Origin of the sequence: Spirosoma profusum (assembly GCF_014699005.1) — a bacterium.
In the GTDB taxonomy this organism is placed as follows: domain Bacteria; phylum Bacteroidota; class Bacteroidia; order Cytophagales; family Spirosomataceae; genus Spirosoma; species Spirosoma profusum.
On the sequence record NZ_JACWZY010000002.1, the window covers coordinates 1 to 115,343 of the forward strand.

A 115,343-nucleotide genomic window follows, 5' to 3' on the forward strand; every position below is an offset into this window, starting at 1 on the left:
GGTCGGGATCATCTGAGCTTGATTGCGGCTATTGCTCCCAATGGTCGCATTTATGTGGCAGGCCAGGACCATTCCTTCAGTGGAGACGATATAGTTTGGTTTTTGGGCAAGCTATGTAGTCGCTACCGCAAGCGCGATTTGCTAGTGATCTGGGATGGGGCTTCGATTCACAGGGGAGAAGCCGTTAAAGCGTTTTTAAAAGAACGGCCTGGACGAGTTCATTTAGAACGTTTGCCGCCTTACAGTCCCGAGCTAAACCCGACCGAGCTAGTATGGAATCACATCAAACAGCGACTGAAAAACCAAGTGTATCTTTCACTGGCCGATCTTACCTCGGCGGTTTTAGCGCAGGTTAGTTTATTGGAGAGGGATCGAAGGCTGATTCAAGTTTTCTTCCATAAAAAAGAAGTTGCCTTCTTTACAAATTAACTCACGGATCAATAATAGCAGCTATTCCTGTAAATCAGACCCTACATTCCCGATTGAAAAGGGCAATGTGTTAGCAGTCAGACCATTAAAGAAATTTCGTCAGACATCTTCCCTAGTTTGAACTATGAATTAAAAATATCCTATAATTTTATAATCAGAGTCTTACACTTTATTGTAAAATTTTTATCTTGCCAATAAAAGAAATTTTTATTACCAAGGCCATTTACCCATTATATGTACAAATTATATGGAAAAGATTAAAAGTATTGCTTCATTTGTTTTAGAAAACTTTCTTACAATTACAGCAATAATTGTTGGTACAATATTTTTTACGAAGTCACAGCCAGCTCCCCCTCCTGTACCTGACGCTCTTGGGCTTATTTTTGGGCTACTTTCCACGATGGTAATCTCAGACTTTATTACAAGGATAAAGTATCTTAATAAATTTAGAATAGATTTAGACGCACTTTTAAAACATAAGTCTAATTCCCAATCTCTTTTTATAAGTACTATTCCACTAAAAGAGGAACTAGAATCTTCTTTGGAAGTTTATATTCTTGCCAATACTGGCTATAAGACTATCGGCAGTCACGATGAAGCCTGTGAAAAATTTTTAAAAAAGGGGGGCTGTTTAAATGTAATAGTTATGAATCCAGCGGAAAGTTCACCCGCTACAGCAATGGCAGCCTCAAGAAGCCTAGCCGAATTTGGGAAGAGCTATTACAAAAACCGTATAGAGAACACTTTAAAAGAACTTCACAATGCAAAAGTTCAATCAGGAACTTCAGGAAAACTATATGTAAAAACATGTGATATTGCTCCTTCATTTGGGTTATATATATTTCAACCTAATGGCAATAATGCTCGAATGTATATTAGAATTTTTGCTCATTTTGAGTCTTTGAATAGAAACACAAATTTCTTCATTTTAAAATCGGATTATCCAGAATTGTTTGATTTTTATTTCAGACAATTTAAATTGATTGAGAAGAATTCTGCACCGATAAACATTGACATGTACAGATAATGTAACTAATTTAATTGGTTTTAAACAAGTAAAAACTATGATTAATCTACCTGATGCATTTAATGAAGCAGTAGCAAAGGCCTTAGAAAGCGGGAAGTTGCCAAATTGGACTTCTGTAAATCTGTTGGACGTAACTTTACGTGATGGAGGATTTGCAGTAGAATTCGATTGGAGTAGAGATTTTATTAAAACTTTCGTATCGGAATGTGTAAAATCTGGCACAAGAAAAGTAGAGATAGGATATTTAGGGGGGGTTAACTCTAAAAGTGGCTGGTACAAAGGTATTAGCGCTGACATACCTAGTGACTTTATTGCTGAGCTAATTGAAGATATACCTAATTTGGAAGCTATAGCTATTATTAATCCATGGCGAGTAAAGTCATCAGTTGCTCTTAAAGATTACAAAAAATCAGGATTAAGTCTGTTAAGAGTAGCATACAATCCCGCGAATGCTTCTTCAAGCTGGAATATCATTCAGCAAGCAGTAAACGAGAATATTAATGTCGGATTAAATGTTACTTCCGTTTCTAGACATACTAATAGCTCTCTATTGTCAATAGTGGAAGAATCTAAAAGACAAGGTGTTACATCAATTTCTTTCGCTGACACAACATCTAGCTTACTTCCAAAACAAATTGAAGAATTTAGACCAGCTTTAAATTTAGCTCGTGAGCTTGGAATAGGGTTAGGCTTTCATGGGCATGATGTTTTAGGTTTTGGCAACGCTAATGCATTGGCTTTTATAAACCACGGAATTAATACAGTTGATGTATCGATAGGTGGAGTTGGAAGAGGAGGTAAAAACTTAGTTGCAGAGCTCTGGAAATTCATGAAAGTTTCAGAGATACTCAAGCAGACAGATGAAAGTTTGATTTCGTTGGCTAATTTATCTAAATTGATAGGTGACCGTTTTCATCAGAATTATGCTGATTTTATTGGATTAACATGTGCTATATTTGGTATTTCGCCTGAAATAGTTGAAGGATTATCTCCATTACCTCAAAATATTCAGCACGAAGCTAATCTCCAATGTTCTCAATTGATTTATTCACACTTGAAGCAAATTATAAAGGCATATGATTAAAGAATATATTGTAAGTTCGACAGAAAGGCACTCTATATGGGAGTTAGCGAAAGAAATTTTCACACATACTTCTGATCATTCAGACAAAACTATTTTTTCTAACTCTCTAATAGTAGAAGCTCAACTAGAATTAAAAATACGCGAAGAACTTTATAGGCTTTCTAGAACCGGAGAATATGACGCTATTATATTTCGTCAATTGGTAGACAACTCTTTAATTGATATTGAAACTCCGAACAAGGTAAGAATAAGGAGAAATATAGATTATATTTTTGAAATTATTCCACTTTTATTGATGTCTGCCACAGGCTTTCCTATTGCTTACGAGGTTCAACATAATGGCAGGATAATTAATGACGTTTTACCAGTGGAAGAGTTTAAAAATATTGACAACTCTACGGCTGGCGTTGCTAAGCGATTCAATTTGCATACTGAAGACGCATATCATAATTTTCCTCCAGATTTTATTGGCTTGTTTTGTATTCGCAATAATGAGAAAGCTGCTACACTAGTTTCGATCCTATCAGATAATATTTTTACAGATAAAGATTACTCTTCACTCTTTGAAAAATTGTTTATTAATCAGGCAAATGCTGGTTCGGCACAAAATTATAACTATGAAGTTAAGAGAGCTATTCTTTTTGGACAGAAGTCTAAGCCTAATATACGATTGAATACCGCTAGATTACCACAAATTGACAATAAACAAATTAGTTCGTTATTAAGTAGCTTTGTTGATATTCTAAATGAAAATTCTCAAAGGGTCGTTCTTCAATCAGGTGATATGATCATAATGAACAATCTACGATGTGTTCATGGAAGAGATGCATTTGAGACAGATTTCAGTGTTGAAAAAAGATGGCTACTGCGCGTATTAAGTAGACGAGATATTGCAGAATGTTTAGTAGAGCCCTTTAATGTAAATGTCCTTTTATAACTATAAAAATCGGTTCAAATACATGCTGAATTGATGGCAGTAATTGAACAATTGTGGATTCTATATTTAATTTTGCGGTATAAGTTAGTTATGGTCCGCATGTTAGCTTCTGAAATGACTGTAGGGGTACTTTATCAGGTCAACCTTCCGCCTTTGATAGATGGAATTCCTAAACCTATGAAGCCAGAAGGTTATGCTGATAGTGGTGCTGATATTGCTTTTGCATTAAATAATGCTAATATTAAAATTGTCACTCCAGTAGTTGAGCCTAATTCTAAAATTCAGACTCAGTGGGTATTCGCAGATACTGAAGAGGGTATCTGCATCGCTTTATCCAAGGGTGCTAATGTACTTTGGTTAAACACTGTGTTATATAGTTCTCATCCAATTGAGAAGTATCTTAATCAAGGAGGTTGGGTAATAGGACAAGATCCAGTTTGTGTTGAAAAATATGATGATAAATGGCAGACAAATCAACTCTTGAAAAGTCATGGTCTACCCATTCCGCATGAATACATTATCAATCGTTCAGATAAATTCCAAGTTCAAACAATAAGAGATCATTTTAACCAAAATTTTTCCTTCCCTTTCGTAGTGAAACCTATACGTGGGAGAGGCAGTATTGGCGTTACTATGGTGCATAACGAGCAAGAGCTAAATCGTATATTATCTTTCAAGTTACCTTCTTCCGAGTTTGGTGATGCTGTAATACTAGAACATTATTTACCTGGACAGGAACTAACGATAACTGTTATGCCTCCAGGAAACTATTCATTTAAAAGCAAAGATCAATACTATTCTGATTATTGGTGTTTGCCGCCAGTAAAGCGATTTAGCCATAAGAATGGTGTAGCACCATATAACGGCACAGTTGCTGTTATAAAAAATAGTCAAGTATTGACTGATGAGGAAATTGAAGATTCCGTTATTGAAAATTTGATGTTTCAATGCACAAAAGCTGCTAAATTAGTTGAAGCTAGGGCTCCTATTCGAATCGATTGCCGTCAGGATGTAAATGGCGATTATTTTTTATTTGATCTCAACATGAAACCTAATATGACTGGCTCTGGCAGACCAGGAAGAGAAAACCAAGAAAGTCTTTCGGCGTTAGCTGCAAAGAAAATAGGATGGAGTTATACTGAACTATTGCTAAATATATTGCAACAAGCTTGGAAGAGGTAAGCCGTTAGTTTAATTATACCTTTATCCACCGTGATAAGGATTTTTATCTTCTCTATTAATTAGTTCAGACATCTGATGATAAGGCTTTTTGGCAAATATTGTTGGTGGATTACCACCAAAAAATGCGAAGATATTGTCTGCTGATCCACGTCTTACTTCATCAGGTGTTACAAGTGGCCGCTGATTGGCATTCGCATCCTGCACACCAAACCAGTTTCGGGAAGTAACCACATGGGAGGTTTGACCAATGGCGGCACTCACATAATTCCCAGTAAAATTGTCGTTGATCGTAAAGAATTGTCGGATTGCGGTATTCGCCGTAAAAGTTTCCCAATTCTCGCCATACTGTCCTTGAAGCTGAATAAGCGATTGCAAGATTGGCCAGACGGTGATTTCAAACCCTGCGTAGGTACTCAAAGCCGTCTCAATTTCAGGCAAATATCCCAAAGCTGCAAATTCATCTAGTAAAAAAGTAACACGCTTATTTGGATTTCTGACAACGGCCCGTAAGGTCGTCGTTGCCATGAGCCGCAGCCATCGTGCATGGCTTTGCAATTTGTCGGCGGGGATGATGATATAGAGTGCCGTATCACCATCCGATAAGGTGGCTGGGTCATAGCCGGAGCGAAGGGCTTTTTGCAGCGAAGGGCTTTTCAGAAAATCCGTTGCCTGCAATACCGATGAAATTATACTACCAAACGTTTCCTCTCCGGCTTCCATCAGTTTGACGATTTCATTGCCGGAGTTGCGGATGATTTCGCCATTAACTGGGTCGTTATTGAGCCGCATACGGGCGACCAATTCATCCCAATCATCACCGGCCAGTCGCGCCCATCGCCAAAGTGTTTTTAGTGTTCGATCATCACCTTCCTGCGTGGTGACGATCTGCATGATGAGGCCCGTCACAATCGAACGGGCTGTATCCGTAAAGAACCTATTTTTGTCGTCGCGCTCGACGGGCACTAGCATTTCCGCGATCATGTGCGCGTCATCGACGAGGTGGATGCTGCTGGTATCGGCTAGAATATCGAGCGGGTTATAGCTTTCTGCTTCGCCAATATGGTCTTCGAGCAATCCCCACGGATTGAGAATAACGACCTGTCGGCCACTCTCGCGCTGATACCGTGCCGTGATCGCGGCATTCTCACCTTTCGGGTCAATAACGACCCAAGAGCCGGTATAACCACCAAGGCCTAGCAGATTCGGGATAATTAAATTCGTGCCTTTGCCGCCCCGCGTACCAGCGACGGTCAGCACATGGCCTTTATCTTTGAAGACGAAGCCGCCACCGATATACAGACCTGGCCCTTGCCGGTAGGGATTCAATTCGTCAGGTCTGGCAAATCGCGCCGAGCCAAATTTGTTGCTCTCAATCAGTGTATTGTTGATGCCGATTTGCCAACGCCGGAAAATAAAAAAGACGACAAGCGAGAAAAGTAGATTGAAGCTAATGAAAACGAGAAAGGCGTAACCCTGCATTCCCATGAATGCCGCAACCGTCTTGAGAACGAATAACAAGCCAAACAGAACGAACCATGCCAGAATCGCCCAAGCAAACATGGCAAACTTGACGATAGGCCGTAACGGATGGAGAAGCGGATATTCGGCTAACGGCTTTACAAAGCGCAGATACGCTTGCGTGTAGCCGAACAATGCCCCTGCCAATGTGATTGGTGTTAGAATGAGACCGACCAGAAACAGGATAATTCTGTTTTGCAACAAAGGGTTCGGTCTGACACGAAAAAGCTCTTCAATTTCGGCCGACATGACACCAAACCCGTTCGTTTCGGGTTGTGGTGCGCCTACCGTTTGTTGTTCGGCGGGATTCATTAAAGAGTAAGTTAAAGTGGGTAGAAACGTAGCCCAAAAAAGGGAAAACAAACGTTAGGGGCAACGGGGAAATCCCCGTATTTGAGTGGGTAAATTCCCCATATCTAAAACAAGGTCGCCTGAAAAAAGAAAAGAGAAGTCCGCTTGAAAACCCGTGGTTTCCTTATCTTCGCGGGTAGTGGTGCAAGACGTGGTTTGTAGCTACAAAAACTCCGTAATTGTATCTGTCAAACCGTTCTTGTAAGGGCGGGGCAACGCCCTCCCTTAACCCTCCTTCTAAACGCTACAGCGTATGGCACGACCTCAAAAGGACGGTGCAGACAAACGCGATTTCACCATTCGCGTTCGAGTCACATCAGCCGAGAAACTAAGTATCTGGCAGATGGCAGCCGACGCTGGCTACACGCCTAGCGACTTCATGCGTCTGCGGACGATGGCGGCAACGCAACCGTTGCGCCGTGTGCCGACACCGGAACGTGAGTTGCTGCTCAATGTCATGGCCGAGCTTGGCAGGATCGGCAACAACGTCAATCAGATTGCCCGTGCCCTCAACAGCCGCGACGAGACGGGGCAACTGGCCGGTATTGAACCTGACGATATCAACCAGGCCATGCAAGGTTTGGACGCACTGACATCACAGGTTCTTAAACTCCTCAGTTAATGGTCATCCGAGGAGGCACACGGGGCAATGGCAAGCAATTAGCGCATTACCTCACATCGGGTGAGGCCAATGAACGTGTCCAAATTGTGGACGTTGCGGGCCGGATGAATGCTAAGGCTGATTATCTGCATCAGACCTTGCAAAGCATGTCGCTGACCTCCGAACTGACTAAAAGCCAAAAGGGGCTGTACCACGCCCAGATCAATCCGGCATACAGCGAAGACCGTAACATGTCAGAGAAAGACTGGCTGAAAGCGGCTGATATTCTCGGCAATGAGTTGGGGTTGCAGGAGCAACGGCGCGTGATTGTGCTCCACACCAAAAAGGGTCGGACACACGCGCATGTGGTCTGGGAACGCTACGACCATAAACGGGGCAGAGTGATTTCGGATAGTTTCAGCCGGTTGGCGCAGGATCGCGCTCGTAAGGAGATGGAGCGGGTGTTTGAACATACGCCTACGCCCCACCGCAACCAGCACCGTCCCGAACTAAAAGAAGCCCTCACAAGTCTTTGGCACCAGACCGAAACCGGCAAAGAGTTTGTGAAGGCCGTGCATGACAATGGCTATTTATTAGCCGAAGGTGTGCCGCGTCATCCCTTCATGGTGGTGGACGAGAATGGGCGGTCATTTGACCTCGTGCGCCAACTCAAAGGAATACGGATTAAAGACGTTCGCCAGCGTTTGCGCCATGAAAAGCTGATCCCTGAAAAAGAAGCCATCGAATTGATGCGGCAGAAGCAGGAAGGGGGCAGTGAAGCTAGTCAAGCTGGACACGATCAGGAAAAGGCGAAACGAACGGCTGGCGCCTTCTGGGACAACAAACAGGAATTGACACTAGAGAGCGCAGAGGCACAGAGCCAGAAGAGAATGAAAGATCTGGCGGAAAGCTTTATAGCGTCAGGTCAAACGATGACGGAAGAGGCCAAGCAAAGTAGCGACATTGAAAAGAAAAAGAAACGGGCAGGAGATTACTTTAATAATGCGGATGAGTTAACTGGCAAAGTCGCAGAGAATACGGCTGATAAAAACGAACTAAAATCAGTTGAAAACGACACTGAGGTAAAACAAGAGATTAGCACAGAGCCACAGAGCGACGAGAGCCGACAGAGGCAACAAAGGGTAGCGGAGCAATTTGCGATCAGCAGAGAGGACGCAAGCCAACCAAGCGTAAATCCTGAGAAGAAACGTCATCAGGACACTTTAAAAGAATTTATGCAGTCGGAAGATGAATTGGTTGAGCAGACGCAGCCCACAACAGAAGAAGCAAGCATCCAACGCCAGCAGACAACCGCTCGACACTTCTTTGAGAACGAGACAATGATCAAACAAGAAACAACCGATGACGAAAACGAAATCATAAAACTGATGCAAGAGCAGAAAGAAATTCGAGAACGTCATCGACAGCGTGGAAAGAAACGGGTTCTCTGACTGATTTAAAAATTAGTATGCGTGCATAACATTTATAATGAAATGATTATATTCGCAACAGATTACACGAGAAATGACAAAGGATGCACTTTCAATGCTATTCGGCTTTTATAACGAACAGCGCGTCCCGAATGAAATTAAAGGGGGGTATTTAGTATTACCCGTGATTACTCAATGGGTTGTGAAGAGGGGCTACACGAAAATGTTGTAGTATTGTTGTAGTAAAGAAAAAGGCAGCTACAACATTGAGTCGTAACTGCCTGATTTTGAGGTGGTGATGGACGGAATCGAACCGCCGACACAAGGATTTTCAGTCCTTTGCTCTACCAACTGAGCTACATCACCGCAACGGCGAACCGTTAAAAACGTGGGTGCAAAAGTACTGATTCTCTCTCCTTTTGCAATACGTTGATTAGAAAATTTTGAAAATAAAGTTTAGCTGTCCATATATAACATTGATTGTCAGACACACAAAGCCATACTTAAATGGAGATAGTACAACAATTTTTTTTTATTGCTGCACTGGCTGTTACCGCCTGGTACATAACCAAACGGGTTCAATTAATCAGTCGTGCGATTAAATTGGGACGGCCTGAAAACCGTTTCGACCATGCTAATGAACGCCTGAAAACGATGTTGTTGGTGGCATTTGGTCAGAAAAAGATGTTCACGAATTGGCTGGTGGGTTTAATGCACTTCGTTATCTACGCAGGCTTTCTCATCATCAACCTTGAAATTCTTGAGATTATTCTGGATGGTGTATTAGGAACGCATCGGTTGTTTGCGCCTTATATTACGTCTATTTATCCATTCCTGATCAATACGTTCGAGATTTTAGCATTTGGTGTTCTTGCGGTTTGCGTGGTGTTTTTATGTCGTCGGTTTGTGGCTAAAGTGAGCCGTTTTCAACCGGAACGCCACCGCGAAATGACACGCTGGCCCCGAACGGACGCAGCCATTATTCTGATCGCTGAAATTCTGTTGATGATTGCGTTTCTGACATGGAATGCTTCTGACAGCGTGCTACGTGATCGAGGTGTCGGTCACTACGTCCATTTGCAGGGTATTGTTCCAGATTTCGTTATTAGCCAATTTCTCAAACCATTGTTTGCCGGATTTAGCGATATAGGACTGATTGCCTATGAACGTATCGCCTGGTGGGCGCACATTCTGGGAATTATGGCTTTTGCAGTCTACGTAACGTATTCAAAACACCTGCACATTGCGCTCGGCTTCCCGAACGTGTATTTCTCCGACCTTCAGCCGAAGGGAGAAATGCAGAACATGCCCGAAATCACGAAGGAAGTTCAATTGGCTCTGGGATTACCGACCACTACTGCTGCCGACGGTTCTCAGACGAATGACAATGGCCTGCAACCCGGCGTGGATTCGCCCGCTGAAGTTGGCAGATTTGGCGCGAAAGACGTACAGGACCTGAAATGGATTAATCTGATGAACGCTTATAGCTGTACGGAGTGTGGTCGCTGTACGGCAGCTTGTCCGGCCAATATTACTGGGAAAAAATTATCGCCCCGCAAAATCATGATGGACACCCGTGACCGGCTTGAAGAAATTCAGCAGGGCTGGAAAGTCAACGGATTTGACTATAAGGACAGTAAATCACTATTGAACGATTATATAACAGCCGAAGAACTAAACGCCTGTACTACGTGTCAGGCCTGCATAAACGCCTGCCCGATCAACATCAACCCGTTAGATATTATTCTTCAGCTACGTCGCTATAGGGTTATGGAGGAATCGCAGGCACCAGCGTCCTGGAACGCAATGTTCAGTAATATCGAAAATAACATGGCTCCCTGGAAATTCTCCCCCAGCGACCGGTTTAACTGGGCCGAACAAGTTAATCAATAGAATTGTAAAGTTGGCTGACATGTTCACAAACTCTACAACCTTACAACTTTTCAAAATGACAACAGAAACTAATTATAAAGTGCCGACAATGGCCGATATGACTGCCGCAGGTGAAGAACCGGAAATTTTATTCTGGGTCGGCTGCGCGGGTTCGTTCGATGATCGGTACAAACGCGTAACAATAGCTTTCGTCCGAATTCTGAATCATGTAGGTATCAAGTTTGCTGTACTAGGGCAGGAAGAAGCTTGTACGGGCGATCCAGCACGTAGAGCGGGAAATGAATTCCTGTTTCAAATGCAGGCCGTGTCAAATATTCAGGTACTAAATGGTTACAACGTAAAGAAAATTGTGACGGCTTGCCCACACTGTTTCAATACGTTAAAAAACGAATATCCCGAGCTGGGCGGCAATTACGACGTAGTACACCACTCTCAATTCTTGCAGGAGTTAATCAATCAGGGACGTATCAAAGTAAAAGACGGTCAGCCTTTCAAAGGGCGACGTATTACGTTTCATGATTCGTGCTATCTAGGTCGGGCGAATAAGGTTTACGAAGCCCCACGCGACGTATTAGCCGCTTTGGACGCAGATTTAGTTGAAATGAAACGTAGCAAAGCCAATGGACTTTGCTGTGGAGCCGGGGGCGGTCAATATTTTAAAGAGCCAGAACCCGGTAAAAAAGACGTGAACGTAGAAAGAGTTGAAGAAGCGCTTGGTACCGGCGCTGATACCATTGCTGTGGCCTGTCCGTTTTGCATGACCATGATGTCAGACGGCGTTAAAAACAAGAATAAAGAAGATAGTGTTCGGGTTTTCGACATATCGGAACTCATCGCGCAGGCAGAGGGGTTGTGAGAATAGTGAAAAATGGATAATGAAGAATGAATAATTTCATCTAACGCATTGTTCATTGTTCATTATCCATTTTTCATTAAATCTATGTACGTTGATTTTGACAAATTGTCGGATAATGCCCGGATTTGGGTGTATCAGGCTGACAGACCGCTGGCAGACACTGAAGTGAAAACGGTTGAGGAGTTGCTAAAACCGGCGTTAAGCCAATGGGCAGCTCACGGTCAGCCATTACTGGCATCAGTAAATGTGAGCGAAAATCGGTTTGTTGTGATTGGCCTCGATGAGGAATATAGTTTACCTAGTGGCTGCTCCATTGATGATTCCGTTCGAACGCTACGTAACGTAGGGCAACAACTTGGCGTCGATTTCTTTGATCGGTCGGCGGCTGTCCAATTGACAGATGAATCTGTCGTTACAATTTCCTTGCCAGCTATAAAAAACGCCGTTGTTGATGGACAATTGACGCCTGATACGTTCGTATTCAATACGTTAGTAAAAACGAAGGCCGAATTTTTGACAAATTGGCGGATTCGAGCGGCCAACTCCTGGTTAAGCCGATATTTCAAACAGGCAGTCGTTTAGACGGGCCATTAGCTAAAATTTGCCGGTCAGGTGCTTCTAATTGCAGGAGCACCTGACCGGCTTTCTAGTTATAGGCTAACATGCTCACTGCCAAATCGTCAGAATAAACGATTTTAAACCTTCTTTTTACACAAAGGATTAATTTTTGCTTAGAGTTTTATAAAACTCAGCGGTTTGGTTCGGGTAATTATCGAATTCGTTGAGGATTGCCATCAGGAAACGGCAATTAACTCTTACTTTTATGGCGACTATTCCAGCAGTTATGTCAGACACGCCAACTCGCGACGACCGGGACCGCACCGGCGGACCGGCCGAACCGGACCAATTCTTACCCGAGGGCGATTCTATAGAACAGCCTTCGGAAGATACCCCTGCCCGCCGGTATACGGAAGAGCAGAAATATCAGGTATTCAACAAGGAGTTTATGCCCCACATCGACTCCATGTATAATTTCGCTTTTCGCTTAACGATGGACGAGGATGATGCCAACGACCTCGTTCAAGATACGTATTTAAAAGCGTTTAGGTTCATTTCGTCCTTTGAGCAAGGAACTAACGCAAAAGCATGGCTGTTTCGGATTCTGAAGAACAGCTTTATCAACGATTACCGTAAGAAAAGCAAAGAACCAGCTAAAGTCGATTACCAGGACGTAGAGACGACCTATAACTCGGAAGACGCTGAATCAGAGCATACGGTTGATCTGCGGGCCGAATCCGTTTCGGATTTAATCGGAGATGAAGTAGCAAATGCTTTGAACTCACTACCAGTCGATTTCCGGACCGTTATTATCCTTTGCGACATTGAAGGATTTACGTATGAGGAAATGGCAAAAATTCTGGATATTCCAATCGGTACAGTACGTTCCCGATTACACCGCGCACGTAATCTATTGAAAGAAAAATTGCGTGATTATGCATCTTCGATGGGATATAAAGAAGAAAATGAAGAATAAACCGAACTTTTTCTAAGTCTTTTTTGGTTCTGCACATAACTTAATGGTATTATTATTCTTGGAATAAATTAAATTTTTCCAATGCAAACCTCGTTGCCAACGTCATCTTCATCCAGTGCCAGGCCTGAGATGAAAGAGCATTGCAGTCACAGTGCAGACTGCTTGAAGATGATTCAATTGATTCTGGATGGAGAAGCTACTGAACAGGAGCTTGCTCGGGTGAAAGCAAATCTGGAGTCCTGTAAACCATGTATCGAGATGTATCATCTCGAAAAAGAAGTGAAAGAGTTACTGACTAAACGAATTGAAAAACGGTGCTGCCCTGAGCAGCTGGTGGCAACGATTAAATCTCGTATTCTGAGTTTTAGTTAATAGGAATTTCTCCGATTGGGGTAATTAAGGAATGCTTCAGGAAGCGGCCTTAATTACCCCAATTAATTTTAAAAAGTTGTAGTTGATTACGTTAGTTGTCAGCTTATTACGACGAACAAACCAATCATAACTTGGACGGCAAACTTATTATTTTTTCAGCCCCTTCTGGGTCGGGTAAAACCACCATCGTTAAGCATCTGCTGGCCGAGAACACCAATCTCGGCTTTTCCATTTCGGCCTGCACCCGCGACCGGCGGGGGCGTAGTGAAGAAAACGGAAAAGATTATTATTTTCTGACACCCGAAGAATTCAAAAATAGGATCGACAAGAACGAATTTGTTGAGTGGGAGGAAGTCTATACCGGTGCTTTTTACGGAACACTTAAGGCTGAAATTCAGCGCGTTTGGGATAGCGGTAAACACGTACTGTTCGATGTAGACGTTCAGGGTGGCCTGAAGCTGAAGAATTTTTACGGCGATAAGGCATTAGCCGTGTTTGTGAAAGTTCCCGACGAGGAAACGTTACGTCAGCGCCTGATTGGGCGTGGTTCTGAAACCGAAGAAAGCCTGTCACGACGGTTGTTTAAAGTTCACTTTGAAATGAGTTTTCAGGACCAATTCGATGTGATCCTGATGAACGACGATCTCGATACGTCTTTACAGAAAGCTCAAAAACTGGTCGATGATTTCGTAAACGAAAACAAAACCCCCGCAAAAGGAACGGTAATTTAGAAGTTCAGAACGCGTTAGTCCCAGCGGCCAACGGCAGCGCGACCTATAACATTAAAACGCAATAATGAATATTGGCTTATTCTTCGGTTCCTTCAATCCTATCCACGTGGGGCACCTGATTATTGCCAACACAATGGCTACGACTACCGACCTGCAACAGGTATGGTTTGTCGTGTCGCCCCAAAACCCGTTTAAGAAAACGAAAAGCCTGCTGCACGAATTCGACCGACTCGACATGGTCGAACGAGCCATTGCTGATAACAGCCGCCTGAAAGCCACGAATATTGAGTTTTCGATGCCGAAACCGAGCTATACCATCGATACGTTGGTGCGGCTGAGTGAAAAGTATCCCCAGCATACCTTCCGGCTGATCATGGGCGAAGACAATCTGGAGCAGTTTGCCAACTGGAAGAATTACGATAAGATCCTGGAATTTTACGGCCTCTACGTTTACCCTCGCCCTAAAAGCAAAGAAAGCCCGTTCAAAACCCATCCTAACGTCCGCCTGGTCGAAGCGCCCTTGCTCGATATTTCTGCTACGTTCATCCGCGATAGCATCCGTGCTAATCGGTCAATACGTTATATGGTCCCCGACGTAGTGGAAGAAATGATTGAGCGGAAGAAGTTTTACGTGTAGCGCATGCGTAATGCGGCTGGAAAGCCGCAGTTTCTACATACTATGGCTTTCCAGCCGCATTACGGAATTCCGTTCTGATACGTTATTTCCGTCGCTAAACCAATCGCGCTCATACGTATCGCAACGGAGCGACTTTGAGATTTAGCGCCGGGTTTGTCGCACTGAGGGCCTTTCTCTAGAAAGTAAACGTAGAACTTCTGGTTGCGATCTTCAATCTGGTTTACATCCGGCCGACCGAGCAGTTCACCAATTGTGTTTGCTGACTTGCCCTTCAGATTTTGACTTTCAGCTTTAAAATCGGCCAGCAACGTAGCACGAACGCCGTTACAACCACCCCGGTCAGATCGCCATTTTTTCAGGTTGAGTTTTCCGAACGTATCGGGGGCCGAACTACAAGATAGATTTATCCAAAGAAAGCAAATAGCAACCAAAAGTATCAGAGGCCGAACGAGCATTGCGCTCTTTCGCTCTTTCACCCTTTCATTCTTTGGCTCGCTCATTGCTCGTTATAAAGTACCTGCAACAACGTTTGCCCCACAGCTTTGAGCGTTCCCCGGTCAATGTTGCTCATGTCATCTTCGGCTGTATGCCAGCCTGGAAAGAAACCGCCGGTGCCAATATTTGTATGGATAATGTCAATCATCGGAATTTTGGCGATCGTGTTTGGGGCCAGATGGTCGTCAGTTATCTGACCACCCGGTGCATCGACAAAATACTGGCTAAAACCCAGCCGACTGGCCATTTGCCAGACGTTATCAACAATCGATGGAGCGTATTGCATCGAAATTCCTTCTTTTGTGAACGTAGCACCTTTGGCACCAACCATATCCAGCAGGATGCCGTAATAGGCAGAATAGCCAGGTTTATGCGGATTTTTTGCCCAATGGCGAGATCCCAAACAGAAACCAATGTAATCGAATTGATTACCGGTTGCCTGTTCATAATCGCCGGAAGCTTTGTCACCATTACCCCAGTCTTCAGCGTCGAAGAAAATAATATCGATACCCACCGTCGGCTTCTGGCTGCTTTGCTGAATGGTACGTGCCAGTTCGAGCAAAACACCCACACCACTGGCTCCATCATTTGCTGCGGTAACGGGTTTCTTCTGATCCGCTTTATCAGGGTCGTGATCGGCGAAAGGCCGGGAATCCCAGTGCGATGCCAGCACGATACGTCTGGTTGCTTTTGGGTTAATGCTGCCAATAATATTTCGGGCATTCAGTCTCTTCCCGTCCCACGTATTACCAACGAACGGCTGCTCGGTCACTTCACAGCCGAACTGCTTGAGTTTAGCCGCCAGATAATTTCCCGTTTGTACATGAGCAGGTGTGTTGGGCACCCGTGGACCAAACTTTACCTGACGGTCAATATACGCATAGGCCGAGTCGGCGTTAAAAGCCGGGGCCGAAACCGCATTGGTTTGTTCGGTTGTTTGTGTGCCGTCGGTATTTTTTGGTTTCTCTTTGCAGGAGCCAACCGATAGGGCAAGGGCAAAAAGGAAAATAGTGTATTTGGTCATGTTTTGTTTGAATGCAAACTAGTGTTTGCTACGTAACTTCTTGCCTAAAACAACCTATTGTAAGGCCTAACTCTTACTCTTCATACGCCCAGTCTATCTGGTGTTTCATGTCCTTGATCGCCAGCCCCTGCGCTTTGAAGTATGAACGAATCTGGTCAACCTTGTCGTATTGACGCTGCTCTTTGTATTCCCGATAAAGCGTCAGTAAACCTTCCAGAACGGGCTGATTTGATGTGCCTTCTTCTAACAGCCCTAGTACGTCCTGCATGAACGTAACGAACGACTCTTTCAGCAACGTAAAGGCTTCTTCGCCAAGCGCCGATGCCTGAAGTTGGTTTAGGTAAAGCATATTCACGTATTTCAGCAATGTAAATAACTGAGCAATGCCGACAGCTGTATTCAGGTCGTCGTTCATTGCCTCATAGAACTGCTGAACCGCCTGCCGAATATCGTTTTGTTTAGCTTCGTCGGGCTCACCATCGCTCGGCGAATCCACGCTGGACTGATACGTCATTTCTTTGATGATACGTAGTCCGTTGGCCAGGCGTCGATAGCCTTTCTGAGCCGCTTTGAGCGCATCGTTCGAGAAATCGAGCGTACTACGGTAGTGCGACTGGAGCATGAAGAAACGTACCGTCATGGGGCTGTATGCCTGATCAAGGAGGGGATGATTGCCCGAAAACAACTCGGCTGGCAAAAACGAATTTCCCAACGATTTCGACATTTTTTGGCCATTGACAGTCAGCATGTTCGAATGCATCCAGTAACGTACTGGATCGTGGCCAGTCAAACCATCGCCTTGTGCGATTTCGCATTCGTGATGGGGGAATTTCAGGTCCATCCCACCACCGTGAATGTCGAATTGCTTACCCAGATATTTGGTACTCATGCAGGAGCACTCTAAGTGCCAGCCAGGAAAACCTTCACCCCAGGGCGAATTCCAGCGCATGATGTGTTCCGGTGAAGCCCGTTTCCAGATGGCAAAATCGAGTGGATTGCGTTTTTCCGACTGGCCGTCCAATTCGCGGGTTTCGTTTAGCAGATCGTCCAGAATTCGGCCCGATAGTTTGCCATAGTTGCCTCCGCGTTGATTGTAGGTCTCAATATCAAAATAAACCGATCCGTTCGATTCATAAGCCAGTTCCTTGGCCAGTAGCGTCTGAACAGCTTCAATCTGTTCGACCATGTGACCCGTAGCGGTTGGTTCAATACTCGGAGGCCGGGTGTTGAACTGCGCCATTACGTTGTGAAAATCGTTGGTAAAGCGTTGCACGATTTCCATCGGCTCCACTTTCTCCAGCTTGGCCATTCGCCCGATTTTATCTTCGCCTTCGTCGCCATCACCAACCAGGTGGCCTACATCGGTCAGGTTGCGAACGTAGCGAACTTTGTAGCCAATGAAAGTCAGATAGCGATAGAGCGTATCGAACGTCAGAAACGTGCGGACATTACCCAAATGGACGTAGTTATAAACGGTTGGTCCGCAGACGTACATGCCTACGTAAGGCGGATTCAGCGGTTCAAACAGTTCTTTTTTGCGGGAAAGCGTATTATATAAATGAAGCGGTTGTGTCATGCGACAGCTGAATTTACTTTTCGATAGAACAAAACAGGGCTCCCATCAATCCACTCCTTTTTCAGAAATGTCATTTCCAGGCGTTCGGCAACCCGTAGCGAGGCAATGTTGGACTCGTCGAAACTCGCGTCGATGTATGGGAAGGAGAGCTTATTGAAGCAATAGTCAATAACTGCTTTCGAGGCTTCGGTGGCGTAGCCTTCGCGCGTAAAGGCGGGCAATAGGGCATAGAGCAGTTGTGGCTGGTTTTCTTCAAAAAAAGACCATAATCCAGCAAATCCAATTACCATATTTTTCAGTTGGTCATGCAACAGCCACAAACCATAATCACCGGCCTCAAACGTTTGCTCGCTAACCAAAATGAAATCCTGAATCTGTTCGGGCGGTAGAATCTGATCGTCGCACAAATAACGCCGGACAAACCTGTCAGTCAGAATGGTTTGCAGGATGTCAAAATCCGTTTGCTGAACGGGGCGCATCGTAAGCCGTGACGTGTGCAGTTCCGTATGCATAAACAAATTGAAGCCAGAAGGCGGTTGCGAAGTTAAGGATTGTTCGGCGGAAAACAGATGCCTGACTGACTGGCCGGATGCTTTTGCCTATATTCGCGTTTTGTTTTCGTCATTGACCATCGCCCAATCTGTAATGCAGCTTGTTGAGGTAGGCACCAACGCCACCTATCAGAAAGAATTTATTCAGTTTCCGGTACGTCTCTATCGGGGAGATACGTACTGGATACGCCCGCTCGATACGGACGTAGAGGAAATATTTGATCCGGAACGTAACAAACGGTTCAAAAATGGCGACTGTATTCGGTATCTGCTACTGAATGACAAAAACGAAACCATTGGACGTATCGCTGCCTTTGTTGATTACGAAATTGCCAATCTGGATAACGACCAGCCCACGGGCGGTGTCGGTTTTTTCGAATGTATTAATGATCAAAAGGCAGCTTTCGCACTTTTCGACGTAGCAAAAACCTGGCTCCAGCAACGTAGCATGGAAGCGATGGATGGCCCAATCAACTTCGGCGACCGCGACCGGTGGTGGGGATTGCTGGTCGATGGATTCGACCGGGAGCCGAACTATTGCATGCCATACACGAAGCCGTACTACGTTCCGTTTTTTGAAGATTACGGCTTTAAAGACTATTTCAAGCAGTTTACGTTCGGCATTCCTACAACCTGGTCAAAACTGACGGAGATGTCGCAGGCCGTGAAAGACCGGGCAAAACGTATCTACGAAAATCCAGAATACAGCTTTCGGACGATTGACAAAAAAGACCTGCCCGCAGCCGCCGAGCAATTCCGGCATATTTACAATGCAGCCTGGGGCGGACACAGTGGTGTGAAAGAAATGTCGGCGGAGCAGGCGCAACTGCTGATGCAGAAGCTGAAACCCGTTCTCGACGAAAAAATCATCTATTTCGCGTATTACCACGACGAACCCGTTGCCTTTTTCGTGTGCCTACCCGAGCTGAATCAGGTATTTAAGCACGTAAACGGCAAACTGAATCTGGTTGGAAAATTGAAATTTCTGTGGCATATGCTTCTGAAAACCAATCATAAAGCGTTTGGTGTAGTGTTTGGCGTAGCCCCCGAACATCAGGGCAAAGGCGTGGAAGCAGCCATCGCGCTACGTATGCCGCACGAAGCTGACCACAATCCTGATTTTCAATATACCGAACTGGAAATGAACTGGGTCGGCGATTTTAATCCAATTATGGTTCGTTTTGTGAGCCAGCTTGGATCAAAAATTGTCAAAACCCACGTAACGTACCGTTATTTATTCGATCAATCCAAACCGTTTAAACGCTGCCCGGTCATCGGGAAGAAAAAGTAAAAACTGTTTATTGTTCCAGCTTTTGGAACAACAGACCTGAAACAAATAAAAAAGATGAGCTTATTGACCGTTGGTTCCGTTGCCTTCGACGCGCTGGAAACCCCTTTTGGCAAAACTGATAAAATTATCGGTGGTGCTGCTACGTATATTACGCTTTCGGCGTCGTATTTCACGAAGAAAAATAACCTGGTTGCCGTTGTGGGCGATGATTTTCCACAATCGATGATTGACGATCTGGAACAGCACGGCGTCAATACCGAAGGGCTGGAGATTCGGAAAGGGGAGAAGACGTTTTTCTGGTCGGGGAAGTATCATAACGATATGAACACCCGCGATACGGTGGAGGTGCAGTTAAACGTAATGGAAAACTTCAATCCGGCCATTCCTGATTCGTATCAGGATTGCCAATACCTGATGCTGGGTAACACGGCGCCCGCCATTCAGAGTATGGTCATCGACCGGCTACACAATCGGCCAAAACTGATTGTGCTCGATACGATGAACCTATGGATCGAGATTGCAAACGCCGACCTGATGAATTTGCTGAAGCGGGTCGACGTATTAGTGCTGAACGATGAAGAAGCCCGAATGCTCACTCATGATTATTCGCTGGTGAAAGCGGCCGCGAAAATTCAGTCGATGGGTCCGAAAACAGTTATCATTAAAAAAGGCGAACATGGTGCGCTGCTGTTCGGCGAGGGACGTATTTTCTTTGCGCCCGCGCTACCTCTGGAAGAAGTATTTGACCCAACCGGCGCAGGCGATACGTTTGCCGGTGGCTTTATCGGTCATCTGGTCAAAACCGACGATATTTCGTTCGATAACATGAAACGGGGTATTATTTACGGCTCGGCGATGGCTTCGTTCTGCGTCGAAAAATTTGGTGCCGAACGTATCATGAACCTGACAGAGGAAGAAATTCAAACCCGTGTCAATGAATTCGTTACGTTATCCGCATTTGGACTGGAGTAACGTAACAATCTGACGTAGTAATTTACTGAGACTTCCCGGAGCAGATACCTGTTTCGGGAAGTTGCTTTTTATACGGCCTCAAACAGGCACGCTACGTTAGGAAAATACTTTGGTTAGTTTCCGTTCTAAGTCCTTCTCCAGTTTCAGTAAACCTTCGGTATTTGGCAAATACGTTAACGCTCGGTGATGACGTAGATCAAACGGAATATCGGCCACCGATTGCGTAATTGGAACAACTAGTTTACCAAGTGTATGCGCTACGCCCGTTTCGTAAAATACGTTCGGATTGCGGTCGGTGAAGTCGGTGATGACGGCTTTCGAGGTGAAAATCAGGTCGAATACGTCCTGAATCAGGATGCTATTATCCCAGATGTCGTCGGCGCGTCGACACTCCACGCCTAGTCTTCGGCAAACGTTACGTATGGCAGTGTACGTACCCGAAAATTTTCCATCAAACGGCATCATTACCGACAGTACGTTGCTGTCAAGCGATTTATCAGGAATCCGAAAAACATCAGGGGCGAACGTAATAACCCGCTCGGGCTGCCGTGTCTGTACAGTTGAAACAAATTCTGGAATACTGACAGGACGTTGGTTTTGGGTTTGTTTTTTTGCTTCGATAAAACGCTCTATTTCATACAAATTGCTCGCATTTTCACTGATCAATTTTGATAAAACCTGTAAGCTATTCCCCTCATAATCATCATCTTTAAAGTCCAGACTACGTAACAAACGCGGGTGGTCTTCGATTAACTCAATGCTGTCGGTAAGATAGCCAATCTTAAGCCAGTCGGATTTGGTAAAATAAAGCTGAATGAATTCATGTAAGGCGAACAGACGAAGTGTTTTGAACTTGTTTTGTCTAGTCATGGATGTGTTGATTATAATACAACTATAGTATAATTATGCAATTGTATTCAAATTTTATATTATATTCAATTTAATCTTATCGGAATTCGGCCATATTTAAAAATTATCTTATTTAAAGTCCTTATGGTATTATTGTAAACTGTTCGTCAACTAATTTTTCTTTATTTCTTTTTAACATTACTGAATGATACACATTTATCTAATTATCAGTAGTTTTTTTTGTAAGCTACGTAGCATTCCTCTCTATCTTGTCAAATTAGTTAGCCTTATATTAATCGTTGCTTTGCCGGGGCGAGCGCAGGAAGTGTTCATTACGTCCAGCAACGATTTAGCCTGTGCGCAGTTAAGTGCTACATTGAGCGCAACAACTACCTGTAGTGGTACTGGTACTGTTACGTATTCGTTTCGTGGACCGAATAGTTTTAGCTTAGTCAATACAACTGGAGTCGCCAGCGTAACGGCAAGTAATACTGCCGGTGCATGCATAGCCAGTAATACGGTCTTGGTAGGCAGCAGTCTGCATCCTGACTATTTACCCCTGGTCGACTTTTTTAACTCGACAGGTGGTCCTAACTGGATAGACAAGACAGGGTGGCTTACTAATTGTGATCCGTGTAACGGATGGTTCGGTATAACCTGTACGGATGGCAGAGTTACACGTTTATCATTAGTTACAGATTCCGGTATTATTGGCAGTAATAATTTAAACGGAAATCTTCCATCGAGCATTGGTAAATTAAACAAACTTAGATCCCTGAGATTAAATAACAATAATAACTTGACAGGCACCATTCCAGAAAGTTTTAGTCAACTAACTGATTTACAGGAATTACATATTTTCTATAGTGGATTAAGCGGGACTATTATGGATAAGCTGGTCAACTTGACTCAGCTGGAAACTATTATTCTGACCTATTCTAAATTCACTGGCCCTATACCAGAAAGTATCAGTGCATTAACCAAGCTTAAAGTAATTGCTTACCCCTCAAATGGGGTATTTGGATTCACGGGTTCATTACCAGCTAGTCTAAGTGCTTTAACTGGTTTGGAATATCTAGCATTGGATGGTAACCGATTAACAGGGACTATACCACCCGGCCTGGGTCAACTGACGAACTTAATAAGCATTAATTTGTCGGGTAATCTGTTAGCGGGGCCGATTCCGAGTGAACTAGGTAATTTAGTGAACTTAAGTAGTTTATATCTATCTTATAATCAACTATCTGGCAGTCTCCCGGCTAGCCTAGGTAATCTGCCTAGTCTAAATCAACTTTTGCTTCGTAAGAACTTCCTTTCCGGCTGTATTCCATTATCATTCAATTCACTATGTGGCAAAGATGTTCAGCTTGAGGAAAACCTTGACTTACCCGCCTGGAGTGAATTCTGTTTTAATGGAACAAACAACCTGGCATCCAATAAAGCCGGAAGTTGGTTCGATCCGACGGTTTGGTCGTGTGGAAAGGTGCCTACTCTAAAAGATTACGTAACAATAAGACATAATGTATCGCTTCCGGCAATCCAGTCCGGGCAGAGCCGGAAGATTATTTATAAGAGTGGTGGGGGACTCAATTATGATTCTGGAAGTAAGTTGAGAATTGGCCAATGACACATCTATTTCATTATCAGTATGATTTGCTACTATCTACGTATCGTTTCTCTTCAACTCGCCATTCTTGGCTCTATTCTAATTGCGACTTTACCGTGCCGAGCACAGGTAGCTTCGGTTACGCTTACTTCCAGTAACGATATAGCCTGCTCAAATTTAAGTTCTACGTTACAAGCTCTATCTTCCTGCAATGAGTCCCTTACCTACTTATTTGCAGGACCCAATGGCTTTAATGAAATCAATACAACAGGCTCCGTGAACGTAACGGTAAGCGGTGTTTTCAGCGTAACAGTAACTAATGATGCTGGAACGTGCGTTGCTAGTAATACAGTTTTAGTAGGTAGCAGCTTGCATCCGGATTATCAGTCCTTAGTTGATTTTTACAACTCAACGGGCGGCCCCAACTGGACGAATAAAACAGGATGGATAACGAATTGTGATCCTTGCAGCGGATGGTTTGGAATAACTTGTACAGAAGGTAGAGTAACAAGCTTGTCAATGACCTCAAATTCTGGCGTTGGGGTAATAGTTTAAAAGGTACTTTCCCATCAAGTATTGGCGGTTTAACGGAGCTTAAAAAGCTGATTTTACCATATAATTATGGCGACTTTAATGGAACTATACCAAGTAGCTTTACCGCTCTCAGTAAACTGCAGGAATTAAACTTATCCTTCAACGGATTTAGTGGAAGTATTCTTGACAAGCTGACTGGATTGACTCAATTAGAAAATATAAACTTGTCGTATAATAGTTTTAGTGGAACTATACCTGAAAATATTAACGCGCTGACAAAATTAAAAGGGCTTAATCTTTTTGCCAATAGAGTGTTTCCGGATTCGCCAACTGGAATATCGGGTACAATTCCTGCTAGTCTTGGCGAGCTAACAAGTTTAGAGAATCTATTCTTAGGTTATAATCGACTATCTGGTTCAATACCCTCTGGATTGGGTCAACTAGCCAATCTGAGAATACTTATTTTAGCAAGTAACCAATTAACCGGCAGCATTCCGACTAGTCTAGGGATTCTTGTTAATGTAAGAAGTTTTGATTTAAGTAGAAACCAATTAACAGGTAGTATTCCGACAAGCCTTGGTAATCTAACTAATGTTGAATCTATTGATCTGAGTGTCAATCAATTAACAGGAGAGATTCCAGTTACGCTGGCCGGGTTAACTAAGATGTGGTCTTTACTATTGTATTACAATCAACTCTCCGGTCAAATTCCTGCTTTTCTTGGTACGTTACCTAATTTGTCTCAAATGCACTTAAGTAACGTGAATTATGGATAAAGGCGTTTTTGAATGGGCACCACAATGGAAGGCTTTTGATCGTAAAAACAATAGGCAATCAAGCCGCCTAACACGTTAGTCTGGCCATTGACCGCACTCCGATGCCGGGTATGCTCTGTATCAAAGACCGAGGTGAGCAGGTCATTGACCGACTCAATGAGTCCCCGTTTGCGTAGATTCACTTTAGCGCTTAAGGGTATCAATGTATTTTTCATCCGGCGCCGAAGTTTAGTGATAAGCTGCAAACCGCGTGCGTAGAAGTCCGCAAACAGGTTCGTTAAGTAGCCTCGGTCTCCGAAACAGGACCCTTGTAAATCCGCTAAGAGTTCTGGTAAGAGACTTTTGTTGTTGTCGGCTACATTACCCGGAGTGAGTACAAAGTTGATTAGCTCCCCATACTGATTGATGACTAAATGGGCTTTCAGGCCATAAAACCAGCCCATTGACGATTTGCCGCGAGCAGCCATACCGGCAAAGACCTTGTTAGTGTGGATACGGTGATTGTCGCAAACGGCCAGCGATTTGCTATCGACGATGTAGAAGCCGGTTCGGCGTCCCTGGGCGCAGAGCCATTTTAAGAGCAGAAACAAACCTGGTAGCAGGCGGGGCATGCGGGCCACAAACCGTTCGTAGCTAATCAGATGGGGGAAGTAAGTCTGCATCTGAGCTTCGACCCAATGCTCATAGTAATACTGGAAGCATTTGGCTCCTGAGTGATGGTAGAAAATAGTGATGGCTAACATCTCGCTGTCGCTCAGGGTTGATGGCCGGCTTGTGGGCAGGCAATTGTGTTGGGTTTGCCACTGAGTCAGGGCATTACAGAAATCATCACAAGTGATGAATATTTCGATGAGCTTGTTTGCTTTATCTTCGCGGAGCATAGGGGCAAAAGGGGAGAAATGATACTTAGCCGTACAAATCTCAACAACTTTTGCACTCTATGCGCTTTATATCAATGACTTACAATCTCCATTATCCATAATTCACGTTAAGTAACAACCAATTCTCTGGCTGTATTCCCTCATCACTCACGGCACTCTGTGGCAGAAACATTAATATTGATAACAACAATAATTTACCTTCTTGGATCGAATTCTGTTCTACCGGTGCCAACAGTTTAGTATCTATAAAAGATGGTAACTGGTTTGATTCGACAGTTTGGTCGTGCGGACGAGCGCCAACCATAAAAGATTACGTAACCATTCAGCATAGCGTATTAATTCCAGGCTCATTGTCTGGGCAAAGTCGGAAAATCATTTATGGAAACGGAGGACGACTTAGATATGGGGGAACTGGTAAACTGAGAATTGGTCAATAACTCCAATAAAATAGCCCGCTACGTAGCGGGCTATTTTATTGGAGGAAGTTATGATCAGAACCGCCAGCGGACAAAGGCTTCCATGGCTTCGTATTCGGCAAGGCCAAGGCGATTATACAGGCCAGCAGTAGCGCGGTTACGTTCTTCGGCGCGCTGCCAGAACTCCCGCGAGTCGGTGCCCTGATACACGACGCCATCTTTCTGCGACTGGTGTTTGAAAATACCCAACCGTTTCTTCATCACCTGATCGGGCGACATTGGTACGGCCATTTCAATTTCGTGAATGTCCCACTCGGCCCAGGCACCGCGATAGAGCCATACCCAGCAGTCTTTCATGAAATTCTTGTGTTTTAACCGGCGAACGGCTTCCAGCACAGCGTCCAGACAAACTTTGTGCGTACCGTGCGGGTCGGCAAGATCACCGGCTGCGTAGATTTGATGCGGTTTTACTTCCTCAATCAGCGCCATCGTAATCTTAATATCGGCTTCACTGAGAGGTTTCTTCGCCACGGTACCGGTTTCGTAGAAAGGCATATTCATGAAATGCGCGTTCTCGACTGGAATGCCCACAAAACGGCAGGTCGCTTTGGCTTCACCCATACGTATAAGGCCCTTAACGTAGCGTACTTCTGCCGAATCGACTTCACTATCTTTTTTCTCGCTCAGGAAAACCGCAGCGTCCTTAAAAATGCGCGTCGCTTCGGGGCTTTTGATACCGAATTTCGTGTTGAAATCCACTACGTAGTCAGCGAAACGTAGCGCTTCGTCATCAGCCACGGCAATGTTTCCAGAGGTTTGATAACCAATGTGAACCTCATGTCCCTGATCGCGTAGGCGCTGAAACGTACCACCCATCGAGATGATATCATCATCGGGATGGGGGCTGAAAATAAGGCAGCGTTTGTGAGCCGGAAGGGCGCGCTCAGGCCGATTGGTATCATCGGCGTTGGGTTTACCACCTGGCCAGCCCGTAATTGTATGCTGTAACTGGTTGAAAATGTCGATATTAATATCGTAAGCCTGCCCGTATTGCGCCAGAAGGTCGCTCATGCCGTTATCGTTGTAATCGCGGTCGGTCAGCTTCAGAATGGGTTTGCCAAGCGAAAGAGAAAGATACGTAACGGCTTTCTTCTTCATCTTGTTATCCCAAACCACCGAATCGACCAGCCACGGCGCTTTCATACGGGTGAGTTCCGAAGCGGCCGCTTCATCGATCACAAACAACGCATTTGGATGGGTTTGTAGATACGATGCCGGATTAACTTCCGTTACGTTCCCTTCTACGGCGCCACGAATAACCGGGGCTTTACGTTCTCCCCAGGCCAGGAGCACCACACGACGGGCTCCCAGAATACTCGCTACGCCCATGGTAATGGCTTTGCGGGGAGTTTTAGGTAATCCCCCAAAATCACCCGAAGCCGCAGCGCGGGTTGAGTTGTCGAGCATCATCAGGCGGGTATGGGAGTTGATTAACGAGCCCGGCTCATTGAAACCGATGTGCCCATTTCCGCCGATACCCAACAACTGGAAATCCAGCCCGCCAGCGGCTTCGATGGCCGCTTCGTATTGCTTGGCGAAGTCGGCTACCTTATCGGTACGTAACGTACCATCGGGAACGTGGTAATTTCCCTGCGGAATGTCAACGTGGTCGAATAATTGTTCCCGCATGAACCGCCAGTAACTCTGGATGGAGTCGGGTTCCATCGGGTAATATTCGTCCAGATTGAACGTAACAACGTTGTGGAAACTCAAACCCTCTTCCCGGTGCATCCGAATCAGCTCAGCATACACTGTTTTCGGCGATGAGCCAGTCGCTAACCCCAGAATGCAGGGCTTTCCTTCGCTTTGTTTTTGCCGAATCAGGTCAGCAATTTCCTGCGCCACCGCTCTGGAAGCATCTTTCGCGTCGGCGTAAATGTGGGTTGGAATTTTTTCGTAGGTGATGGCTGATTGAATAGGGCCACCGGTGGGTGTTGTACTCAACGATTGTCCGTCTGGAGCATCGAGTGCAGGCGATTCCGATATCATGCGCTACGTGAGGAAAAGGTAGAGCCGCAAAGGTCGGAAAAAAATAGGCTCGCTGTCCGATAATTTACCAAACGTAACGAAGATTCTTAAATTTTTTTATAAAGTTAATGGTATGCTACGTTGTTCACGAACGCGCCATCGTATCAGCTTTCGTAGCAGTTTCGAGCGATGACAATCCGTTTTGTTCAGTGATAATCCGATGAGTACCCGGAAAATGAATCGCCTGAACCTGATCGCGAAACATGAGTCGAAGTATCTCGCTGTAAATGTGTTGCTTCTCGTCGCCAAACCCAAACCGGAGTTCGATTTGCTGATACGCGTCAAATTCTTTGTGCCGGCCACGTAGCGGGCGATCTTTACCGCCGATATTGGCCGTTACGTTCAACTGAGCCCCCGGAAACAAATCCACTAAGGCACGTGACGTTTCTTCATCGACAGCGCAACGTAGCACCATACGGGTTGGTACCCACTCAAAAAGTGTTACGTCGCCACGCTCGAACAGTAACCGCATTTCCTGCCGATCCATGCGCCCGGTTTGGGTAAAACCGTGGTAAAAATTAACGAGTTTCCGGCCAGTAGTATCATCACCATATTCGACGATGGCCTGTACCTGATCTTCGATATCAGCACTATCGGGACGTTTCACAACCTGAGCGGCTTTAATGGTTCCATCGCCAAGCCAGCCCGCGAACATGTCGAAGAAGTGAACGCCATGCTCAATAAAAATACCTCCGCTTTTAGTCCGATCCCAGAACCAGTGTTGCGGACCAAGTCCTTCGTCACCCGCATAATTTTCGAAGTAGCCGTGCAGAAATTCACCTAATAGCTTTTTATCGATCAGGTGCTTGATTCGGGCGAACATCGGATTATAGCGTTGCATCAGGTTCGTTACCATCAGCAAGCCCTTTTGCCGGGCTGTCTCAATCATTTCACGCCCTTGTTCAGGATTTGTTGCCAGTGGCTTTTCGCAGATAACATGCTTTCCGGCGTTAAGAGCCATCATGGCCTGCTCGTAATGCAAAAATGGAGGTGTTGCAATGTAAATCAGATCAATGTCCGGATGGTTGACCAGTTCCTCAAGGCTTTCTAACTGTTCGGCTCCAAAGCGTTTGGCGGCCTTGATAGCTTCTTCGCGTTTCGAGCCGGCTATGGCTACCAATTTCGTGTGCGGAACCTGTAAAAATTGTTGGGCAGCAAATAAGCCAAATCCGCCCATGCCAATGATACCAAGACCAATCGTTTGATCTTTTGACGCGTCTGTTTCCATAAGTCGTTGGGTTGTACTCACCAAGACAACTGGACTAACCGCGTTTATGTTGGCAAATAGGCTGGATTTTAAAGCTATGTGAGAATCTGACCTAGCGATAACGTAGCAGGTTTGCCGATTAAACAGGCCTTACTCCACCGAAAATTTAACCAACCATTGCGCCACCGTAGCACTTGTTACGTTAAAGACCAGATTTGGAAAAATCCCCAGAACCAGAGCCATTATGCCAAGCGGAATGAGCAATAGTTTTTCACGAGACGTAAGATCAGTCAATGAAGTTTTAATATCGTGCCGCGACCAATAAGGGCCAAAAAACATGCGCTGGAGCGTCCAGAGAAAATAAGCGGCCGCCAACAGAATACCCGTTGTGGAAACAACTGTAAACCAGCCCGGCAACCAAACCGATTGAAAGCTGCCCATAAGCGTAAATAACTCACCCACAAAACCCGAGAAACCGGGTAACCCGAGCGAACCAAAGAAAGCAACTGTTGTCAACGTAGTATACTGGGGCATTGGCTGCATCAGGCCGCGGTAGGAATCGATACGTCGGTCGTGAGTACGGTCGTAAACGACCCCAGCAATCAGGAAAAGCATGGACGACAGAATACCATGGCTCACCATCTGATAAACCGCACCGTTGATGCCTTCTGCCGTTATCGACGCAATACCCAACAGCACAAACCCCATGTGTGAGACGGAGGAATAAGCGATCATTTTCTTGAGGTCGGCCTGCGCCAGCGCATTGAGTCCACCGTACACAATCGACAACGTACCAAGGCCCGCCAGTACTTCTGCGTAATGGGTCGCGCCATCCGGGAAAAACTGCCAGACGATACGTAGAAAACCGTAGCCTCCAATTTTGAGCAGTACGCCCGCCAGCACAACCGAAACAGGTGTAGGAGCCTCCACGTGGGCGTCGGGCAGCCAGGTATGTACGGGAACAATTGGTAATTTTATAGCAAAACCGATAAAAACAGCCCAGAAAGCCAGCCACCGAACGGGTAAGCCCATAAGAATGGGTTGCGAAGCCGGATTCAGAAAAGTGTCAGGTAAGTAATTGCCTCCGTCGCTTAAGTAGCGCATATCGAAGGTGTGAACAACTTGCGCGGGGCCGATACGACCGTTCTGAAGATAGGTTTGGAGGGTATGGATAAGATCGTCGGTTACTGCGCTCGGGTCTGTTGCCAATCCGGCTGCCACCGCCGTACTCACCGGATCCATGACCGACAGGTAAAGCCCGATCATCACCAGTAAAATCAGCAGTGACCCCAGCAACGTATAGAGGAAAAATTTAATTGAAGCATATTCCCGACGAGGCCCGCCCCAAAGTCCGATGAGAAAATACATCGGCAGCAGCATGAACTCGAAAAACAGGAAAAACAGGAAAAAATCGAGTGCCACAAAACAACCCATAATTGTTCCTGTCAGTAACAAATAGAGGGCATAATACGCCTTTTGACGATACGTAGTATTCCAGGAAGAGATTACGCCAATAAACATCACGACCGCCGACAACACTATCAGTGGCAAACTTATCCCATCGACACCAACCAGGTAATCAATAGACGTAACACCCAGTCGACCGAGTGATAAGGTAATCCAGTTAGCCTGTTCCAGCAATTGATAACCTGCTACGGTGGTATCAAAGTACGTATAGGCCGCACTCGCCAGTAACATTTCGATGAACGTAACAACCAGCGCAATCCACCGGAACCAGCTTGCCCGACTGTCAGGCAGCAGGGTTATCAGAAGTGAGCCGAGTAGCGGCAGAAAAATAAGTAATGAAAGCAGCATACGTAACGTGGGGACTCCACACAATATCTGAAAAAACGAGCCAGAACTCGTGTTATAGCAGCCACCAAAGTATGAGCAATAGCCCAACCACAGCAGCCGTAATATAGGATTGGACGCGCCCGTTCTGGACGTAACGTGTCACTCGACCAATCCGACTAACCAGCCAGGCCAATCCATTTACCAGACCGTCAACACCCAGTCGGTCAAAACCATATGTGAGATGCGCCAATACCACCGTTGTTATCCCAGCGCCATTTACCACTTTATCTACCCCGCGTTGGTCAGTCCGGTTTAGAAGTGTTGCCAGTTTTTGGGTAGGAATAATAACAAAGTACTGATACCACGTATCAATAAACCCGTAATACACCGAAAGGCGGACGTAGCGTTGATTGGGAGATGGCTCCTGCAACCGAAATCCGAGCCAGCCACCAGCTAGAACCAGCGCAATAGAAACCGGCGCCAGCCAAATAGGATGACTTTCGTCTTTCGGTTCAAAAAGTCGATACGCCCAGCTTGCATCCGCTGAAAATGGATTCACTGAAAACCAGAACCAGACTGATAAGCCAGCCAGCAGAACAATGGGCCCCCGCATCAGCCAGTCTGGCTCATGGGTTTGCTTCAGACGGACCAGTTTGTTCTGATACGACCCAAAAAAAATCAGTTTCAGTTGGCGGACCATGTAAAATGCTGTCATTGCCGATGACAGCAGCAGCAGTATGGGAATGATAATTAGCATGCCGCTACGTTGCTCACTCGCCCAGTGAAACGCACCGCCCAAAATCGCTTCTTTCGACAAAAAACCGGCGAAGAATGGGACTCCAGACAAGGCAGCCGCGCAAATAGCGTAGGCTACAAACGTTATAGGTAGCGTTTTTCGAAGACCACCCATCTGGCGCATATCCTGCGTATGAACCGCGTGAATGACCGCCCCGGCACCAAGAAACAGGCCAGCTTTAAAAAAAGCGTGCGTCAGCAAATGAAACAAAGAACCTGCTACGTTGCCCGTTCCCATACCCGCCACCATCAGCCCCAGTTGTGAAACCGTCGAAAAAGCAAGCACTTTTTTAATGTCCGTCTGGAAAACAGCCGAATATCCGCCCCAGATGGTTGTAATAGTGCCCACCAACGTAACGATCAGTAGTGCGTCGGGCGAAAGAAGCGGATGGATACGAGCCAACAAAAAAATGCCAGCGGCAACCATCGTAGCTGCATGAAGCAGGGCCGACACAGGTGTAGGGCCTTCCATAGCATCAGGTAACCATGTCAGCAGTGGGAATTGGGCAGATTTTCCAACGCAACCCATAAACAGACAAACACCGAGTATGGTAAGCGGCAGGATGCCGTTCTGGTGGGCTGCCAACGTAGCAAGTTCGAGCGTATCGAACTGGTAATACGTTAGAAAAATGCCGAGAAGGAAGCCCGCGTCGCCAATCCGGTTCATGAGAAAGGCTTTTTTCGCAGCTCGGGTGGCAGCCAATCGTTCGGCGTAGAAACCGATAAGCAGGTACGAAGCCAGACCAACCAGTTCCCAGAAAATATAAAGCACCAGCAGATTACCCGCCAGCACGATACCAAGCATGGCTCCGATAAACAACTGGAGCGAAGCGAAATAACGGCGTAATTTCGGCTCATCATGCAGATACGAAAGTGAATAAATCTGAACGAGCAGCGCAATGAAGTGTACCAGCACCAGCATCACTGTTGTAAGCGTATCGACCTGAAAACTAAGCCCAAACGATACGTTCGACAACACGGCCCACTTAAGCTGAACGATTTCAATCTTGGCTGGTTGGTGCAATGCCAAATAAACGGACAACAGTAAACCAACACTACTTAAGCTCACGGCCAGCCCACCCGCCATTCGTCGTCCGGCGATTGCCGATGCCAGAAAACCTGCAAAGGGCAGCCCTAGCAACGTAGCAATCAGCACAGGAAATGATAAAGACATGGCAGGCGGCATCCGGTGAAACGTAATTCCGGCGCAAATATCCCGATTCTGAAATAGGGAACCAAACGACTTTTATGCGGTTTTTAACCAGCCTGTTATGCTGAGACGTTCGCGGGTGGCGGGCAGGACTTCATGTTCGAGCCGAGCGCTTTCGAAACAGACGAGCCGTCCACCTGTAGGATTTATGGTTATCGGCTGTTCGCTACGTTGCTCATTAGCTGGCAAATAGAGTACTAACTGACCGCCATCAGCTTCCTTCCAGTATGTATTTAAGTAGCAGATCACTGAGAGCTTTCGGCGGGAATCGGTTCGAAACTGGTCGAGGTGGCGTTTGTAGAACGTACCGGTTGGATAAAGAGCGTAGTGACACTCAAACTCGCAGAGGCCCAGGTAGCAGGTTCGGTTTACGTACGCTATGAACGTATCGATCCGGTTCAGGAAAGCCGATTCAGCCGACGTAGCAGTTGTGCTATCGAGCCACAAAATTTCGTCGCCACGTATTGCCGTTTGAACCGTTAGCTGCTGATTACCAATTCCTGCTGCCCGAAACTGCCCCGCCGTTTTACGTTGGTGCAGCTGATCAGCAAGGGCTGCTACGTCAGAACCGGTTAGAAAATCGTCGGCAATTCCGTATCCACTGGTCAGAATGCCTTCAATTATGGTTTCAAATTGTTGAATTGTCTGTTCGTCGATTGTATCCATTGGTAATATGGTAGGCTCCGGCTGTCGGTTGTAGCTACCGAGTTAGTTGCTAGCGCGACTTCGACAGCCGGAGCCTTTACTGACTAATAATCTTAACTGCACTCCCCCTCATAACGCGGTCGTCGGCTTTCAGACTGTTCAATACGCCCAGTTCTTCGACACGTTTGGCCGACATGCCTAATGCTGCCATAATCTCCTGAAAAGTACCATCACGAGGAGCCGTTTTGATAACCACGCGCTCAGGCTTTCGATTGAGTTTATCCGGATCATTAAGCAACCGAAAATTGGTAGCCACCTGCCTAAACGAAGGGAACGAATTGTTGAAATCGGCCGCCGACGACAAACCGTGGAGCGCATAAATTGCACTATTATATTGAATGAGCCACGTACCAATTTGTAACGTCGTTTTCGGGTCGGGAGTTTGCTGCTGGCCCTGCTGTTGTTGCTGCTGTTTTTGTTGCGAAACCAGTACGTAGGCTGGAATACCGTTTATCGTCGTTTTACTGTTTTCCAGTACGTTCAGACTTAGTTCCTTCACCAGCGTCTGCGCGGCTTCATCCAGCGTATTTCCCTTCGCTGGCATCAGAATCATGGCTGACTTTCCATCTTTCGGAGCCATCTGAAATTGTGCCGGTGAATTCTGATGCTGCCAGCCACTCGGCACCGGAAACTGGAATTTCAGGATAGGATGATAGAACGTATTATTTTCTACAAAACCTTGCTTTGGATCTTCGCCATAAATGATGCCGTCAATCATTTTCAGGTAAGAATCTCGGTCGGTTTGGTACGTAGCAGGGTGTTGGGCCTGGTATTCTTTCGCCATATCATGCACTTTATTGAAACGGTTGCCGGGGTCGGGATGGGTCGACATGAACTGAGGAACAGCCTGCCCGGAATTATCCTGAATTCGCTTAATAGTTCCGAAAAAATTAGCCATCTGGTGTGCATCGTAGCCGATTTTGCTGGAATATTCGACGCCAATTTTATCAGATTCGGACTCGTGCGCTCGGCTGTATCCCAGCATAGCCAATTGCAAACCTTGCGAAGCAGCCTCGGTAAATTGGCCGGTTTTATCCAGAAATACTGAACCTAAAATCAGTCCGGCAGTACCGAATAGCTGACTGGTTTGCTGACGAGCCGAATGGCGGGCAGTTATATGACCAATTTCGTGCCCCAACACACCCGCAAATTCGGCCTCGTTGTTGAAATGAGCCATGATGCCGCGCGTAAAATAAACGTAACCACCGGGCACGGCAAAAGCGTTGACAACCGGCGAATCGACAATATAGAATTGATACGGTAAGTCGGGGCGGTGCGAAATTTGCGCCATCGCTTTCCCCTTCTCATTAATGAAATCCTGAAGCTTTTTGTCTTCGTAAAGCCCCATCGTTGCCACCACCGACGGATGCGATTCTTGCCCAAGTGCAATTTCCTGTTCTTTCGACATCAGGATAACTTCCCGCTTGCCCGTTACGGGGTTGCGCGAGCAGGCTGAGATGAGGAGTAAACCGGCTAATAAAACCGTTTGCGGCCAAAAAGTGAATAGTTTCATAAGGCTAGGAGTAGTGATTTTGGTAATGTGTTGTTAATGATTTTCTTGTCATGCTGAAGCACGAAGCATCTTAACGTATCATTAATCTCAGGTCAGGATACCTTAAGATGCTTCGTGCCTCAGCATGACAAAAAACGCTGCATAAAACTGGGTGCGATATAGCAAAATAGGTCGGGTTTGTACAAACGTCTGTCATGTGCAGGCGAATGTACCTAAGTCGGAAAACGTAGATTTTCCATTCAACCTTCTTACTTTGTACTTATTCTTCAAAAATTGACTCATGGCCGTAACGGGTATAAATCGGTATTTCAGATTGTGGAAACACATCGCTAATCCGGGTGAATATGCATTTAACAAAGGAGAACGTAGCAAACGCGACCTTGTTTTCACGACCCGACCTTTATCGATAAAATTTCGGGTTCCTGAAAGCCTTTATCAGCTTTTCAAAGAGATATTCATGGCCGATGTATACGAAATCGATACGTTGGTTCGTGAATTACCTCCTTCACCTGTTGTACTCGACATTGGCGCCAACGCCGGTTTTTTCCCGATTCAACTTCTGTCGAAAATCGACAAGGCAATTATTTATGCCTACGAACCAGTGCCTGCCAACGTAGCGGCTTTTGAACAAACTGTCAGCCAAAATTCGCGGATGGCTCAGAGCGTTCATCTTTTTCAGAAAGCTGTCACGGGTAAACCACTCGACAACCTGGAATTGTTCATGGAATCGGCCGGAAAGAATCAGGTTGTCGCATCAGTATTTTCGGATTTTCATGAAAATAACACCGAGAAAATAACGGTTCCCTGCACTACGTTAACCGACATTATTGAAGAAAATAACCTTCAGAAAATCAATTTGTTAAAGCTGGATTGCGAAGGCAGTGAATACGATATCATTTACAACACATCGTCTGAACTGGTGAAACGAATTGACCGAATGATTGTCGAAGTTCATGATTTGGATGACAAGCGAAATAACATAGCGAGTTTCAATCAATACGTTCAATCACTCGGATACGTAACAGATTACGAACCAATCAATTCCTTTTGCTACGCGCTGACGGCGATACGGAAGTGAAGAATCGATTTTTTGTCATGCAGAGGAACGAAGCATCTTAAAATTCCCTCACTCTCAAATCAGGAGATTTTAAGATGCTTCGTTCCTCTGCATGACAAAAAAGAACTTGTATTCTATTTTTCACGTAGCAAATCCTGATAAAGCTGCCAATACGTAGCGGCAGCGATTTCCCAGCGGAATTTTGCGCTTTGTCCTTTCAATCGCTCCGGCATAGCTGGGTCGTTTCGATACGTTTCCATGCCTTTCTGATACGTATCAACAACTGCTGCTGCCTCGAATGAAGGAAAATAGAACGCTTCAGTACCGCCCACTTCGGGCAGGCTGGTTAAGGACGAACTGAAAACCGGTTTTCCAAACGCCATTGCTTCCACAACCGGAATCCCGAATCCTTCCATCAGCGACGGAAATACAAAAGCTTCGCAGTTCGCATAAAACCACCATTTCGTTGATTCATCAATGGCTCCCGGCATCATCAATCGGTCGGCAACGCCCAATTCGCGGGCTTGTTCCCAAATCTGCTGACTGTATTCTGGCTTGTCGGGACCGGCCAGCACCAGCCAAAGATTTGGATTGGCGGCCAGAATGGGGAGCATCGTATGTACGTTTTTGTACGACTGCAACATCCCTATGAAAAAAAGAAACGGTCCACTGGGTTTCACCGCCGGTTCGGCCATTTGCCGATCATCGGGAATATCGACGCCACAATAGATGGTACGTATCGGCGTGGTGGGTGCTACGTTCAGTCGTTGTGGTACGTCCTTTGCTACGTATTCCGAAATGGTCGTAATTACCTGTGCCTTACTGGCCATCGACTGATAGTGCTGCTTACGACGATCTTTACGCTGCTCCGAATATTGAGGGAGCGACAGGTAATTAAAATCGAGGATGGTGTACACAAACTTTGTGGCTCGTGTCGGATAAAAGCGCGTATCCTGATATGGGCAATGCCAGACATCGTATTTCCACCACCGCCAAACTCGTCCCCAACGAGTAGCGACTCGGTAATTCGCTATTGGCCCGAACGTGCCAACCTGATGCCGTTTGACCAGAAATGTAATGTCCCAATCGGCTGGCTTCTGGCGAACCAATTCCCGGCCCAGATGCAGACAAAGTTGCCCCAGGCCACTGTTGAGGTTTGCCATTCGTTCGGTATCCAGAAATAAACTGGGCATGGGCAACACAGAAGGTGAGCCCGCAAAATAGAGGAAAAAGGTCGCTTCTGGAAATACTCGTTATTCTTCGGACCCGAGCACCGCAAAAATCAGGTCTGATTCATAACCTTTGCTGAGCGCATAACGTACCAGTTTTTGCTTCACTACCAACGGATTATCGTCGTGGATGCTACGTCGTTTTCGGGCTAATAAGTCCGTCAGCGTGCTTTTATAGTCGTCAGAAGCGATTTCTTTCATGGCCTGTTCGAGGTTGTAGCCTGCGATACCACGCTGTTGAAGGTGTTGTTTGATTTTGCGCTTACCCCAGCCTTTCACGCGGAACTTACTTCCGGCGAAAGTTTTGGCAAATCGTTCTTCGTTTAAGTAGTTCTGCTCAATCAGGCTGGCAATTACCTCCTCAGCATCATCACCCCATACACCCCATTCTTTCAATCGGTCGCGCACTTCCTGCTGCGTGCGCTCCTGATACGCGCAAAACATGGCGGCTTTTCGAATCGCGTCTTTTACTACGTCTGTCATCGTATTGAAAGAACAAAAAAATGGGCCGAATTGCTTATTGATGCGCTTTTTTTGTAGAGAAATCAGGCTAACATTATTTACGTGGCTGATGCTGCATCAACGTATTGATGAGCGTTTCGACTTCCGATACAGGCATTTTCACAACTAGATGCTCATGACCTTTTCCGGCGTCATCCCAGCCGTTGGTGCCATCTTCTTTCAAGGTCAATCGGCCGGATTTTACGGTGTAGTATGGCTCGTAGCCGCGCACTCCAACCAATACGGCTGTCTGGTCCCAGCTCATTCGGCCGGCTTCGTCTTCTTTGGCTTTAGGCATAGAAATGGTAAATACGTCTTTAACCGGGCTGTGCTGAATATTTTTGTTTTGGGTAAGCGGCAGGCCCGTATGGATTTGCTTCCCAATTTCAAAACCGCTTAGCAAAACAGGCGTCGGCCAATCGGTGAAGACAATTTTTGAGGAAGGCGTGTCACGATGAACATTGTATTCGTGACCCGTTGGAAACGTACCGGCCATACTGACCAGTTGCCTCACTTTCTGACGGACTAATTCATTTCCAGATAGTTTAGAATATTGATCAGGTTTTGAATTGAGCAGATTAGCCAGATTAGTCAGAAAACCAACCGTAATGATCGTCACACTACGGTCGGGTTGTTTAGCCAGAAGCTGACGGTAGAGAGCGACGGCATCTGGTACGTCGTCGTTCGAACGTATCGCGTGGGGATAGCGGGCTGTGATGGTATCAGACCAGTGCTGCGTGTCTTTATCGCTAATAGCTTTCCCTTTCGGAACGCCAATGGGCAAGTTAGGACGTTTGAAATACGTATTAAGCACACTCAGCACCTGCGTTACTTTCGGATAGTTGGTGCTGGCAATCGTGGCTAAAATCCGGGCTTCACCGTTATCAGCAAAGGCGTGTAGTAACGTAATAGCGCCTACGTCGTCATAATCAGGTCCCATATCGGTATCGAAAATGACGGGAACAGTTACTTTTTTAGTGACCGGTTGTCCATATACTTGACCGGTTGTCACAATAAGTAGAAAGCAAATCCAAAATAGATACGTTCGGGCCATATGAATTACGAACTTTGCAGTTCGCGAATTACGGATTGTTTTCGCACGAATAGTACTCATCCCTAATAAAATTTACGTATGATCTCCCTGAAGTCGCTGACAACGCCACCCAATACTCAACTTCGTAATCTGGGCTGGGACTGGATGCTTGGTCAGGATACGTTGCCTTATCTGGCCAACGAAGTCGTGTTGGTTAGCCCTACCGAAGCCGATGCATACGCCGATGCCGCCAATGAACTATTCGATATGTACGTGGCTGCTGGTCAGTATATTATCGATAATAATCGTTTCTCGGAATTGGGTATTCCCGTCAATCTTATCGACCTTATCAAACTGTCGTGGGACGATGAACGGCATATTCATCTCTACGGTCGCTTCGATTTGGCGGGTGGCGTCGGTGGGCAAGGCGGTATCAAACTCATTGAATTTAACGCCGATACTGCTACATGTTTACCGGAGACGGCCGTGGTTCAGTATGCTCATTTGCGGGCCAACGGTCTGGATGAAAGCCACCAGTTCAACGCTATTTTTGAAACGTTGACGAGTCAGTTTGAGGAACTTCTGGCGCTTAATCCTGATCTGCAACCGACACTGCTCTTATCGGCCATGCGCGATTGCCCCGAAGACGATGCCAACGTAGCGTTATTGGGTGAAGCAGCTCGTGAAGCCGGCTTCGAAGTCGAGTTTGATTTTATTGATAGCGTCGAGTTTTCGGCAGATGAAGGAATTTTCTGGCAAAATCCCAAAAACGGGCAGTTCGAGAAACTCGATTTCTGGTTCAAACTGATTCCGTGGGAGTCGATTGCTGAAGAAGAACCCGAATTGCTACAAATCCTGACCGAAATTTCCAGGAAGCGGCTGGGGCTAATCCTGAATCCGGCTTATACGTTACTCTTTCAATCAAAATACATTTTGAAAGTACTGTGGGAGTTGTATCCGTACCATCCATTACTTCTGGAAACAGCCCTAAAGCCATTGCCGGGCAAACCTTGCGTTGAGAAAGTGATATTTGGGCGGGAAGGAGCCAATACGCGCATTTTAAATACGGATGGTTCTGAGCGTCAGGCCACCGAGGGAGAGTATGATACGTATCCCAAAATATACCAACACTACGTTGATTTTCCGCAAGACGCTACCGGAAATAGCTATCAGGCAGGTGTTTTCTACGCGGGTGAAGCCTGCGGACTTGGTTTTCGGCGTGGCGGGCTTATTCTGGATGATACGTCTGGTTTTGTTGGGCACCTTGTGGAGTAAAATCCAAATCAATACGTATTAAATCTGAGTTAATAATGCATATTTAGCACACACTGTTTAAACGTCGCTAGCAGGACGTATCAATACGCTGGGCTTGCCTTCGCAAACTATGAATAACCTTAGTCTTTACAGTCAAGCCCTGATTTACATTGCTGCCGGTACTAACCATTTTATTAATCCCAAAACGTATTTAAGTATTATGCCGCCCTACATTCCGGCTCACGCATTAATGGTGCAGTTGAGCGGTGTAGCGGAGGTAGTTTTGGGCATTGGGTTGTTATTTCCGCAAACGCGGTCGCTTGCTGCCTGGGGACTCATTCTGCTGCTGATTGCTGTTTTTCCGGCAAACATCTACATGGTCACCTCGAACCGGTTCCGAAAATTCCCGCTCTGGCTACGTTGGTTGAGGCTCCCCCTGCAAGCCGTGCTGATCTGGTGGGCTTATCAGTATACGTAGTGGGTGATACGTATTAAACGAAGCGAGGGACGTATGCCATTACTCAGAGCAATGGCATACGTCCCTCGCTTCGTTTAATACGTTGTTCAGGCAACCGGTTCGGCTTTAACCTCCTGCGCCTGAATAAGTTCTAAGTCAGGTTTCGATTGGTCGGCAACCGTTACGCGGCCGCGTTCTTTACGTACAATACGCGAGTACAGCGAGATTTCCTGATCGAACAGAAAGCGGAAGAACAACTTAACGTACGAAGTATGATACTTTAACGTATCATAATATTCAGGAGCCGAACTCTTGATCTGCGGTAATTTATTCCATGGAATCGACGGAAAATCGTGGTGTTCGTTGTGAAAACCTACGTTCAGATTCACGCCGTTTAGCTGACCATAATAGCTGTATGTTTCCTGCTCAGGATCGAGTGTTAAGTAATGCTCCTGAATCCAGCGGGCGCCCAGTGGGTGAAAACCAACTGAGAAAAATAGACAAAGCAGCAAAAACGCCAATGCTTTCCAGCCAAACAACGTAACGATCAAGGCATCGAACGCGAGTTGAACGATGATATTGGCGGCTACCCATTTATCAATTACGGCCAGTTCATGCATGCGGATGGTACGTATCGCCTGAAAAATAGGGAAGAACAGCAACCAGAGCGCTTTACCAATAGAATAATTATTGATGAGTTTCGCTTCGTACCAGTCGGGTAAATCAGCATCTAACTCATGTACGCCCTGAAACGCGTGGTGTTTGATGTGAAAATTCTTGAACGAAAGAGCCGTAGGCAGTACCGTTGGGAGATTCGCGAAAATGGCGGCCCAGGCATTAGCCGTAGGTTTCCGGAAAATCAGATTGTGGGCCGCTTCGTGAATACAAACGAACAACGTATGTGCTGGGAAAGCCCCAATGAGCCAGGCCGCTCCAACCACAATCCACCACGATTGATCGCGGACAAGCCACGCCATACCCACCATCATGGATACACAGCCCAGAATGACCCAGAATGTCGTTGGGTTCTTTTGACCAATTAATTGTTTGATTTCAGGGTGTGCTTTGAGAATCTGCCGGGTACGGACCCGATGCGGCTCGGAAACGTTCGAACGGACAAAATCAGTAACTTTTGCCATAGATGAGGTGTCGCCAACAAGTTCGGTGAAAAACGGACAGTAAAATTAACACAATTTTAGCTGGCAATTCTATGCTCTCTGCGGAAATTTATCTGATTTTAATCATATTTCCTTTCAAACAAGAAAGGCGAAGCTAATAAGCCCCGCCTTTACTGATTCAGGTTGATTCACTAAAAATTGAAATGGAACAGGAATGGGGGATTGGCTTTTACTATTAATAACCAATTGCAAATGAGTATCCTAGCGAGAGCGCCACGCCCCGATTGCGTACATTCACGTTTACTACCGGAACCTGAATTTGGCGGGTGAAACCGTGCGTATAACGACCTTCGACGAAGAATTTTCCGGGGCCAGCATCTACCGCTAAGCCTAATCCGCCAACCGCACTAAAATCCCAGCGATTCATCATTCCGCCATAGTTCACATCAATATCATATGGCTTAGTCGTGAACAGAGCCGAAGCGCGGGTTCGGATGCGGCCGTCGAGCGCGTAACTAACCGCCGGACCAAAGAGCAGATAAGGTTGAACAGGTCCGGAACTCATATTTATTTTAGCCAGTAAAGGCATTTCCAGATTCTGCGACTGGTAGGCGACGGTGGCACCGAGCGGTAAATTAAAACCCCCCAGATTGACGTCGAAGCCTTCTCTAATAGACACCCCTTTCTGAATATAGGCAATCTCAGGTCGGAATGATACGTAGTCACTTAAAGGAACTTCCAGAAAAAGAGCACCTGTTGGACCAACGGTTGAATGAAAATCGGGGGTAAGGCTGCCCAGAAAATCGGGTTTAGACGCGAAACCCCAGTTGGCACCACCCCGGACGCCGATTTGAACCTGAGCGTAGGAAATTTGGATAGAAAACAGGCCAACTAAAGCAATGACAGCGGCAAGCACAATTCGTTTCATGGTTTTGAAGGGAAAAATTGATGGTAAAAAATTAAACCTGAACTTGGTTGTGTAAACTGTCGGCGATAGGCGAAGAAGTTGTTTTGTTAACTGATTTCGATGGTTAGAGGGCGCTACGTTGAAAAGGATTAACTGCTCAGGAAAAATATTTTGAGACTATTTTCTGTATGACGTACTAAAACCCTGCAACATCATAAAATAGGGTTTAGAAATCAGGCACTTGTATTTTTTCTTGAAAACATTGCAGCGTCCTTTTAACTTTACCCTCTACCTACGACTTAACCTTGACGATGAAATATATAAAGCCAACCAAATTCAGCTACCTGCCAAAGTTTCTGATGCCGTTGGACATATTGGGCCTGTTTGAATGCGATCCTTTCGGTAGTTCGCTGTTAGTCAGGCGAATATTGATTTGCATTGTCGGCTGGTTGACCTACGCACGCTACACTGTAGTGAACCGGATTCAGATTGAAGGCACCGAAAATCTGGAAAATCTGCCCATCAACAACGTACTGTTTCTATCGAATCACCAGACGTATTTCGCGGATGTGATTGCGTTTTTCCAGATTTTTTGCGCGGTCAAATGGGGGTTTCAGAATACGATCGTACCACCTGTATATCTGTTCGGCCCACGTGCCCGGCAGTACTACGTTGCCGCTTCCGAAACTATGCAGAAGGGATTTGTACCCCGAGTTTTTGCGGCTGGTGGGGCTTTAACCATCGAGCGTTCGTGGCGGGCCGAAGGGCGTGAAGTGCAGCGGGGCGTCGATACGTCGGCCAACGATAAAATTAGCAAGGCATTAGCGCATGGTTGGGTGGTTAGTTTTCCGCAAGGTACTACTACGCCTTTCGCACCGATTCGCAAAGGAACAGGGCATCTTATTAAAAGCAATGAACCGATTGTAGTGCCGGTTGTCATTAATGGTTTTCGGCGGGCGTTTGACAAAAAAGGGCTACGTTTCAAGAAACGGAACACGCTCCTGACCGTCCAATTTAAAAAACCCATGTCTTATGGCCCGGAAGATAGCGTCGAAGATCTCGTAGCCCGCGTTCGGCACGCCATTGAGCAGGACCCACCAGAGTGGTCGCAAGAGCAGAATCAGTAACGTAGTAGTACGGCGTTCCGGCATCTGGCCGCAGGTCGAAAATGTTTAGAGCGAAATCTGCTTGCGGATGAGTCGTCCGCGCAACATAACATGAAAATCAGCCTATTCTTCATCTATTTTCTTTCGCTTACCGTTCTGGCTGTCAGTTGTAATAAAACAGCCAAAAGCGTAACGGAAAAGAATTTCACCAGGGTTGTTCTGGATACAAATCCATCAATAGAGCCTTTATCGCCGGAGGCCAGTATCAAAAAAATCCAATTGCCGCCGGGTTATCATGTCGAGTTGGTGGTTAGTGAACCGATGGTTCAGGAACCCGTAGCCATTGCCTGGGATGGAAATGGCCGAATGTACGTAGCGGAGATGAATACGTACATGAAAGACGCCAACGCAACGGGTGAGTATGAGCCGACAAGTCGAATTAAACGACTGGAAGATACCGATGGCGATGGCAAAATGGATAAATCGACCATTTTTATCGATAGCCTGATTCTGCCACGTACCATTTTGCCCATCGGCGATCAATTGCTGGTGACAGTGACCAATGTTCAGCACATCTGGAGTTATCGGGATACAAACGGCGATGGTAAAGCTGATGAGAAGAAAATCGTTTTTCAGAACGATGTTATCGACTCGCGCAATCTGGAACACCAGAACGGTGGTATGATCTGGAATCTGGATAACTGGATTTACCCTACCCGCGACAACCTGCGCTACAAATACAAAAATGGGAAACTGATTGCCGATACGTTGGTCGATAACATGATTGGACAGTGGGGTATGACCACCGATAATTACGGACGATTGTTCTATTCCGAAGCAGGACCGGGTCTTCCCGCCGTTCAGATTCAGCAAAATCCGAAGTATGGAGCTCTGAACTTTGCTGATCAATACACTGCTGAATTTACCCAACCCTGGCCCATTATCGGAAACGTCGATGCGCAGGGTGGACGCGAAGATTTACGGGCCGAAGACAATACGTTAAAAAAGTACACATCAGGTTGTGGGCAATCTATTTTCCGGGGAGATCGACTACCCGCCGATATGCAGGGGGATTATTTCATTCCTGAGCCTGTGGGACGTATCATTAAGCGGGGAAAAGTAATTAATCGCGACGGAAAGATTCTGATCGAAGATGCGTATAAACAGAAAGATTGGCTGGCATCGGCCGATATGAATTTCCGGCCAATCAATACATATACAGGGCCTGATGGCTGTTTTTACATTGTCGACATGTACCACGGCATTATTCAGGAAAGTGAGTGGACAAAGCCAGGCTCGTACCTGGGTAAAGTCATTCAGCAGAAAGGCTTGTATAAAAATCGCGGAATGGGACGTATCTATCGCGTCGTTCACGACGACTTTAAACCTGATGACAAGAAGCCAAATATGCTCAACGAGTCGAGCAGTCAGCTCGTTACGTATCTGGACCACCCGAACGGCTGGTGGCGCGACAATGCTCAATTATTGCTTGTGATACGTAACGACCAGAACGTAGTGACAGCACTAAAACAGATCGCAACTGGTGAAAAAGCATCGTTGACAAAAGCTCCCAGCCCACTAGCACGTATCCATGCACTGTGGACGCTGGAAGGTATGGATGCCATCGACAAACCAACGCTTTTTAAGGCGTTTACCGATAAGAATGCTGAAGTTCGAAAAGCGGCTGTCTGGATTAGCGAAGGTTTTCTAAAGAAAAATGATTCGGAGGTAACTGAGAAGCTGGCTACGTTAATGAATGACCCAAGCTCTGATGTCCGGATTCAACTGGCACTAACACTACGTAGCCATAAAACACCTCGAACATCGGAATTGGTAAAAACGCTGCTGGTCAACAATCCCAACAACGAACTCATGCAGTTTTCGTTTACCACGTTCACCGAATCACAGAAGATGCTGGCTGCCGAACGCGAACGTACCCGAAACCTGAGCCCCGCCGACCGCGCTTTGGTTACGCATGGAGCAACGATCTTTAAGCAACTATGCGCTACGTGCCATGGGCCCGATGGGAAAGGGGTGAAAGTGGCGGGAAATAGTCAAATGCCCGCACCACCGCTGGTTGGTTCGCCACGCGTTCGGGGCGATAAAACGCTGGTGATTCAGTTGCTGCTGAATGGCATGAAGGGCCCCATCGATGGCAAGACCTACACCGATTTGATGCCTGCGATGGGTAGCAACGATGACAAATGGATTGCGTCGGTATTGAGTTATATACGTAACAGCAGCGAACTAGGTAACAAAGCGTCGGTTGTTACGTCGAAGGAGGTTGCCGAAGTACGGGCCAATACGCCGGTTATGCCAGGCGGTATGACGCAGCAGGAACTGGAAATTTTCAAGCTGGGTCGTGCCGAACGTACCAACTGGAACAAACCCCGCTGATACGTAACAAAATCAGAACTTATGAAATCCTTTCTCGAAAAATATTTGCTGGCAGGTTTGCTCTTGTCAAACATAGCGAGTGCCTACGCGCAGGCTACTATGTATGCGAACCCGATTGGGATGGAGTTTGTGCTTATTCAACCCGGTAGCATGGTGGTGGGTCGTTTTCAGCCGCCGTACCCTAAACCACAAGCGGACGTAGCGTCAAAAAAGACTGGAGTTCAGTGGAACACAAAAGACTACGACCTGGCCGAAAAGATGGTAAAACAGGATGCTACGTCTGGCTTTACGGTTAAAATTACCCGGCCTTACTACATCGGCAAATTCGAGGTAACACAGGCACAATGGAAAAAAGTAATGGGAACGAACCTCGCTACGTTCCAGGGCGATAAGGTTAAAGACGAAGCTGATTTGCATCCGGTAGAACAGGTTACGTGGCAGGATACGCAGAAGTTTCTGGCTAAACTGAATGCGCTCGATAAAAGTCATCATTATCGCTTACCAACCGAGTTCGAGTGGGAGTATGCCGCCCGTGCCGGTGCTAACGATGATATTCCATGGAAAACTATTTGGGCGTCGGCGCAGATGGGTTCGACGACAACCGCTAAAGTTGGTCAGAAAACGCCGAATGCGTGGGGGCTTTACGATACGTTAGGTAACGTTTGGGAATGGGTGCAGGATTTTTACAATGAGAAACTTTTCGCCGATCCAAACCCACCACGTACTGGTAATCAGCACGTATTGAAAGGGGCTTCGTTTGTGGGTGATGTGAAAAATGCTACGTACATGGCTCATGCCGCCGGGCCGGGCAACGGCTGGGACGTTGGTTTTCGGGTTGTTATGGAAGTGAAGTGATTTGTAGTGAATATGTTCTTTCTTTTTGTCATTCTGAGGAACGAAGAATCTTAAAGTATCTTCACTCTCTCATCAGGATACTTTAAGATTCTTCGTTCCTCAGAATGACAAATGCACTTTCTTCATAAGAATTAAACGGTACGTTAGGCAGCTCTTTAATCATTAAAAATGCTCTTTCAAGTGATACGTATTATTCTGCTACTATTGCTAATTGCCAATCTGGCTTATGCGCAGGTCGGCAAAATCCCAGCTGGATTTACACCAATTTTTAATAATAAAGACCTGAAAGGCTGGCACACGAGCCGTACCTCACATCAGGGAACGACCGGCAATTTCTACGTAGAAAAGGGCGTCATTACGTTGAAGCAACGACCTTATGGACAAGGTGGTGTTTTACTGACCGATAAGAAATACGGCAATTTTGAACTCTATCTCGAAGCCAAAATTGATTCGTTCTGTAACGGAGGTATTTTTCTGCGATCTACCGAAAGCGGCATGGCCTACCAGGTAGAACTGGCTACGCCTGGCGGACTCGGCGATCTGCTTGGCGAGCGCATGAATGTAAGCAAGGGCGCAAAAGCCACCCACATCGCCAAGGTTTGGAAAGCGAACGACTGGAACGCCTTTCGTATTCGCATGGAAGGCGATATTCCACGCATTAGTCTGTGGGTCAACGATGAGCTGATGTGGGACGTAACGGAACCCGTCAATGATTTTATCGCGGGTGCTACGTCGGGGATGATTGGTCTACAGGCGCACTGGTCGGCGGTTTATTCAGAAGCAGCCCAATCCTTCGATATGTCTGGTTCCTGGAAACCCGATGCGGCCCACCGCTTTCGGAATATTGCTATAAAAGAATTGTAACGGGGCTAGCGTTACAGCAGCCAGCGGAAGAAAATATAGAGCGTAAACGAGAGCAGAACCGAGACGGGCAGTGTGAGTACCCAGGCCAGTGCAATGTTACGTATAGTAGATGCCTGTAGGTTTTTTACACCTTTGCTAGCCACCATGCTTCCGGCGATACCCGACGACAGTACGTGTGTGGTACTGACCGGCAGTTTGAGCCAGGAAGCAAAGCCAATCATGGTAGCGGCAACTAATTCGGCTGAAGCTCCCTGCGCGTAAGTTAGGTGTTGTTTCCCAATTTTTTCACCAACCGTTACTACAATCCGACGCCAGCCGATCATGGTTCCCAGCCCCAGCGAAAGCGCAATCATCAGGATAACCCAGAAAGGTGCATAATCCGTGAACCGACGGAGTCCACTTTCTTCGCCCAGACTTTTGTTCAGCACCGCCATCTGGTTCGGACTAACATTAGCGCCTTCGTCTGACGTAATTTTTTTCATATTACTGCCGATTAGCAGCAAATCTTTCCGAACATCCAGTCGCTTTTCGTTTGGAATTTTATTATCAACCAATGGTGCGTTGATGAGTGCTTTTAATTCGCTCAATTCATTACGTGTCTGTACAAGCCGCTCCCGGTTAGCGGGAGAGAGCTGGCTTGAATCTAACGTAGCAATTGTCTGTTCGATACCGATGATATTTGGCTGCATCAAACGAGGATCGAGATCTGATTTTACGGCGAAATGATACGGAACAATTCCGATCAAAATCAGCATAATCAGCCCAACCCCTTTCTGACCGTCGTTGCTACCGTGAAAAAAACTCACCAGCGAACAGGTTACAATCAGAATGCCACGAATCCAGGCAGGAGGCTCACTGTTCTTCTTCGGCTCCTTAAAAAGTTGGTCTTTTACGTCGTTTGGTACTGAGCGACGTAGTATAAACATCAGTACAATAGCCAGACTGAAACCGAGCAGGGGCGATAACAATAGCGCTTCCCCCGTTTCGATAGCTTTATCCCAGTTAACAGCGGCTCCGGTCGTGTTTTCCGGCAACGTCGAGAAAGCCAGCCCGACACCCAGAATAGAACCAATCAGCGTGTGCGAGCTTGAACTTGGAATTCCGAAATACCACGTACCGAGGTTCCAGATGATGGCACTTAGCAACAGGGCTAATACCATTGCTACGCTATGATATACGTTCTGATCGACGAGTAATTCGACCGGCAGAAGGTTCACAATTCCCATCGCCACGCCGATGCCTCCCAACAAAACCCCCGTGAAATTGCAAATCCCCGACCAAACTACGGCGACGGTCGGTTTTAACGAATTGGTATAGATAACAGTGGCGACTGCATTGGCCGTGTCGTGGAAACCATTAACAAATTCGAAAGCACAGGCAGCAAAAAGGCTGATGAAGAGGAGGATAAAAACATCCGTTTCTAATCCAAACATACGTGGGATATCTTCTATAAACAGACAAACGGTGGGTCCGTAAGCCAATGATTGCCACAAAAGTACGTCAAACTAATCAGAGCAGTATTACGAAATTGTTAACACGCATTACGTATCTGATGCAACGTAACAGTAGAGCCCGTTTCTGAAAAGCACTACGTAGTGCTTTGGGCCGCCTTATCTTTTCCGGCCAGTTGCCCACAGGCTGCGTCGATATCTTTACCTCGGCTCCGGCGCACATTGACTGTTACGCCTTTGCTATCCAGAAATCCGGCAAATTTATCGAGTGTCTGCGGGTCTGTATTTTTAAAATTGGCTTCGGCAATCGGATTGTATTCGATGATGTTGATCTTGGCTGGTACGCGCTTCGTGAATTTCCAGAGTTCCTGTGCGTCCTGCAACGTATCGTTGAAATTGTAGAAAAGAATATACTCGAACGTAACGCGGGTGCCAGTCTTCTTATAGAAATAATTCAGTGCATCACCCAACGCCTGCAACGTATTGCTTTCATTGATGGGCATAATCTGGTCGCGTTTTACGTCATTGGCCGCGTGTAGTGACAATGCCAGATTGAATTTCACCGCATCGTCGCCAAGCTGACGTATCATTTTGGCAATACCCGCCGTCGATACCGTAATACGTTTCGGCGACATTCCCAGTCCAGCGGGCGACGTAATGCGGTCGACGGATTCCAGTACGTTCTTGTAGTTCAGCAGAGGTTCGCCCATGCCCATGTAGACGATATTGGACAATGGTACGTCGTAGTTTTGCTTAGCCTGCCGGTCAATGGCGACTACCTGATCATAAATTTCGGCCGCATCCAGATTCCGTTTCCGGTCCATATAACCCGTAGCACAGAACTTACAGGTAAGCGAGCAACCCACCTGACTTGATACGCAGGCCGTCATCCGATCCTGGTCATCGTTACGTAGCGCCGGAATCAGGACACCCTCCACCAGATTGCCATCAAAAAGCCGGAACGACGATTTAATCGTGCCATCGCTGCTACGTTGCTCCTGATTAACTGTCAGTGGCCGGATTTCGAAATGGGTTTTCAGCAGTTCACGCGTCGGCATCGACAGATTGGTCATCTGGTCGAATGATACGGCCGATTTCTTCCAGAGCCATTCCTGAATCTGTTTCGCGCGAAAGCCCTGCTCACCGTGTTGCGCGAGCCAATCTTTCAGTTGAGTTGGTGTTAGTTTGCGGATGTCCTCCATGTTTAAAGAGCGAAAGAGTGAATGAGGGAAAGAGTGAAAGGCTAACGCAAGCTATTTCTGCGCTCATTCACTCATTCACTCGTTCGCTCTTTAATTTTCTGCCCGCCACTTTTTGCCTGCATCCAGTCCTTTAGGTACCCAGACAGCTGCCTTATCCATAACTTTCGGCGCGATGGGCCGGATATAGGGATAAAGAAAAGCGTTTTCGGCGTAACGTGGCGGTATGATTACGTTCATATAGCTGAACAACCAAAGGATAACACTAATTCCAAAGACCCAGGTAAACAGGCCGACGATGGCACCCGCTACGCTATCGAAGGTGCCCAGCATAGTGTACTTCAACGACCGTCGAAGCATCGAACCTATCTGATTCACCATAATCACCGTTGGGAAGAAGATTATCGAAAACCCCAGCACGGGCAGCACCTTCCGCGCCAGCTCTCGGCTGATGTATGGACTCAGCAGTTCGATACCAAACGCCAGAAACTTAAACCCGACAATCATGGCCACTCCAAACGCAATAATTGCCACGATCTCCACCAGAAGACCTTTGCGGTATCCATTAAATGCCCCCCAGGCGAGGGGAATCAGCATGAGTAAGTCGAGGGTGTTCAAATTTTAAAGAGTGAAACAGTGAAAGAGCGAAAGAGTGATTTAGCCTTTACACTCTTTCGCTCTTTCACTCATTGTAATAATTGCTTCACCATCGCGGAAATGGCTTTCCCTTCGGCCTGGCCAGCTAGTTCTTTAGTGGCGGCACCCATTACTTTGCCCATATCCGACGGGGCGGATGCACCCACACGAGCGATGATAGCCTGTAATTTTGCTTTGAGTTCGTCTTCTGACAATTGCTTGGGCAGATACTGTTCAATAATGGCGATTTCGGCTTCTTCAACGGCCAGCAAATCAGCGCGGTTTTGTTGGCGATAAATGTCGGCTGAGTCTTTCCGTTGTTTTACGGCCTTGCTCAGAATACGTGTTTCGTCTTCGGGTTTGAGGTCGCCGTGTTGGCCTTCTTTGGTTTCTTCGAGCAGAATCATCGACTTAACGGCACGTAACGCCCGCAATTTGTCCTGATCTTTAGCTAGCATTGCCTGCTTAATATCGGCGTCAATTTGTTGTTTTAGAGACATGATTAAAGAGCAAAAAAGTGAATGAGTGAAAGAGCGATTACAAAACGTGAACCTTCACTATTTCGGCAAAGTTACAAAACTGACAGTGCTATTCGCTCATTCATTCTTTCGCTCATTCGCTCTTTAAAATATGACTCGCTTATCTGTCAATATCAATAAAATCGCTACGATACGTAATGCTCGTGGTGGTAATAACCCAAATTTGGTACAAGTCGCCCTTGATTGCGAACGCTTTGGAGCACAGGGCATCACTGTGCATCCCCGGCCCGACGAACGGCATATCCGTTACCAAGACGTATTGGATTTGAAAGACGTAGTAACTACAGAGTTCAATATCGAAGGAAATCCGGATGAGCGATTTATTGAACTGGTCAAACGGGTTAAGCCTGAGCAGGTTACGCTGGTACCCGATGCGCCCGACGCTGTTACGTCGAATGCGGGCTGGGATACGATACGTTACGCCGATCATCTTCGTCAGTTGGTCGATACGTTCAAATCCGATGGTATTCGGGTATCCATTTTTGTGGATGCGGACGAGAAAATGGTTGAAGGTGCCAAAGCGGTTGGCACCGACCGGATTGAACTATATACAGAACCCTATGCCGCTCACTACGTTACCGACCGGGATGCCGCTGTAGCGCCGTTTGTACGAGCTGCTAAAATGGCTAATGAACTGGGAATAGAATTGAATGCGGGCCACGATTTGAGTCTGGAGAATTTACGCTTTTTTGACGAACAGGTGCCGGGCTTGAAAGAAGTTTCGATTGGCCACGCGCTAATTTGTGATGCGCTATATTACGGGCTGGATAATACGATTCAGATGTATTTGAGGTGTCTGAACCGAACATCGGCCCGGCAGGATTGATCAGATTTTTGGATTGGCTGGATTTTGTTATTGTGCCAGTGGGGTTTTGCGATAAATGGAACGTAACGATAATGATAAATTGCCGATCTGAACATTATCTTCGATTGAACGGTAATCCGCGTCGAGCCATTGAGCGGGCTGGTCTGTGCGCGAATAAATGCGGACAAATACTTCTTCCTGGCTGACAAAAAGAATGTGCTTTAAGGATGGGATTAGCCGATACTGGTCGAGTTTATCCGATTGGTCGTAAGCTTTTGTACTCTTCGACAGTACTTCGACCACAATTTCTGGATTTTTGATCTGGCCGGTTGAAAGTCGTCGGCTTGGTAACTGAGCGTATTCCGGAGAACCCTTAATGACAGATAGATCTGCGTTAAAATCAGCCTTACCTTCTTCAATGCAGATTTTCACATTACTACCTAATACACGATAGTCAGGCTGATTTTCAAGGAGAAAATAAAATAATGCCCCTAATTGAATAACTAATTGTTCGTGCAAAACGGTTGCCTGACTCATAGAAATAAGTTCACCATCAAAATACTCAATATTGTAGGGAACAACTTCTGCTAATTCCAGATAGTCTTCCCAGGTTGCCGGTATACGAATGATCTCGGGCGCTTCGTCGCGCTCCTGAAGTGTCATTGGAATTTTGGGGGCAACTGCTTCCATGATTCAGAGGATATTTGTGGCTGTAAATATACTTATTTCTTTTTTGAGGCACTCATTCGACGTATCACTTCACGTTTTGGAAAACCCAAATGCCAGACGGCAAATGCTACGTCCTGTTTACCAAAACAGGCTTCGCAGATGGGGTTTTCTGGTGCAATCGGTACGTTATAAACAAACAACGTATCATTGATTTTCTGGATGTTAGACGGGGCAATCTGCTTCTGTTTGGCACTATAAAGATAAGCATCCAGAATTTCACGTTCTTTTGGATTGAGTGCTACGTTACGTATATCGGCAGGGCCCAGCAGGCGAATATCAAGCACGTAACGATTGGCGATGGCTTTGGTACGTGGCAGGTTTTGCAATTGGCAGAACTGGGCACGTTTGGCAGGGTCGGTTGTTTGCTGAAGTTGCTCGGCCAATTCTTTTTGAATAACAGCCGTAACTTTTTCGCCCAAATTATCCACCGTTTCTACTACGTCGACGTCGGTGATACGTTTAATCTTCGAGTCGGCCATCTCCCGCTTCAGTTCGGTGGTATATTTTACACGGTCGGGTCCGCAGCCGAATAAAAAAGTAAACAGGAATAAATAGCTCAACAGCAGACGACTCATAGACAGGAACTTGGTGTACTTAAAATATGTCATTTGTAGAAGAAACAGGAACCTCAGCCGCTTGGTTGCATATAGAGTCGGACTGCCCGGATTTTCGTAATTTTGTCTTTTAATGTATTCACTTCTCGTTTTATTTCGGTAATCGAAATAAGACTAAAAATCATAAAACATGCTTGACCAGTTAGAAGCCATTCGTGAACGCTTCAACGAAGTATCTCAGCAGATTGTCCAGCCCGAGGTCGTGGCCGACCAGAAGCGATTTATGAAGCTGAGTAAAGAATATAAAGATTTAGAAAAAATAGTTACTCAGTATCAGGCTTATACGCAACTGCTCGAAGAAATCGAGAATGCGAAACAGATCATTGCGACCGAAAAAGATGAAGATTTTCGGGAAATGGCCAAAGCCGAACTAGATGAACTATTGCCCCGCCGGGAAGCGCTGGAAGAAGTACTCAAAGAGATGCTGATGCCGAAAGATCCGAACGACAGTAAAAACGTCATTCTTGAAATCAGGGGGGGCACTGGGGGCGATGAAGCCGCCATTTTCGCAGGCGATATATTTCGAATGTATCAGCGTTTCTGCGAGAAAATGGGCTGGCGCATGTCGCTGGTCGATTATACCGAAGGCACGTCGGGCGGCTACAAGGAAATTGTGACTGAGATCGAAGGCGAAGATGTTTACGGCAAACTGAAGTTTGAATCGGGCGTGCATCGCGTACAGCGCGTACCTGCTACCGAAACCCAGGGACGTATTCATACCTCAGCCGCCAGCGTAGCCGTGTTGCCCGAAGCTGAAGAAGTCGACGTAGAGATAAACATGAACGACATTCGGAAAGATACGTTCTGTTCGTCGGGCGCGGGTGGCCAGTCGGTAAACACTACGTATTCGGCGGTACGTCTGACCCATATACCAACAGGGCTGGTGGTGCAGTGTCAGGATGAACGTTCGCAGTTGAAAAACTTCGACAAGGCGCTGACCGTGCTACGTTCCCGCTTGTACGAAATAGAGTTACAGAAGCACAATGAAGCCATCGCGTCGCAACGTAAAACGATGGTTGGTAGTGGCGACCGTTCGGATAAGATTCGCACTTACAATTACCCTCAAAGCCGCGTTACCGACCACCGAATTGGTCTTACGGTTTATAATCTTCCATCTGTTATGGACGGTGATATCGGTGATTTCATCGAACAGCTACGTATCGCCGAAAACGCCGAGCGTCTGAAAGAAGGCGCTACGGCGTAGACACTACGTGGATTACTATTTGTATGAATAAACTGCCCATTTTTCCTTTCCTGATACTGCTTGTCTGTCTTTCTTCAAAAGCGCAGGTAATCACTGATTCGCTCTTGATTGAAGGACACTACCGCGTATTTCATTACAATATACCCTCCAAATCGCTACGTCAGCCCAGTCTGATTTTTGTTATGCACGGGTCAGGTGGCGATGGGCTAGGCATGATGAAGTCGACCGGAAAAATGGAGCAACAGGCTGGTACTGATAATGCACTGATTGTTTATCCCAGCGGTTATAAACGCTATTGGAACGAGTGCCGGAAGGCGTCTCCTGCACAGGCCAATCTGGAAAACATCAATGAACAGGCATTTTTCGAAGGCATGATTCAGTATTTCAAAAAGCGGTATCAGATCAACTCAGAACACGTATTTGCGGTCGGTACGTCGGGTGGCGGGCATATGGCCTATAAACTGGCGCTTACTATGCCGGGAGCGTTCAGAGCTGTCACGGCTATTATCGCGAACCTGCCTGATACAACGAATCTGGATTGCGTACCTTCCGGTAAAGCGGTGCCGATTATGATTATCAACGGTACCGAAGATCGCACTAATCCGTATAATGGTGGACCTGTTATTCTGGGTCAAAATATGACTATGGGCGAAGTACGTTCTACCGACCGTACGCTGGCTTATTGGGCTGAACTGGCTCGTTATCAGGGAAAACCCACAATGGAAAAGTTACCCGATACCGATCCGAACGATGGGAAAACCATTGAGCGCTACGTTTACCAGGAGAAAGGAAAACCTGAAATTGTTCTGCTGAAGGTAATTGGCGGTAAACATGACTACCCGAATGATATAGATGTTCATCAGGAAGCATTGTCATTTTTCATGCGACAGATTCATCGCAATTGATAGCTTCTAACTGCAACCATTTGATTGCTACGTACCTATTGCAAATAGCCTACCACATAGACTTCACTCAAAATGGACTCTTTTGGCAGCGATTGCACAAACGTAATAGCTTCTTCGCGAGGCTTAAGCACCCGGCCACTACCTTCTAATACAAAGATAACCGGAAGCACATACTTACCAGCGTATATCGGTTTTTGGGCAGGGAGTTGGCTCATGATACGTTTGGTTTCCTCCTTGAAAGAGGTATCCACATTGTCTGGATTTAAAACTGAAATATCTGCTACTTTGCCAAGGTCATCAATCTTGAACTCAATGTATGCTTTGGCTACCTTTTCTGCTTGTCGGGCGGATTGTGGGTAACGCAATGATTTTGCCATAAGCTGCAGAAAATCAGAATCTTTGGTTAATGAACTTTTGGTTGCTTGTCCATGAGTTAGGGTAATAGTCATCAGAAGCATCCCTAGATAGGCGAATAGCGTTTTCATAAAGGGTTGAATTTAGAAGTTGAAAGAGTTCGTCTAATGAAGATGCATCTTCATGACATAATCCATAATTTCTTTCTATTTTCTGTCATATAATTTTCAGAATGTTGCTAAATGCAGAAACCGGCGCCTTCCTTTAGCGGAAAGCGCCGGTTTCGTGTTTACTAGTAATTGATTATCCGTTGATGTTATCGGAGGTCAGTTTGGCACCCAGATATTCGCGGTTAAGTCGGGCAATATGATCGAGCGAAATAGATTTTGGGCATTCAACGGAACAAGCGCCTGTAAACGAACAGGCTCCAAAGCCTTCGGCATCCATCTGCGCCACCATGCGCTCGGCCCGTTCTTTATGCTCAGCCTGACCTTGCGGCAGAATCGCCAGTTGCGATACTTTAGCGGCCACAAACAACATGGCTGATGCGTTTTTGCAGGCCGCTACGCAGGCTCCACAACCGATGCAGGCTGCAGCATCCATCGCTTCATCGGCAATGGTACGTGGGATCAGGATTTCGTTGGCATCGCGGGCAGAACCTGTGTTCACCGATACGTAACCCCCCGATTGAATAATCCGGTCGAAGGCGAGTCGGTCAACCATCAAATCTTTAATGACGGGGAATGACCGCGCCCGCCAGGGTTCAACCACAATCGTATCGCCGTCGTTGAACGACCGCATATGCAACTGGCACGTAGTAGCGCCCGTTTGCGGACCGTGTGGCCGCCCGTTGATATACATTGAACACGTACCGCAGATACCTTCGCGACAGTCGTGGTCGAAGGCAACGGGTTCTTCGCCTTTGCGGGTCAGCGAATCGTTCAATACGTCGAACATTTCCAGAAAAGACATATCCTCCGATACGTTATCCAGTTGATATTCAACCAGCTTTCCTGCCGTATTAATATTTTTCTGTCTCCAGACTTTCAGTGTAATTTTCATCCTACAAAAAGTTGTAAGGTTATACTGTTGTAGAGTTATAAGGTTTTAGGGTTATAAGGTCATAAAGTTGTAGGGTTCCAGAGTGAGTTGCCCACGTAACACTTTATAACGCTATAACTTTACAGCCATACAACTTTATACCTTATTTATAACTCCGCTGTGTCAGTTTCACGTTTTCAAATATGAGTGCCTCTTTGTTGAGGAGTTCGGGGTTTCCTTCTCCCTGATACTCCCAAGCGGCTGCGTAGGCGTAATTGGCGTCATCGCGAAGGGCTTCGCCGTCGGGTGTCTGGTATTCCTCGCGGAAGTGACCGCCACACGATTCGTTCCGGTTGAGGGCATCGTCAACCATCAGTTCGCCCAGTTCAATGAAATCCGCCACGCGAGAAGCTTGTTCCAGTGCCTGATTCATTTCATCGGCGTCGCCCAGTACTTTGGCATTGGTCCAGAACTCCTTACGTAGCGCCTGAATTTTTTCCTTGGCGATTTTTAAGCCTTCGGCCGTCCGCGACATACCACAGTATTCCCACATGATATGCCCTAATTCTTTATGCAAATCATCAACTGGACGCTGCCCTTTGATGGACATCAGTTTCTTGATCTGCTCCTGAATCTTCTGCTCGGTTTCCTTAAACGCAGGTGAATCGACGGGGATTTTATCGCCAGGGCCAATGGTAGCCAGGTAATCGCCAATAGTATACGGAATTACGAAATACCCATCAGCAAGGCCCTGCATCAGTGCCGATGCCCCAAGCCGGTTAGCGCCGTGGTCGGAGAAGTTTGCTTCACCAAGCGCGTATAAACCAGGAATGGTTGTCATGAGGTTGTAATCGACCCAGAGGCCTCCCATCGTATAGTGAACCGCCGGGTAAATCATCATCGGTACCTCATATGGGTTTTCGCCGGTGATTTTTTCGTACATCTCGAACAGGTTACCGTATTTGGCTTCGATCGTTTTTTGCCCATCACGCTTGATAGCATCGGCAAAATCCAGATAAACAGCCAATCCCGTTTTGGCGACCCCACGCCCTTCATCACACATGTTTTTCGCATTTCTGGATGCTACGTCACGTGGCACGAGGTTCCCAAAGGATGGGTACCGACGTTCGAGGAAATAGTCACGCTTATCCTCAGAAAGATCATTGGGGCTCATCTGCCCTTTCCGAATTTTCTCTGCGTCTTCTTTGGTCTTAGGTACCCATACCCGCCCATCGTTACGTAGTGATTCTGACATCAACGTCAGTTTCGACTGGTAATGACCCGATACCGGAATGCAGGTTGGGTGAATCTGCGTGAAGCAGGGATTGCCAAATACAGCACCTTTTTTGTGTGCCCGCCAGGCAGCCGTTACGTTACAGCCCATGGCATTGGTCGACAGGTAAAATACGTTACCATAACCACCTGTACAAAGTAGCACAGCGTGGGCCGAATGCGATTCAATTTTCCCCGTAATCAGGTTTCGGGTAACGATACCACGTGCTTTACCACCTTCCACGACGAGATCGAGCATTTCGGTACGTGTAAACAGCTTTACTTTCCCGTTTGCCACCTGACGGCTCAGCGCCGAATAGGCACCTAGCAACAGTTGTTGGCCGGTCTGGCCACGGGCGTAGAATGTACGCGACACCTGCGATCCACCAAACGAGCGGTTAGCCAGTAAGCCGCCGTACTCGCGTGCGAAGGGAACGCCCTGCGCTACGCATTGGTCAATGATATTGACACTCACTTCGGCCAGTCGATGCACGTTGCCTTCACGCGCGCGGTAATCGCCACCTTTGATGGTATCGTAGAACAGCCGAAATACGCTGTCACCATCGTTCTGGTAGTTTTTGGCAGCATTAATACCCCCCTGCGCAGCAATCGAGTGTGCCCGTCGAGGACTATCCTGATAACAGAATGCCTTTACGTTATAGCCTAATTCGGCCAGCGATGCGGCAGCCGATGCACCGGCCAGACCCGTACCAACTACAATAATTTCGTACTTACGTTTATTGGCTGGGTTAACAAGTTTCAGCGCAAACTTATGCCGTGCCCATTTTTCGGCTAGAGGGCCTTCGGGGATTTTAGATTCCAGTTTCATGCTTTAAAGAGCGAAAGACTGAAAGAGCGAAAGAGCGAAATCGGACTGCCGAAGCAGAGTAACTCACTATCAAAGAAGTGAATTTTTGACGTAAACTATCCGCCATTCACTCTTTCGCTCTTTCACTCTTTAAATAATATGGTGAACCTGTAAATACACATAAATAGGCATGGCTGCGAAGGCCGCCGGAATGATAATGGCAAAGAAATATTTACCCAGAAACTCAATGATGGGCGTGTATTTTTTGTGCCGCAGACCTAACGTCTGAAAACCACTCTGGAAACCATGCCACAGGTGATAGCCGATAGCTACCATGCAGATGACGTAAAGGATAACGTACCACAATTCGCCAAAAGCCACCTGCACAACAGCATACAAATCTTTGTACTCTTTGCCGTCGTACTCCGCCATCGGAACTGAACCGAAGTGCATCTCGTACCAGAACGTCCGCATGTGAATGATGATGAACAGCAATAAGACTGTACCCAGAATACCCATGTTGCGCGATGCCCAAGCGCTATTCGCTTCGGGTTTGCTGTAGGCATACTTTATGGGTCGCGAGGCCTGATTGTGGCGCGTCAGAATGAAAGCCATCAGCGCGTGAACCAGGATAGAGGTGTAGAGCACATACGAAATGGTCATGATCAGCGGATTGTGCGTCATGAAATACGTATACTCGTTGAAAGCCCGACCGCCATCGCCTTTAAATAACTGGAGATTGCCGGCCATATGAATAATCAAAAATGAACAGAGAAATAACCCCGTCAGCGACATAATGACCTTTCTGCCGAGGGAGCTTGATAGAGTTTGTGTTACCCAAGCCATAGGATGAACGACACGTAATTTTAGTGGTAAACGATTGAAAAAAAGCCGGTTTGAACGGCGCATCAAAACTAAAGCACAAACCCGATGGAAACAAGATTAAGCACCTTTATCCGCAGGTTTACTGCTTATTTACAGTCGGTATAAATTAGACTAAATAGAATGAGTGATGACGTAACGGAATGTTGGGGTATATGGTTGTGTTAATGGAATTATCTTGCCAACGTAGCGGCCATATCCTTACAAAGCCAATCTGAGACGTAGCAGTTAGTAACGTAGTAATCATCTGAAAATAAACGTATTACTGTTTTCGGATGAATTCGTTTTTGAACAAAGCGTATTATCCAGCTAATTTGCGGCCATTCGCTGTTTCATTGACTAATCTGTTTTTAACATGAAAGCATACGTATTTCCTGGTCAGGGTTCACAATTTCGCGGTATGGGACTGGACCTCTACCAGAACTCAGAGACCGCCCGCCGATTGTTTGACCAGGCTAACGAAGTACTGGGTTATAACTTGACCACCATTATGTTTGAAGGCTCAGACGAAGACCTCAAACAAACCATTTATACTCAACCCGCTGTTTTTTTGCACGGAGTTGCCATGGCTTTATCGGCAGAATCGTTTGCTACTGATATGGTTGCGGGCCACTCACTGGGAGAACTGTCGGCACTGACGGCAGCGGGCGTACTTTCTTTTGAAGATGGATTACGTCTGGCGTCGGTACGTGCCACAGCCATGCAGCGTGCCTGTGAACTAGTAGCATCGACTATGGCTGCCGTGCTCAATCTGCCCGATGACGTTATCGAGAGAATCTGCGCAGAAATTACTGAAGAGGTTGTAGTACCAGCCAACTACAACTGCCCCGGTCAGGTTGTGATTTCGGGTAGTGTACTCGGTATTCAGTTGGCAGAAGAGAAATTAAAGGCGGCTGGTGCCAAACGGGTGCTTCAACTGGCGGTCGGAGGAGCGTTTCATTCGCCCTTCATGGAGCCAGCACGTACCGAGTTTGCCGAAGCGGTAGAATTAATGCCATTCAAGGCTCCCCGCTGCCCAGTCTATCAGAATGTAAATGCGCAACCCGTAACCGATCCTACACAACTCAAGGCCAATCTCATTGCCCAATTGACTTCGCCCGTTCGCTGGACACAATCGGTCGAGCGTATGATAGCCGATGGTGCCACCGAATTTTTGGAATGCGGACCGGGTAAAGTATTGCAGGGGCTTATTAAAAAGATAAATCCATCTATTTCGGTCGCGGGTATCTAGGTTTTGCCAGCGTAGTAAGGACCATATAAAGCGTTGGTATACGAAATCGCTATTTTTTTTCAGAACTGCGTTTGCTTTTGACGCCTGTTACCTGTTATCTTTGCACTCGCAAACGCGGATAGCCCGATAGTATAAGGGTAGTACGACAGATTTTGGTTCTGTTTGTCTAGGTTCGAATCCTGGTCGGGCTACATAAAAGTTTATAGGGGTTAATTGTTTTTAGAGCAAAATGCTGCTTTACAGACAGTTAACCCCTTTTTCTTTTCTAAGCTTTACAGCTTTTGATAAAGCTTAGAAAAGGTTCTCCGTCACCAGTATCGTTTTTATTGTAGTTTTGGTAAGCAACGACCAGAACCGACTATGAAAACGATTACCGACCGAGATATCAAGTTTTTACTTAAGGATCCCAAGTCTGAACGGTCGACGTTGATCAACCTGGTATATCGGTACCATAATAATCGGCTTCATATTTCGACTGGACTAACCATTGAACCCTATCAGTAGGATGCTGCCCGGCAACGCGCTCATACGGATCCGCGCGTGATTCGTAACCGACGCGATCGAGAAACCAACGAAACGATTAATGCTCATCTGGAGCGTCACCGATCTGCTCTGTTGAAGGTGCTTCATTCGCTCCAGCTGGCGCAGGTGCCCTTGAATAATGAGATTATACGTGAGCATCTGGATAATGCATTAGGATGAGCAAAAAAGGCAACTGCGAATACATCAAAACCTACGACCCTTCTGGTTTACATTTTACAATTCACCGATGAGGTTAAAACCGGGAAACGGCTCAACAACAAATCCCACCGGTACGTACCTCTGACGATCAAAGGCTTTTCCCGACTTATTAGTACGCTGGAGAAATTCAGCCGGGAAACGGGTCAGCGGGTTGATTTTGCCGATATAACGATTGAGGTGTATCACCGATTGAAATCATGGATGACCGAACGAGGCTTGACGCTGAATTACGTGGGCACACTCCTCTAATTATTAAAATTTATGCTCCGACAGTCCCACTCGTAAAGACTCCATACCAACACCGTTTTTCAACACCGGGATTTTATGTACCTGACCGAAGAGGTCGATATCGTTTACCTGACCAGTGACGAACTGGGCTAGCTGTATACACTTGACCTGACTGGCTAAGATCGGCTCGACTGTGTTCGGGATTTGTTTTTGATTGGCTGCTACACCGGCCTACGGTTTTCAGACTTCTCCGAGCTTCATCCCGAAAACATTACCCATAACGGCCAGATATTGACCCATAAAACGCAAAAAACCGCTGAGCGAGTTTCTATGCCTGTAAATCGGAACGTACTGGCTATTCTACGTAAATATGAAGGTATTCCTCCCCGGACGATTAGCAATCAGAAAATGAATGATTACCTGAAGGAAATCTGCAAACGAGCTGGTTTTACGGAACGTGTTGAGGTTGCCCGAACGAAAGGAGGTATGCGCCAAACCCGAGTTCTGGAGAAATGGGAGTTGGTCACGACCCACACCGCCCGGCGCTCATTTGCAACGAATGCGTTCCTGGCCGGAGTGCCGCCCGTATCAATCATGAAGATAACCGGACACAAGTCGGAATCTGTTTTCCTGAAGTACATTAAGGTTTCATCTGAGCAGAACACATTACTACTTCTAAGCCACACTCACTTTCAGTAATTCCGTTATTTGACATCCTCCAGAAAAGCCTTCCAATATTAAGTAGAGAAAATCGGACAATTGTAATATCTTGAACAACCAGATAATTGTCATAAATAAAACGAAGTTCACCGAAGCACAAGCGGGTGGCAGGAGCCATCGTCTTTGCTCTTAAACAATCTGAAACTGGAGTGGCCTTGGCCGAAGTACGTCGCAAAATGGGCATCAGCGAGGCTACCTATTACAATCGGAACCGCGACGGCGGACCGTAAAAAGACGGCGGATTGGGTGTTGCCGAGCTCCGACGATTACCTAATCCAGTAATCACTTTATGAATCTTGGTTTGGTCAAAGCCGGGCGGGTGGTTTCCTCGGCTCATCGGGTCGGGTGGTTCCTCGACCTTTTTACTTTACAAGTGTTTTTATAAACTCAAGTAATGTTTGAATTTGAGACATTGATTATTGAGATAACAATTTGAGATAGCCCTAATATGATCTATCATAGTTATACCCAGAACTGATACCTGCCTTGAAAAATGGGCGTTTGGTGAACCTGCTTTGAACGCTACCACCCTTACTTGCTTCAGTTTTTTCTAGCCGCAACCCGTTTGTCTGGCTTCACCGAGTTTGACGGTGGGCAAGAAAAAAAACAACCTTTGTGGCCTCCAATGCCAAAGTTGAGACAGGATTGATAGAATTTGAGACGATTTTGATAGTCCAGTTGATGCTGCTCCACGAACTTTGGCCCACAAAACGCGATGTTGTCAATTTCCACAATCAATAAATTAGTGAGACTAGTTTTTGCTATATAAATAACTATTCATTCATTAAGCCTTTCTTGGGTGCAGGGAGGGCTACCGCCTACGGGCAGACTTAACATCAGACCAGGAACTCAAGCCCTGGTTGCCGGGGCTAGCCAATACCTGATTCTTTTTTTCGTTCAATCCATCTTCGTTTTTATGATCTCTTTTCTACCCTTCATTTCTCCTCATCAGCCGACAGCCTATGGTCGCTTCCAAAGCCTTTGGCTAGTCTGTCTACTACTCAGCGGGCTGCTGCTTTCGGCCAACACCGGGGCCCAGTCCATTCGCTATGTACGGGCCGGCGCCAGCGGCACGGGCACTAGCTGGGACGACGCCAGTGGTGACCTGCAAGCCATGATTAACGAAACAGGCGTCCAGCAGGTCTGGGTAGCCCAGGGTACCTACAAGCCCGGACCAGCAGGCAACACCGATCGGGATATCAGCTTTTCGATGAAGAACGGGGTAGGTATCTACGGCGGCTTTGCCCCCACAGGCACGCCCAGCAGCTTAAGGGATCGTAATCCGGCTAATTTCACGACCCTACTCAGTGGGGACATTGGCATTCAAAACGATAAGAGTGATAATAGCTACCACGTGATTAATAACCCCTCCGAACTGACCTATACAGCGGTGCTGGATGGGTTTGTCATTACCGCTGGCAACGCCGATGGGGTTGATGCTAACCGAGGTAATGGGGGCGGGATGTACAGCTCTCGTAGCAGTCCGTTACTGACCAATTGCTCGTTTGTGAGCAACTCAGCAACTAATGGCGGGGGAATGTATATCATATTTAGTGGTCAATTTGGCGAAGGTACTCTGCTCATCAACTGCTCGTTTGTAAACAATTTTGCCCGAACTAGGGGTGGAGGATTGTATAGCGAAGGTAATGGTCCTAGATTGCTCAACTGCTCACTGGGGTACAATGCGACGCAATTCGAGGACTCTGGCGCGGGGATATACTGCGCCTACAGCAATCCGGCACTGTACAACTGCGTCGTGTTTGGCAATGGCGGGACTAACACATTTGTAGCAGATCATTTATATGTGAAGCCAACCGTCCTAACTTCTTTACTGGAGGCAGGGGTGACTAACTACCAAGATGATGGCGGTAACCTGACCACGTCCACTTCCCCCTTTGTCTCAAACACGGATCTGGGATTGAATGTGAATGCCTGTTCGCCGGCCCTCAACGGCGGCAATAACGGAGCCTACGCCTACCTCAACGGCCCCGCCACCGACCTGGCGGGTAACCCTCGCCTGTTCAATAACGGCGTGATCGATCTGGGAGCCTATGAGTATCAGGGGCTACCGATAGGAGGTCTAACATGAGTACGCTGAGCGCTACCACCAGCCTGACGGTCAATGCCCCGGCCAGTGCCACCATTGCCTATGCAGGCTCTCCCTTCCTGACTAGTAGTGTACCGGTCGATGTAAACCTGTCGGGTACTACTGGGGGCAGCTACACCGCCAGCCCATCGGGCCTGAGCCTCGATGCCAGCACCGGCCAAATTACCCCCGCCAACAGCAATCCGGGAACCTACACCGTGGCATACACGGTGGCCGCTAGTGGCGGATGCCCCCCCCTTTACCACCAGCACGACCCTGGACATGCAGGCCCCTCCACCCCCCAGCTTGACAGCCACCCCTGGCAGCAGTTGTCTGGGTAATCCCGTTCACTTTACCTATAAGGTAGCTAACATTAGCTTCGCTGGAGCAGGGAGCGTTACTTACCGATTAACCAACGGCACCGACCAACTTATAGGCGCTGTAAACGTGCAAGCGGGCGATACCGAGCTCAGGATTGAGGCAGACTTGACTCCGACTGTGTTGGGATCACAGACCTTTACAATGTCAACTATAGTGTTTGGGATAGAATTTGCAGCCGCTTCGACCAGCCTGACGGTCAATGCCCCGCCCACGGCTGCGATCCTCACCCCAGCCAGCACAACCCTGACCTGTAGCAGCCCCAGTCTAGCCTTGACCGCAACCGGGGGAGATACCTACCGGTGGGAGGATAACTCCACCGATGCCCTCCGCACTGTCACCACCTCTGGTACCTACTCGGTAACGGTTAGCTCAGCCAGTGGTTGCACCGCTACGGCCTCCCAGCTTATTGGCAGCAATACGGCAGCCCCCACGGTCAGCATTCTGGCGCCCGCCAGCACTACGTTGAGTTGTAGTAGCCCCAGTCTCAGTCTAACTGCTATTGGTGGAGGCACGTATCGGTGGGAAGACAACTCGGCCAGTGCCGTGCGAACGGTGAGCAGTTCGGGGACTTATTCCGTGACCGTGACCTCGGCCACTGGCTGCACGGCCACCGCGTCGCTTCAGGTGTTCCAGGACAATCTGACACCCACCCTGAGCATTTCGCCAGCGAGTGCTACGTTGAGTTGCGCTACGTCGTCGGTGAGTTTAAGTGCTGTGGGCAGTGGTACGTATCGATGGAGCACGGGAGAAACCACCCCTGCGATCTCGGCCACGGCTGGGGCCCCTTATTCGCTCACGCTGACTGGGACAAACGGCTGCACAGCCACGGCCACCGCTCAGGTGAGTCAGGATAACGCCCCGCCGACGGTGAGCATCACACCAGCCAGTGCTACGTTGAGTTGCGCTACGGCCTCAGTGAGTCTATCGGCGGTTGGTAGTGGCACGTATCGCTGGAGTACAGGGGCCACTACGTCTTCCATCAGTGCGACCCTGGCCACCATGTATTCGGTGACGCTGACAAGTGCGAACGGCTGCACGGCCACGGCTTCGGCGCAGGTCGTCCAGGATAACGCAGTGCCCACAGTAACGATCACCGCCACGCCTTCGCTGACTATCGGTCCCGGCCAGAGTGCAACCCTGACCGCTAGTGGGGCCACTACGTATGGGTGGAACAACGGAGCCAATACAAGCGTTATCGTGGTCAATACCGGTGGTACCTACTCGGTCACAGGCACCAGTGGAAACGGCTGTTCGGCTACGGCCTCGGTGGTGGTGAGCCAGACGGCTCCTTTTGCGATTGCCAGCGTGATCGCCAATACGTGTCAGCAGATTAGCTACAATCGGTACGTGATCAGCTTTACACCCGTCTACGCCGGCACCAATGGCCAGCCCATCAGCTTCTCGGTCGTCAATGAGGTCTTCCCCACCACGGCTCCAGGGCCTTACACCCTCCAGCTCTATACCGATAACCCCACCATCACCCTCAAAGCCCAGCAGGGCGGCACACCCGGCGAGGTGACGTATGTCTATAACTGGCTGGCGGCCTGTAGCTCGCCCCAACCCAACACGCCCCCCAGAGTGAATCAGCCCCTGACCGATCAGATCGCCCGAGTGGGTGAAGGCTTCGGCTACACCCTGCCCCAGTTCACTTTCACCGATAACGAGTCCCCCCAAAGCCTGCTGCTCACCGTGAGTGGTTTGCCAGCCGGACTGAGTTTCACACCACCCTTCCAGATCGGAGGGGTAGCGGGCGTAACCGGCGTCAGCACCGTCACCGTAACGGCCACCGATCCCCAGGGGCTGAGCGTGAGTACCAGCTTCCGGCTGACGGTCGTCGAGCCTAACGCTACTAACACCCCACCCACGCTGGCCCATCCCATCCCGGCTCAGGTCGGTATTCAGGGACAACCCTTTACGCTGAACGTAGCTAACACCTTCAGTGATGCCCAGACGCCTAATGCCCTCCTCCTAACGGCAAACGGATTGCCGGCTGGCTTGAATCTGGTGGGTACCCTTATCTCGGGTACGCCTTCGGTAACGGGCACCTCGACGGTTTCCCTGACGGCGCTCGATCCGGGTGGACTGAGTGCGACCACCAGCTTTGTGCTGACCATCCAGCCCGCATCGGTGACAGCCAGTGGCCCCTTCGCCATCACAGGCGTGAGCCCGATTACCTGTACCCAAGTGGCCAACAATCGCTACGAGATCAGCTTTACGCCCCGCTACGCGGGCCTCAATGGGCAGGCAATCTAACTTCTGGGTAGTCAACGAGTTAGTGCCCACCACGGCACCGGGCCCCTATTCCCTGCAGCTCTACAATGACAACCCCACGATTGTGCTCAAAGCGCGCCAGGAGGGCAGTCCAGGGGAGGCTAGTTTCACCTACAACTGGCTGGCGAGTTGTGGCACTCCACCCCAACCCAATACGGCTCCCCGGGTCAATATTCCGCTGACTGATCAGACGGCCCGGGTGGGTCAGGGGTTTGGCTACACCATCCCCCTGATCACCTTTACCGACAACGAGACGCCCCAAAGTCTGGTGCTCACGGTGAGTGGTTTACCAACTGCATGAACTTCAGTCCACCGGCTCAGATTGGGGGCGTACCGAGTGTAAGCGGGGTGAGTATAGTAACCGTGACAGCCACTGACCCGGGCGGATTGTTTGTCAGCACCACCTTCTCGCTGAGTGTTCTGCCAGCCAACGCGTCCAGCGGTTTTGCCATCACCGGAGTGCAGACCATCAGTTGTGTCACGGTGAGTGGTGGTCGTCGTTGGGTCAGTTTCATCCCGCAGTACAGCGGCACCGATGGCAGTCCGGTGAGCTTCTCGGTGGTCAATGAGTTGTTGCCCACGACGGCGTCTGGCCCCTACAGTCTGACCTTGTACACGGATAACCCCACCCTGCGGCTCAGAGCCCAGCAGGGTGGTTCACAGGCCAGTTATGACTATAACTGGTTAGGGGCTTGTAGTGCACCTGCTCGCCAAGGCATAGCTGAGCCTGGCACGGGATTACAAGTACGGGTGTTGGGCAATCCCGTGCGGGGTTCACACGTGGAGGTCGAAGTCCGGGGTGTAACGGGTCAATCCCTGAGCGCCCAGTTAATAGATCTACAAGGGCATCGGCTAGGCGTTGAGCGGATCGAGCGAGCAGGAAATCCGGAGCGATTGAGCTTACCGATTGATGGGTGGGTGGGCGTGTTGTTGCTGGAGATACGCACAGCGACAGAACGTCAGGTAATCCGACTTGTTCAGCCATAGTGCAAAACTGGTTTGTCCTCACATCAGCCAGATCAGGGATGGTCTGGCTGATTGTGCTTTTGTAGATGGCCTTAAAATGCATCTTCAAAAATTCTCACAAATTCCTTCTTTCAATGTACACTCATAACGAGTTTGCAAATGGATGGGATAAAAACAGTAGGCGATCAATCCCAATAAGATGTGCGAAAGTGCATTATAAGGGTTGCGATGACGAGTGTGATCAATATCAAACACACTCATCAACAAGTCATTGGCCGACTCGATCAAGGCTTGCTTGCGTAACCTGAGCTTGTGACTCAACGGGTGCTCCGCTTGATCAGCGAACGACTATAAAACCGGCTGGCTGGCCCGAATAGCCTTCATTTGACGTAGCACACTATTCGGTCAATAGTGCCGTTGTTTTGCGAAATTTGCGGAATAGATGGCCGTAGATTGTTCGTTCATCAGTAATTATATCGGCTTTCCCACTCAGACCAATACGTAACAGTTTTTCCAACTGACTGGCGTTGGTTAGCCGAATCTGTACGTTAAATAAACCTTTCTCATCCGGTGTCAATGATACGTTGCTAACTTCGCCGTAGGCAGGACCCCATTCATAGACCGGAAACGCATCGACTTTGAAAACCGCCGACTGCCCCACCTGGATTTTGCCAATCTGACCGGAAGTCACCTGCGTATGAGCGTATAGTGGCGCTTCCTCGTAAATCAGTTTGAGCAGGGTTGTGCTGGCGGCTACTTCTTTTTCACCCTCGAACACAAATGATACAATGCTGTTTCGATTTGCTTTAAGAACTAAATGATTATTCTTCGTCAGTTCGAAATTGCCGTAAATCCCCCTGATTTTCTGTTGGGCGGCCTCTTTTGCTGTTTTTAGCCGGTTGCCTTCCAGTTGTAGATCCGTACTATTTTTCGCCAGTTGCTTTTCCTGAGCTTTGATGTCCAGCTCCAGCGAGATGATCTGGCGATTGAGCGTACCTATATTATCGAGGTACGTTTGATACGCTACGTCGTAGGCGCTTTTCGCCCGAAGTTGGTTGGCTTCGCTCTGATTCAGGTCGTTTTTACTAATGTCGCCTGACTTATAAAGTCCCTGATTTGCTACGTGAATGCGTGCCGCTTCTTTGCTTTCGTACGTCAATTTGGTCGATTCAGAAGCCCACTTCTGCTCCAGAACGCCCTTTTGCTCATTTTTCAGGCGGATTTCTTCCCGATTTCGCTCAATCGTTACGTTAATAATTCCCTGTTCGCTGGCCGCTGATTTAGTGCGATACTGCTGAAAGCCCGCGATGTTCATGTGTGCCGACGCCAGTTCGTGCGTGAGGGCCGCAATGTCGGGGGCACTGAGTTCGAGCAATACGTCACCAGCTTCGACGTGCTGGCCATTTTTAACGTACTGTCGCTCTATATAAACTGCCGAAGGAAAGCGATAAATATCCTCCGCCCGTTCGGATTTAAAGACAAACGATACCGGAATCGTATCGGGTAATACGATAACGTAGCCTAACGTAAGTCCGACGGCTACCAAAAGTACCGTCCACCAGCCCAGCCGACGTAACGCAGAAAGTCGCAAATCGGCAATGGGCGCATCATCAATGTGATAGAGATCGGTATACTGAACTTCCTGAAGATCGTGAAGAGTCGTGTTCATAATATATATGATGTATGATATATAATGTATTGCTGACGCCGGATGGACATATATCCTATATCATACAAAGTTTAGTAGTCAATGTAGGTTTTCATAAACTGATGGTAAATGCCTTCTTTCGCCAGCAACTCGGTGTGATTTCCCTGCTCGGCGATGGTGCCCTCGTCGAAGACCAGAATTCGGTCAACGGCTTTGAGTGTGTGCAGTCGGTGCGCAATCGAGATGATCGTTTTGTCCGGAAAGCGTTCGTAGATGTTCTCCAGAATCCGCTTTTCGGTTTCTACGTCGAGGGCGCTGCTGGCTTCATCCAGAATAATTACATCTGGCTCGGGACTGCTGGCAAACAGGCGGGCAAAGCCAATCTTGAGCACCTGTCCACCCGATAAATTGCTGCCAAAGTTGCCCACCATCTGATTGTAGCCCAGGTGATTACCTTTGACAAAGTTGTGCAGATCGGCCAGCCGCGCGGCTTCCACAATCTGCTCCGTTGTGGCTGAGAGATTCGCGCAACGTATATTTTCCTTGATCGTATCGTTGAATACATAGGTATCCTGCGGAAACAGATACACGTGGTTACGTAGCACTTTTGGGTGAATCTCACGAAGTTCCAGGCCATCGTAACGTATCGTTCCTTCATAATCCGGATAAAGATTCACGAGCATCTTCACGAAGGTGGATTTGCCCGCGCCGTTACGTCCTACGATGCCGATACGTTCGCCTTTTCGGATTTCGCAGTTGACGTTACGTAGCTGGTATCGCTCGTCGCGCTGGTTGTAGCGGAATGATACGTTATCGAAGCGAATTACTTTCGTCGAAAAACTGCTGGTTTTCTGCTGATAGTCAGCCTCTTCGCGATCCTCCAGAAAAATCTCATTCACTTTATCGAAACTTACGCTCACCTGCGTTACCATCATCCAGAGGGCGCTCACGCTGTTGACCGCATTCATGACCGTCATAAAAATCGTCGTAAAGGCCATGTACTGCCCGATGCTCAGGCTGCCGGTAAATACCTGATAAGCGCCTACCCAGAAAATAGCTACCTGGCTGAAAATGAAGATGAACCGCTGCATCGAATTGATCAGGATCTGCTTCTGTTCATCGCGCATAACCGAATTGATCGACTCACGGTGAATCTGTTTCCAACGTACCAGTTTGTACTTTTCAAGCGAGAGCAGTTTTACGGTTTTAATGCCCAGCAACGTATCCATAAAACCACCCAACGAAGCCTGATTTTTGTGATAGACTTTGGCCCGCAAACTTTTCACAATTGGAATAAAATAGACCGTCGTGATGGTGTACGACACAAAGCAAGCCAACGCGATACCGCCCAATGCCGTGTTGAACCAGAACAGAATCGGGAAGTAAATCAGCATGAAGAAAATGTCCAGAAACTGCTGAATAATAATTGGATTGGTAAACTGTCGAATCCCAACGCCTTCCTGAAACCGCGCCATAAATTCTTCGCGCTTGCGGCTGTCGTAGTATTTCTGTTTGAGGGAAATGAACCGGTCGAAAAACTTGGTCATGAAGTCCATTTCAAACCGAAACCGGTAATGAACCAGCAGCATCGAGCGCGTATAGGTCAGTACAACCTGAATGACAAACACCAGTATCAATCCCGCCAGAATACCAATCAGCAGCTTTCGGTTCTGGTTGACCAGTACGTTGTCGAGCATGGTTTGCGTGAAAAGGGGTAGTACGAGGCCGACCAGTTCGAGCAGGAGTGAGAACAGGAAAATCTCGCCCAACACACCTTTGTTTTCCCGAATAATGGGCAAATAAAGCTGCTGGAAAATGGTCTTTTTGTCTTTCTTTTGTTGGGCGACAGCTTCTTCCAGTTCGGCGTTTTGGTAGAATTGTTCAGTGGGTTTCAGTTCGAGCACGACACCACTCCACTTATTGGTAAACTCGTCTTTGCTGTAGCGGGTCTTGCCAAAAGCGGGGTCGGCGACACGGACATACGTATCAGTAGCCTCGTAAACCACCACAAAATGCTGGCCTTCGTAATGCGCAACACAAGGCAACTGAATCTTAGGGAGATAGTCGTAATCCAGTTCGTAGCCTTCGGCCTTCATATCGAAGTTTTCGGCCACTTCCATCAACGTATACAGACTGGCTCCTTCCTGCGAAATATCCGACAGTTTGGTGAGTAGATGTTTGGCTTCCGACACACCATAATGCTTGAAAATCATGGCGAGGCAAGTCGGGCCGCAGTCCATCATGGCACCCTGCTCGATGTGCGGAAACCGGTCAATAAGGCTGTATGGGCTCATCTTGCCGCCTATAACCGTTTTGAGGAGGTTTTTCATGGTGTGGAGCGGTTAGCAGGTTTGGACTACGTTAGTTACCGACTGTTTAGCCAGCACAGTACGTCCGTAAACAGCCCGATAGTGCTTGTGCAGATGATAGTAGAGCGAATACTCGACAAACCGCTGCCGACTGCGGAACAACCGATTGACAGTCATGTGAATCAGGCTACTAAGCAAATTTTCCAGCGACATGCTTAACGCGCCCTGCTCTTGCAGCGACTGGATGTAGTCGATCATGGGCTGCACCTGCTCGCTACGTTGGTGGCAGATGTCGTACAGAAACTCATGTTCGGTGTTGGCTTCGTTCAGCAGTTCGTCAATTGCCGGTTCAATGGCTTTGTAGCGCGCGTCCAGTTGCTTTTTCTGCGTAGCATTATAGCCAAATTCCTTGCCGAAATAGTGCGATTGTTGCTCGGTAAAAGCAATACGTTGCTTCCAGTCGAAACCAGCCTGATCGAGTAAATCGTGCATGAGTTTCATGCCAAACCGCCAGCGGCATTCTTCGCCTTCGGCTCCTTCAATCATACTCAGGAAGTTCAGAATCGACTGGCTGTCAGCATGGAAAAAACTTTCGATTGTATCAATGGAATGGCGACCGTATCGTTCCAGTTCGCGATTGTACGTATCGTTGACGATGGACGTAACCGTCTTATTTTGCAGAAAGGGAGCCAACGCTTCGTGTACTTCGTGGATAACGTCGCCGATCCGGTCGGGCTTGGTAAAATGCCAGCGGAAGCGGAAATGGTGGTGTGGATCGCCGTAGCGGATAAAGAAAAATTTATCGACCCAGCCAGCCGCTTTAAATCGCTCCGTGATCGGATTGAGCACCTCAGTCAGCAAATAATCGGCCGTTTTGATGCCCGTATAGACTTTATAATACAACCACTCCGAACCAAGTGAAAATTTACGCGCTACGTTATCCGTAACCGGCTGAGGCTTAGGAGTCGACGTATTGGGCACTGCTACGTCGGCTGTGTTGTTGAAGGCCACCACAAACTGATTGGTGTGCCATCCCGCCGACGACTGAACCACCGACGTATCGGAACGGTGCAGAAATTCCTTGATCGTGAATTTGTCAAGGGATTTAATTTCGTTCATGAACGTTTCGGCCAACCACTGATTTTCCAGATCGACGTAGAGTTCGTTATCGAAATTAACCAGCGATACGTAGCGCGGAATCCGGTACTGAGTTCGCCACTGAGCGAGTGCTTCGCGCAGGAGTGGCCAATTGTTCTGCTTGAACGTAGTGACCAGGGATTTCACGTGCGTATCCCGAAAATGCCACTGCGCTTCCGACAAAATCAGGTTGTCGAGCGTGATACGTGGGTTGAATACAAACAGATGACTATAGGCGCCACCAACGTAGCAGATGACCCGCTGTTCGTGTTGCGCTTGGATGTCGCAGAGAAAATGATACGTATCAAGCGAATCCAGATTGGCGTAGTTGTGGGCATTCGACAGGCGGGGCGCAACGAGTTTATTGTGCGTTTTCGACCGCAATCGAATCCGATTTCCCCGAACACTGATCATCAGATCATTAACAGGAATTTCGTGCTCTTTATCGACGGATGCCTTACCCAGAAACGGAATCTGATAATCTTTCAACGCAGGGCGGATAATCACGTTGCCGGTGCGGGCTTCGGGAAGGTGAACAATGTCGGCAAAAATGACATCCGGGCGGGCCTGATCTTCGGTCTGGCTGATCTCACGTAGTAACTGGAGAACCGATGGATCCGTATGCCCAAACCGGCCCAGAAAATACGTACCCGTTACGCCCCCGAAGCTTTCGAGAATGATTTTTTCCCGACCTTCTTCCCGAATCACCGAAAATAACGCGGTGTTGGTCAGGGGCAACGTTGCCTGTACGGGCTCGAATTGCCGCAGATCGTCTTCGGTAATCTCGATTTGATACGTGCCACTGAGTTGCGCATCCGCCAGTTTTCGCAGCAAAAAATGATGCTCTTTGGGAATCGTGACGTTCTGTGATTCGGGTGTCGAAGCAAACCGGGAAATACCGTCGAGTAGGGGCGAGGCATCTGATTTTTGACCGCCCGCCGGATAGCCGACCCCGATTTCGGGGTCTAGGGCTATCATCAGCGGGACTTCCTCCTCCTCATATTTTTCGAAGAATTTATCCCTGAACGTATCGAGTGTTTCGTGACCGGTTGGCGTCAATTTCAGTAATGATGGAATCTTGGCCATCAATTTATTCAGCAATCCTTTGTTCAATTGCCCTTCTGTTTCAGGTAGATACGTATCAATCTGAAACAGGACCTTACGGTCGAAAGGCGTTGGCAACTGGCTTAGTTTCTCCTCAATTGCCGTAAATTTTTCCGTAGACGTATCGTCGGTGCTTTCCTCTACATTGGCGAGTCCAACTGCTACGTCCCGAAGTAGGTTCAATACGTCCTGAACCTCTTCCGATGGATGCCGGGTATGAATTGCGGCTAAGGCATCGATAAGCTGGAACAGGAAATTATCGCCAGTAAGTGCAGGTTCCAGCTCACTGACCAGCAGTTGAGCGGCCAGCATGGCTTCGATAAAGCCGTCGGCTTCCTCTTCGGAAATCTCGTCAGAAATCAACGTAGCGGCCAGCTCATGAACTGTTGCGCCCGTATTGGCTCGTTCTAAAACGGTCTCTAAATACGCACTAAAATCGGCACTACTTAGCTGATGCACCCGCGATCCGAATTCATTATACCGATACTCTACGTACCGGTACTGCTCATTGATTTGATAGAGGCTGTTATTCGGAAAAAACCGCAGAAAGGAACGTATCGCTCCGTGTTTTTCTAAATCCTGGGCCAGTGCACACAGGTAGTTCATGTCGAGCCGAATCACTTTTCGTATGCGAACGGTGGGGTCTATACGTACCGACGTAGCACTATTGGTAATGGGCAATGTGGAGAAACCACCAAACAAGCCGAACGGAGTGCAACGAGTACCGTAGCGCGACAGATATTTAATCAGCGAGTAAACTACGCGCTTATTTTTTTCGTCGGGCAGGCGGCTGGTATCCAGTTTGATGGCCTCGTCGTAGAGAGCAGGCGAAGCGATGTAGAGGGCTTCCAGAAACTGGGGTTGTTGAATGAGCTGCGTCAGTCTGGTCCAGTCAATATCCTGGATTATAGCGTGCGGAGCGATAGGCACACGCACAAAAGCGGTTGAGAATGCGGAGGTAGTCATGGAGGAGGATTGCGAGGAAATGGTTGTCAGGAAAGAAGTAAGAAACGCTCCCAGTACGTTGGTACGCCCAGGTCGGCCAGTAACACCAGACCGACGCTGCTTTCGCCATCGAGTATGCCTAAGTTGGGAACTAAAGCGCCCTGGTCGAACGCCAGAAATACGTTTTCGTCTGTCTCAGGCAACGTGTATTGCGCTGTTTGTTGCAGCCAATAATCAGCGGCTTCCGTAAATAGAGGATGGTGCGTTTTTTGGGCGAAGCGTCGGAAAATATGAGCCGCCCCAGCCGCACCATGACAAATACCCGCATCCTTAACAGCCGTTTCGGCTAGTTCCCGACGCTGAGCAGTTTTGAGCATCGTTTCGAGCGCAATCGACTGCCAGTGCGCGTTTTTGAGTTTCTGACCGCACAACCAGAAGGCATTTGCAATGCCCATATCGCCATAGCACCAGGCCAGACGACTATTCTTCTCCTGGCGGTTTTCCAAAACCATGGTGGGGAAAACGCTGATACCCGACTGATTACGAATGCTTTCCATCCATTGCAACGTACCATGAATCAATTCGGCACATTGCTGGCGGGCGTAACCTCTTTCGTAAAACAGACTCAGTATGGAAACGATGCTGGCAGTACCGTGCGAAAGGCTCGGATTATACAGCGTTCCCCCCTCAGGGTTGCGGTTGAACGTATCATGGAATGGCCAGGTAATATCACCATTCGGGAAACGTATCGCCGTTGCCGACAACGTATCGACCATCTCTGCTACGTAGCGGGCAATGATTGGCGACGGTTGGCGCTCCAGATAATATAGTCCGGCGCTTAATCCGCCGTGCAGGTAATCGAAGTCGCCACTCTGAAGCGACGCCATCGACATTTCGAAAAGAGGCCCATCCAGATCGGCCACAATGTCCTGTGCGTCCAGGTCGTCGGCTGGCAGCAGACCGTGGTTCATCAGGTGCAGAAATCCCCAGGCTACGCCCGAAATCCCACCTGCAAAGGCGTGGTTCAGTTCGCCGGTTTGAATGGCAGCCAGGCTTGTCGTGATACGTTCCCAGATGCGGCTATCGTCGCTCTGTTTGTGGATGGATTGGGCATACGCTTCGAACAGCGCGAAACCCATCTGCCCGCCCAGTAGTGATACATTATCATCAATGGGCTGAGAAACAATGTGTTGGTAGATACGGTCGAGTATTGCTACGTTGGAGGACGCAGGTAATAGGATTGAGGAGTTCATGGAGGATTGGAGAGGAAAAGCAGGCAGTAACTCGTTATGAGGACTGAGGATTACTGCCTGCTACGTATAAATGAGTGGAAGCGAGGATAAGCGCGATTATGGGCAGCAACTGCTTTTCACAGTATTTCCCTTATCGGTAGCTCTTGCACCCAAAATGTGCTGGGCCTGACTCTTCGACAGCACAACGATCTGATCTGTCTTCAGGCTAATTTTTGATACGTTCTTTTTCATGACTGCATGGTCAGAAAAGAGGAAAAATGCTTACTCACTTCTACGATTTTCAGCATCCTCTTTTGCCGTTTCAGATTAAGGTTCAGTTGGGCAGTAATAAGGCTTAGCGCTGCACTGAACTCTTGATTCGGGACGCATACCGCCAACCAGGTTCTTGGTTTGAGCGTACGAGAGAGCAACGATTTTGTCGGTCTTCAGGGTGATTTTTGTGATTTGCTTTTTCATGGTAGTCCGCTAATGCGGGATTTGTTGTTTAAACTGTGTGATTGATGCCTACTCTGAGTGAAGGTTTTCGGCGCCCCCTTTTGTCTTAGCAGATCATGGTCGCACACTGTTGTGGTCTGGTTACCGTACGAACCGGTACACCTGCTTTAATATTGGCACTTTCCTGATTTGACAGCACGACAATCTGGTCGGCTTTCAGGGTAAGTTTTTGCAATTTCTTTTTCATTGAATTGTTTGTGTTTACTGTTTGAATAATGTTTACTCGATTGACAGGTTTTTGATGGCTCTCTTACAGGCAACCCCATTTATAGCTTAGGCAAAATGGTGGCTGAGATGCTGTATTAGTTGCCGTACGAGTCGGCATTCCTGCTTTAACATTGGCATTCTCCTGCTTTGAGAGTACCACGATCTGGTCGGCTTTCAAGGTAAGTTTTTGCAGTTTCTTTTTCATTGTCTTGTTTGTATTGACTGTTTGAATAGTGCCTACTCTGTCGACATATTTTCGGCGCCCCTTTTATATTCACTTGCAGCCTATGGTTCCGCAACGTGAGGTAGGGCCCGGCATTCCTGCTTTGATATTGGCACTTTCCCGGTTCGAGAGCACGACAATCTGATCGGCTTTCAGGGTGAGTTTTTGCAGTTTCTTTTTCATTGACTTGTGTGGTGAAAATGGAATGATGCCTACTCTGTCGACAGGTTTTCGGCGTCCCCTGAGTTACTCGAAAGGCGGAAGACGCTTAGGGCGTCCAGCAGCCAGGGCCTGAAGGCGTGCAGGTAACTGATCGACAGCCGATCTGGCCTGACTTGTCGCGCATCATGCCGCCTTGCAGTTGGAGCGCGCTCGCTTTGGAAAGCGAAATGATTTGGTCTGTTTTCAGACTCAGTTTTGCGATTTGCTTTTTCATTGTACTTGTTTGTGTTTCCTGTTTGACTAATGCCTACTCTGTTGACAGGTTTTCGGCGTCCCCTGTAGTGTTCTTACCAGCAAACATTTTTGGAGTTACATCCCAATGCTGTCTGACAGGCGCTGTGCCGCGTCGGAGGAGGCATGCCACCCTGTAATTGGCGGGTGTACTCTTTAGACAGGGTAATGATTGAATCCGTTTTTAAGCTGATTTTTGATACTTGCTTTTTCATAATAGTCCGCTAATGCGGGATTTGTTGTTTAAACTGTGTGATTGATGCCTACTCTGAGTAAAGGTTTTCGGCTTTCCCTTTTGATTGACATCGCCAACTAAACGTATTGGATGTGGCGTCTGTCTGTGTCGCTTGATCAAGAAGACGATGCAAAGGTATATCGGCCCCATTGTGGGGTGTTAGCACTATTGTAACAAGGTTTTTAACTATTGTAACAGCATTTTTTAGTTAAAAATATTATACGAATAATTAATAAAATACAATTGTCTAGTTATAAGCAACAATAAGCCACTTATTAACTCATAGCTACCAGTTATTCATTGGTTAACCCGCAGGAACACGAAAAATCAGTTCTTTACACGTGCCCGTTATCCTTATTAAGCAATTCGTGTAGGGCATCGGGCAAAATTTTACATCAAATACTTACCTTTCTCTTTTCCAGCGATGATATTTTCGAAATCTCTCCTATTTCTGCTGCTTTTTTTGAGCACAGGTTTATCGGCGGTGGCTCAATCGGGTAAAATCGACAGCCTGGAACACGTATTGCGGCACCAGGTTGCAGATACCAATCGGGTAAAGACGCTGGCTAAAACGGCTGAAATGTACTGGACTAGTAATCCGCCGAAGTCGAAACAGTACGCCGAAGAAGCAATAACGCTGGGTAAAAAGCTAGACTATGCACTCGGCATAGGGATGGGGTACACAAATCTGGGGATTTATTATTGGTCGCAGGGGAAATATCCCGAGGCTATTGGACATTTTAAATCCGGCATATTGAATTATGAAAAAGCAAATTATTTGAAAGGAATTGCCGGTTGTTACAATAATTTAGGAATGTGTTCTCGAAGTGCCGGTGATTTTTCGCAGGCAATCAGCTACTATTTCAAAGCCCTGAAAATTTACGAAAAGCTGGCTACAGATAAGGGGCAGGCTCAGATTTATAATAATATCGGCCTGGTATTCAAGCACCAGGAAAAGTATGATCAGGCTCTGTATTACTATCAGCAATCGCTTCGCAAGAGCACTGGAAAAGACTCCCTGAATCAGGCTGGTACGCTGGATAATATCGGCGGTATCTATCTACTCAAAAAAGACTATCCCAAAGCCACCCAATACCTGAATCAATCTCGGGTGCTCTTTCTTAAGCTCAAAGAGCCGATGGGCGTAGCGATTTGCAATAACGATCTAGGGAAGACATATATGGCTATGAATCAGTACGCTAGGGCCGAAATGTATTTTCAGCAGGCGTTACTGGCGGGCCAAAAGCTAGGGCATAATACCGGTGTTCTGACGAGTTTATTAGGGCTGGGCGAGGTTCGGCTGAAAACGGGACGCGCCGTCGAAAGTCTCGATTTCTTCAACAAAGCCAGTTCTCTAGCCGATCAGTCAAAACAGCAGGATGCTCGATTACGTATCTACAACGGATTGGCGTCTGCCTACAGCCAAACGGGAAATTTTGCTCAGGCGTATCAATTTCAGTCGAAGTGGACAGTATTGAAAGATTCGATGTTCAATGAAACGAGTGCAAAGAAAATTGCCCGTGTTCAGGCTGAATATCAGGCAGAAAAGAAACAGATTGAAATAGAAGGACTGAAAAAAGATAACGAACAATCGGCTTTCACCCGAAATATTAGTATCGTTGGCCTGTTGGGCATTCTCCTGATTGCCGGGTTGGTTGTGAGCCGTCAGCGACTGAAAATTCGCAACGATCGGTTACTGGTCCAGAAAAGTGCTGCTATTGCTGATAAGAATCAATTACTAGCTGAACAGGCATCTCAACTGACAGCCGCTAATGAGCAATTAAAGGAACAATCCGCTGAGGTTGCCCGTACGAACGAACAACTGGAGAAACAGGCTGTCGAACTTGCCCAAAAGTCGGAGCAATTACAGCAACTGGATCAGGCCAAGTCTCATTTCTTTGCCAATATCTCGCATGAATTCCGCACCCCGTTGACGCTTATTCTTGGTACGTTGCAGGATAAGTTAAACCAGAACCCGAATGCTCCTTCCGCTGAGTTCGCCGTTATGCATCGCAACGCCAGCCGGTTGCTGGAACTGATTAATCAATTACTGGATCTGTCCAAACTTGAATCAGGCCGACTAAAACTCGAAGCCCGGCCTGGCGATATGGGTCAATTTTTCCGCATAATAATGAGCTCATTCGGGTCGCAGGCTGAGTACCGACGTATCACATTTGACCTATCAATGCCTGAAACGGGACTTTACTATTTGTTTGACGCGGATAAATTGGAAAAAATAACATCGAACCTTCTCTCCAATGCTTTCAAGCATACGCCCGATGGTGGGCGGATCAGGCTACTTGTCGATACGTTGCCAGAAACATCGTCGATACGTATCAGTGTGCAGGATAGTGGCCCCGGCCTTGCTATCGATCAACTCGATAAAGTTTTCGACCGTTTTTACCAAGGCTCCCGCCAGTATAGCGACCAGCAAGGCAGCGGCATAGGTCTGGCCCTGACGAAAGAACTGGTTGAATTACACGGAGGGCAAATAAGCGTTGAAAGCCAACTTGGTCATGGTGCCCGGTTTGTGGTCGAACTTCCGCTTAGCCAATGCTCAGCCGCCGTTATTCCATCTGCCGACGTATCGATTCCCATTTTGATAAAATTATCCAGATTTACCAACGTAGCACCCGACGACGTAACACCCTGTCAAGCCGCCACCGATACCAAAAAGCCTTTGTTGTTGATCGTAGAAGATAACCCAGATTTGAGGACCTATATCCGCCAGCATTTACAAAATCAGTATCGGGTTATTGAGCGCGAAAATGGCCGCCTGGGCCTGGAAGCGGCTCAGGCCGAAATACCTGACGTAGTAATCAGCGATCTGATGATGCCCGAAATGGATGGGCTGGAGCTATGCCATCATCTGAAAACCGACGAACGTACCAGCCATATTCCTGTAATATTGCTTACCGCTTTGGCTACTCAGGAAAGTAAACTACAAGGACTCGAAACCGGTGCTGACGATTATTTAACCAAACCGTTTGATGCCCGGGAGTTACTGCTACGTGTCTCGAATTTACTAGAAATGCGCCGACGTATGCGAGAACGGTTCGGGCGTGAAATCCGCCTTCAACCGAACGATGTTAATGTTACGTCGACCGATGAGAAGTTCTTACAGCGGATTATGATCGTAGCCGAAGCGCACCTAAGCGATTCGTTATTTGGGCCAGAAGAGTTTAGTAGAGAGGTCGGGATGAGCCGGATGCAATTGCACCGGAAACTGACAGCCATTACAGGTCAAACCACAACCGAATTTTTACGGACACTACGTTTAAAACGAGCGGCCCAACTACTGGAAGCACAGGCTGGTAACGTATCGGAAGTAGCCTTTACTGTTGGTTTTGAACACCTGTCGTATTTCGCGAAAAGCTTCCGTGAACAGTTTGGCGTATCGGCCAGCGAATACGTCGAACAGCTCAGTGTAAAATCTTGAAAAAAACTGTTTTAGCCTGAATTCACGACTTACTCAGGCCCAACATTCTGAGCTAAAACTTTATCACCAGGCGGCTGGCTTCACCACTTTTTCCGCTTTCGCTCCCGCCTTACCAGCGCTCAAGTTCTGAGGAGTCGGCTTGGTCGTCAATCAAGTTGCTGATAGATAAATACCCACACTTTGGGGAAAATGTGCCACTTTTTTCTACGGTTGACCAGGCTGCATAGTAATTGTTATAGTAGATAGTTGCTTGTTAATCAGAATGATAACATGAGATTGTTATAGTTGGCACACTTTAGGCTAATGTAGTAGTAACGCTATGAAATTGCTAGCTGTCAGCGAAAAGGCAGCACTTATATAGACTCAACGTTAAGAAAAATGGAAGAAAGAAGCCTGATCATGATCAGGCTTCTTTTGTTTTGTGAAAGATCAAACGGCTTGATCATAAATCTGTATTTTTTATTTACTGCTTCACAATGATGGTATGATAAATGATCTAATACTTACTAATTAGTAAATTTAAAACCGATTAATCATTTGTCAGTGATTGATTAGGGAACAAGTGTATACGCGTTTGCCAACGAAAAATATAGATGTTGCTCGGGGTCGACTTAAGCCGACGGCTAATTGTATAGCTATCAGCTTAATAATCCTGCTCATTGGCCTTTGTACGTGGGCAGAAGCCCAGCCGTACGTGGCCTGGGTGAAGCATTATGGTCCGGAGGATGGGCTGGCGAATCGGGAAGTCAATGCCATTTTTCAGGATCGGCAGGGCTTTATGTGGTTCGGTACCAAATTTGGTCTGAGCCGATTCGATGGAAAGACCTTCACTACGTTCACCAAAGATCGTAACGGGCTCAATTTTGATGATATTCAATCGATAGCTCAGGATGCCGATGGCTTGCTGTGGCTCATGGGCCCCTATGGCGAATCAAGGATTACCCTCTTCAATCCCTTGAATGGTACGGCTATTCCATTCGAGAAAAAGTTTAACAGGCAGCTCATTACTGAGCCTTTAAATACGCCACAACGACTGCTTGGCAGCCCTGATGGTACTATCTTTTTTGCAAATCGCCAACCGGCTGCGCTGGCAACGTATCACCCCAAATCGGGTCTGCACTACGTCCAACTTCCTCAGTATAAAAAACTGGCGGTGCTTCATGTCACCGCCAGAAATACCGTTTGGGCGTTCGCCGATGGCACCGATCTGGTTGAACTGACGGCGCAAGGAAGGGTGCTTCATCACTTTCCCCATCATCTACGTCATGTAATTACCTGCCTGGGGCAACGCAATGCCGGAAGTGAGTTTTTTTATCTGGTGGCTGACTCTACCGATTCGGCAACATCCACGTTTTATCGGGTCGACGAATCCGGTCATCGCTATAAACTTCCGCGATCCTGGCAGCCTGCCAATCGACAGTATCTTTTTCCGGTTTATTATGCACTGGACAAGACAGGCTTACATTGGGATGGCGTCCATTTGAAGGATTCAACCAACCGAACGATTCTGGACATTACCGACCAGCTAGCAGGTGAAGCCATTGTTAATCGAAGTTTTTTTCGGGACCGAGACGGCTGGATGTGGCTGGGAACCAGTTTTGGCCTGTACCAGGTAAAACTGACGCCCAACTATTTTCGCCGGTTATTTTACGACGCGACCTATACGGGCGAAAAAACAGCGGCTATTCGGGCTATCACCGTTATTGGTGATACTGTTTACGCCAACTTTGAGAAATTCGGGCTTTTTACCACCAACGTATCAGGTGGATTGGTAAAAAAACTGTTCGGTAATAACGTCTCGACAGAAGCTCTGGCCAACAGCCAATCCGGAAAACTCGCGCTCGGTACTGGAACACAACTCATTGAATATGAGCTAAAAACAGGAGCAAACAAGGCTTTTCAATTTCCTTATGGCTTCACGGCCTGGGCGCTTCATCAACTACATACCGACCAATGGATAGCCGGTGGCCGTCTGGGTCTTTGGTGGGTCGAGACCAAAACTGGACAGTTTAGACCCTTTACCCAGTTCAATCAGTTCACCGAACTTGCTCAGTCGCACGTGTTGCATATCGCCCCTGATTGGCAGGGTACTCTCTGGATTTGTGCGAATACCGGCTTGTACAGTATTGATCCGATAAAAGGCATTACCGCCCGTTACTGGAGCGGAGGTAAAGGTAATTTTTACCTGCCTGCCGACAATTATCAGCATTATTACGTTGATCAAAAAGGAATTTATTGGCTGGCCACGGCGAATGCCGGACTGATTCGCTGGGATCGGCGAACCCATCAGTACCGGCAATTTCGACGTTCAGAAGGTTTGTCCAACGACAACCTCTACGCTGTTTATGCCGATAAACGAGGTCACCTCTGGCTCAGCAGCGACTATGGGGTTATGCAGTTCGATCCGATTCGGTTCACAACAAAGACGTACTTTGTGCAGGATGGCATTACTCACAATGAGTTCAATCGGATTTCGCATTTCCAGGATCAGCGGGGGCGAATTTATTTTGGTGGCCTCAACGGGGTCACAGCCTTCGATCCACAGGATTTTATTGTTGAACCGCCGTCGGCTCAGTTACCGATACGTCTGGTATCGTTTCGTCAGTTGGATCAGGCCCGTGATCAATTAATCGACAAAACGGAAGAGGTCGCTAAAAGCAATCAAATCGTGATACGTCCGGGTGACCAGACGTCGGTAGTGGAATTTGCGTTGCTTAATTTCACAGATGGCGAAAAGAACGTATATGCATACCAGTTCAAAGGTTTAAACAATGCGTGGACACAGCAGACGGAATCATCGTTACGTTTAGGAAACCTGCCTTATGGTACGTATCAACTATTGATCAAAGGACAGTCTGCCAATGGCCAGTGGTCATCGAATGTGCTGACAATTGACGTCGATGTACAGCGACCCTTTTATCTCCAAATCTGGTTTCTGGTACTGGCGGTGTTATTGACAATCGCCGTAATCTGGGGCTGGTTGAAATGGCGGATCTGGAACCACCAACAGGAGCAGCTCAGGCTCCAATCTGAAATTCATCAGGCTACGGCACGTATTGAAGCGGATAAGCAACTCATTGAACAACAGGCAAAAGCGCTTCTTCAACTGGATGAAGCCAAGTCGCGCTTTTTTACGAACATCTCCCACGAATTTCGTACCCCGCTTACTGTCATTCTGGGGATGGCAGCCGATCTGAAACGACAAGCGACGGCTGAACCGGAACGACAGCTTCGACGGACGGGCGATTTAATTGAACGTAACGGCCGAAATTTGCTACGTCTGATCAATCAGATTCTGGACCTGTCAAAACTTGAAGCTGGCGAGATGCAATGGCAACCCATTCGGGCCGATCTGGTACGTTTCACCCGTTACGTTACCGAATCATTTCACACAATCGCTTCGCTCAAAAACATTACGTTGCATTTTCAGGCTGATGAAGACGTATTGGAAACGGATTTCGATAAAGATAAACTTCAGGATATTCTGTCTAATCTACTGACCAATGCCCTCAAATTTACCCCTGATGGTGGGCAAGTTTATCTAAATCTATCTGCTGGTACGCAGGAAGATTCGCTCCAGCGTCAGGGATATTATGAAGCCGTTTCGACCAACTGGAAGCCGAACGATGTGTGGATTTCTATCCGGGTGCGGGATACAGGTTCGGGTATAGTGGCCGCTAATCTCCCGCTCATCTTTGATCGATTTTTTCAGCAATCTACCAACACGGTTTCCAGCCAATCTGTCGCTGAACTTGGTGGAACGGGTATTGGCCTATCGCTGGTACGTGAACTGGTGATGTTGATGCAGGGAGGATTGGCCGTTCGGAGTCGGGTGGGTGAGGGAACCGAGTTTATTGTTCAGTTGCGCCAGACCCGCCTGGCGCCGTTGATTTCGCAATCATTGGATGACCCAGAAAGTCATAGTTCGGAGGAAACAGATACGGTAGTGACGATGGCCGATACCGGGGAAGAAAAACCCATGTTGTTGCTGGTGGAAGATAACGAGGATGTGGCCGATTACATCATAACCTGCATCCAGGCCGATTACCGAATTCTACGGGCTGAAAACGGTCAGAAAGGCATCGACCTGGCACTGGAAACAATTCCAGATTTGATTCTAAGCGACGTAATGATGCCCCTCAAAGATGGTTTTCAGGTATGTGATACGTTGAAAAACGATTCTCGAACCAGTCATATACCCATTGTGCTGCTCACCGCTCGGGCTGCCGTCAGCGACCGGATCAGTGGTCTGCGTCGGGGGGCGGACGCGTACCTGACCAAACCCTTTCAGCGGGAAGAGCTGGACGTAGTACTGAGTAACCTGCTGAAAACCCGTCGTCAGTTACAGCTTCATTATAGCCAGCAAGCCCTTAATACGGTTTCGCCTGATTTAGCTTTGGCCGACGATGGTCGGTCGCTGGAAGACCAGTTTTTGCATAAACTGAGGCTGGCGCTGGAACCCCAGTTGAGTCAGGACCAGTTGTCGATTGACGCCCTTTGCCAGCAGGTCGGTATGAGCCGTAGCTCGCTCCATCGGAAGATTACTGGCCTCACAGGTATGCCTCTCACCAGGTATGCCCGATCGCTTCGACTCACCAGAGCCAAAGAGTTGCTAACCTCCTCCGAGCTGAACATTTCAGAAGTAGCCTATGCAGTGGGCTTCGATGATCCAAAGTATTTCAGTCGGGTTTTTTCCGAAGAATTTGGTATTTCTCCGGCCAATTTCCGTCTGTTGGAACACTAGTTAACTTTTAACGTAACGGTTGTGCTTTCACCCCCTCAACCGTGATCTTGACGGGTTTGATGGCTCCTTTTTCATCGAAATACATGCGGTCGATGCAGGTTTCGCGGTGGTTGCCGTCGGTTTCTGTGAGGGGGCGACGGTGGTAAATGATGTACCAATCCTCGGTATTAGGTACCTGAATTACGGAGTGATGCCCGGCTCCTCTAGCCACGGTTGGGTCTTGCTCAAGGATTTTACCCACACGCTCAAACGGGCCAAAGGGCGATGAGGACGTAGCGTAGGCAACCGAATAATTTGGCCCCGTCCAGCCCCCTTCCGACCACATGAAGTAATACGTTCCGTTACGTATAAACATAATCGGGCCCTCTACGTAGTTCTTCGGCGTTATTTCCCGATACGTAGTGCCATCAGGAAAAGGCAGGAAACCGGTGAAGTCGTCTTTCAACCGGGCAATGTTGCAGTGGCCCCAGCCGCCGTAAATGAGGTAGTACTGACCGTCTTTGTCTTTAAAAACAAATTGGTCGATGGGTTGCGCACCGTTGTGAATCTGACCGACCAATGGTTTACCCAGATAATCTTTAAAAGGCCCCGCCGGATTGTCGGCCACCGCTACGCCGATGCCACCAACTTCTTTTTTGTCATCGTGAATGTCGTTGGCACCGAAAAACAAAAAGTATTTCCCGCCTTTTTCCACGATGGCAGGTGCCCACATAGCCCGCTTCGCCCATTTAATCGCCGTCGAATCCAGAATACGACTGTGTTTAGTCCAGTTCACCAAATCCGGCGATGAAAACGCATCGAAAAATATCTGCTGATTGTAAGGCGCTGAATACGTGGGGTAAACCCAATATTTTTTTTCGAAAATAACGCCTTCTGGGTCGGCGTACCAACCCGGAAAAATAGGATTTCCAGATGTAGTCTTCTGGGCAAAACTCACCAACGTAGTGAGCGACATGAAAGCGAGCAGGAACGTAATGCGTAGACGGTACATATTGTAAAATGGGTGCTTTTGTCATGCTGACGCAGGAATCGGACCGCCGAAGCGGCATCTTAACATAGCCAAACTCTCAAATAAGGAAACGTTAAGATGCCGCTTCGGCGGTCCGATTCCTGCGTCAGCATGACAAAAATAACGTCTATTCTATCTGTGCTACTAAGAATGGTCGAAAATCATCCGCCAGCCTTCTTTCGTTTTTGTCCAAACGGTCGTAAACCAGCCAGTGCGGTCAGGTCTCTCGCCCCCGGTGAGCACGTATTGTCCTGTTACCAGCGCATTCTCTTTTCCCAAAAGGCGAACATTAACATGCTGGTAACGTAGCACTTGTAGCGGTCGTCCTGTTTTCCAGAAACCATTTTTCATAGTGTTCTCAATCACTTCGACGCCACCACGTGGGCCATTGGGTCCCATTTCCTGCGCGTCGGGCGTGTAAGCACCCAGGTATTGTTGCAGATTTCCTTTATTCCATCCCGCCGACGTAGAATCTAATGCCTGACGAATCTGGGCTTCATCGCTGGGCTTGGGTTTGGCAAAACCAGCCAGAACAACCAACAGGAGAAAAACCGTGAGCTTGAAAACTTTCTTCATGTTTAAAGAGTGATGGTTTATCATGTTGTGATGAGATTAAGACAGACAGTTAAAGTACAGAAAATTCCATTCGGATACTAATTGTCTCGGTTCAGACAACGTTGCCTGTTTGAGCTGGCCTTTGTTTGTTGTTTTGCTTCAAGTTTCAGTAAAACAACAGAACAATGAACCAGACTCTTTCAAATTCAACAGAGCAACCGTTTTATTTTACTCGTATCGCATTGATAGTGAGTCAAATAACTGCCTGCCTTTCATCTTTTTTCCACTGGTGTTATTTGAAAATCGCTATCTCAATGCCCGTCTATGGCATAACGATAGTAATCATCCTGATTACCAGTTCCTGTAAGAAAGAAAACGATCCGCTCCCAACCAGCCAATCGTTCGTCGGGAAAACGTATCAAATCGTTTCCTTCACGCTCAACCCGGCGCTTGACCTCGATAACGATGGTATAGCCGATACTGATCTTACGCTGCTCTTCAGCGACTGCCGGAAAGACGATACGGTTACGTTCGAAACCGGCGGTAAAATCCTGACGGGCTTCGGTACGTCGAAATGCACGGGCGATGATACATCCGACCGAAACGGAGGAACCTGGACGTACGATCAAAGCCGCAACGTATTGAAAACTCTCGATAAAGACGATCCGACGGTAATTACGGAATGGGCAATAGAGGCATCAGGCAATACGCTACGTTCTGTCGAGCAGTTTGAAGCGCAGGGCGTTACGTACACGAGTACAATGGTGATGAAGGCGATCTAAACCCACAAATTTACCGGAAGTGAGCGCTACGTAACGAGATAGAATACGCAGTTAAGAGGGTGGATAATAGCTTACTACGTAGTACTCGCTTCCGGTACGTACTTGCCATGCAAACGACTTTAAAAAGACTGAGCGGTCTCTTAATTGTTCTGCTCAGCAGTTGCCATACGGAGCTTACCCCCAGCGAGCCTACGCCTTTATTTCAGAACGTATCGATTGCAGAAGGTGGCCAGGTAAACGTACTGGATGGGCTCACGCTACGTATCGACGAAATCACCGACAGTCGGTGTCCGGCGGGGAAGCAGTGTATATGGGCTGGTAATGCCAACGTAGCATTTACCGCCAATGTACGTGACGATTTCCAGGCGTTGAGTTTATGTCTGGGCGCTTGTCGACAGGGTTTGGCCTCGCGTGATTCAGTCGATATGTATTTGAAAAAAGCGCACTATCGCATCGTACTGACTGATTTGAAAATCTATTCCGACGTAACGCCCAACCTGCCTCGCGAAGCTGTCTTAGAAGCCAAACGGCTTTGATGTCAGCACTTTCGGGGATGATAATTTTCTATGATATGAAAGTGTATTTTCTCTTACTTATTTTTTTGATTTTTGGGCTGACAGGCTGTAAGAAGCCCGGCGGAACAGATACGATTGAGCCGCAAAAAGGCTACATCAGCGGAATCGTCATGGACACAAAAGGCCAGCCTATTCAGGACGCTCTTGTCTATATCAGCAGTACAGGTCCTTACGCAAATGGTGCATCAGTTCATACGGATGCGAAGGGAAATTACCGGGTTAAAATGGACTATGGTTCTTATCGAGCCTACGCTACGTTCCAGAAGTCATATGCCGGAGTTGTATACGATATACAGCTAATGCCCAGCAATTCAGATAGTTTTTCGGAGAGCGATAGCCCAATTGTTGATTTTAAATGGGTATTGTCTGGAAAGAAACCTATACCGCTTCAGGGCTATTTTGGTGGGTACATCGGGCTGTATCAGGGCGATACTAATATTCCGAAAAATGAGGTCGAGTTTACGTTCACGGCTCTGGAACTTATCGACGGCACTACGTTGTCTGGACCAATTTTAAAAAAACCGACTGAAGTCAGTACGCAGTATCTGGAAGATTTACCATTGGGAAAATATAAAGTAACTGCTATTCACAAACCTACGCGGGGCACGGCGAAGGTGATTGCTTTAAAAAACAAAGACACCGGCGAACTGAGCTCGGCGGGCGGGAGTATCAACGTAGTATTTAAGCCCGAATCAAGCGGGTTTTATCGGGCAAACATTGAGTTTTTTGAGCCATGATAGTAAGTTGGGACACAGAGCTGCACAGAGATTAAAAGAGATTCAAAAAGGTATTCCTCTAGCATTCTCTGCGAATCTCCTTTACCCTCCGTGCAGCTCTGTGGCTTAAATCACCGTTTCAGCGAGAGATTTCTACAGTTCACCACGAATCCGATACCCAACTGTGTGGATTTTGCAGATGTTTACCAGTTGTTCGTGGATACCTCGTATGACGCGATTCGTACAAAAATTAATTCAGCAGGCCGGTTTTACGGTCACCGTTCGGCAATTCTGGCGATACGCACTTATCTTCTGGAGTGCGCTGGCACTCGTTTCGTACGCGCAACATACAATCCTCTGGTTGCTGGGCCTCACCCGGCAGATGCATTTTTCCGAATCGCTGCACTGGCTGATCGTATACGTGGGCTGGCTGGGATTTACGCCCGTCATTTTATACGCCGGACAGCGCTTTCCTGTCCGGTTCAGTTGCATAGATCGCTCGTGGCTGAAGGGCGTTGCCGCTCATGTGCTTTTATCCTCAGGCTTTGGCTTGGTTGTGTCGTTGATCGCTTTTTGCCTGTTACGTCCTGTTCATGCCTACGAAACCGGGCAGTGGCTGGGGCCTAAGTACATACTGATATGGTTTTTTTATGAATACAGCCTGACAATCACTACGTATCTGCTGGTGGTTGTTGGCTATAGTATTGTCGTTTATTCGCGACAAAATCAGGCACTTCATCAACAAAATCTTGCTTACGAACTCAATAATGAACAACTCAAAACGCAACTGGCAAACGCACAATTGCAATCCCTGAAAATGCAGTTGAATCCGCATTTTCTGTTCAACACGCACCACGCCATCGTGAGCCTGATGATGCAGAATGAGACGCATAAGGCCATCGAGATGGTCACGGCGCTGAGCGATCTGCTACGTGGGGTGCTGGCGCAACAGGACACAAATTTTATCAGCCTGCACGATGAGTTGATGCTGACCCAAAAGTATCTGGCCATTCAGGAAATTCGCTTTCAGGACCGGCTTCGGATTGAGTATGCTATTGACCCTGCAACCGAGCAGTGTCGGGTGCCGCAATTACTGCTTCAGCCGTTGGTGGAGAACGCCATTACGCACGGCATTGCCGATATGACCAGTAATGCATTGATACGTATCAGTACGGAAAGACGGCGGGGTAAACTACAAATTACTGTTTACGATAATGGAATAGGCAAACGGTCCAAGCGATCGGATGGCACCGGTTTGGGCCTGACCAATACGCGTTTACGACTGCAACAGGCATACGGCGTTAATGCACATCTCGAACTGGCGCAGCCACCCGATGGCGGTACTGCTGTCACACTTTCTTTTCCTTATAAAGCTCATTTTGAAAAAGTTAATACCCATGACAACGTATCGCTCGCTCATCATTGACGATGAATTGCTGGCCCGAAAGGTCATTCGCACGTTTTTGCAAAATGATACGTCGATTGAGGTTGTCGACGAAGCGGCCAATGGTACTGATGCCGTCATAAAGATTATTCAGCATAAGCCCGATTTGATTTTTCTGGATATTCAAATGCCCGAACTGGATGGGTTCGACGTATTGAAGCAAATCTGGCCGCATCACCAGCCCGCTATTGTATTTACGACCGCTTACGATCAGTACGCGCTACGTGCCTTTGAGGTGAATGCAATTGATTATCTGCTCAAACCATTCAATGAGCTACGGTTTACGCAGGCATTAGGCCGCGCAAAAGAACGAATGGATCAGTTGCCGCAACAACGTATTGATGCGTTACTGAATCAGTTGTCAACCGAACCATCGTCAACGAGAGATAGTTACCAGCGTCGAATTCTGGTAAAAGAAACGGGTCGGATGTATCTGGTGAAGACAGAAGATATCAGCTATCTGGATGCCGATGGAAATTACATTACGTTGCACACCGGCCATCAACGGCATACTATATACGAAAGCCTGACCAGCCTGGAAGCCCGACTCGATCCAACGGATTTCGTACGAATCAATCGGTCGTATATCATCAATCTGAACTACGTAGAAGCGGTTGAAACGTATTTCAACGGGGAGTATCTGGTGAAGCTTCAAACGGGCCAGCAACTCAAATGGACTCGAAATTATCGGGAAAATTTAAAGGCGTTTTATGCGAAAGCGATGTAGATAAAAGGTCAAGATTTTGTCATGCTGACGAAGGAAGCATCTTGAATTTTCTTTACCTGTGAGTTTGAATGCCTTAAGATGCTTCCTTCGTCAGCATGACAAAAACGCTACGTTAGTTATTCCCATCGCCAGCTTTTTTATCGTCGTTGCTGATACGTTTCTTCTGCCGCTGCGAGCCACTCATTTTACCGAATTCATATTTCAGGTTCAGACGCCAGCCGCGACGATACATTGCTACATCCTGTATTTGTGTAAAGTTTGGTCCCACAAATTCATTTCGCCAATTGATCGTTTCACTAAACGGATTGTCGTAGCCGAAGCCGATGGTGCCTTTTTTCTTCAGGATTTCTTTCTGGAGTACTACGTTGTAGAAACCGAAACCGCCGTATGTGCCTTGTAGATTAACCCGCGCCGAGTTGTAAAATCCGAAGAATTGCGCCTTGATTCCTTTGCCGAAATCGACGGTCGAATTGAGATTGATCCGGTACATCCAGTCTTCGTTACGTGTTTTCAGTTCGGCGCTTTCCAGTACGTTGTAGAACATGTTTAGTGAGCCATTTACCGACCATTGTTTCGTCAGTTTCGTATTGGCGCTCAGGTTGACGCCGTACGCCGAATTCTGTGCTACGTTCTGAAAAATCTGTTTCAATACGCCCTGATTGTCAACCGTATTTATGCTTTCGATGGCGTTGTTGGTTTGCCGCAGGAAGAACGACGCATTGAAGCTCGTCTGCTTGATAGAAATGCTGTAATTGGCTTCGACCGAGTGCGTTAACTCAGGTTGCAGATACGGATTTCCGCCGTATAAATTTTTCGAGTCGGACTGGTTGACGTAGGGGTTAAGGAAATAAAACTGAGGCCGTTGAATACGTTGTGAATAGCTCAACCGAATTTGCTGCTCTTTTTTCAGGCTGCGCGACAGGCTCAAATTGGGAATAAAATTGCCGTATGTATTTGAAAAAGGCGTCGTTCCGTTCAGGAAATTGGCCTGAATAAACGTATGCTCGTAGCGGGCGCCAAGATTTATGCCCCATTTTTTCTTTGGCGTCCGGCTGTATACTACGTATGCCGACGCAACCTGCTGCGCATAATCGAATACGTTGGCCTGTGCCGGTACGTCCACGAAGTTGGTGGTGCCATCAACGGCGTTGGCTATACGATAATCGCTCAGTATCTGCCGGAAAATGGTTTTGGTACCCATTTCCAACGTACTGATGCTATCCAGCGGGTTGGTGAAGTCGAGTTGAATCGTGCCTTCTTTGTTGTTACTGATATTGTAACTCTTCTCGCGGTAATAAATGGAATTACCACGGTTCATTAGGTTGGACCAATAATCGCTGTCTTCGCCCTCGAACGAATAGAGCATCAGGAAGTTAATTTCCTTTTTTGGTTTCTTAAATAGACGGGTATAATCCAGGTTTACGGTGGCGCCGGCCCAGTCGTAGGTGCGGCTCATATCCCGACGGAAAAACTGATTTACAACTCCTCTGCTACGTTCTTCATAATTAATATCGAAGCCGTTTGTGTTGTCGCCGTTGTAGTAGTTCAGTCCAGCACCCATTCGGTTAAGCGAGTCAATATCCCAGTCGACATTTAACGTACCGTAGAAGTTTCTGCCGCTGCCAATTACCCACTGCGTCTGATCCTGATCGGTTACTACGTTCTCGTTGGTGAACGAACGTAGCAGCCGCATGTACCGTTTGTTTTTCCAGTCGTTAAAACCGCCGTTGGCCGAAATGCCAACGCTTTTCATCCGGTGGTTGATGCTGGCGTTCTGCCAGTTATTCCACTGACCGAAATTCGGGCTTATAGAACCGCTGGTGCCTTTTAGTGTATTTTTCTTCGTGATAATATTGATGATACCGGCGGTTCCTTCAGCGTCGTATTTAGCCGAGGGCGACGTAATGACCTCTACCTGTTTGATAATGTCGGCTGGAATCTGTTTGAGGGCGTCTGAAAGACTGCGGGCCACAATGCTCGACGGCTTATTATTGATCAATACCTTAATATTCGAACTACCCCGCAATTGCACATTGCCCTCAATATCAACGGCTATCGACGGAATTTTTTTCAATACGTCGGTAGCGTCACCACCTTTTATACTAATGTCTTTTTCAGCGTTGTATACCATCCGGTCCGACTTTTCCTCGAACAAGGATTTCTGTTCAGTTACGGTTACCTCGGCCAATTTTTGGGCGGTCTGAGCGAGTTTGATAACGCCAATTTCTTTTTCCTCCCCTTTTTCCACCGTAACCTTATCGATTGTTTTGGTGGAATAACCTACGAACGAAACCTGAACCGCGTAATCGCCAGCGTCGGCTTTCGAGAAGATAAATTTCCCTTTGGCATCAGCCGTTACGCCTTCAACGATTTTGCCATCTTTCAGCAGCGCTACAGTCGCAAATTCAACGGGCTTATTGGCGGTGGAGTCGAGTAACAAACCAGAAATTTTAGTTTGCTGGGCCAATACAGAACCGATACTCGTCGCGAACGCGAGTAAGATAAACAGGAAGGGTTTCATGATTAATTTTCGGAGGGATGTATTTGTTGTTGTATAGTCAATAGAGAATGGTAATTCAAACTAATGACACAAGCTATCAGGAAACGTTGCAGCGGAATCGTTAAATCCAGCGCTACGTTGTTCGTAAAGTCCCATAAATGACTGAGTAACTTGCTTTTAGGTAGCGATCCTTTCTCTACGTTCACTCAATTGATTAAACCGTTTACGTATCTGCCGAGTTACAGGTAGTTAAACAATTCGCAATCAACCAACTAACGTATGAGAACGAATCGCTTAGTTTCAAAATTAGTGGTTATCTGCCTGGCTATTTGGGGTATTTCCTGTACGTCGGCAGACAAATCTGAAAAGCAGGAAGGGGCCGAACCACCCGTAAGCGTAACCCAGGCCGCTACGCCAGCAGAAGAAAATCCTACGTCACCAACGACAGCCGTTACTACCACTCCGGCTATTTTAAGCACTCAGAATGGCCCCGATGGCGCTATTGTCGATTTAACGAAAGCAGCGGTTAACGGCAGTATTTTGTCTGTTGAAGTACAGTATCGGCATGGTACTGGAGGGAAGGGGATCTCGTCAAAATATGACATTGAGCAGGTGAGTGTGGTCGACGAAGCTAACGCCAAAAAGTATAGCGTATTAAAAGATCAGGCCGGTAAATACATGGCTTCGCCTATCTGGACGGATAAGGGACAGGAGTTCATCAATGTGAATATTCCATCGTTCAAGAAGGACGAAAAAACAGCTGTCTGGTTTAAGTTTCCGGCTCCTCCAGCGGATACCAAAACCATTTCGGTGACAATTCCGGAGGTTGGCTCGTTTAACGGTATACCGATTTCCCGATGATGAAATTAGGTATCTGGGCACTGCTATTCGTAGGGGTAGCCTGCTCGTCGGGAGGCAACAAAAGCCAACCATCCGAAACACAATCGCAGCCAGCAACAGCCGCTGAAACGTCAGCCAAATCGACTACGACAGCTACGACTGACCCTGTCAGCACTGATCCGCCCGAACAAGGTAAAGATGCTGGTGAATCGCTGGTTGGCGAGGTGAGCGATTTGTCGGGACTGGTTTCGGATTTGAAAGGGAAGGAAACGTCCGCTGAAATCCTGATTAATCTGTCGGCAGACGTACTGTTTGATTTCGACAAAGCCGATATTAAACCGGCCGCTTATTCGGATTTACGCAAGCTGGTGCAGTTGATTAATGAGAAAGGAAAAGGGCCAGTCCAGATTACAGGCCACACCGATGCTAAAGGTGATGATACGTATAATCAGGATTTATCTGTCCGGCGAGCTGAGTCTGTCAAAAACTGGCTGTCTAATAACGGTTTAGTAAAGCCCGATGCCATTGTGACCGCGGGGAAAGGCGAAAGTCAGCCTGTGGCTTCTAATCAAAAATCGGATGGGAGTGACGACCCGGATGGAAGGCAAAAGAACCGAAGAGTTGAAATCGTAATTCGGAAAACTACGTAGAGGGTGTGCTTCTGACGTAGCATTGCTACGTTAGTTCGGTAATTGTTGAAGCAAACTTTCAGACCAAAGACCCAAATGAGCATTTTTGTCATGCTGACGCAGGAAGCATCTTAAAGACTCCTAACATTCAAATGAGGAGAATTTAAGATGCTTCCTGCGTCAGCATGACAAAAGTTAGATATAAGCAATACAATCCATTTCGACCAACGAATCGCCGGGAACACCGCCGTAAACGGCTACCGTAGTACGTACCGGGGGCTTGCTGCCAAACCGGCCTTTATATACTTCGTTCATGGCTTTGTAATCGTTCAGATCGTGCAGAAATACGCTCACTTTCAGGACTTTTTCCATAGAAGAGCCGGCTTTAATTAACTGTTTTTCAAGTTCTTTAAGGACTTCGTCGGTATGCACTTTGATGTCGCCTTCTTTGTGATAGCCTATGCCCGCTACGAAGACCAGATTGCCCATCTTGGTAGAAAGCGAAAACAGCGGTACGTCCTGATAATTTACTACGTTAAAGACTTCCTTTTCGGCCACCGTGGATACGGCTGTGGGCTCAGACGTAGCAGCAGCTTTGGCGGTGACTCCCAGACCAATAGCTCCGGCGGCAGAGGCAAAAAGACGTTTTAAAATGGAACGGCGTTCGGTTTTCATACGATAGTTTACTAGGTGAAAAATTATTTTTTGCGTTTAGTAACGGGTTTGGATTTTGGTAGTAAAGCCTGTCTAACGTCGGCCACTTCGGTAGCAGCAACGGCGTCGGCTGTGTTGCCAAAATTTGTTCGGATGTGGGTAAGCACTTCGGCAATGTCTTCATCTTTGAGAAAACTGTGCTGAGGCATGGCATTGTTATACGATTGGCCTTTCACCTCAATTGGGCCATCCAACCCTTGCAAAAGTACGGTAATGAGCTTTTTCTTATCGCCCAGCACCCATTCAGAACCCGAAAGTGGTGGAAACCGCTGCGAATCGCCCATGCCGTTACGTTGGTGACAGGCTGAACAGTAAACGGCGTACACTTTACTTCCTATTGCCGGTTTGCCTTTGTCCAGATTATCAGTGATTTCGTCAGGATTGCGAATGTTTGCCATTGTTTTCCGCTTCTCCATTTGCGCCAGTTGTGACGTTCCGAAATTGGTTTTATCGCCTTTATACGTAACGCGCCAGATTTTTCCTTTTTCGGTTTCGGCAATGTACAATGAGCCATCCGGCCCCATCGCAATACCCATCGGTCGATACGTAGCATCGCTCACGTTCACCACCGGGTCGACACCAGCAAAACCGTCGGCAAAGACTTCCCAATCGCTCGAAATTGCTCCATTTTTAGCGGGCATAAAACCAATGAAATAACCCGCCTGTGGATACGGTGCCCGATTTGTGGAGCCGTGAAAAGCAACGAACGCACCGTTTTTGTAGCGATCCGGAAAGCTAGTTCCCTGATAAAACAAAAGGTCGTTGGGTGCCCAGTGGGCGGGGAAACCGATCAACGGTTTGGCGCATTTGTCGCAGCGGCCAACGATTTTACCGTCGCCACCATATTCGGGGTTCAGGAGTTTTTTGCCTTGTATCTGGTCGTAGTAGCAATACGGCCAGCCGCCATCCAGGCCATCTTTCACCTGAAATAGTTCTTCGGCGGGGAGTACGGCACTTTGCCAGGGCGTGTATTTTTCAGCCCATAGCATCAGAAAATCATCGCGCCCGTGCTGAAATGCGTACAGGCTGTTGTCGGCAGAATTCCAGTCCATGCCCACTACGCTACGTAGGCCCGTAGCGTAACGACGCCCATCTTTCTGCGTCTGATTCGTTTTGTTCGCGTCGAATTGCCAGATACCGCCGTGGTCTTCCAACATAGGGCAGGGATCAATTCCGGCCATGTTGGGAATTCGGTTCTTAGGCTGACACCCATTCGATGGCGCGCCGTACGCTACGTATATGTGACCTTCATTATCGAACGTAACGGGCTTGGCAATGTGTTCGTGCATGCCATGCGGGTGGTCATCGACCACTATAACTTCCATCGGGCTATCAGGCACCAGTTGACCGGGCGTCAGCTTGTACCGATAGACGTACATTTCTGAACTGAAGTACAAATACCCTTTATAAATCCGCATGGCGGTGCCGTAAGAACGTTCTCGTTCCAAACCACCGAATCGTTTTATTACGTCCGCTCGTTCATCGCCGTTGGTATCACGAAGGGCAATCACCGATTCATTTTTATCGCGGGCAAAGCGGGCTTTTACGTAAATGTCGCCGTTTTCGTTGATGGCAATGTGCCGCGCCCGGCCGGGTAAACTATCGACCACAACCGTAGCCTCGAAGCCTTCGGGCAGAAACAATCCACCATTTTCGGCCGCCTGAACAGGCAATCCATTTCTGGATTCTCGTTGGATGAAACCGACGAAAATAAGTAGTGAAAAAGCAAAACCTTTAACGTAGCGGCCTGACATATAAGGTCTAGGGAAGTATTGGCTTAACGTATCGTCAAAAAAGTCTTGTTACGTTGTTTGTAGTGTGTTTGTCTTAGCCGACTTTATCATGCTGACCGGGCCGCCGGAGCGGGCACGAAGCATCTTAACGTTCCCTATCTATCTTATTCGGATACTTTAAGATGCTTCGTGCCCGCTCCGGCGGCCCGGTCAGCATGACAAAAGGGCTCGTTTTGACACTAGTGTTAAAAGTTTAAACAGGCTCGAAGTGAAATCTTAATTAAGACCTAACGGACTGACGATGCCATTGAGGTCATAGACGATTTTGCCGCCTTTGATGGTCATTTCGCACTCAAACTTCTGTTTACCAGGCAGTTTATAGCCGGTTTTATCGTAGAAACCAAAATTACCCTGGCGCATACTCAGAATTGCTACGTCGGCGATGGCACCTACGGAGAGGTGGCCTAAATTCTCACGCTTGATCACCTGAGCGGGCGCCCACGTACTGGCTCGAATGACACTCGGAATGTCTTCGCCCATAGCCACAAACTTCGACATGATGCTCAGCATGTCTTTCATGGAGCCATTCATGCTGCCCGTGTGTAGATCGGTGCTGATGGTATTTGGGTAAAACTTGCTTTTAAGCGCTGGAATCGCCTGCGAAAAATTGAAACTGGCACCCCCGTAACCCACATCGAATATGATACCTCGTTTGCGGGCTTCCAAAACGAATGGTTTTACGGTCTTGCTGTCTTCGTCGACGATGGTTTCACGCACGTTATTAGGCAGGAGTGTATATGTATGCGTGAAGATGTCGCCCGGCCGAAGGTGTTTGAGGAATAAATCGGCTAGGGGTAACGGAGGCTGACTTCCCCCAAAATCGACCATAATTGGCATGTCGGCCAGTTTGCCAGCAGCAACGGCATGATCGACAGGAGCCCAGCTTGCGCCTTGGTAGTGAGCCACTTTGAAACCCACTACGTCATTCTTGTTTTCCAGCGCAACTTTGGCGGCCATTTGAGAGTCCATGTCGGTGGTGTCCTGCTCGTACTTGCCACCCCGCATCCCTTCGCCGACAATGTTCATGAACGAAAGCACGCGGGTTTTAGCCGTCAGTATTACGTTCTTTTTAAACGTATCGAACGATTTCCAGCCCGCTCCGCCCGCATCGACAATGGTTGTGATACCTACTCGGAACGTAAAGCCATCGGGAGGCAACGCGGTAAGCCCGTTACTAAGATAGTGATTGACTTCGGTGCCGTGAAATACGTGTCCGTGAATGTCGATCAGGCCCGGCGTTACGTACATTCCTTTGGCATCAACTACCTGACGAGCTTCTTTGGGGTCGATGGATTTGGCAACCTGTGCAATCTTCCCATCAATAATTGCTACGTCCATCACGGCGTCGATGTTGTTCTTTGGGTCGATCAGTCGGCCGCCTTTGATGAGGAGTGTATAGGTCTGAGCCTCACACCAATAGCTCAGACAGACGAGTGTTATAAGCGTAATGATTTTTTTCATAAGGTTTAGGATTGGGCCAATTTTTGTCATGCTGAGGAACAAAGCATCTTAACGTTCCTGACTGAATGGTTTGGAAGCTTTAAGATGCTTCGTTCCTCAGCATGACAAAAACGCTCATCTAAGTGTATCTCGAAAGATAAAAAAATGCATCTGTGCTACGTTCAAGTTAGCACATCAACCTAGCACAGATACATCACACCGCAGCCTTCATCAGTTCTTCTTTCAGGCGGGTGGCTACGATTTTTTCCTCACCGGGTTTCAGCATCCAGGTCGTCATATTGATGCCGTTGGCGTCATTCAATACAATTTCGATGGATGGGTTGCCGTTACGTAGACCTTCCTGTAATGCTTTGGCGGTCAGGTTAACTTTGGCTATATCCCAGGTGAATTTTAGGGTTGGGGTGTGGTTGCCCAGTTCTGGTGCGAACGTTTCAACATTTACTCCTTTCACGCTCTTTGCAGCATCGGTAATGTGCGCGGCACGGGCTTCGAGCATCTTCCAGTCTTTGTCCTGATCGCGGGCGATGAATTTTTCCAGTGCTACGTACATACCCAGAATTTCCTCTTTGTTCACTTTCATGCCGCGTCCGATGGTTGAACCACGTGGGGGCATGCTCAGGCGAGCGGCATCGATGTACATTTTCTTACCCATCAGCAGTCCGGCACTTTGCGGACCCCGCATGGCTTTCCCGCCCGATACGCAAACCAGATCGAAGCCCATCTCGTTGAATTTCCAGAGGTTTTCAACGGGTGGTACGTCGGCAGCAATATCGATCATGGTTGGAATATTGTGCTTTTTGCCTAACTCGACCCATTGTTGGTGCATGATTTTTCCCTTATCAGACTGGATGTTCAGGAACCACAGCATCGCCGTTTTTGGATTGATAGCTTTTTCTAGTTCTTCAACGGTTTCGATAAACACGATTTTGCAGCCCGTATTCATCAGCGAATGGGAGTACCCCACATTATGCCCTTTCTGGATGATAACCTCCGATTTGATGTCGGTGCCTTCCAGATGCGGCAACTGTTCTACTTTTTTCTGATCCATGCCGGTCAGCACGCCCGCCAGACCGAGCGTCATGGCCGAGAAACAGCCTGCGGTCACAACGGCTGATTCGGCGTGGGTTAGGACGGCAATTTTTTCGCCCACTTTCGTCTGAACATCGTCGAGCAGCATAAACTCTTTCGACGACGCCAGAATCGTATTCACTACGTCATCGTCCATCAGCGAGCCCGTCATGGCGGTGTACGTACCGGCAGCATTAATAAACGTCCGAATACCGAGTTCCTTAACCAGATTGCGTGGGGCCAGTGCCGGAGCAGCCAACCCAGAGGCAATTGGGGCTGCACCACCAAATAAACCACCCACCAGCGGCATAGCCGATAAGTGCTTGAGTAAACTTCTTCGATTAAGCATAAGTAGTTGATAATATCCTGAACCTATTTAAACTTTAATTCTAGAGTGTTTTTTGTCATGCTGACGCAGGAAGCATCTTAGAGCATCCTTATTTCTAGGTTAGGAAACTTTAAGATGCTTCCTGCGTCAGCATGACAAAAAACACTCATTTGGGAATTGCATCTGAAAATGCTACGTCGTTTCAGCGTGAGTGCTACTTAAAGATAAGCAATACAATCCATTTCGACCAGCGAATCGCCGGGGATACCCGCTCGTGGAGCCACCGTAGTACGTACCGGCGGTTTTGGACCAAATCGCCCTTTGAATACCTCATTCATACCTTTGTAATCGTCTAAATCGTGCAGAAATACACTTACTTTTAAAACCTTCTGCATCGATGACCCGGCTTTGGTGAGTTCTTTCTCCATCTCTTTGAGCACGTGATCGGTATGCGCTTTGATATCGCCCTCAAAGTGGGCACCAATCCCGAAAATGAACAACAGATTGCCCATTTTGGTCGCGCTGGAATAGAGCGGTACGTCCTGATGTGTCACTACGTCGATTGATTCTGCCTGATTGGGTGTGGTTGTGGGGGCGGAAAGGCTGGTTGTGGAAATGCCTATACCAGAAAGGTTGGCGATAGAAGCGAAAAGCCGTTTCAGAATGGGTCGGCGTTGGGTTTTCATTGGGGAAAGAGTTAATGAGTTACTAGATGGTCGACGTATTTATGTACGTCGACCATCTAGTAACCGTAAACCAAAGACTGTCAGTAATTTACTTATCCCACCAAACAACGCTGGATAGTGAGTTGGTACCTCCCTGCCGTGTGCGCGCTTCCAGGAAGTTGGTTTTGTTATACGTTTCTTCCGTATCGGGAATCACGAAGCGGGTTGGGATTTTTCCGCCGGTCAGGTTGCCGGGGTAATTGGTCGGGGTCAGCACCGGATAACCAGTACGTCGCCAATTGGAGAAAATTTCGTACTCATCTTCCAGAAACAGTGATACCCATTTCTGCGTGTGAATTTGCTCCATTTGTTGCGCAGTAGTACCCGTCGCTTTGTATGGATTGGCCGTTAGATACGCATTGATTCTCGCATCTGAAATCGTCCCGCCTGTTCCGAACAGCGCCCATTGACGCATACCAGCCTTAACCGCGTTGGGATATGCTGTTGCCGCTGTAGTACCGCTTGCCCAGCCACGTACCGAAGCTTCGGCCAGTAACAGGTTCGTTTCGGCGTTACCAAACACAATCAGCGGAGCGCTGTATTTCAACAACGTATTGGGATTAGGTTCCGAGAACGTGTTGAACGTAGCAGGCAGGTTGTTAAAGGCTGCATTGGGCATTCCGCTTTGCAGAGCAGTCGTTGTATCAGCTGTGAACGTTTTGTTATCGGTCGTTGTCCAAACGATGGAGAAAACGTTCAAACGCGGGTCTTTGGTCGTTTTCAGGTAGTCAATAAACGTTTTGGCGAACTTGCCGCCCTCTACGTTATCGCCACCGGGTGTGATGTAATCAGTGCTCAGCAAGCCAGCGGCAATGAAGTTCCGGCTGGCAACCTGCGAACCATCGACGTAGGCAATTACGGCACGGTCGGCATCGTCCAGAATAATGCCACCAGCAATCGCTTTTTCAACCCAGGTTTTGGCCGATGTAGCATCTACCTCGGTCAGGCGCATACCCAGACGTAGCATCAGTGAATAGGCGAATTTTTTCCATTTCGTTACGTCGCCACCATAAATCAGGTCGGCAGCTCCGAAGGTAGTTTTCGTGGCGTCAAAAGCTTTGATGGATTCGTCAAGTTCTTTCAACAAATCAGCGTAGATGGCCTGTTGCGTATCGTATTTCGGGCTGTAATTCTTATCCGACAGGGCTTTCCCGGCGTCGAAATAAGGAATATCGCCGTACACATCCGTCAATCGATGGAACATGTACGCTTTCCAGATACGAGCTGCGGAAAGCTTGTTCACGTCGGCCGGGTTGGTCGATACGGCATCAATGACCTGGCGGATCGAAATAACCGCTCCCTGTCCGGCCAGTGTACCGGCATATGCATTCCAGTTACCCGTCGAATAGCTGAAATTGAAGTACTTGTCGCCAGCAGCAGGTACTTCTTTATACGTAGCAAAGTGCTGCATCGACTGACCAATGGTCAGGTAAGCCGCGCCGGTAAAGTTGGTGCTGACGCCATCCAGCAATGCCCGGGTGAACAGGTATTCGGGCACTACTTCGGAGTATTTGTTTGGGTCTACGTTCATTTCCTCGAAGCCTTTGTCGCAGGATGACAGTAGCAGGATTGCCGGGAGGACGTAGTATATCTTTTTAACTAAACGATTCATTGTCAGAAATTTTTTGGTTAGAATTTCACCATTAAGCTCACGCCAAGACTACGGGTTCTGGGTACGCCGAAAGCTTCCAGACCTTGCGCATTCGTGCTGGTATAGCTCGATTCAGGATCGAAATACTGGTTTTTCTTATCCTTGTATAGAATCGCCAGGTTCCGCGCTACAAATGAAATAGAGGCCGACTGCAACTTCAGGAACGACAGCTTATTAACCGGCAGGTTGTAGCTCAACACAATCTGGCGAAGCTTCACGAAATCGTTGTTGAACATGAACATCGCGGTGTAGTTCTTGTCGTTGTCGTAATACGTATCGACGTCTTCTTTCGACCACGTTTTGGTGAACGGATTACCTTCTGGCGTCACACCCGTTACGGTTACGCCCGTTTCGCGTCCGGGCAGAGTTTCCTGCGGAAGACCAAAACGGTAGGCGTATTGATACAGATTTGAGTAAACGATGCTTCCGAACTTACCATCGAGTAGAATATTCAGCGAGAAGTTTTTGTAGCGGAAATTGTTGGTAATACCCATCGTCCATGGTGGAGTTCCCTGACCAATTTCTTCCAGATCACCCCGGACAGCGTAACCGCTAGCGGTATTGAACACTACGTTGCCTTTCGCGTCGGTTTTCTTGCGATAGCCCCAAACAGTTCCGTAAGGCCGATCCACTACGTTACGTACCAGACCACCGCCAACGCCCGTACCAATATCAATGCCCGTCAGGCCCTCGGCGAGCCGCTCGATTTTGCTTCTGTTGTAGGCCATGTTATAGCTCACATCCCAACTGAAATCGGCTTTCTTGATGGGTGTTCCCGTCACCAGCAACTCAACGCCTTTGTTGCTCAGTTCGCCTACGTTCAGCAGCGCCGACGTATAACCCGATGAGAGAGCGATATTCGACGTAACGATGTCGTTTGTGGTTTTCCGGTTGTAAAGCGTTACGTCGAAACCTAACCGATTATTCAGGAATTTGGCTTCGATACCGGCCTCCGACGTAGTAGAGGTCAAGGGCTTGAGGTCTGGGTTTGGTACCTGCGATGACGAAAGTACCTGCACCGGACGACCATTATGACCACCTTGTTGCATCGAATAATACTGATAAATCTGATAGGCATTCACCGTCGCGCCACCCACTTGTGCCCACGAAGCCCGCAGTTTCGCAAAACTGATGGCCGTTGGAAGCCGGAACGCATCGGACAGAATTAAAGAGCCACCCACCGACGGATAGAAGATGCTGTTCTGCTTCGGATTCAGTACCGAAAACCAGTCCTGACGGCCCGATAGCGTCAGATATGCTACGTTCTTATAACCAAAGTCAGCCGAACCAAACACCGAGTTGATGGCGCTCTTCATGTACGTAGGCGTGGTCGTGAAAGCAGCCAGGTTGGTATAGCTATAGAAATAAGGTACAGTGAATTCGCTACCGGCAATCTGCGTCTGATCGTAAATGGAGCGTTGTGCGTTCGCACCCAACAGAGCCGAGAAAGTCAAATCCTTGAAAAAGCTAGTATTATAGTTTAACGTCAACATGCCGTTTGTTTCGGACGACGTTACTTTGCGGGCGTCATACGTACCGAGCGGCTGATACGCGTTGTTGGTTGGCTGAACGTACTCCGACGAGAAGCTGTAAGAATCCTGGCTCACGCTGCCTTTCAGGAAGAGGTTGTCCAGAATATCGTAGCGAATACTTCCCTGCGCGATGAACCGGTTTTTAATGTCGTCGTTCTTGAACTTGTTTACTACAAGATATGGGTTAGGTGCGGCTGGAACTGGGTTCCATTCCATTTCTTTGCCGGTTACAGGATCGTAGCCGGGAGCCAGACTGCGGATATCTACTACGTTGGCAACCAGATACGTAGCCCAGTGCGGGTTCATGTCGGCATAACCAACTTTGGGACGGTTTGTACCTGCTTCGTAATTGTATTGAAAAACCGTTTCAACGCTCAGCTTTTTGCCCAGAAACGCATTCATGTTGAGGTTGGCGATACGTCTCACAAACGACGAGTTCGGCACAATGCTGTTCGACTGCGTATTGTTCAGGCCCAGGCGGAAGTTCATCGATTCGTTACCGCCCGTAAACGCAACAGAGTTGATGTAATTGGCCCCCGTCCGATAGAAATTCTTCAGGTTGTCTTTCTGAGGGGAGTAGGGATGCAATTGTCCATCGACCTGAATAGTAGGCGTTCCATCCATTTTGGCGCCGTACGACAAACGGCCTGTGCTTTTTGCTTCGGTAACCGTCGTTGGTTTTTTGCCATCTAGCCCCTGACCGTATTCATACTGCCAGTTCGGAATGACGGCAATGTCTTCGAAAGTCGTGTTGCTGTTGATTTCTACGCCAACACCTTTCTGGCTACGTCCTTTTTTGGTCGTAATCAAAATAACACCATTGGAGGCACGAGCGCCGTACAGAGCCGCAGCCGGGCCGCCTTTCAATACGCTAATCGACTCAATATCATCTGGATTTAATCCACCGATACCGTCACCACGGTCAACGTTCATACCGTTACCGTCGGCCGTCGTACCACCACCCGGAATGCTGTTATCCATTGGCATCCCGTTGATTACGTAGAGCGGCTGGTTGTTGCCATTCAGCGAACCATTACCCCGAATGATGATGCGGCTGGAACCACCAGGACCTGTTGCCATACCCGTAGCATTCACCCCAGCAATTTTACCCGTCAGCGCGTTGGCCAGGTTGTTTTCGCGAGCCTGCGTGAATTCACTTCCTTTCACTTCCGAAACCGCGTAGGCAAGCGCCTTTTTCTCTTTCGAGATACCAAGGGCCGTAACTACTACCTCACCCAGATTCGTAGCGCCTTCTTTCATGCCTACGTCAATGATTGACCGGCCTGCTACGGCAATTTCCTCTGCGGCAAAACCGATGTACGAGAAAATAACGGTAGCCTTGTCATTCGTCAGCTTGAGCGTGTATTTACCATCGCTATCCGTTACTGTACCCTTCGTGGTGCCTTTTTCCAGAACCGTTACGCCTGGCAAAATCTGACCATCGCTGGCATTCGTTACTTTACCAGTTATCGACTGTGCAAAAGCCGACAGACTTAGTAACCAGAGCGTTGTAAGTAGCATACCCGATCGGGTAGGCCAATGAAGTAGCATACATTTCATAGGTGTACAATTGTTAATGTTAGCTAGGTTAAATTGAAAGGAGTAATGTATTTGCAAATATTGCAAAGAAAGTTGCGTTATTTGCACAATATAGAAGAATTTAAGTCGAAATTCCAATTATTATACTGTTTATTTGCAAATAATTAGTAGATATTATGCAAATAATGCATTTTTGAGATGATTTTATCGGTTAATGAAAGGATAATCTCAAAAAACGCAACATAGAAAACTTTATCAGCTAAGCTTTCATTTATGGGAGTAAGTAAGACCGAGTCCCCAAATCTCTTTTAGGTTGATTAACGCTATTCCTGTGTGCCCTTATGTCGATAGCTTTTTTAAAAGACGAACGTAAAGACCTTATTATTAAACAAATAAATCTTCATACGCGGGTAAGCCTGACGGATTTAGCATCGACGCTGAACGTATCGGAGGATACGATTCGGCGTGATATCAATGATTTGTCGGAAGAGGGAAAGCTGATTAAAATTCGGGGAGGGGCTATGTCGAAGGCGTACCACCACTCGTCGCTGATTCAGGAGACGTACGCGCATCTCAACAAGAAAACGATTGCCGAAAAAGCCCTGACGCTGCTTCAGGATGGTATGCTGATTCTGATTGGCGGAGGCACTACCATTCGTGAATTTATCAAAATGATTCCCGCTGATCTGAAGGCTACGTTCATGACTGTTAATCCATTGACTGCCGTAGAATTGCTTGATAAACCCAATCTGGAAATCATCATGATTGGCGGTCAGATTTCGCGTTACAGCCAGATGAGCGTGGGTGGAGAAGTATACCAGCGACTATCCGAACTCCGTGTAGATATGTGCATTATGGGCACCAACGCCATCGACGCCCGAGAAGGTCTTACGGATTCGGATTGGGAAACAGTGCAGGCAAAAAAAGCCATGATTCGGGCCGCCGACAAAGTAGCCGTGCTGGCGATTTCTGAAAAAATGGACAGCGTAATGCGCATGAAAATCGCTGACTTGAATCAGGTGGATTACCTCATTACCGAACTGCCTTCGGATTCACCGCAACTTGCGCCCTACAAAATGAGTAAGACCGTTGTGTTGTAATGGCAACGTAGTGTTTGACCCTTATTTTGTCATGCTGAGGCACGAAGCATCTTAAGGTGCCTTAACTTGTTAGTGATGATACGTTAAGATGCTTCGTGCCTCAGCATGACAATAATAACGTAATGAAAAGGGCCGCTAATCTTTAGCGGCCCTTTTCATTACGTTATTATTCAGGAATCTACATCGTGAATGACTCAACGCCCGTGTCTTTCCAGCTTTTCGACGTAGCAGAATCCAGAACGGCTTCGCATACTTTCTGGGTTTCGAGCGAATCCTGGAAGTTAGGCGAGCAGGGTTGACCTGTTTCCAGGCTTTTCAGGAAATCGGCCACCTGATGCACAAAGCTATGTTCGTAACCGATGCCCAAACCTGGTACCCACCATTTATCCATGTAAGGCTGATCGCCATCCGTTACGTGAACCGACCGCCAGCCACGAACAATACCTTCGTCGCGGTGGTCGAAATATTCGAGACGGTTCAGGTCGTGAAGATCCCAACGGATGGAAGCGTGTTCACCGTTGATTTCGAATGTGTAGAGTGCCTTGTGGCCCCGTGCGTAACGAGTCGACTCAAACAAACCCAGCGAACCATTGGCAAAGTGACAGTGGAAGATACAGGCGTCATCAATTCCAACTGGCTGCACTTTTCCGGTTATAGCATGCATCCGCTCTTTTACGAATGTTTCGGTAACAGCTGATACGTCGGTGATAGCACCGTTTATCCACATAGCGGTATCGATGCAGTGTGCCAGCAGGTCGCCCGTAACGCCCGAACCAGCAGCGTCTACGTCCATGCGCCAGGTGCCGGTACCACCCTGTGGTACGTCGGCGCTGATGGTCCAGTCTTGCAGGAAGTTGGCGCGGTAATGGAAAATTTTACCCAGCTTGCCCGAATCGACAATTTGCTTCGCCAGCGAAACAGCCGGAATACGGCGATAGTTGTACCAAACTGTGGTATTTACACCAGCCTCGTTAGCCGCATCAACCATTTCCTGCGCTTCGGCTACGGTTCTTGCCAGCGGCTTTTCACAGAGAATCATTTTGCCCGCTTTGGCCGCTGCAATAGCAATTTCTGCGTGCGAATCGTTGGGTGTGCAAATGTCAATAGCGTCGACATCGTCGCGCGCGATGACGGCTTTCCAATCGGTTTCGGTTGATTCATAGCCCCACTGCTCGGCAAACGCTTTTACTTTTTCGGCGTTACGTGAGCAAACTACTTTCAGGACAGGTGTATACTCCAGATCGGGGAAAAAATTCGGTACGCGGTTGTAACCGTTGGAGTGCGTACGGCCCATAAATCCGGTTCCTATCAGACCAATTCGTAATTCTTTTTTTGCTGCCATTTTTAATCAGGGTTTCTTTAAAAGGCGTTTTTGTCATGCTGACGAAGGAAGCATCTTTACGTTTCCTTACTTGTATGTTTGGAATGTTTAAGATGCTTCCTTCGTCAGCATGACAAAAACGCTCATTGCCAACGTTCAAATAAAATTTTATAGTAACAGAAGACTATTTTTCTGCTTCGTACCAACCGTGCGCCTGGCGAACTTTAATCATAGTGGCCAGAATGTCGTTCCAGGTCTGTTGCTTCATCATCACCTCGTTGGGGAACATGCAACCATCCCAGCAAATGTGTTTAAACGCTTTCGTGAGCTCACCGTTTTCATTACGTAGCCAGTAACCAGCGTCGTGTACGATATCGAGTTTGCCGTTCGGATCGAGGGCCTGGCAGTGGCGGCCGGTTTTATCGTGTGAACCAGAGCCGAAAACAGTGCCGTCGTTTTGTGCTACGTGGAAATCGATGGTCCAGGGACGTAGCGCGTTGGTAACTTTTTTTAACGCTTCCGACAACGTAGCACGGTCGCTCCAGTCGAAGTCTGCCGGCAGGATGCGATCCTGTTCGCGGTTGTAGCCTAATGTGTAAAGTAGGGTGTGGGCCATGTCGGCCTGGAAACCCATATTTGGCCGGTCAACGGCTTCGAGGGTTTCGAGCATCACTTTCCAGCTATGCATCGCGCCCCAGCAGATTTCGCCCTCGGCCGCCAGCTTTTCGCCGAAATCGGCTGCTACGTCGCAGGCTTCCTGAAACGTCTGAACGATCAATTTTGAATTACCCGTTGGATCGGCATCCCAATCATGTGGCGAACTGGCCGAATCGATACGTACCACGCCACTCGGACGGATACCCAGCTCAGTCAATTTCTGACCAATGTGGCAGGATTTACGTACCATTTCGACAAAGCTGGCACGTTGCTCTTTGGTACCCATGGCTGGGCCACCCCAGATCGGCGCTACCAATGAGCCAACTTTCAGATTATAGCCGCCAATTTTATCGGCCAGTCTTTTGATATCATCATCCGATAGGTTGACGTCGATATGCTCAAAAAGGGCAAGGTCAACTCCGTCGAATTTTACACCATCAACCTCAGCGGCTGCTGTCTTTTCCAGCATGGTGTCGAATCCTATTACTGGCTCAGAGTCAGGCCCTTTTCCGACCACACCCGGCCACATCGCGTTGTGGAGCTTGGGATAATTATTTTCGTTCATTACGTTTTATGGTTTTAAGGTCTAATGGTGAGTTATAAAGTTGTATAGTTATAGAGTTGTAAAGTTCTTGATGCGTCAGCCAACTTTATAACCATACAACTTTATAACTTTTACAATGTCAAATCTGGATTCTTTGGGCCGAAGTGCTTCAGCATCACGATTGGGTCGGTGGTGGAGTGGTTGGTGATGACAACGCCTTCTTTAGCCGCTTTTTCGCTGACGAAGAATTCGTCATTGGTCAGTTGGCCGTACCGAATCATGGTTGGTGTTTCGATGTCCCAAACGCCCATTTTGCCGTGGCCCTGCATCATAATCAACCCGTAAGCTGCATTGTCAACAATGGTGACCGTCTGACCGGGTTGCACAGTCAATTCTTTGGCGCTGAACGCATCCGATTTGTAGCAAACCCAAACTTCGCTATAGCCGCCCGCTTTCATTTCTGCTTCATCGCGAACGGGTATTGGACGCATGAACCGATTCGCCATCATTTGAGGATCGGTATTCAATTCCCAGTCGATGGCTTCCATCAGTTGGTCGTAGTCGCCGATGCGATCTTTTGGCGTACCGTTCCAGAGCAATTCTTCCGGGATAATGGCTTCATTCACCAGCGATTGGTACATGGCAAATACGTCGGAAGCCTTTTGCGGCTCGTACGTACACAGGCTGCCCGGCGCGTGAAGCAGCCCCGGTGGTACGTCCCATCCGGTTCCCGGTTCGAGCCGATAAGCCGACGAATAATTCGTGATTTTGTTATCGCCTTTGGTGAAATTTTGCAGACACTCCTTAATTGTCTCTTTCGACGTACCGGGCGCAATACCGATAAACGTATAGGGAAAATCTCCGCCGTGGTTGTTGACCTGTGGCGGGAAATAATACGCTTCGGGTTTGCCCAACTGACCAATCAGCGCAGCCTGCTCATCATTATGGTGCAGGTGGTGCGGCAGTGGACCCATGTTATCGAAAAACTTGGAATACATCGGCCAGCTTTGATATTCATCCCACAAACGGTCGCCGATGATTTCGCCTTTCAGTTCATCAATAGCGTCTTTGAGCAGAAAAAGTGCTTCTGTTCCGTCCTCATCCTTATAGACAATATGGCTCAACCCTTCGTTTTCGCCCGTGAGTGGGCCGTTTTTGGCGGGTGTGGTCGAGGAAAACCAGCGTTCGTCGATGCCACCGCGTTCGCCACCCAATACGTAGTAATCGTCGGGGTGCAGTTTGATACGTCGGCCCGGTACGCAGAACGACCGTGGAACCCAGGTCGGTGTAAGCCGTACAATTCCTTTTCCCTGTTCTAATGCCTTCGCGGCCAAACTTACTGATGAGGTTGTTTCCATAAACTCGATTGTATTACTTCAGCTCAAACATTGTTTTTCAAAAAATCTTGAATAGCTGCTTCCGTATGCAGGATTTCGATTTCCAGATCATACGTCCGGGATTCGCCCGGTTCCAGAAACAGCAATTCGTTTTGCTCGCGGGCTTTGGCCTGCCCAATGAGCGGATTAGTAGCAGGTTCAAGGCCCGTTACGTATTCGCCTTTGCCCCAGTGCTGCCAGTTCACAAACCAGGGCAGTTGCGCTTTCTGGAAACGTAGCGCCATCGCCACGCCCAATTTTGCATTATGTAGCCCAACTGTACACAACCCCGAACTGTCGGGTGTTACGTCGATGTTGGCTGCGGCCTCGCCCGTTCCATTGTGATCTTCAAGTGGAGCCGGACATTTTTTGAACGTACCACATTCATGAAAGATACGTTCGCTGATACCACCTGGACGCGCTTCCCATTTCCCTTTCCAGACAATATCGGTGCCTTCATCGACCAAGGGCCAGCCGTAGTTGAAATGGTACAGCAGCATGTGCGGGGCCGACGTATTACCCCGGTTTATAACTTCGTCATGGATTCGAATAACAGGTTGACCGAGCGTTCCGAAAATGGTACGTTTCAATTCCAGCCTAGGGCCGAAAATAGTCGTTTCTTTGATACGTCCGGTGATGCTCATGTCCAGCTTTCCCATGATTGGGTCGGGCTGGATGATGGATTCAATTTCGGCTGGAATGTTGCTGATTTTCCCGTGCAAACCGCGTTGTCCGTATTCGTCCTGTTCAGGTCCGCCTACGTGCGATAGGCCACAAGTTGTCAGTAAACCACCGCCAAAGGTGCGGAGCCAGTCAGCGCCATTGTCCGAAAAGGGCTCCGGGGGCGTTATTCCGGTATGACTCAACCAGGCCAGACTATGCTGATTGTAAAAAGCGTCGGCAATATCCATCGCCCTGTCCAGCACCAGTTTGTAGCGGAGACCAGTACCGGTATTTATCCAGGCAATGCGTGTACCCCGGCCGGCGCCATTGTCCAGCACGGATGTTTCGATGCCGCCGAGCTGAGCTGTATTCGAGACTTTGTTATGCCAGGGTTGTGATGCCAAAACGAAAGGGAAATAATTTAGGATGTATGAAGTATGATATATGACGTATAGCCGAAGCCTACATCATATACCATACTTCATACATCCTACATCAGTTTTTATTGCTTAATTCTTAGATTACGATACTGGACTTTCATAGGCGGGCCTACGTGTACCTGAACACCAAGCAGACCTTTAGATTTTCCGTTAACCGTATCATTGTCCGTTACGTCACTCATCAATACGTCGTTGATGTAGTGCTGCAGATGATTGCCTTTAACGACCAGATGGAACGTATTCCAGTTTTCGCTTTTAATAAAAGTCTTCAAGGAGTCGGAGCTACCCAGCGAACCCGTTACGTTCAGGCCGGTCCAGGCGTTACTTTTTACCCCCGATCGAATGGCTTCCGGCGTATTTTCACCACTGTAGGGATTGATCGTTGTTTTCTGACCGCGATAGGCCAACGTAGTGCGTTTGCGTTCTTCGTAATTCTGGCCGGTGAAGCGGTTCTTACCATCGATGTCGGCCTGGTAGCCACGTAGCGCGAACGGTACATCGGTAAGGCGGTCACTGCGGTAGTTGATGCCTGAGTTACCGGCTTCGGCGATTTTAAATTCGCCTTTTAACTCAAAATCTCCGGGTTCGCCCCCTTTCCAGATGATGAACGAGTTGCTTTTTAGCAGTTTGTCGGGGGTAATTTCGCCGGTCAGATTACCGTCTTCAACACGCCAGTAGTTCGGGTCGCCATCCCAGCCATCCAGCGTTTTTCCGTCGAAAATAGAAACGTAGCCTTCTTTGTCTGGTTTTTTGGACTGACCTAAGCAGGTTGTTCCGGCAAGACCCGTCAATACGGCGGCTACGACAAAGGCTTTGGGCAGAAATTGACTTTTCATGTATGACAGCATCTTGGTTTAAGTTTGATCACTACGTAGTCATTCGTGGTTTAAAACAGAATCACTACGTAGTGACTAATTCATAACGATTATTTCCCGCCTGATTTATACACGTCGTTGCTTTGATTGCCGCCCGATTTCAGGTAAGCGACCAAATCTCTGAGTTCCTCAGGGTTCAGACTATTGATGAGGCCCGGAAGCATAACCGATTCCGTCGAATACTTTTTGGACGTAACATCTTTCTTCGCCAGTTTCCGAAGCTGATCAGGGGCAAATGGGTTCTGGGAAATTGAATAATTTACTTTATCCTCATTAACCAGACGACCTACAACTGATTGCCCATTTTTCAGGTAGAAAATAGTGGACGCGTACTGATCAGAAACGGCTTTGTTCGGGTTAATAATCGCTTCCAGAATGTCTTTATTCGAGAAACGAGTACCAAGTTGCGTCAGATCAGGACCAATGTCTCCACCCGAACCTTGAATAGAATGGCACCGGCTGCAAAGAATGGCTGCATAAAGTTTCTTACCTGTTTCAAAATTAGGAGCTTTCCCACTGTCGACGGCGGCAACCGCATTTTCGAGCTGCCAACGACGGCCAGGACCTTTGGGTGCGTAGTCGGTTGCGATGTCATTACCTGAACTGGTCAATAAATCTGCGCCCGACAGTTTGTTGTATTTCTCGAACTGGTCTTTCGGTACGTGGGCCAGAGCAAGCTTACGGGCTTTATCGATAAAGCCGATGTAGCTACGTCCGCCCTGGTATTTGAAGGCGTTAGCGAACCAGGAGAAATATTTATCGTAGTATGCAGGTGTCCAGCCGGTTTTAGCGCTGCTAAGCATTGTAGCGTAGTACGTTTGCTGAGCAGGTGGCAGTTTTTCCAGCATTTTCGCGATGTCAAGACCATATTGTGGGTTGCG

The 115,343-nt window shown here is 47.5% G+C and carries 102 protein-coding genes, 2 tRNA genes and 1 pseudogene (1 of these 105 running past the window's edge); 48 read left to right on the top strand and 57 right to left on the bottom strand.

Annotation, left to right across the window (positions count from 1 at the left end; translation table 11 throughout):
- From IC229_RS02400 to IC229_RS02420, 5 genes are all read left to right on the top strand, one after another.
- On the top strand, window positions 1-429 hold a 429-nt coding region (locus IC229_RS02400; RefSeq protein ID WP_190885339.1), incomplete at its 5' end, for a transposase.
- A gap of 247 nt (window positions 430-676) precedes the next feature.
- Window positions 677-1,456: a hypothetical protein gene (locus IC229_RS02405; protein ID WP_190885340.1), complete on the top strand. Its 780-nt coding sequence runs from the start codon at window positions 677-679 to the stop codon at window positions 1,454-1,456.
- A 37-nt stretch (window positions 1,457-1,493) separates the two neighbouring features.
- A complete protein-coding gene (locus IC229_RS02410; protein ID WP_190885341.1) occupies window positions 1,494-2,540 on the top strand; it encodes a beta/alpha barrel domain-containing protein in 1,047 nt (348 codons plus the stop codon).
- Window positions 2,533-3,477: a TauD/TfdA family dioxygenase gene (locus tag IC229_RS02415; protein ID WP_190885342.1), complete on the top strand. Its 945-nt coding sequence runs from the start codon at window positions 2,533-2,535 to the stop codon at window positions 3,475-3,477. The genes IC229_RS02410 and IC229_RS02415 overlap by 8 nt, the downstream gene beginning before the upstream one ends.
- A gap of 33 nt (window positions 3,478-3,510) precedes the next feature.
- Window positions 3,511-4,659: an ATP-grasp domain-containing protein gene (locus IC229_RS02420; RefSeq protein WP_223833824.1), complete on the top strand. Its 1,149-nt coding sequence runs from the start codon at window positions 3,511-3,513 to the stop codon at window positions 4,657-4,659.
- A 21-nt stretch (window positions 4,660-4,680) separates the two neighbouring features.
- Here IC229_RS02420 and IC229_RS02425 read toward each other — a convergent pair whose 3' ends face one another.
- Complete coding sequence (locus IC229_RS02425) at window positions 4,681-6,489, bottom strand: type IV secretory system conjugative DNA transfer family protein (RefSeq protein WP_190885343.1); 1,809 nt, start codon at window positions 6,487-6,489, stop codon at window positions 4,681-4,683.
- A gap of 292 nt (window positions 6,490-6,781) precedes the next feature.
- Between IC229_RS02425 and IC229_RS02430 the strand changes: the two genes are divergently transcribed.
- Window positions 6,782-7,150 carry a MobC family plasmid mobilization relaxosome protein gene (locus IC229_RS02430; RefSeq protein ID WP_190885344.1) on the top strand — a complete coding sequence of 123 codons (369 nt, stop codon included), beginning with the start codon at window positions 6,782-6,784 and terminating at the stop codon, window positions 7,148-7,150.
- A complete protein-coding gene (locus IC229_RS02435) occupies window positions 7,150-8,580 on the top strand; it encodes a relaxase/mobilization nuclease domain-containing protein (protein ID WP_190885345.1) in 1,431 nt (476 codons plus the stop codon). The genes IC229_RS02430 and IC229_RS02435 overlap by 1 nt, the downstream gene beginning before the upstream one ends.
- A 272-nt stretch (window positions 8,581-8,852) precedes the next feature.
- Here the strand turns inward: IC229_RS02435 and IC229_RS02440 are convergent.
- Window positions 8,853-8,925 (bottom strand) — tRNA-Phe (locus IC229_RS02440).
- 141 nt (window positions 8,926-9,066) lie between these two features.
- Between IC229_RS02440 and IC229_RS02445 the strand changes: the two genes are divergently transcribed.
- The 7 genes from IC229_RS02445 to nadD all read left to right on the top strand — a co-directional run bounded on the left by IC229_RS02445 (window position 9,067) and on the right by nadD (window position 14,582).
- Window positions 9,067-10,452 carry a 4Fe-4S dicluster domain-containing protein gene (locus IC229_RS02445; RefSeq protein WP_190885346.1) on the top strand — a complete coding sequence of 462 codons (1,386 nt, stop codon included), beginning with the start codon at window positions 9,067-9,069 and terminating at the stop codon, window positions 10,450-10,452.
- 55 nt (window positions 10,453-10,507) lie between these two features.
- Window positions 10,508-11,308: a (Fe-S)-binding protein gene (locus IC229_RS02450; RefSeq protein ID WP_190885347.1), complete on the top strand. Its 801-nt coding sequence runs from the start codon at window positions 10,508-10,510 to the stop codon at window positions 11,306-11,308.
- Window positions 11,309-11,392: 84 nt separating this feature from the next.
- Window positions 11,393-11,890, top strand: a complete 498-nt coding sequence (locus IC229_RS02455; RefSeq protein WP_190885348.1) for a hypothetical protein — start codon at window positions 11,393-11,395, stop codon at window positions 11,888-11,890.
- A gap of 262 nt (window positions 11,891-12,152) precedes the next feature.
- The gene (locus tag IC229_RS02460; protein WP_190885756.1) at window positions 12,153-12,842 is read left to right on the top strand and encodes a sigma-70 family RNA polymerase sigma factor; all 690 of its coding nucleotides are present in this window, start codon (window positions 12,153-12,155) and stop codon (window positions 12,840-12,842) included.
- A gap of 129 nt (window positions 12,843-12,971) precedes the next feature.
- Entirely contained in the window at window positions 12,972-13,214 is a 243-nt protein-coding gene (locus IC229_RS02465; RefSeq protein ID WP_190885757.1) for a hypothetical protein, read from the top strand.
- A 131-nt stretch (window positions 13,215-13,345) separates the two neighbouring features.
- Window positions 13,346-13,945 carry a guanylate kinase gene (gene gmk / locus IC229_RS02470; RefSeq protein ID WP_190885349.1) on the top strand — a complete coding sequence of 200 codons (600 nt, stop codon included), beginning with the start codon at window positions 13,346-13,348 and terminating at the stop codon, window positions 13,943-13,945.
- Window positions 13,946-14,009: 64 nt separating this feature from the next.
- Window positions 14,010-14,582 (top strand): nicotinate (nicotinamide) nucleotide adenylyltransferase, encoded by a 573-nt coding sequence (nadD, locus tag IC229_RS02475; protein WP_190885350.1) that lies wholly within the window; start codon window positions 14,010-14,012, stop codon window positions 14,580-14,582.
- 59 nt (window positions 14,583-14,641) lie between these two features.
- On the opposite strand, the gene IC229_RS02480 is transcribed toward nadD, so the two are convergent.
- The 4 genes from IC229_RS02480 to IC229_RS02495 form a co-directional block, all read right to left on the bottom strand.
- Window positions 14,642-15,037 carry a hypothetical protein gene (locus tag IC229_RS02480; protein ID WP_190885758.1) on the bottom strand — a complete coding sequence of 132 codons (396 nt, stop codon included), beginning with the start codon at window positions 15,035-15,037 and terminating at the stop codon, window positions 14,642-14,644.
- Window positions 15,038-15,078: 41 nt separating this feature from the next.
- Window positions 15,079-16,101 (bottom strand): M28 family peptidase, encoded by a 1,023-nt coding sequence (locus IC229_RS02485; protein WP_190885351.1) that lies wholly within the window; start codon window positions 16,099-16,101, stop codon window positions 15,079-15,081.
- 73 nt (window positions 16,102-16,174) lie between these two features.
- The gene (gene cysS, locus IC229_RS02490) at window positions 16,175-17,677 is read right to left on the bottom strand and encodes a cysteine--tRNA ligase (protein WP_190885352.1); all 1,503 of its coding nucleotides are present in this window, start codon (window positions 17,675-17,677) and stop codon (window positions 16,175-16,177) included.
- Complete coding sequence (locus IC229_RS02495) at window positions 17,674-18,189, bottom strand: GNAT family N-acetyltransferase (RefSeq protein WP_190885353.1); 516 nt, start codon at window positions 18,187-18,189, stop codon at window positions 17,674-17,676. Before IC229_RS02495 ends, cysS begins: the two co-directional genes overlap by 4 nt.
- A gap of 133 nt (window positions 18,190-18,322) precedes the next feature.
- Here IC229_RS02495 and IC229_RS02500 point away from each other — a divergent pair, with 133 nt between their 5' ends.
- Both IC229_RS02500 and IC229_RS02505 read left to right on the top strand, forming a co-directional pair.
- On the top strand, window positions 18,323-19,519 hold the full coding sequence (locus tag IC229_RS02500; protein WP_190885759.1) for a hypothetical protein: 1,197 nt from the start codon (window positions 18,323-18,325) through the stop codon (window positions 19,517-19,519).
- A 54-nt stretch (window positions 19,520-19,573) separates the two neighbouring features.
- Window positions 19,574-20,491 carry a PfkB family carbohydrate kinase gene (locus IC229_RS02505; RefSeq protein WP_190885354.1) on the top strand — a complete coding sequence of 306 codons (918 nt, stop codon included), beginning with the start codon at window positions 19,574-19,576 and terminating at the stop codon, window positions 20,489-20,491.
- Window positions 20,492-20,587: 96 nt separating this feature from the next.
- On the opposite strand, the gene IC229_RS02510 is transcribed toward IC229_RS02505, so the two are convergent.
- Window positions 20,588-21,361, bottom strand: coding sequence for a hypothetical protein (locus IC229_RS02510; protein WP_190885355.1), 774 nt, complete (start codon window positions 21,359-21,361; stop codon window positions 20,588-20,590).
- A 184-nt stretch (window positions 21,362-21,545) separates the two neighbouring features.
- Between IC229_RS02510 and IC229_RS02515 the strand changes: the two genes are divergently transcribed.
- Together IC229_RS02515 and IC229_RS02520 are read left to right on the top strand one after the other, a co-directional pair.
- Complete coding sequence (locus IC229_RS02515; protein ID WP_190885356.1) at window positions 21,546-22,967, top strand: leucine-rich repeat domain-containing protein; 1,422 nt, start codon at window positions 21,546-21,548, stop codon at window positions 22,965-22,967.
- Between the two features lie 713 nt (window positions 22,968-23,680).
- Window positions 23,681-24,256 carry a hypothetical protein gene (locus IC229_RS02520; protein WP_190885357.1) on the top strand — a complete coding sequence of 192 codons (576 nt, stop codon included), beginning with the start codon at window positions 23,681-23,683 and terminating at the stop codon, window positions 24,254-24,256.
- Here the strand turns inward: IC229_RS02520 and IC229_RS02525 are convergent.
- From IC229_RS02525 to IC229_RS02555, 7 genes are all read right to left on the bottom strand, one after another.
- The gene (locus tag IC229_RS02525; protein ID WP_190885358.1) at window positions 24,247-25,137 is read right to left on the bottom strand and encodes an IS982 family transposase; all 891 of its coding nucleotides are present in this window, start codon (window positions 25,135-25,137) and stop codon (window positions 24,247-24,249) included. The two genes, IC229_RS02520 and IC229_RS02525, sit on opposite strands and share 10 nt — an antisense overlap.
- 491 nt (window positions 25,138-25,628) lie before the next feature.
- Complete coding sequence (nagB, locus tag IC229_RS02530) at window positions 25,629-27,602, bottom strand: glucosamine-6-phosphate deaminase (RefSeq protein ID WP_190885359.1); 1,974 nt, start codon at window positions 27,600-27,602, stop codon at window positions 25,629-25,631.
- A 124-nt stretch (window positions 27,603-27,726) separates the two neighbouring features.
- Complete coding sequence (locus IC229_RS02535; protein ID WP_190885360.1) at window positions 27,727-28,869, bottom strand: Gfo/Idh/MocA family protein; 1,143 nt, start codon at window positions 28,867-28,869, stop codon at window positions 27,727-27,729.
- Between the two features lie 129 nt (window positions 28,870-28,998).
- Window positions 28,999-30,663 carry a complex I subunit 4 family protein gene (locus tag IC229_RS02540; protein WP_190885361.1) on the bottom strand — a complete coding sequence of 555 codons (1,665 nt, stop codon included), beginning with the start codon at window positions 30,661-30,663 and terminating at the stop codon, window positions 28,999-29,001.
- A gap of 52 nt (window positions 30,664-30,715) precedes the next feature.
- The gene (locus tag IC229_RS02545; RefSeq protein ID WP_223833827.1) at window positions 30,716-32,611 is read right to left on the bottom strand and encodes an NADH-quinone oxidoreductase subunit 5 family protein; all 1,896 of its coding nucleotides are present in this window, start codon (window positions 32,609-32,611) and stop codon (window positions 30,716-30,718) included.
- 72 nt (window positions 32,612-32,683) lie between these two features.
- Window positions 32,684-33,313: a 2OG-Fe(II) oxygenase gene (locus tag IC229_RS02550; protein ID WP_190885363.1), complete on the bottom strand. Its 630-nt coding sequence runs from the start codon at window positions 33,311-33,313 to the stop codon at window positions 32,684-32,686.
- A 76-nt stretch (window positions 33,314-33,389) separates the two neighbouring features.
- Window positions 33,390-34,865: a M48 family metalloprotease gene (locus tag IC229_RS02555; protein ID WP_190885364.1), complete on the bottom strand. Its 1,476-nt coding sequence runs from the start codon at window positions 34,863-34,865 to the stop codon at window positions 33,390-33,392.
- A 280-nt stretch (window positions 34,866-35,145) separates the two neighbouring features.
- Between IC229_RS02555 and IC229_RS02560 the strand changes: the two genes are divergently transcribed.
- A complete protein-coding gene (locus tag IC229_RS02560; RefSeq protein ID WP_190885365.1) occupies window positions 35,146-35,943 on the top strand; it encodes an FkbM family methyltransferase in 798 nt (265 codons plus the stop codon).
- A gap of 113 nt (window positions 35,944-36,056) precedes the next feature.
- Here IC229_RS02560 and IC229_RS02565 read toward each other — a convergent pair whose 3' ends face one another.
- The 3 genes from IC229_RS02565 to IC229_RS02575 all read right to left on the bottom strand — a co-directional run bounded on the left by IC229_RS02565 (window position 36,057) and on the right by IC229_RS02575 (window position 38,664).
- Window positions 36,057-37,115, bottom strand: a complete 1,059-nt coding sequence (locus tag IC229_RS02565) for a glycosyltransferase family 4 protein (protein ID WP_190885366.1) — start codon at window positions 37,113-37,115, stop codon at window positions 36,057-36,059.
- Between the two features lie 60 nt (window positions 37,116-37,175).
- Window positions 37,176-37,634: a regulatory protein RecX gene (locus IC229_RS02570; RefSeq protein WP_190885367.1), complete on the bottom strand. Its 459-nt coding sequence runs from the start codon at window positions 37,632-37,634 to the stop codon at window positions 37,176-37,178.
- A gap of 73 nt (window positions 37,635-37,707) precedes the next feature.
- Window positions 37,708-38,664: a nucleoside hydrolase gene (locus IC229_RS02575; RefSeq protein WP_394355915.1), complete on the bottom strand. Its 957-nt coding sequence runs from the start codon at window positions 38,662-38,664 to the stop codon at window positions 37,708-37,710.
- Window positions 38,665-38,784: 120 nt separating this feature from the next.
- On the opposite strand from IC229_RS02575, the gene IC229_RS02580 reads away from it, so the two are divergent.
- Both IC229_RS02580 and IC229_RS02585 read left to right on the top strand, forming a co-directional pair.
- Window positions 38,785-39,960, top strand: coding sequence for a glutathionylspermidine synthase family protein (locus IC229_RS02580; RefSeq protein WP_190885368.1), 1,176 nt, complete (start codon window positions 38,785-38,787; stop codon window positions 39,958-39,960).
- Between the two features lie 109 nt (window positions 39,961-40,069).
- On the top strand, window positions 40,070-40,417 hold the full coding sequence (locus tag IC229_RS02585; protein ID WP_190885369.1) for a DoxX family protein: 348 nt from the start codon (window positions 40,070-40,072) through the stop codon (window positions 40,415-40,417).
- Between the two features lie 86 nt (window positions 40,418-40,503).
- Here IC229_RS02585 and IC229_RS02590 read toward each other — a convergent pair whose 3' ends face one another.
- Window positions 40,504-41,535: a fatty acid desaturase gene (locus tag IC229_RS02590; RefSeq protein WP_190885370.1), complete on the bottom strand. Its 1,032-nt coding sequence runs from the start codon at window positions 41,533-41,535 to the stop codon at window positions 40,504-40,506.
- A 214-nt stretch (window positions 41,536-41,749) separates the two neighbouring features.
- Entirely contained in the window at window positions 41,750-42,442 is a 693-nt protein-coding gene (locus IC229_RS02595) for a porin family protein (RefSeq protein WP_190885371.1), read from the bottom strand.
- Window positions 42,443-42,732: 290 nt separating this feature from the next.
- Here IC229_RS02595 and IC229_RS02600 point away from each other — a divergent pair, with 290 nt between their 5' ends.
- From IC229_RS02600 to IC229_RS02615, 4 genes are all read left to right on the top strand, one after another.
- Window positions 42,733-43,548, top strand: coding sequence for a lysophospholipid acyltransferase family protein (locus tag IC229_RS02600; RefSeq protein ID WP_190885372.1), 816 nt, complete (start codon window positions 42,733-42,735; stop codon window positions 43,546-43,548).
- Between the two features lie 90 nt (window positions 43,549-43,638).
- Window positions 43,639-45,924: a DUF7133 domain-containing protein gene (locus IC229_RS02605; protein WP_190885373.1), complete on the top strand. Its 2,286-nt coding sequence runs from the start codon at window positions 43,639-43,641 to the stop codon at window positions 45,922-45,924.
- A gap of 21 nt (window positions 45,925-45,945) precedes the next feature.
- On the top strand, window positions 45,946-46,779 hold the full coding sequence (locus tag IC229_RS02610) for a formylglycine-generating enzyme family protein (RefSeq protein ID WP_223833828.1): 834 nt from the start codon (window positions 45,946-45,948) through the stop codon (window positions 46,777-46,779).
- Between the two features lie 168 nt (window positions 46,780-46,947).
- Window positions 46,948-47,643 (top strand): 3-keto-disaccharide hydrolase, encoded by a 696-nt coding sequence (locus IC229_RS02615; protein ID WP_190885374.1) that lies wholly within the window; start codon window positions 46,948-46,950, stop codon window positions 47,641-47,643.
- Between the two features lie 11 nt (window positions 47,644-47,654).
- Here the strand turns inward: IC229_RS02615 and IC229_RS02620 are convergent, their stop codons facing one another.
- From IC229_RS02620 to IC229_RS02635, 4 genes are all read right to left on the bottom strand, one after another.
- A complete protein-coding gene (locus IC229_RS02620; protein WP_190885762.1) occupies window positions 47,655-49,076 on the bottom strand; it encodes an inorganic phosphate transporter in 1,422 nt (473 codons plus the stop codon).
- A 155-nt stretch (window positions 49,077-49,231) separates the two neighbouring features.
- Entirely contained in the window at window positions 49,232-50,296 is a 1,065-nt protein-coding gene (gene rlmN, locus IC229_RS02625; RefSeq protein ID WP_190885375.1) for a 23S rRNA (adenine(2503)-C(2))-methyltransferase RlmN, read from the bottom strand.
- A 90-nt stretch (window positions 50,297-50,386) separates the two neighbouring features.
- A complete protein-coding gene (locus IC229_RS02630) occupies window positions 50,387-50,890 on the bottom strand; it encodes a CvpA family protein (protein ID WP_190885376.1) in 504 nt (167 codons plus the stop codon).
- 89 nt (window positions 50,891-50,979) lie between these two features.
- Window positions 50,980-51,429 (bottom strand): GatB/YqeY domain-containing protein, encoded by a 450-nt coding sequence (locus IC229_RS02635; protein ID WP_190885377.1) that lies wholly within the window; start codon window positions 51,427-51,429, stop codon window positions 50,980-50,982.
- 130 nt (window positions 51,430-51,559) lie between these two features.
- Between IC229_RS02635 and IC229_RS02640 the strand changes: the two genes are divergently transcribed.
- Complete coding sequence (locus IC229_RS02640) at window positions 51,560-52,294, top strand: pyridoxine 5'-phosphate synthase (RefSeq protein WP_190885378.1); 735 nt, start codon at window positions 51,560-51,562, stop codon at window positions 52,292-52,294.
- A gap of 27 nt (window positions 52,295-52,321) precedes the next feature.
- Here the strand turns inward: IC229_RS02640 and IC229_RS02645 are convergent, their stop codons facing one another.
- Window positions 52,322-52,963, bottom strand: a complete 642-nt coding sequence (locus tag IC229_RS02645; RefSeq protein WP_190885379.1) for a Uma2 family endonuclease — start codon at window positions 52,961-52,963, stop codon at window positions 52,322-52,324.
- A gap of 32 nt (window positions 52,964-52,995) precedes the next feature.
- Entirely contained in the window at window positions 52,996-53,610 is a 615-nt protein-coding gene (locus tag IC229_RS02650; RefSeq protein ID WP_223833829.1) for a hypothetical protein, read from the bottom strand.
- A gap of 136 nt (window positions 53,611-53,746) precedes the next feature.
- Here IC229_RS02650 and prfA point away from each other — a divergent pair, with 136 nt between their 5' ends.
- Together prfA and IC229_RS02660 are read left to right on the top strand one after the other, a co-directional pair.
- Window positions 53,747-54,820 carry a peptide chain release factor 1 gene (gene prfA / locus IC229_RS02655; RefSeq protein WP_190885380.1) on the top strand — a complete coding sequence of 358 codons (1,074 nt, stop codon included), beginning with the start codon at window positions 53,747-53,749 and terminating at the stop codon, window positions 54,818-54,820.
- Window positions 54,821-54,843: 23 nt separating this feature from the next.
- Window positions 54,844-55,725, top strand: a complete 882-nt coding sequence (locus IC229_RS02660; RefSeq protein ID WP_190885381.1) for an alpha/beta hydrolase family esterase — start codon at window positions 54,844-54,846, stop codon at window positions 55,723-55,725.
- A gap of 35 nt (window positions 55,726-55,760) precedes the next feature.
- On the opposite strand, the gene IC229_RS02665 is transcribed toward IC229_RS02660, so the two are convergent.
- The 4 genes from IC229_RS02665 to IC229_RS02680 all read right to left on the bottom strand — a co-directional run bounded on the left by IC229_RS02665 (window position 55,761) and on the right by IC229_RS02680 (window position 60,046).
- Window positions 55,761-56,210 carry an energy transducer TonB gene (locus IC229_RS02665; RefSeq protein WP_190885382.1) on the bottom strand — a complete coding sequence of 150 codons (450 nt, stop codon included), beginning with the start codon at window positions 56,208-56,210 and terminating at the stop codon, window positions 55,761-55,763.
- A 172-nt stretch (window positions 56,211-56,382) separates the two neighbouring features.
- On the bottom strand, window positions 56,383-57,141 hold the full coding sequence (locus IC229_RS02670; RefSeq protein WP_190885383.1) for a succinate dehydrogenase/fumarate reductase iron-sulfur subunit: 759 nt from the start codon (window positions 57,139-57,141) through the stop codon (window positions 56,383-56,385).
- 142 nt (window positions 57,142-57,283) lie between these two features.
- Window positions 57,284-59,221 (bottom strand): fumarate reductase/succinate dehydrogenase flavoprotein subunit, encoded by a 1,938-nt coding sequence (locus IC229_RS02675; protein WP_190885384.1) that lies wholly within the window; start codon window positions 59,219-59,221, stop codon window positions 57,284-57,286.
- A 129-nt stretch (window positions 59,222-59,350) separates the two neighbouring features.
- Window positions 59,351-60,046 carry a succinate dehydrogenase cytochrome b subunit gene (locus tag IC229_RS02680; protein ID WP_190885385.1) on the bottom strand — a complete coding sequence of 232 codons (696 nt, stop codon included), beginning with the start codon at window positions 60,044-60,046 and terminating at the stop codon, window positions 59,351-59,353.
- 391 nt (window positions 60,047-60,437) lie between these two features.
- Here IC229_RS02680 and fabD point away from each other — a divergent pair, with 391 nt between their 5' ends.
- The 4 genes from fabD to IC229_RS35895 all read left to right on the top strand — a co-directional run bounded on the left by fabD (window position 60,438) and on the right by IC229_RS35895 (window position 62,015).
- Complete coding sequence (gene fabD / locus IC229_RS02685) at window positions 60,438-61,313, top strand: ACP S-malonyltransferase (RefSeq protein WP_190885386.1); 876 nt, start codon at window positions 60,438-60,440, stop codon at window positions 61,311-61,313.
- Window positions 61,314-61,433: 120 nt separating this feature from the next.
- A tRNA-Gln gene (locus tag IC229_RS02690) sits at window positions 61,434-61,504 on the top strand.
- Window positions 61,505-61,673: 169 nt separating this feature from the next.
- A complete protein-coding gene (locus IC229_RS35890) occupies window positions 61,674-61,817 on the top strand; it encodes a hypothetical protein (RefSeq protein ID WP_317171505.1) in 144 nt (47 codons plus the stop codon).
- Window positions 61,818-61,853: 36 nt separating this feature from the next.
- Window positions 61,854-62,015, top strand: a complete 162-nt coding sequence (locus IC229_RS35895) for a hypothetical protein (protein ID WP_317171506.1) — start codon at window positions 61,854-61,856, stop codon at window positions 62,013-62,015.
- A 54-nt stretch (window positions 62,016-62,069) separates the two neighbouring features.
- Here IC229_RS35895 and IC229_RS36040 read toward each other — a convergent pair whose 3' ends face one another.
- Window positions 62,070-62,240: a hypothetical protein gene (locus IC229_RS36040; protein ID WP_394355916.1), complete on the bottom strand. Its 171-nt coding sequence runs from the start codon at window positions 62,238-62,240 to the stop codon at window positions 62,070-62,072.
- Window positions 62,241-62,492: 252 nt separating this feature from the next.
- Between IC229_RS36040 and IC229_RS35905 the strand changes: the two genes are divergently transcribed.
- The 6 genes from IC229_RS35905 to IC229_RS02720 all read left to right on the top strand — a co-directional run bounded on the left by IC229_RS35905 (window position 62,493) and on the right by IC229_RS02720 (window position 68,727).
- Complete coding sequence (locus IC229_RS35905) at window positions 62,493-62,981, top strand: site-specific integrase (RefSeq protein WP_317171507.1); 489 nt, start codon at window positions 62,493-62,495, stop codon at window positions 62,979-62,981.
- A 937-nt stretch (window positions 62,982-63,918) separates the two neighbouring features.
- Complete coding sequence (locus IC229_RS02700) at window positions 63,919-65,091, top strand: choice-of-anchor Q domain-containing protein (RefSeq protein WP_190885387.1); 1,173 nt, start codon at window positions 63,919-63,921, stop codon at window positions 65,089-65,091.
- Window positions 65,088-65,429 carry a putative Ig domain-containing protein gene (locus IC229_RS02705; RefSeq protein WP_190885388.1) on the top strand — a complete coding sequence of 114 codons (342 nt, stop codon included), beginning with the start codon at window positions 65,088-65,090 and terminating at the stop codon, window positions 65,427-65,429. Before IC229_RS02700 ends, IC229_RS02705 begins: the two co-directional genes overlap by 4 nt.
- The gene (locus IC229_RS02710; protein ID WP_190885389.1) at window positions 65,395-67,722 is read left to right on the top strand and encodes a putative Ig domain-containing protein; all 2,328 of its coding nucleotides are present in this window, start codon (window positions 65,395-65,397) and stop codon (window positions 67,720-67,722) included. The genes IC229_RS02705 and IC229_RS02710 overlap by 35 nt, the downstream gene beginning before the upstream one ends.
- Window positions 67,706-68,041 carry a hypothetical protein gene (locus IC229_RS02715; RefSeq protein WP_190885390.1) on the top strand — a complete coding sequence of 112 codons (336 nt, stop codon included), beginning with the start codon at window positions 67,706-67,708 and terminating at the stop codon, window positions 68,039-68,041. The genes IC229_RS02710 and IC229_RS02715 overlap by 17 nt, the downstream gene beginning before the upstream one ends.
- Window positions 68,038-68,727 (top strand): hypothetical protein, encoded by a 690-nt coding sequence (locus IC229_RS02720; protein ID WP_190885391.1) that lies wholly within the window; start codon window positions 68,038-68,040, stop codon window positions 68,725-68,727. The genes IC229_RS02715 and IC229_RS02720 overlap by 4 nt, the downstream gene beginning before the upstream one ends.
- 84 nt (window positions 68,728-68,811) lie before the next feature.
- Here the strand turns inward: IC229_RS02720 and IC229_RS36275 are convergent.
- From IC229_RS36275 to IC229_RS02765, 11 genes and pseudogenes are all read right to left on the bottom strand, one after another.
- Window positions 68,812-69,027, bottom strand: a pseudogene (locus tag IC229_RS36275) (hypothetical protein); the annotation flags it as partial.
- 76 nt (window positions 69,028-69,103) lie between these two features.
- Window positions 69,104-70,375: an HlyD family secretion protein gene (locus IC229_RS02725; RefSeq protein WP_190885392.1), complete on the bottom strand. Its 1,272-nt coding sequence runs from the start codon at window positions 70,373-70,375 to the stop codon at window positions 69,104-69,106.
- Window positions 70,376-70,446: 71 nt separating this feature from the next.
- Window positions 70,447-72,684 (bottom strand): peptidase domain-containing ABC transporter, encoded by a 2,238-nt coding sequence (locus tag IC229_RS02730; RefSeq protein WP_190885393.1) that lies wholly within the window; start codon window positions 72,682-72,684, stop codon window positions 70,447-70,449.
- 12 nt (window positions 72,685-72,696) lie between these two features.
- A complete protein-coding gene (locus IC229_RS02735; RefSeq protein WP_190885394.1) occupies window positions 72,697-75,870 on the bottom strand; it encodes a lantibiotic dehydratase in 3,174 nt (1,057 codons plus the stop codon).
- 26 nt (window positions 75,871-75,896) lie between these two features.
- Window positions 75,897-77,102: a lanthionine synthetase LanC family protein gene (locus IC229_RS02740; protein WP_190885395.1), complete on the bottom strand. Its 1,206-nt coding sequence runs from the start codon at window positions 77,100-77,102 to the stop codon at window positions 75,897-75,899.
- A gap of 96 nt (window positions 77,103-77,198) precedes the next feature.
- Window positions 77,199-77,333 carry a class I lanthipeptide gene (locus IC229_RS36045; RefSeq protein ID WP_190885396.1) on the bottom strand — a complete coding sequence of 45 codons (135 nt, stop codon included), beginning with the start codon at window positions 77,331-77,333 and terminating at the stop codon, window positions 77,199-77,201.
- Between the two features lie 75 nt (window positions 77,334-77,408).
- The gene (locus IC229_RS02750) at window positions 77,409-77,558 is read right to left on the bottom strand and encodes a class I lanthipeptide (RefSeq protein WP_190885397.1); all 150 of its coding nucleotides are present in this window, start codon (window positions 77,556-77,558) and stop codon (window positions 77,409-77,411) included.
- Between the two features lie 85 nt (window positions 77,559-77,643).
- Window positions 77,644-77,784 carry a hypothetical protein gene (locus IC229_RS02755; RefSeq protein ID WP_190885398.1) on the bottom strand — a complete coding sequence of 47 codons (141 nt, stop codon included), beginning with the start codon at window positions 77,782-77,784 and terminating at the stop codon, window positions 77,644-77,646.
- Between the two features lie 63 nt (window positions 77,785-77,847).
- Window positions 77,848-78,009 carry a hypothetical protein gene (locus tag IC229_RS02760; RefSeq protein ID WP_190885399.1) on the bottom strand — a complete coding sequence of 54 codons (162 nt, stop codon included), beginning with the start codon at window positions 78,007-78,009 and terminating at the stop codon, window positions 77,848-77,850.
- A 69-nt stretch (window positions 78,010-78,078) separates the two neighbouring features.
- Window positions 78,079-78,210, bottom strand: coding sequence for a hypothetical protein (locus tag IC229_RS35680; RefSeq protein ID WP_262893378.1), 132 nt, complete (start codon window positions 78,208-78,210; stop codon window positions 78,079-78,081).
- Between the two features lie 85 nt (window positions 78,211-78,295).
- Window positions 78,296-78,463, bottom strand: a complete 168-nt coding sequence (locus IC229_RS02765) for a class I lanthipeptide (protein WP_190885400.1) — start codon at window positions 78,461-78,463, stop codon at window positions 78,296-78,298.
- A gap of 676 nt (window positions 78,464-79,139) precedes the next feature.
- Here IC229_RS02765 and IC229_RS02770 point away from each other — a divergent pair.
- Together IC229_RS02770 and IC229_RS02775 are read left to right on the top strand one after the other, a co-directional pair.
- Window positions 79,140-82,154: a tetratricopeptide repeat protein gene (locus IC229_RS02770; RefSeq protein WP_190885401.1), complete on the top strand. Its 3,015-nt coding sequence runs from the start codon at window positions 79,140-79,142 to the stop codon at window positions 82,152-82,154.
- Between the two features lie 574 nt (window positions 82,155-82,728).
- Complete coding sequence (locus IC229_RS02775; RefSeq protein WP_223833830.1) at window positions 82,729-86,898, top strand: hybrid sensor histidine kinase/response regulator transcription factor; 4,170 nt, start codon at window positions 82,729-82,731, stop codon at window positions 86,896-86,898.
- Window positions 86,899-86,905: 7 nt separating this feature from the next.
- On the opposite strand, the gene IC229_RS02780 is transcribed toward IC229_RS02775, so the two are convergent.
- Window positions 86,906-87,853 carry a glycoside hydrolase family 43 protein gene (locus IC229_RS02780; protein ID WP_394355921.1) on the bottom strand — a complete coding sequence of 316 codons (948 nt, stop codon included), beginning with the start codon at window positions 87,851-87,853 and terminating at the stop codon, window positions 86,906-86,908.
- Window positions 87,854-88,051: 198 nt separating this feature from the next.
- Window positions 88,052-88,483, bottom strand: coding sequence for a YybH family protein (locus IC229_RS02785; RefSeq protein ID WP_190885403.1), 432 nt, complete (start codon window positions 88,481-88,483; stop codon window positions 88,052-88,054).
- Window positions 88,484-88,776: 293 nt separating this feature from the next.
- Here IC229_RS02785 and IC229_RS02790 point away from each other — a divergent pair, with 293 nt between their 5' ends.
- The 5 genes from IC229_RS02790 to IC229_RS02810 all read left to right on the top strand — a co-directional run bounded on the left by IC229_RS02790 (window position 88,777) and on the right by IC229_RS02810 (window position 92,706).
- Window positions 88,777-89,244: a hypothetical protein gene (locus IC229_RS02790; protein WP_190885404.1), complete on the top strand. Its 468-nt coding sequence runs from the start codon at window positions 88,777-88,779 to the stop codon at window positions 89,242-89,244.
- Window positions 89,245-89,351: 107 nt separating this feature from the next.
- Window positions 89,352-89,780 (top strand): hypothetical protein, encoded by a 429-nt coding sequence (locus IC229_RS02795; RefSeq protein ID WP_190885405.1) that lies wholly within the window; start codon window positions 89,352-89,354, stop codon window positions 89,778-89,780.
- Window positions 89,781-89,797: 17 nt separating this feature from the next.
- Window positions 89,798-90,556 (top strand): carboxypeptidase-like regulatory domain-containing protein, encoded by a 759-nt coding sequence (locus tag IC229_RS02800; RefSeq protein ID WP_190885406.1) that lies wholly within the window; start codon window positions 89,798-89,800, stop codon window positions 90,554-90,556.
- Window positions 90,557-90,764: 208 nt separating this feature from the next.
- The gene (locus IC229_RS02805; protein WP_190885407.1) at window positions 90,765-91,961 is read left to right on the top strand and encodes a sensor histidine kinase; all 1,197 of its coding nucleotides are present in this window, start codon (window positions 90,765-90,767) and stop codon (window positions 91,959-91,961) included.
- Window positions 91,933-92,706 carry a LytR/AlgR family response regulator transcription factor gene (locus tag IC229_RS02810; protein WP_190885408.1) on the top strand — a complete coding sequence of 258 codons (774 nt, stop codon included), beginning with the start codon at window positions 91,933-91,935 and terminating at the stop codon, window positions 92,704-92,706. Before IC229_RS02805 ends, IC229_RS02810 begins: the two co-directional genes overlap by 29 nt.
- A gap of 112 nt (window positions 92,707-92,818) precedes the next feature.
- Here IC229_RS02810 and IC229_RS02815 read toward each other — a convergent pair whose 3' ends face one another.
- Window positions 92,819-95,227 (bottom strand): TonB-dependent receptor domain-containing protein, encoded by a 2,409-nt coding sequence (locus IC229_RS02815; RefSeq protein ID WP_190885409.1) that lies wholly within the window; start codon window positions 95,225-95,227, stop codon window positions 92,819-92,821.
- A gap of 258 nt (window positions 95,228-95,485) precedes the next feature.
- On the opposite strand from IC229_RS02815, the gene IC229_RS02820 reads away from it, so the two are divergent.
- Window positions 95,486-96,067: a hypothetical protein gene (locus tag IC229_RS02820; protein ID WP_190885410.1), complete on the top strand. Its 582-nt coding sequence runs from the start codon at window positions 95,486-95,488 to the stop codon at window positions 96,065-96,067.
- Window positions 96,064-96,696: an OmpA family protein gene (locus IC229_RS02825; protein ID WP_190885411.1), complete on the top strand. Its 633-nt coding sequence runs from the start codon at window positions 96,064-96,066 to the stop codon at window positions 96,694-96,696. Before IC229_RS02820 ends, IC229_RS02825 begins: the two co-directional genes overlap by 4 nt.
- Window positions 96,697-96,870: 174 nt before the next feature.
- Here the strand turns inward: IC229_RS02825 and IC229_RS02830 are convergent, their stop codons facing one another.
- From IC229_RS02830 to IC229_RS02860, 7 genes are all read right to left on the bottom strand, one after another.
- Window positions 96,871-97,350, bottom strand: a complete 480-nt coding sequence (locus IC229_RS02830) for a RidA family protein (RefSeq protein ID WP_190885412.1) — start codon at window positions 97,348-97,350, stop codon at window positions 96,871-96,873.
- Between the two features lie 23 nt (window positions 97,351-97,373).
- A complete protein-coding gene (locus IC229_RS02835; RefSeq protein ID WP_190885413.1) occupies window positions 97,374-99,143 on the bottom strand; it encodes a c-type cytochrome in 1,770 nt (589 codons plus the stop codon).
- A 255-nt stretch (window positions 99,144-99,398) separates the two neighbouring features.
- Window positions 99,399-100,643 carry an amidohydrolase/deacetylase family metallohydrolase gene (locus tag IC229_RS02840; protein WP_190885414.1) on the bottom strand — a complete coding sequence of 415 codons (1,245 nt, stop codon included), beginning with the start codon at window positions 100,641-100,643 and terminating at the stop codon, window positions 99,399-99,401.
- 193 nt (window positions 100,644-100,836) lie between these two features.
- Entirely contained in the window at window positions 100,837-102,060 is a 1,224-nt protein-coding gene (locus IC229_RS02845) for an aminotransferase class V-fold PLP-dependent enzyme (protein ID WP_190885415.1), read from the bottom strand.
- A gap of 197 nt (window positions 102,061-102,257) precedes the next feature.
- Window positions 102,258-102,725, bottom strand: coding sequence for a RidA family protein (locus tag IC229_RS02850; protein ID WP_190885416.1), 468 nt, complete (start codon window positions 102,723-102,725; stop codon window positions 102,258-102,260).
- A gap of 88 nt (window positions 102,726-102,813) precedes the next feature.
- The gene (locus IC229_RS02855; protein ID WP_190885417.1) at window positions 102,814-104,376 is read right to left on the bottom strand and encodes a SusD/RagB family nutrient-binding outer membrane lipoprotein; all 1,563 of its coding nucleotides are present in this window, start codon (window positions 104,374-104,376) and stop codon (window positions 102,814-102,816) included.
- Window positions 104,377-104,393: 17 nt separating this feature from the next.
- Window positions 104,394-107,507, bottom strand: a complete 3,114-nt coding sequence (locus IC229_RS02860; RefSeq protein WP_223833831.1) for a SusC/RagA family TonB-linked outer membrane protein — start codon at window positions 107,505-107,507, stop codon at window positions 104,394-104,396.
- A 320-nt stretch (window positions 107,508-107,827) separates the two neighbouring features.
- On the opposite strand from IC229_RS02860, the gene IC229_RS02865 reads away from it, so the two are divergent.
- The gene (locus IC229_RS02865; protein WP_190885418.1) at window positions 107,828-108,586 is read left to right on the top strand and encodes a DeoR/GlpR family DNA-binding transcription regulator; all 759 of its coding nucleotides are present in this window, start codon (window positions 107,828-107,830) and stop codon (window positions 108,584-108,586) included.
- 178 nt (window positions 108,587-108,764) lie between these two features.
- On the opposite strand, the gene IC229_RS02870 is transcribed toward IC229_RS02865, so the two are convergent.
- From IC229_RS02870 to IC229_RS02895, 6 genes are all read right to left on the bottom strand, one after another.
- Window positions 108,765-109,928, bottom strand: coding sequence for a Gfo/Idh/MocA family protein (locus IC229_RS02870; protein ID WP_190885419.1), 1,164 nt, complete (start codon window positions 109,926-109,928; stop codon window positions 108,765-108,767).
- Window positions 109,929-110,091: 163 nt separating this feature from the next.
- Entirely contained in the window at window positions 110,092-111,129 is a 1,038-nt protein-coding gene (locus tag IC229_RS02875) for a sugar phosphate isomerase/epimerase family protein (protein ID WP_190885420.1), read from the bottom strand.
- Window positions 111,130-111,239: 110 nt separating this feature from the next.
- Window positions 111,240-112,466 carry a cupin domain-containing protein gene (locus IC229_RS02880; protein WP_190885421.1) on the bottom strand — a complete coding sequence of 409 codons (1,227 nt, stop codon included), beginning with the start codon at window positions 112,464-112,466 and terminating at the stop codon, window positions 111,240-111,242.
- Window positions 112,467-112,489: 23 nt separating this feature from the next.
- The gene (locus IC229_RS02885) at window positions 112,490-113,551 is read right to left on the bottom strand and encodes an aldose 1-epimerase family protein (RefSeq protein WP_190885422.1); all 1,062 of its coding nucleotides are present in this window, start codon (window positions 113,549-113,551) and stop codon (window positions 112,490-112,492) included.
- A gap of 98 nt (window positions 113,552-113,649) precedes the next feature.
- Complete coding sequence (locus IC229_RS02890) at window positions 113,650-114,423, bottom strand: 3-keto-disaccharide hydrolase (RefSeq protein WP_223833832.1); 774 nt, start codon at window positions 114,421-114,423, stop codon at window positions 113,650-113,652.
- 89 nt (window positions 114,424-114,512) lie between these two features.
- Window positions 114,513-115,343, bottom strand: the final stretch of a protein-coding gene (locus tag IC229_RS02895) for a c-type cytochrome (RefSeq protein WP_190885424.1). Its footprint extends 1,869 nt past the window's final position; only the last 831 of its 2,700 coding nucleotides appear in the window; its start codon lies off the right edge, out of view — the gene reads right to left on this strand; the stop codon is at window positions 114,513-114,515.

Excerpts from the sequence above, each read along its gene's own strand:
- IC229_RS02525 (WP_190885358.1), bottom strand. The coding sequence starts at position 25,137 with ATGCTCCGCGAAGATAAAGCAAACAAGCTCATCGAAATATTCATCACT.
- IC229_RS02730 (WP_190885393.1), bottom strand. The coding sequence starts at position 72,684 with ATGAAAAACCTCCTCAAAACGGTTATAGGCGGCAAGATGAGCCCATAC.
- IC229_RS02725 (WP_190885392.1), bottom strand. The coding sequence starts at position 70,375 with ATGAACACGACTCTTCACGATCTTCAGGAAGTTCAGTATACCGATCTC.
- IC229_RS02630 (WP_190885376.1), bottom strand. The coding sequence starts at position 50,890 with ATGCTGATTCCCCTCGCCTGGGGGGCATTTAATGGATACCGCAAAGGT.
- IC229_RS02550 (WP_190885363.1), bottom strand. The coding sequence starts at position 33,313 with ATGGATACAATCGACGAACAGACAATTCAACAATTTGAAACCATAATT.
- nadD (WP_190885350.1), top strand. The coding sequence starts at position 14,010 with ATGAATATTGGCTTATTCTTCGGTTCCTTCAATCCTATCCACGTGGGG.
- IC229_RS02420 (WP_223833824.1), top strand. The coding sequence starts at position 3,511 with ATGGCAGTAATTGAACAATTGTGGATTCTATATTTAATTTTGCGGTAT.
- IC229_RS02785 (WP_190885403.1), bottom strand. The coding sequence starts at position 88,483 with ATGAAGAAAGTTTTCAAGCTCACGGTTTTTCTCCTGTTGGTTGTTCTG.
- IC229_RS02645 (WP_190885379.1), bottom strand. The coding sequence starts at position 52,963 with ATGGAAGCAGTTGCCCCCAAAATTCCAATGACACTTCAGGAGCGCGAC.
- IC229_RS02535 (WP_190885360.1), bottom strand. The coding sequence starts at position 28,869 with ATGGAAACAGACGCGTCAAAAGATCAAACGATTGGTCTTGGTATCATT.
- IC229_RS02770 (WP_190885401.1), top strand. The coding sequence starts at position 79,140 with ATGATATTTTCGAAATCTCTCCTATTTCTGCTGCTTTTTTTGAGCACA.
- IC229_RS02825 (WP_190885411.1), top strand. The coding sequence starts at position 96,064 with ATGATGAAATTAGGTATCTGGGCACTGCTATTCGTAGGGGTAGCCTGC.
- IC229_RS02705 (WP_190885388.1), top strand. The coding sequence starts at position 65,088 with ATGAGTACGCTGAGCGCTACCACCAGCCTGACGGTCAATGCCCCGGCC.
- IC229_RS02610 (WP_223833828.1), top strand. The coding sequence starts at position 45,946 with ATGAAATCCTTTCTCGAAAAATATTTGCTGGCAGGTTTGCTCTTGTCA.
- IC229_RS02755 (WP_190885398.1), bottom strand. The coding sequence starts at position 77,784 with ATGAAAAAGAAATTGCAAAAACTTACCCTGAAAGCCGACCAGATTGTC.
- IC229_RS02565 (WP_190885366.1), bottom strand. The coding sequence starts at position 37,115 with ATGCCCAGTTTATTTCTGGATACCGAACGAATGGCAAACCTCAACAGT.
- IC229_RS02600 (WP_190885372.1), top strand. The coding sequence starts at position 42,733 with ATGAAATATATAAAGCCAACCAAATTCAGCTACCTGCCAAAGTTTCTG.
- IC229_RS02425 (WP_190885343.1), bottom strand. The coding sequence starts at position 6,489 with ATGAATCCCGCCGAACAACAAACGGTAGGCGCACCACAACCCGAAACG.
- IC229_RS02870 (WP_190885419.1), bottom strand. The coding sequence starts at position 109,928 with ATGGCAGCAAAAAAAGAATTACGAATTGGTCTGATAGGAACCGGATTT.
- IC229_RS02875 (WP_190885420.1), bottom strand. The coding sequence starts at position 111,129 with ATGAACGAAAATAATTATCCCAAGCTCCACAACGCGATGTGGCCGGGT.
- IC229_RS02660 (WP_190885381.1), top strand. The coding sequence starts at position 54,844 with ATGAATAAACTGCCCATTTTTCCTTTCCTGATACTGCTTGTCTGTCTT.
- IC229_RS02545 (WP_223833827.1), bottom strand. The coding sequence starts at position 32,611 with ATGTCTTTATCATTTCCTGTGCTGATTGCTACGTTGCTAGGGCTGCCC.
- IC229_RS02505 (WP_190885354.1), top strand. The coding sequence starts at position 19,574 with ATGAGCTTATTGACCGTTGGTTCCGTTGCCTTCGACGCGCTGGAAACC.
- IC229_RS02480 (WP_190885758.1), bottom strand. The coding sequence starts at position 15,037 with ATGCTCGTTCGGCCTCTGATACTTTTGGTTGCTATTTGCTTTCTTTGG.
- fabD (WP_190885386.1), top strand. The coding sequence starts at position 60,438 with ATGAAAGCATACGTATTTCCTGGTCAGGGTTCACAATTTCGCGGTATG.
- IC229_RS02805 (WP_190885407.1), top strand. The coding sequence starts at position 90,765 with ATGACGCGATTCGTACAAAAATTAATTCAGCAGGCCGGTTTTACGGTC.
- IC229_RS02640 (WP_190885378.1), top strand. The coding sequence starts at position 51,560 with ATGACTCGCTTATCTGTCAATATCAATAAAATCGCTACGATACGTAAT.
- IC229_RS02740 (WP_190885395.1), bottom strand. The coding sequence starts at position 77,102 with ATGAACTCCTCAATCCTATTACCTGCGTCCTCCAACGTAGCAATACTC.
- IC229_RS35680 (WP_262893378.1), bottom strand. The coding sequence starts at position 78,210 with ATGAAAAAGAAACTGCAAAAACTCACCCTGAAAGCCGATCAGATTGTC.
- IC229_RS02795 (WP_190885405.1), top strand. The coding sequence starts at position 89,352 with ATGCAAACGACTTTAAAAAGACTGAGCGGTCTCTTAATTGTTCTGCTC.
- IC229_RS02460 (WP_190885756.1), top strand. The coding sequence starts at position 12,153 with ATGTCAGACACGCCAACTCGCGACGACCGGGACCGCACCGGCGGACCG.
- IC229_RS02635 (WP_190885377.1), bottom strand. The coding sequence starts at position 51,429 with ATGTCTCTAAAACAACAAATTGACGCCGATATTAAGCAGGCAATGCTA.
- IC229_RS02435 (WP_190885345.1), top strand. The coding sequence starts at position 7,150 with ATGGTCATCCGAGGAGGCACACGGGGCAATGGCAAGCAATTAGCGCAT.
- cysS (WP_190885352.1), bottom strand. The coding sequence starts at position 17,677 with ATGACACAACCGCTTCATTTATATAATACGCTTTCCCGCAAAAAAGAA.
- IC229_RS02615 (WP_190885374.1), top strand. The coding sequence starts at position 46,948 with ATGCTCTTTCAAGTGATACGTATTATTCTGCTACTATTGCTAATTGCC.
- IC229_RS02665 (WP_190885382.1), bottom strand. The coding sequence starts at position 56,210 with ATGAAAACGCTATTCGCCTATCTAGGGATGCTTCTGATGACTATTACC.
- IC229_RS02830 (WP_190885412.1), bottom strand. The coding sequence starts at position 97,350 with ATGAAAACCGAACGCCGTTCCATTTTAAAACGTCTTTTTGCCTCTGCC.
- IC229_RS02765 (WP_190885400.1), bottom strand. The coding sequence starts at position 78,463 with ATGAAAAAGCAAATCGCAAAACTGAGTCTGAAAACAGACCAAATCATT.
- IC229_RS02700 (WP_190885387.1), top strand. The coding sequence starts at position 63,919 with ATGATCTCTTTTCTACCCTTCATTTCTCCTCATCAGCCGACAGCCTAT.
- IC229_RS02445 (WP_190885346.1), top strand. The coding sequence starts at position 9,067 with ATGGAGATAGTACAACAATTTTTTTTTATTGCTGCACTGGCTGTTACC.
- IC229_RS02840 (WP_190885414.1), bottom strand. The coding sequence starts at position 100,643 with ATGAAAAAAATCATTACGCTTATAACACTCGTCTGTCTGAGCTATTGG.
- IC229_RS02735 (WP_190885394.1), bottom strand. The coding sequence starts at position 75,870 with ATGACTACCTCCGCATTCTCAACCGCTTTTGTGCGTGTGCCTATCGCT.
- IC229_RS02680 (WP_190885385.1), bottom strand. The coding sequence starts at position 60,046 with ATGGCTTGGGTAACACAAACTCTATCAAGCTCCCTCGGCAGAAAGGTC.
- IC229_RS02715 (WP_190885390.1), top strand. The coding sequence starts at position 67,706 with ATGGGCAGGCAATCTAACTTCTGGGTAGTCAACGAGTTAGTGCCCACC.
- IC229_RS02410 (WP_190885341.1), top strand. The coding sequence starts at position 1,494 with ATGATTAATCTACCTGATGCATTTAATGAAGCAGTAGCAAAGGCCTTA.
- IC229_RS02890 (WP_223833832.1), bottom strand. The coding sequence starts at position 114,423 with ATGAAAAGTCAATTTCTGCCCAAAGCCTTTGTCGTAGCCGCCGTATTG.
- IC229_RS02560 (WP_190885365.1), top strand. The coding sequence starts at position 35,146 with ATGGCCGTAACGGGTATAAATCGGTATTTCAGATTGTGGAAACACATC.
- IC229_RS02820 (WP_190885410.1), top strand. The coding sequence starts at position 95,486 with ATGAGAACGAATCGCTTAGTTTCAAAATTAGTGGTTATCTGCCTGGCT.
- rlmN (WP_190885375.1), bottom strand. The coding sequence starts at position 50,296 with ATGGAGGACATCCGCAAACTAACACCAACTCAACTGAAAGATTGGCTC.
- IC229_RS02430 (WP_190885344.1), top strand. The coding sequence starts at position 6,782 with ATGGCACGACCTCAAAAGGACGGTGCAGACAAACGCGATTTCACCATT.
- IC229_RS02485 (WP_190885351.1), bottom strand. The coding sequence starts at position 16,101 with ATGACCAAATACACTATTTTCCTTTTTGCCCTTGCCCTATCGGTTGGC.
- IC229_RS02845 (WP_190885415.1), bottom strand. The coding sequence starts at position 102,060 with ATGCTTAATCGAAGAAGTTTACTCAAGCACTTATCGGCTATGCCGCTG.
- IC229_RS02760 (WP_190885399.1), bottom strand. The coding sequence starts at position 78,009 with ATGAAAAAGAAACTGCAAAAACTTACCTTGAAAGCCGACCAGATCGTG.
- IC229_RS02570 (WP_190885367.1), bottom strand. The coding sequence starts at position 37,634 with ATGACAGACGTAGTAAAAGACGCGATTCGAAAAGCCGCCATGTTTTGC.
- IC229_RS02500 (WP_190885759.1), top strand. The coding sequence starts at position 18,323 with ATGCAGCTTGTTGAGGTAGGCACCAACGCCACCTATCAGAAAGAATTT.
- IC229_RS02620 (WP_190885762.1), bottom strand. The coding sequence starts at position 49,076 with ATGTTTGGATTAGAAACGGATGTTTTTATCCTCCTCTTCATCAGCCTT.
- IC229_RS02595 (WP_190885371.1), bottom strand. The coding sequence starts at position 42,442 with ATGAAACGAATTGTGCTTGCCGCTGTCATTGCTTTAGTTGGCCTGTTT.
- IC229_RS02590 (WP_190885370.1), bottom strand. The coding sequence starts at position 41,535 with ATGGCAAAAGTTACTGATTTTGTCCGTTCGAACGTTTCCGAGCCGCAT.
- IC229_RS02540 (WP_190885361.1), bottom strand. The coding sequence starts at position 30,663 with ATGCTGCTTTCATTACTTATTTTTCTGCCGCTACTCGGCTCACTTCTG.
- nagB (WP_190885359.1), bottom strand. The coding sequence starts at position 27,602 with ATGATATCGGAATCGCCTGCACTCGATGCTCCAGACGGACAATCGTTG.
- IC229_RS02585 (WP_190885369.1), top strand. The coding sequence starts at position 40,070 with ATGAATAACCTTAGTCTTTACAGTCAAGCCCTGATTTACATTGCTGCC.
- IC229_RS02650 (WP_223833829.1), bottom strand. The coding sequence starts at position 53,610 with ATGACATATTTTAAGTACACCAAGTTCCTGTCTATGAGTCGTCTGCTG.
- IC229_RS02405 (WP_190885340.1), top strand. The coding sequence starts at position 677 with ATGGAAAAGATTAAAAGTATTGCTTCATTTGTTTTAGAAAACTTTCTT.
- IC229_RS02465 (WP_190885757.1), top strand. The coding sequence starts at position 12,972 with ATGAAAGAGCATTGCAGTCACAGTGCAGACTGCTTGAAGATGATTCAA.
- IC229_RS02780 (WP_394355921.1), bottom strand. The coding sequence starts at position 87,853 with ATGTCGCTCACTACGTTGGTGAGTTTTGCCCAGAAGACTACATCTGGA.
- IC229_RS02860 (WP_223833831.1), bottom strand. The coding sequence starts at position 107,507 with ATGAAATGTATGCTACTTCATTGGCCTACCCGATCGGGTATGCTACTT.
- IC229_RS02720 (WP_190885391.1), top strand. The coding sequence starts at position 68,038 with ATGAACTTCAGTCCACCGGCTCAGATTGGGGGCGTACCGAGTGTAAGC.
- IC229_RS02815 (WP_190885409.1), bottom strand. The coding sequence starts at position 95,227 with ATGAAACCCTTCCTGTTTATCTTACTCGCGTTCGCGACGAGTATCGGT.
- IC229_RS02510 (WP_190885355.1), bottom strand. The coding sequence starts at position 21,361 with ATGACTAGACAAAACAAGTTCAAAACACTTCGTCTGTTCGCCTTACAT.
- IC229_RS02800 (WP_190885406.1), top strand. The coding sequence starts at position 89,798 with ATGATAATTTTCTATGATATGAAAGTGTATTTTCTCTTACTTATTTTT.
- IC229_RS02810 (WP_190885408.1), top strand. The coding sequence starts at position 91,933 with ATGACAACGTATCGCTCGCTCATCATTGACGATGAATTGCTGGCCCGA.
- IC229_RS36045 (WP_190885396.1), bottom strand. The coding sequence starts at position 77,333 with ATGAAAAAGAACGTATCAAAAATTAGCCTGAAGACAGATCAGATCGTT.
- IC229_RS02835 (WP_190885413.1), bottom strand. The coding sequence starts at position 99,143 with ATGTCAGGCCGCTACGTTAAAGGTTTTGCTTTTTCACTACTTATTTTC.
- IC229_RS02580 (WP_190885368.1), top strand. The coding sequence starts at position 38,785 with ATGATCTCCCTGAAGTCGCTGACAACGCCACCCAATACTCAACTTCGT.
- IC229_RS02790 (WP_190885404.1), top strand. The coding sequence starts at position 88,777 with ATGCCCGTCTATGGCATAACGATAGTAATCATCCTGATTACCAGTTCC.
- IC229_RS02450 (WP_190885347.1), top strand. The coding sequence starts at position 10,508 with ATGACAACAGAAACTAATTATAAAGTGCCGACAATGGCCGATATGACT.
- IC229_RS02605 (WP_190885373.1), top strand. The coding sequence starts at position 43,639 with ATGAAAATCAGCCTATTCTTCATCTATTTTCTTTCGCTTACCGTTCTG.
- IC229_RS02675 (WP_190885384.1), bottom strand. The coding sequence starts at position 59,221 with ATGAAACTGGAATCTAAAATCCCCGAAGGCCCTCTAGCCGAAAAATGG.
- IC229_RS02855 (WP_190885417.1), bottom strand. The coding sequence starts at position 104,376 with ATGAATCGTTTAGTTAAAAAGATATACTACGTCCTCCCGGCAATCCTG.
- prfA (WP_190885380.1), top strand. The coding sequence starts at position 53,747 with ATGCTTGACCAGTTAGAAGCCATTCGTGAACGCTTCAACGAAGTATCT.
- IC229_RS02495 (WP_190885353.1), bottom strand. The coding sequence starts at position 18,189 with ATGCATACGGAACTGCACACGTCACGGCTTACGATGCGCCCCGTTCAG.
- IC229_RS02455 (WP_190885348.1), top strand. The coding sequence starts at position 11,393 with ATGTACGTTGATTTTGACAAATTGTCGGATAATGCCCGGATTTGGGTG.
- IC229_RS02865 (WP_190885418.1), top strand. The coding sequence starts at position 107,828 with ATGTCGATAGCTTTTTTAAAAGACGAACGTAAAGACCTTATTATTAAA.
- IC229_RS02880 (WP_190885421.1), bottom strand. The coding sequence starts at position 112,466 with ATGGAAACAACCTCATCAGTAAGTTTGGCCGCGAAGGCATTAGAACAG.
- IC229_RS02670 (WP_190885383.1), bottom strand. The coding sequence starts at position 57,141 with ATGAAAATTACACTGAAAGTCTGGAGACAGAAAAATATTAATACGGCA.
- IC229_RS35890 (WP_317171505.1), top strand. The coding sequence starts at position 61,674 with ATGAAAACGATTACCGACCGAGATATCAAGTTTTTACTTAAGGATCCC.
- IC229_RS02415 (WP_190885342.1), top strand. The coding sequence starts at position 2,533 with ATGATTAAAGAATATATTGTAAGTTCGACAGAAAGGCACTCTATATGG.
- IC229_RS02750 (WP_190885397.1), bottom strand. The coding sequence starts at position 77,558 with ATGAAAAAGCAAATCACAAAAATCACCCTGAAGACCGACAAAATCGTT.
- IC229_RS02850 (WP_190885416.1), bottom strand. The coding sequence starts at position 102,725 with ATGAAAACCCAACGCCGACCCATTCTGAAACGGCTTTTCGCTTCTATC.
- IC229_RS02515 (WP_190885356.1), top strand. The coding sequence starts at position 21,546 with ATGATACACATTTATCTAATTATCAGTAGTTTTTTTTGTAAGCTACGT.
- IC229_RS02555 (WP_190885364.1), bottom strand. The coding sequence starts at position 34,865 with ATGAAACTATTCACTTTTTGGCCGCAAACGGTTTTATTAGCCGGTTTA.